A 106,725-nucleotide genomic window follows, 5' to 3' on the forward strand; every position below is an offset into this window, starting at 1 on the left:
CTCGAACCGACACAAGGTCGCCCTTACCAGATTTTGAGTCTGGCGCGTCTACCAGTTTCACCACTCGGGCCAAAAAGAATTGTATTTTACCTAAAAGAGATAAAAGATATATTAAATTTTGAAAGAATATTTAAAATTTTGGATAAATAAGAAGCTCCGCAAGGAGCTTCTATGAAAAGAAATTATTTCTTTTTGCCTTTTTTGTTTGTAGTAGCAACAACTGCTTCTTTCAGCTTTTTGCCAACTTTAAATTTGACCGCTTTACTAGCAGGTACATCAATAACTTTCTTAGTTCCTGGAACTCTAGCTTTTCTTGCAGCTCTATCAGCTGTGCTAAAAGTACCAAAACCTATGAAGCTAACGCTACCGCCAGCAGTAAGAGCTTCTTTGATTGTCTCTAGAGCGGCATCAACAGCTTTTAGAGAATCTTTTTTTGAAAGACCAGCCTTTTCGGCGACAGCTTGAATAAATTCAGCTTTTTTCATAGAACCATCCTTTTAAGAAGTGATATATAGGCATTTTACAACGTTTTTTGAAAAAAAACAATAGTTTTGAAACCTAAATTTCATTAAAAAATGTAGTTTTTTATAAAAAAAGTGAATTTTTTATAAAATTTGCATATAAAACTCATTTTTGAATCCATTTTTTTTGATATCAATTAGCATTAAATTCTCTAAATTCAATTTGCTTAGTTCGTCAATTGTTTCAATCCTTGCTTTTGCTATTTCTCTTAAAATAATTCCTCGGTAAGCTTTGGCATAATGGCTTACGACTTTGCCATTTTTTATAAATTTAAAAGTCGTAAAAGGCTTTTTTATTTCATAAAATTTTTCATAAAATTCAGCTCTTAAGTCTAGTATGTCATCATCTTTGAGCCAGTTATCTATTGCTAAGGAAAAATGTTCTTTATAAAATTTTTCAATATTTAATTTGTCTATTTTTTCTCCCTGCTTTAGTTTATATTCACAAATTTCATCTCCAGCCAAAATGCCTCCGAATAAATTTGAGAATATCATTACGTTTTTATCGATAAAATTTTGAGCTTTAGTGTCTAAATTTTTATAGTTTAAGTGCTTGTAGGCTACGCCTTCGTATCTTAAAACAGCTTTTATAACACTTTTTTTAAAAATGTCCTCTCTTAAATTTTCGCACTCTTCTAAATTTTTAAGTCCGAATAGCTTTGATAGTTCGCTTGTTGTAGCTCTTTTTAAAAATTCATTGTATTGATTTAAAATTTCAATTCTTAGATCATATAGCTCTGGAAATATAAAGCTATTTTTGTCTATAAATTTATTTGATTTTACAGCACTTTTTGCCTCGCTTGGAGAGAATAAAATTTTCACAACCACCTCGATAAAAGTAAAATTTTAAAGTCTAATAATACTCTAAACTAAATAAATTTTTAAATTTGACGATAATTCATGAATTGGAACTTAAATTGCTTCTAAAAGTTTATAGAAATATTAGGATATAGATATGCGTATTACCAATCAACTAATGAAATTTAACGATACATACAACTATCAAGTAAATATGAAGGAACTTTATAGGCTAAATACTCAAATTTCAAGCGGATTAAAGATACAAAATTCATTTGAGAATAGCAGTATTTATAATGATGGCATGAGGCTTGATTATGAGGTTGCAACGCTAAATCAAGTTCAAGATGCGACTTCTAAGGCTGGCAGTTTTTCTCTTAATACGGATAAAGCCTTAAAAGAATTTAAAGAAAAACTTGAATTGTTTAAAACAAAGCTTGTTCAAGCCGGAAATGAGCATCATTCAAAAACTTCAAGAGAGGCTTTGGCGAATGATCTGCAAGGCATAAAAAACCATCTTGTAAATATCGCAAACACATCTATAAATGGACAGTTTTTATTCTCTGGAAGCGCTATTAATACAAAGCCAATAAATGGCACTACAAATCAGTATTTTGGAAATTCTCAAGAGATGAGAGTGGTCGGAGGCTCACAGGTTAAGCTAGCTTATAATATGCCAGGAGAAGAGTTATTTCTAGGTAGAGATGGTGATTATAACAAGCATATAAGCACAAATGTAATGCTAACCGATCAAAGCGTTTTAAATAGACATGATAATATAAAATATCTTAACGAAGAGAGCAAAATCAGAAATATGATCGGATTTAACTATGTTAAGGATGAAAAAACTCTATCCGATTTGGATTTTGGCGGACCTAATGCAAAATCATTTCAAAATACGACATTTTATCTACAGGGTAAAAAGCCTGACGGAACAACTTTTACAAGTAAATTTCAAATGACAGCTGACGCTTCCATAAAAGATCTCATGGAAAAAATCGGAACCGAATACGGAAATACTCCAAATAATAGAGTTGTAGATGTCACGATAAATAACGAAGGGCAATTTAATATCAAAGATCTATCAAAAGGAAATCAGGTAATAGATTTTCATATGATAGGTGTTACAAGAAAATTAGATAACGAGCAAGCTCTTACCGCTGCCAATATCAATGCGGCTTCTAATCATTTTAATCCTACTAATAGTCTTGAGGGCTTAGAAGCTATGGTAAATGCAAATCCAAACGACTTTGTGGTAACGGAATTTGTTAAAAGCAATTACAGGGATATAAATGGTAATCAAACCAATGCCTTTGATTACGATAGGGTGAAATTTAAAAATGACGGCAGGCATGTTGTAGGTACTGTTTCTCAGATCGCAAGAAAAAGCGGAGAATTTGCGACAGATAATACTACATTAAGTGAGGTTGCCGGAACTAAAAATTTATACAATGACGAGAGTGGAAAATATGATATTGATGGACAATCTTTGCAGATGAGTATCAAGTCAAAGCATGGCGGAAACTATACAATTAATTTGGATTTTGAAGCTGGCGGAAATGCGAAAATAAGAATTACAGGAAACGATCCTGCTGGAAATGCTGTTGATTATAATTCTAGAGTCTGGGATAGCTTTTATAATGCTACTACAAATCAAGCTAATGGTATCCAAACAGCATCTAAAAATATGACATTTAAACAATTAAATGATATTATCTCATTTACAGTTAATGATAATATTCCTGCGGTTGATGATAGCTTTAATGCGTATAAACAGGCCATTAAAGATGCTCAAGGTAGTGTAGAGGTAAATATGGATCATAGAGGAAGAATTAAGATAACTGATAAGCAAAATACAAATACTCCTATTGAGGTTGCTATTTTTGATAGAAGAAATTCGGATATTTTTGCCGGTGATAGCACTGGTAATACTCCGGCTACTTCTCAAGGAGTTGGCTCTGTTTTTACCTTTTCTGCGAACAACGCACTTGATATAGATGTGCCAAGCGTGGATATATTTAGCGATCTTGATAATATGATAGAGGCTGTAAGACTAGGACAGTATCGTGCCGATTCAAATGGACCAGATCCTAGAAATTCTGGAATCCAAGGCGCAATAGAGAGGATAGATCATATATTTGATCACGTAAATAAGCTACATACCAAGGTAGGTGCTCTTTCTAACTCATTAAAAGACACAAATACAAGAGCAAGCATACTATCGGTAAATGTTAAAACAGTAAAATCAGAGATAGTAGATGCCGACTATGGAGAGACTTATATGCATCTTATGCAAAAAATGATGTCATATCAAGCTATGTTGCAATCTGTTGCAAAGGTTAATCAGCTAACTCTATTAAACTATATGTAAAAATACGCTATAATCAGGCTTTTATAAAGGATTTAAAATTTTAAGAGAGTCGATTTTAGTTGTTGTTATATGTTTTTTAATGTTTTTTGGAGTTGCTACCATAGCTCCTGATGCAAATTTTGTAGGGAGCTTTGGTAAAATTTTAGGTGAAACAAACTTTAAACTGTTTGGATTTATCGGCTATATTTACCCTTTTGTTTTTATCTTCTTTGCTTACTATATTTGTAAATTCGTAAAAAATCTTGATTGGGATTTGGCGCAGATAGTTTCTGGGGTTATACTTTTATTTTTTGCGTTTTTGATGTTTCAGGCTAATTCAAACTCTGATTATGGCGGTCTTATAGGTAATTTTGCGATTTTAGCTTTAAAGGATATCATCGGAGTTATAGGCACATGGGTTTTTATAGCTATGATTTTCGTTTTGGCTTTTGGGCTTATTGCTCAAGAGAATATAGTGATAATACTAAAAAGAGCCTTTGTGGAACCTACAAAAAAAGAGCCTAAAAATTTAACACAAGCTCAATATAAAGAACCAAAAACGATTGCAAAAAAGAAAAAGCGTGAAAATATAGAAAATTTAAACCAAGATGAAACAAAGCAGAATTTATCTGGATATGATGAGATTTTGGATTGTGAAGAAAAAACGCAAATTTCTACTATAAATGGAGTCGAGATTTTAAATGAAGTAGTGGAGAATAAGAAGCTGCTAGATGAGCTTGATAAGGGTAAGGTAGAAAAACCAAAGGATTTTGAGCTTCCACCGCTTAAATTTCTAAACGATCCCCCAAGGCGTTCACATAATATAAATGAGGTTGAGATTGATCAGAAAATTTCAGATCTTTTGGATAAACTTCGCAAATTTAAGATAGATGGTGATGTGGTTCGCACCTACACCGGCCCTATTGTAACTACATTCGAGTTTCGTTTGGCTCCACATATAAAAGTAAGTAAGATTTTGACCTTGCAAGATGATATTGCCATGGCTCTTCGCGCCCAAACAATACGTATTCAAGCGCCAATTCCAGGCAAAGACGTAATAGGTATTGAGGTACCAAACCAAAATATAGAAACAATATATTTAAAAGAAATTTTAGATAGTGAAATTTATAAAAACGCTTCAAGCCCTCTAACTATCGCGCTTGGAAAGGATATAGTGGGGGCACCTTTCGTAACAGATCTTAAAAAGCTTCCTCATCTTCTTATAGCAGGAACCACAGGAAGCGGTAAGAGTGTGGGCATAAACGCCATGCTTTTAAGTTTGCTTTACAGAAATAGTCCGCAGACCTTACGCCTTATGATGATAGATCCTAAGATGCTTGAATTTAGCATCTATAATGATATTCCACACCTCTTAACACCGGTTATTACTCAGTCTAAACAAGCTATAACAGCACTTGCAAATATGGTCTCTGAAATGGAGCGTAGATATACGATAATGAGCCATACTCGTACTAAAAATATCGAAAGCTACAATGAGAAGATGAAAGCAGAAGGCGGAGAGCAGCTGCCATATATAGTTGTTATAATAGATGAGTTAGCAGATCTTATGATGACAAGCGGTAAGGATGTGGAAATATATATCGGTCGCCTGGCTCAAATGGCAAGAGCTAGCGGAATACACCTTATAGTGGCTACTCAGCGTCCAAGTGTGGATGTGGTAACGGGACTTATAAAGGCAAATTTGCCAAGTCGCATTAGTTATAGGGTAGGGCAAAGAGTAGACAGTAAGGTCATTCTTGATCAAATGGGTGCCGAAAGCTTGCTTGGACGAGGCGACATGTTGTTTACTCCTCCTGGAAGCCCGGGTATCATACGTCTGCACGCACCTTTTGCAAGTGAAAAAGAGATAGAAAAGATAGTGGAATTTCTAAAAGCTCAACAAGATGTCGTATATGATGATAGATTTTTAGCTGAAAATGGCACGGAAGGAGTCGGTTCTACTTCTAGCGGAGCTATTGGCAGTGGCGAACTAGACGAGCTATATGATGAAGCCAAAGAGATTGTATTGAGCGAGCAAAAGACATCCATAAGCTACTTGCAGCGTCGCCTCAAAATAGGCTATAACAGGGCTGCTACTATAATAGAACAGATGGAGTATATGGGTGTGCTAAGTCCTGTTAACGCCAAAGGGCAAAGGGATATTTTATAATTTTAGTAAAAAACTCTATTTAGATAAAGTCCGTTTGGTGGAGCTGGAATACGCGTAAGAGGTTGTTGGTTTTTTATTGCTAAATTTATTAAATCAGCCCCATTTTTAAGCTTTAAAGCCTTTAGTATTGTAGCCACCATTAAACGAATTTGAGCTCTCAAAAATCCATTAGCCTTAAAAACTATGATAGTTTTTTCTTTGTGAGAGTAGCAAAATGCCTGACTTACTTCTCTTATCGGACTTTTTGTATCGCTTCCTACCTTCATAAATGCACTAAAATCATGCTTGCCTATAAAAAGCTCCAAAAGCTCATTTGCTCTATCTATGTCAAATTTTGGCAAAAATGTTTGGTATTGACTTAAAAAAGGGTTAAAATCTCCATGATTTATAATATATCTATATTGCCTAAATTTAGCATTATATCGGGGATGAAAGTTATCATCAACTCTTAAAATTTTTTTTATATGAATATGCGGGTGAGCGTGGCGATTTATTAGATCGGCCAGTCTTTTAAAGTCTTTAAAATGATCTCCGCATCTAACGCTTGCAACTTGATTATTGGCATGCACGTCTTTATCGGTTCTAGAGCTTGATACTATCTTGTCAAAGATTCCAATATGGGCTAAGGCTATACCGAGTTCATTTTCTACTCCGTTTTCGTGCGGTTGTGTTTGAGAGCCTTGAAATTTGGAGCCATCGTAGCTAAATATTAGTTTTATTTTCAATCTAATATCTTTTTAAAATCGTTTTTTTGTAAAATAGCATCGAGCTTATTAAAAATAGAGAAAATATTGATAAAATTGCTATAAAAAGCTTTGAAGATAACATCATAATCATTGCAAAATAGGCAAACAAAACTCCAAAAGTACCAAAATATACAAATCCTTTTTCATACCTATAGGTTACCACTCCGAAACTTAATGCAAATAGGGTAGTGGCGATAGGAAAAAGTGCTATTAGAACATAGGTAGTAAAATCTCTAGCCTTTTTTTTATTCGTATTAATATCGTTCCAATACTCTAAAAAAGAGCGGGTTTTTGAAATTTTATCATTAGCGAAGGTGTTTATTTTCATATATTTAAAGTCCGCTTGATGCCAGACATCATCCTTGATATCATAAATTTTGCCGTTATTTAGCCTAAGTTCTAAGTTTGATCTATTGTTTATAATCTTTGCATTTTCAGCGATGATTAGCCTTTGGGTATCAATTTGTGGTGAATACAGTGTAACACCCTCATATGTAGTGCCGTTGATATCGTTTTTTTGACTTTGGATGTATATCATCCAGTTTGAAAATTTCTGCCCAAACTGAGTTGTCTTTAAATTTAGCTTTGCGATAGTTTTTTTATACTCTATGAAATTTCCATTTAATTCAGCTGCCGTAGGTATTAGGACTATGGCAGTTATTAGTAAAAAAACTGAAACAATAGAGCTAACTAGCATAAAAAATCTAGCAACCAAATTTGGAGAGTATCCCAAAGTAAAGATCACAATACTCTCGTTCTCTTTGGATAACCTAAAAAGTGTCATCGCCAATGAAACAAAAAACGATATAGGTATTGTAAAAAGTAGTATGCGAGGCAGCATAAATAAATATAGTTTAAAGAGCTCAAAGAATGTTATCTCTATATATGAGGTAATGCGCGCTATCTGTATAAAAAAGACTATCGACATTATAAGAAATAGTGTCGAAAACAGCGAAGCAAAAGTGCTTATAAAGTTGGTAAAAAGATAGCTATTCACTCTACCCATAAAGTTTTTCCAAAAGTTCTAAAAATTGAGGTTTTAGCAGATAAACAATAAGTAGTCCGAGGCTTAAAAACGGCACAAATGGTAGCTCGTATCCTCTTTTTCTAACTATCATGTATGCGGGTAGCGTCAAAAGAGCCGCCATGTATATCGACATAAGCCCAAGTTTAATACCTAAAATCGCCCCCATAACTCCTGCTATAAAGATATCCGCACTTCCCATAGCCTCACGCTTCATAATAATACTTACAACAAATCTGAGCAGCCAAAATGCAAACATGAAAATTACGGCGCTAATTAGCCTATCAAAGTCACTATTTTTGCCAAATATGGGTAAAACCCCGTAAATAAGAGCCAAAATAAGACTTGTGAATAAAAGAGGATCCGGAACCGCCTTGTAGCGAAAGTCGATCACGCTAAGGCAGAGCAGGATAATAAAGCAGGTTCCAATTATCACCGCCGCGTGAAGCTCTGTTTCACAAAAATAAGCAGACAGCATTAAAATTCCGCTTAAAAATTCGACCAATGGATATTGAAAGCTAATCTTATCCTTGCAAAATCCACATTTGCCGCCCAAAAAGATCCACGAAAGCATCGGCACATTGTGATAGAATTTAAGCGGAGTTTTACAGCTTTGACAGTGAGATGCTGGAAAATTTATACTTTCGCCCTTTGGCATTCTATATATCAAAACATTTCCGAAAGAGCCGATAACCGCACCTAAAATAAAAAATATCGCACCTATCATAATCCGCCAAATCTCCTACTGATTTGATAAAAATTTTGAACTATTTTTTCTAATTCCAAACTTGTAAAATCCGGCCAAAGAGTATCGGTAAATGCAAGCTCGGCATAACTTGCCTGAATAAGCATAAAATTTGAAAGTCTCTTTTCTCCACCAGTTCTAATTAGTAGGTCAATAGGTTCACTTTCATCTAAATTCGCTTCTAAATTCGCTTCATTAATATCTAAATTTTGCTCTTGCATTCTTTTAAGAGCTCTTAAAATTTCATCTTTAGTACCATAATTTATAGCCAAATTTAGCTTTAGCTTTTTATTGTCTTTAGTAAGTGATTTTAAATTTGAAATTTCATCTCTTAATTTATCGTTAAAAGGCATTATATCGCCGATCACATTAAAATTTATCTCATTTTTTATAAAGCTCTCTTTTTTTGAAACTAAGAATTTTAAAAGTAGATCCATTAAAAAATCAACCTCACTTTTTGGTCTACTCCAATTTTCAGTGCTAAAGGCGTATAGGCTTAAAATTTTTATATCATTTCTTATACAAAACTCGCACATGGCTTCGACTACGTTTGCGCCGGCCTCATGTCCTTTTGTGCGTATGAGTCCTTGCTTTTTCGCCCATCTGCCATTGCCATCCATTATAATCGCCAAATGTTTTAAACTATTCAAATTATCCCTTAAAATCGATTATAGAGCTGCTTTGAGTATAAAGTTCGTTAAATACCCCAATATTTACATCGCACTCAAATTTCTCTTTTAAAAACCTTGCAACCTTTTCAAAAGGCGTTGTTATATTTAAGATTTGAGAGTTTTTTATATTAAAAAGTAGCGGAGCGAAATTTGAAAATATAAGATAAATTTGAGCTTTTTCATTATCTTTTTTCATCTGAAAAATTCCTAAATGCTCATTATAAAAAAACGGAATATGTATGATGTTTTTCTGCAAGGCAAATAGCATATTTACGTAAATTTCATATCCTTCTTTTGTCCTGCAGGATGCTAAATTTGAAAATATATATTCATAAAACCAGTTTAAATCATCATTGATTATCAATTTTTCTATAATACTTAATCCATCTATGAGTGTGTCATGGGCTTTTAAATTAGGCTTTTCATATAGATTTTTTATCACTATATTTTCACTTCCCGAGCCTATCTCACCCCAATATTCTCCGCCTATTTTTAGATTTTTCATGCTTTTTGTGCTTAGGGTTTTGTTTGCAAATTTTAAATTATATCTATTAAAGCCAGTTTTTTCCAATACTTTTATGCTTACCGGAAGTGAGGCGTTAAGCATGATAGCGCTTTTATTTCCGCTTGCTATTTTTTGTATTTTTGATATCGAACTTATCATAAATTATAGGCCAAATTTAAGATCTCTCTTGCAATATTTTGTTTTGAATTTAGAGTTATCTCTTTAGTTTCTGAGGCTGTTATGAAGCATATTTTACTTACATCTGAGCCAAATTTTACCTCATCATCTAACACATTTAAACATACCGCATCTAAATTTTTATTTTTTAACATATTTTTAGCGTTTGTCAAGGCGTTTTTTGCATCCATTTCCATCTTAAAGCCTATTTTTTTAACATTTTTAAACTCTTTTAAAGAGCCTAAAATATCTATGTTTTGCCTTAAATTTAAACCCCAGTTGCTACCAAGACTCTCTTTTTTCAGCTTGCCAGTGAATTTTTCTTTTGGGATATAGTCGCTTACCGCAGCACTCATTACAAGCATATAGGCGTTTTGTAAATTTTCATCTATAGCACTTTTTAGCTCTTGAGATGTTTGAAATTTTATAGTTTGATATGGAGTTTTGTTTGTTTCAAAACTTGCTATTAGTGTTACATCAGCACTAGCGAAATAAAACTCGTCAGCAAGAGCCTTTGCCATCTTGCCGCTTGAAAAATTTGTAATAGCCCTTGCATCATCGATTTTTTCTATAGTAGCTCCGCCGGTTATTATAACTTTTTTGCCTTCAAATTTTGGCTCGTTTAAAGATTTTTTTACTTCGTAAATTATTGTTTCTGCATCAGCTAACGCGCCTTTTCCAAAATCCTTACAAGCCAAGGTTTTTTCTATGGGGTCTATAAATTTAACCCCATTTGATTTTAAAAACTCAAAGCTATTTTTGGTAGAAAAGTGCTCTATCATCTTTGTATTTGCTGCAGGAGCTATTAAAATGGGCGCATTTGATGCTATTAGAGTTTGCATAAAGACGTTATCACAAATCCCGTTTGCAAGTTTGTTTATCGTATTTACAGAGGCTGGAGCGATTAAAATTAGATCCATTTTGGCATAATTTATATGGTTAAGCCCAGCCTGCCAATTTTCACTTTGGCTCGTTAAAATAGGGTGATCACTAAGGGCCTCAAATCCAAGCGAAGAGCAAAATTTAAGCGCCCCATCACTAAGCATCACATAAACATCCGCTCCCTCTTTTTTAAGCATGGATAGAATCTCAAAAGCCTTGTAAAACGCGATAGAGCCGCAAACGGCCAGTAAAATTTTTTTATTTTTCATCTTTTGTGCCAAAGAATTTATAAAAAAATCCGCTTTTGTTAACCTGCTTTGTCCGGCTTATAGCAAGAGAGCCACTTTGAATATCAGAAGTTATTGTACTTCCTGCGGCTATTAAAACATTGTCTTCTATGGTCACTGGAGCGATTAGTTGAGTATCGCTGCCTATGAAGACATTTTTTCCTATTTTAGTCTTGTGTTTAGCCTTGCCGTCGTAGTTGCATGTGATAGTCCCGCACCCTACATTTGTGCCTTCTTCTATTTCACAATCTCCAAGATAACTTAAATGTCCAGCCTTGGCACCGTTTAGCTTGCCAGCCTTTACCTCTACAAAATTTCCGATATGGGTATCTTTTATATGAGAATTTGGGCGAATATGCGCCAAAGGTCCGATGTCTGAGTCTTCTATAACACTATTTTCTATCACACTTGAACTTTTTATTATAGAGTTTTTGATAATGCACTCTCCGATTATACTGACATTTTCTTCTATCTCGCACTCATCTTCAAATTTTGCCCTGCTGTCAATATAAATAGTGTCACTTAGGCGCATTAATACACCAGTCTGCATCCATTTTTTTTTGATCTCTTTTTGCATTAAATTTTGAGCCATATCTAGCTGAAATTTATCGTTTATGCCCATAAAATTTTGTTCATCCACCAAGACGGCACTGCACTTTAAATTTAGCTTATTTGCGATTTTAATAGCATCTGTTAAATAATATTCATTCTGTGCGTTTTGGTTTTGTATGAGAGGTAAAATTTTCTTTAAAGCCTCGCTTTTAAAGCAGTAACAACCTGCGTTAACGCTTTTTATTAGCCTTTGGGTTTCGCTTGCGTCTTTTTGCTCGACTATATCTTCTATAGTGCTGCCGTTCATGATGACTCTACCGTATCCTTGAGGATTTGCTGATTCAAAGATACTCACGGATATATCGGCATTTGCTGAGCTTAGTCTTATCAGATCGTTTGTTTTTACAAGAGGCATATCTCCACACATTATGATTGTTTTTTCACTTGTTAGGCAAACATCTTTAAGAGCTCCTGCCGTGCCAGGGAACTCTTTTAAATTTTGCTCATAAATTTTTGTTTTTGGGAAAAATTCTTTTATTTTAGCCTCTACAATCTCTTTTTGATAGCTTAAAACCACGCTTACATCATCGCTTATTTCGTAGGCTTTTCTTAAAATATGCACTATCATAGCCTCTCCGCAAAGCTCGAAAAGCACTTTCGGTTTTGTTGATTTCATCCTTGTTCCAAGACCTGCAGCAAGCACTACCACGCCTATATTGCTCATTTTAATTCCTCGAGGTGTTTAAAAATTTGAAATAAATTTTATCTTGTAGTTGCTAAATAGTTGATTAACTAATATCTTAATTATTAGTATACAACTTTAATAATTATTACTAATTTTATTCAAAGACAAGATAGCGTTTCTATTTCATTATCAATATATTTTATCTATATCTATAAAAATTTAAAAAAGAGCTAATATTAATCAAATTTTAACTGCTTTTCAACTAAAAGAAATTAAAATAGTAAAAAATTTTAACTGCAAAGAGGGTTTAGAATGGATTTAGGAACCGTTGTTGGTTGGATTTTGATTATGGTTTTGCTATTTGGCTCGATGGCCATAGGCGTTGGTATCGGTCCTTATATAGATATTCCATCTGTTATGATTGTTTTTGGAGGAACTGCTGGTTGTCTATTAGTTGGCTTTAAAATGGAGCAGATGAAAAAGCTGTTTACGTTTTATGGTGTTGCAGTTAAGCCAAAACTTTTTAATCTTCCTGAAATAGTTAAAAAAATGGTTGAATATTCTACGAAAGCAAGAAGAGATGGAATCTTAGCTCTTGAAAATGACGCTAACAACGAAACTGACGAATTTTTAAAAAAGGGCCTTTCTATGGCTGTAGATGGTAATGAGCCAGACGCCATTAGAGCTTTGCTTGAAATAGATATGGAGCAAACCAGCTCAAGACATACTGATAATATTAAAATTTTTGATCAGGTTGCAGGTTTTGCAGGCTCTATGGGTATGATAGGAACGCTAATCGGACTTGTTGCGATGCTTTTAAATATGTCAGATCCTTCGGCGATTGGTCCATCTATGGCTGTTGCTTTGATAACCACTCTTTATGGAGCGATGATAGGAAACATACTAGGAGCTCCGGTGGCAAATATCCTTAGCATTCGCGATAAGGATGAAAGCCTTGCTAAAACAATAATAATCGAAGGTATTATGGCTATTCAAGCAGGTGACAACCCAAGAACTCTTGAAACAAAACTTTTATCCTTTTTGCCGCCAAAAGATAGAGTAAGTCAGTTTGATAGGTAATAAAAATGGCTAAAAAACTAATTGATCCGGCTGATTGTCCTAAATGTTTGCCGGCGTGGCTTGCATCTTTTGGTGACTTGATGTCTCTTTTACTATGTTTTTTCGTCCTTCTTCTTTCTATGAGTACTATGGATGCCAAAAAGCTTGAAGCGGCTATAGGCTCACTTAGCGGAGCTTTGGGTGTGCTTGAAGGCGGAAGAAGACCTGACGTAGCGGCTGAACAAAATGAGGAATTTCACTCCGCTGCAAAGCTACCAACCACTGATATACAATCAAAATTTCAGCAGACTGTAAAATCCATAAATGAGCTTTTGCATGCAAGCGGATCTCCGGAAGTATCATTTGAAGAGAGCGAGGATGGATTTATCATAAGATTGCCTGCTAGTTTGTTATTTGAAAAGGGTAAGGCAAATTTACAAAACGATGATGCGATTTTGTTTTTAAGACGAATTTCTATGGTGATAGATAAGCTTCCCGAAGATATCGTAGCAAACGTTATAGGGCATACCGATAATCAAACGCCAGATAGTCTAAGTATATATAAAAACAATTGGGAACTCTCATCCGCAAGAGCCATGAGTGTAGTTGATGAGCTTATCAAAAATGGAGTCAATCCTAAAAAACTGATGGCTTCAGCTAAAGCTGAATTTGAGCCTTTTGCTCCAAACACAACAGAGCAAGGCAGGGAGAAAAATCGTAGAGTAGAAATTCACTTCATATCTATGAATTCTAAAAATAAAGAAAAAACGCAAAAAAGCATACTTGACATGCAAGGAGCTCAGTGAAAAAGGTACTGATATTATTATCGGTCGCTTTTGTGCTATTTGCCGATGATACTGTAACTATCCCGACCGTAAATTTAACCCTAACGGCACCCGATACGCCACAACAACTCGTAACCTCGCTAAACGTATTAATCGTCTTAACGATACTAACCCTTGCGCCTTCGCTTGTTTTTATGATGACAAGCTTTTTGCGTCTTATTATCGTGTTTTCATTTTTGCGTCAAGCGATGGGAACTCAGCAAATGCCCCCATCTACCGTGCTTATCTCACTTGCCATGGTACTTACGTTTTTTATCATGGAGCCTGTGGTTAAGCAGTCTTATGACGTAGCCGTTAAGCCCTATCTGGATGAGAAGATAAGCTATCAAGTCGCATTTGAAGAGGGAGTTAAGCCGTTTAAAGAATTTATGATAAAAAATACCAGAGAAAAGGATTTGGCTCTGTTTTTCCGCATAAGAAATTTGCCAAATCCGCAAAATATCGAAGAAATTCCGCTAACTATAACTATGAGCGCATTTATGATAAGCGAGCTAAAGACCGCTTTTGAGATAGCGTTTTTGATCTACTTGCCGTTTTTGGTTATAGATATGGTTGTAAGCTCGGTGCTTATGAGTATGGGTATGATGATGCTTCCGCCTACGATGATCTCGCTGCCTTTTAAGCTGCTTATCTTCGTGCTTGTGGACGGCTGGAATTTACTTGTGATGAATTTAGTGCGGAGTTTTCATTAGATATTTAGTGCTAAAATTGAAAAAAGGATGGCAAAGATGGCATTTAAGTACAAATTTTATCTTCCGATTAAACATCTAAGCCATAGCGGAGCTTAGTATGAAAAAGGCTTATCTGGCGCTCGCTCTTGGCTTAAGTTTAAGCGCAAGCAGTCTAAGCGAGATCATAAATTTAGCTCACAGCTCAAATTTAGCTCAAATTTCAAGCATGCAGCCTCAAAAATCACAGCTTAAGCACGAAAGCGTTCGCAGCTCTTATATGCCAAATTTAAACTTAAAAGGCGGATACAATTATCATTTGCTAGATCCTAGCATACTAACTCCAAAGCAAAGCCTTCAAATTTTAGCCAGTATCGAGTTTTTGTTATATGACGGAGGCAAAAGAGAGGCGAGCTTGACCGCGCTTAAGCACCTGCACGGAAGTGAAATTTTAAAAAATGAGGATTTTAAAAACTCTCTTGCTCTTGATATTTGCAGGCTTTACTTTAACTTTATTGCGCTAAATGAGATCATAAAAGCAAAAGAGGCTCAGATAAACTATCTTAAAAACGCCCTTGATAGGCTTGAGAAATTTTACTCCGCCGGACTTGCGGCGATTGATGAGTTTGAAGCGATCAAGGCTAAATTTCACGCTGCAAAGGTTGAAGCGCTAAGCTATAAGCAAAAGCAAGATGAGATAAACAGCAAGATAAATCTGCTCACAAATGAAATTTTAACCCCTTCAAGCGGCTCCAGGATAGATGAGCCAAATTTGGCGCAGGGTTCAAACAAAACGGCTCTTAAAGTCCTTGAAGAAGAATTTAAGGCAAGCCGTGAGGATATAAAGATCGCAGGCTCAGCCACGCTTCCGCAAATTTTCATTAAAGACACTTACTCCGTTTACCGAAACGACTTTGACAACGACTTCTCTTCGCTTGATCCTAGGTTTCAGGCCATAACGCCGTATCTTGATACGATTTTTAAGAAAAGACACAGGACAAACGAGATAACCCTTGGTTTCTCTTGGAAAATTTTTGATTTTGAAGCAACTAGCAAAGAGAAGCAGATTAAACAAATAGCGTCAAATCAAGCCGCTTTGAATTTGGAGCAAAAGAGGCTTGAAAATAGGATAAATTTGCAAAATTTAAAAAACGAATTAAATATCTTAAAAGAAAAAATTAACGCCCATGAGCTGGCATTGAAAGCCGCCGATAGCTCTTATGAAGGGGTTTTTAAAAAATATGAAGCGGGACTTAGCGGATATGTGGAGTTTTTGCAGGCGTTAACGGCTAAATTTGAAGCCCAAAGCGGGCTTGAGCTGAGCAAGGATGAATACGAGATAAAAAAGGCCGAGTTTTTGTATGAAAACGGCGAGGAAATTTTAAAGCGAGTAGTAGAGCGATGAATAGAATTTTAGGAATTTTAACCACTCTTTGCCTGATACTATCTGCGCAAGAGCAAATTTATGCAAATTTTGACGTAGTGGCTAAACACAGCGCAGAGCTTGCCATAAAGAGCTTTGGTATAGTTAAAAAGGTAAATGTAGATGTTTCTGATATGGTAAAAAGGGGCGATGTCTTAGTTGAGCTTGAAAACGAGAGTGAAAAAATCGCGCTTGAAGCGGCTAAAAATGATTTAGAGCTTGCAAATTTGGCTCTTAAGCACGCTAAAGATATATTGGAACGCTTTAAAAAAGTAAAAAGCGTAACTTCTACTCAGGCTTACGAGGATGCGGAATTTGAGTTTAAGCGAGCTAGTTTAGCGGTGCAAAAGGCAAAAATCGCTATCAAAAACGCAAACGAAATGCTTGAAAACAAACTTCTTAAAGCTCCTTTTGACGGCACAATATCCAAAAAGAGCATCGAAGTAGGCGAAGGTGTAGGCGGAGTGGCTCAAAGGCTCATTGGTATATTTTCATATCCTGAAGTTAAGCTTATGATCAGCTATGATGAGAAATTTAAAGATGTAGTAAAAGTAGGAAGCCAGTTTAGGTATAAGCTTGACGGCTCAAACGAAGAAATGGTAGGCGCTATAGCTTTAATTTATCCTAAAATAGATATGAAAACACGTAAAATTTACGCTGAAGTTTATGCGCAAGGTCTTATGCCGGGGCTTTTTGGCGAGGGATATATAACGGTGAAATAGATGTATAGATTTGCCATAAATAGACCCATAACGACTTTGATGATATTTATGTCGCTTGTCGTTTTTGGCGTCATGTCGCTACAAAGAATGCCCGTAAATCTCTTTCCCGAAATTGAAATTCCGCTCATTAAGATCACTACTTACTCGGGTGGAGATATGAATTTAATCGAGTCAAAAGTCACTAAAAAGATAGAAGATGAGATCTCTACTATTGACGGCATAGATAAAATTCACTCATACAGTTACAATAATCTAAGCGTGGTGCTTATACAGTTTGACCTTGAAAAAGATATCAACGTAGCTGCCGATGACGTGCGAGATAAGGTAAGTAAGGCGGGCGTTGACGGTAGAAGCGAGATAGAAAAGATCAAAGGAACGGGCGATAGAATTTTAAACATATTTATAAGCTCAAATAGTGGCGATGAAGTCGCTCTTATGAAGCTTGTGGAAGAGAAGGTAAAGCCATTTTTGCAGCGCATTGACGGGATAGGCAAGGTTGATGATACGGGATTTTTGCAGCCTCAGGTGAAAATTTACCTTGATCCTTTTAAGCTTGATAAATTCGGTTTGAATGCAAACGATGTCGTAAATTTGATCAAGACTCAAAACTTAAAAGCCCCTTTAGGCAAGCTTGAAAACGAAAATTCCGAACTCTTTTTAAAGAGCAATTTTGACGCAAGCAGCATAGATGAGCTTAAAGAGCTTAGGCTTGCAAGCGGGATATTTTTAAAAGATGTCGCGCGCATAGAGCTTGATAAAAAAGATACCGACAGTATCGCCGTGATGAACGGCAAGCAAGGCGTCATGCTTGAGCTTTTAAAGATAAGCGGAGTAAATGCGCTAGCTACGATAGAAAACGTAAAAGCTAAGATAGATGAGCTAAGGCAGATCGTGGGCAGCGAGTATGAGCTAAAGATCGCCTTTGATAACAGTGAAAACATCACAAAGCACATCAGGCAGGTTGGATTTGATATGGTGCTTGGGGTTGTTTTAACCATCTTTATAGTATTTTTCTTTCTTAGGAATTTTAGCTCTACCGTTATCTCTGCACTTTCCATACCTACGAGCATTATCGGGACGTTTTTTATTATCGATATGCTTGGATTTGATCTAAATCGCCTTACTTTGATAGCACTTACGCTTGGGATCGGAATTTTTATCGATGATGCGATAGTCGTTATAGAAAATATCTCAAAAAAGATGCAAGAGGGCGAGACAAACCCGCTAAAAGCAAGTTTTGCGGGAGTGGGCGAGATAACATTTAGCGTACTTTCTATAAGTGCCGTTTTGCTTTGCGTATTTGTGCCTATTGCGTTCATGGAAGGCATTGTGGGTAGATACTTTAACTCCTTTGCCATGAGCGTAGCGGGCGGTATCGTGGTGTCGTTTTTTGTATCTATTATGCTTATACCAAGCCTTGGGGCTAGATTTTTAAACGCGCAAGAGGGCAAATTTTTTCATCTTACAGAGCCTTTTTTCGTCGCTCTTGAAAACGGCTACGCGTGGCTTTTAGCGATTATTTTAAAATTTAAAACTATATTTGTTATTTTAAGCCTTGCCTTGCTTGCGCTTTGTATTAGCCTTGCCATGAAAGTCGGCATGGATTTTATGCCTATTGAAGATAATGGTGAATTTGAAATTTTCATTAAAGCGCAGCCCGGAATTTCACTTGTTGCTATGAGTGAAAAGTCCTCGGTTGTGCTTGATGAGCTAAATAAAGACCCGCGTGTGGATTATGCCTATATGCTCGTAGGATATACCGACGCCAAGGATGCTTTTAAGGCTAAAATTTACGCTAAATTAAAAGACATAAAAGAGCGAAGAGATAGGCAGCCTCAAATCATGGAAGAGTATAGAAAGAAGCTTAAGATCGATGGTTTAAATATCAAAATTTCAGCCCTTCCTATGGTTGATGCAGGCGGAGCAAACGAGCCTGTGCAGCTAGTTATCACGGGTGATAGCTTGGAAAAACTTGATGAAATTTTATTTCAGGCTAGGAAAATTTTAGAAAGCGTTAGCGGAGTTGTCGATATAAGCAGCGACAACGAAGATAGGATAAATCAGCTTGAAATTTCGGTAAATAAAGAAAAAGCCAAGCGTCTAGGCATAAGCGAATATGATATCACAAGGGTGGTTTACGGCTCTTTTGGGCAAAATTTCCTCGGCTCTTTTGATGACGGCAATGACCAATACGACATAATGCTTAGGTTTGATGACGAGCATAGAAAAGATGTATCTTCACTTGAAAAGCTGCGTATAAGAAGCGCAAGCGGCGAGAGTGTCGCGCTAAATTCGGTCGCAAATTTTAAGCTTACTAAGACCTTTTCATCGATTATGCGATTTAACAAACAGCGCCAAATCCTAATCGTGGCAAACGTCGATAACATCCCGCTTGATAACGTTCAAAAAGTTGTCGATGAGCAAATCCCAAGCATACTGCCTAAAGGATATGATTACCGCATGACGGGCTTTATCGAGCTTATGAATGATACGAACGAGGCGTTTATATTTACGATTAGCCTTAGTGTAATTCTCATATACATGATACTAGCCGCACTTTATGAGAGCCTTATCATGCCTTTTATCATCATGATATCTATGCCGCTTGCATTTGGCGGAGTTGCCGTGGGGCTTTATCTAAGCGGAAATTCGTTCAGCCTTTTCGTGATGGTCGGAGCGATTTTGCTATTTGGAATGGTTGGCAAAAACGCCATTTTGGTTGTAGATTTTGCAAACAGATACGCAAATGAGGGCATGAATGTAAATGAAGCTATTATAAAGGCGGGCTCAAAGCGGTTAAGAGCGATACTTATGACAACTTTTGCGATGATATTTGCCATGCTTCCGCTTGCTCTTTCAAGAGGAGCGGGCTATGAGGGTAACTCGCCTATGGCGATATCTATCATCTCAGGACTCATCAGCTCTACGATCCTTACGCTATTTTTGGTGCCTGCGCTATTTGGCATAACATATAAGGTAGATAAGTTTATCGGTAAAATTTACAAAAGAGATGAAATTTAAGGACGCAAAATGAGCTTTAATAGTTTTTATCAGCTTGTTTTTATCACGGTTTTATTTAGCGGATGCGCCTCTTTAAGCCCTGCTAAAAATCAAAATTTGCATAGTAAATCAAACAATGCTGAAGCTAAACAAGAGCATATATGTAAGGATAAAACCTCAAACGAGTGCAACGACATGGGTGTTGAATTTGAGCTTGCTGATGATTTTAAGAGTGCTGAAATTTGCTATGAGGAGGCTTGTAAGAGTGATCTTGCGGTAGCTTGCTCAAATCTTGGCTCGCTTTATCAGAAATTTAATGATGATAAAAACGATGCGGAAGTGCTAAATCTATTTTTAAAATCTTGCCGATTAAACAGCAAATACGGCTGTTATAACGCGGGCAATTCATATAGACTAGGCACCGAGACGGGGCATAATTTCGTGCGAGCCATAAAACTGTATGAAAAAGCCTGCATAGATCTTAAGCACTCAAAGAGCTGTACAAATTTAGGCGGCATGCACCAATTTTCTTTAGGGGTTGAGGGCGGTAGCAGGGATGTGGCTAGGAAGTATTATAAGATGGGTTGCGAGCTTGGCGATGAGGTAGGGTGTAAAAATTTCTCCTTGCTTGAGGATAAATTTTAGCTCCAGCTTACTTTAAAAGTCGTGTTTTGACCGATCTCGCTTTCGCAAATTATACTTAAATCGTTGCTTTCGCAAACTCTCTTTACTAAATTTAGTCCTATACCAAATCCGCCTTGGTCGTTATTGAACCGTGTATAGCGATCATAAATTTTCTTTTGTTGCTCTTTGCTGATACCTTCGCCGCTATTTGTGATGGCAAATTCCTTATCATTTAAATTTATACTCACAAATCCGCCTACGTTTGAATATTTTATAGCGTTACTGATGAGGTTATCTATCATTCTTCTTACCTCATAGAGGTTTGCGTTTATACTCGCTTCGCTTAAATTTATTTGCGGGATGATTGAGCGTTTGGCAAAAAACGGAGCGAAATATTCAAGCCGTTCGTTGAATAGATTTTTTAAATTTATCTGCTCTTTTTTGCTTGCGTCGCTTTTGCTAAAGGATAGGTATGTAAGATCTTCGTAGATATTGCTTAGGCTTCTGGCTGCTAGTTCGATGTTATTAAGGCGTTTTAAATTTTTGCTGCTAAGCGTGTTTTTATCGGTTGTTTCTATACTCATCATTATTATGCTAAGGGGCGTGTTTATCTCGTGCGTTGAGTCTTTTATGAAGCGATTTAGCGCATTTATCTTGGTGTGAAGCGGCTCCAAAGAAAGCTTTGCCAAGTAGTAGGCTATAACCATGATAATTGTAAGTATCAGAAGTAAATTTCCTAAAATTTTAAGCTTTAAGATATTTAAATCGCTTCTTATATCTCTTCCTTCAAGCAATATATTTGCCGTTGAGAGCTCTCCGGTGGCATTGCTTTCCATGCTTTGAAGCGCTTCGTATATGACTACCTTGCCATCTTTTAAAAACGCTACGTTTTTTTTGGCATCTTGCAGACACTCAGTGTCTTGATAGATTATCTTGCCTTCTTTTGACACGATACACGCGCTTACTTGTTTTTCTTGCATGAGTGCAGCGGCGGAATTTATGCCGTTCATGCTGGCTTTCATGTAAATTCCCATTTTTATCTCTTTGAGATTTTTTACTTCGTTTGAGATAAGCGCCTCTTTTGCCATTTTGTAATCGTTTATCGAAAAATAGCTTAAAAATAGCGCGCTGGTGATTAGATAGAGGGATAAAATTTTAGATATTATCTTGGTTTTTTCAGACATAGATATAGCCGTCACCTCTTTTATTTATGATGCTGTCCTTGCCTAAAATTTGGCGTAAAGTCCTTATATATACGCGCAAACTTTGCTCGCTTGGCTCTTCGTCATAGCCCCAAATTTTATCATATATAACTTCTTTTGTAAGAAGTTTGTTTTTGTTTTGTAAAAATAGCGCTAAAAGCTCACTCTCTTTATTTGAGATATTTACATTTTCGCCGTCTTTTTGAACTGTTTTGCTGTCTATGTGAAATCTAAACCCGTCGGCAATTTCGATAAAGTCATCGTTTGTATGAGAGAAATTTCGCCTAAGTAAATTTTTGATACGCAAAAGCAGCTCTTTAAGCTCATATGGTTTTTTAAGGTAGTCATCGCAACCGCTTTTATAGCCTACCTCAAGATCTTCTATAGTATTTAGGGAGGTCGTAAATATAGCAGGAGTATCTACGTCAGCCTTCCTTAAGGACGATAGAAGCGAAAATCCATCGCCTTTAGGAATTTTAACGTCAAGTATCAAGATATCGAATTTTTGCTCATAGGCTAGATCAAGAGCGGTTTTAGCATCTACGCAAGCGGTTATCTTATAATCTCTCTCGCTTAGATATTCCGTTATCATTTCGCTTAAAATTTCATCATCTTCTACGAGCAAAATTCTTGTCATTACATTATGCCTTCAGGTTTTTTCATCTCTTTTTTCATTTCATCTTTTTTCATCATCATATCATCTTTTTTCATCATCATATCATCTTTTTTATCAGACATATCTTTTTTCATGTCGCCTTTCATCTCGTCTTTATGCATTTTCATATCATCTTTCATCTCTTTTGCCATCGGCATATCTTTAGACATCATATCATCTTTCATCTCTTTTGCCATCGGCATATCTTTAGACATCATATCATCTTTTTTCATATCTGCCGCCATAGCACCACCAACCATAAACATAGCGCCAAGCGCAACTAAAACTAACTTTTTCATTTTGTCTCCTTGTGATAAATTATGCTGAAAGCTTAACCAAGAAGTGTGAAGCGAGTGTGAAATATAAAAAATTACAAAAATCCGCAGATAAAATATACCAAAGGAAGACTGATAAAGCTAAATGCAACGCCTGTAGCTACGGCTGAAACTGCAAGCTGACTGTCTAAATTCGCCTTCATTATCATAGCGCTTGCTAAAACCATCGGCGGCATAGCGCACTGAAGAATTCCTATGAGCCATTTAGGGCTAAATTCAACGCTAAATATTAAAGCTATAAGGATAAACATAAGAGGAGCTATTAGCATTTTGCCTGCGATTACGATTAAAGTGGCTTTATATGAACTTCTTATGCTTCTAAATCCAAGACCGATACCTATAGCAAAAAGGGCAACCGGAACTACGCTTTGGCTAAAAAGATTAAGCGCGGTAAAGATAACTGAAGGAAGCTCGATACCTCTTAGTATAAGACCTGCGATAAGTGCGATAAATGGCGGAAATTTAAGCACTTTTATAGTGTTTTGCACTAGCGAAACTTTAGCGGGCGCTCCAAAAGAGAGCACAAAAGGTCCGATGATAGATATAGGTATGGATGTTGCAAACTGATCGTAAAATATAACTTCATTTAGAGCTTCTTCTCCAAAAAAGCCCGTGATGATAGGCATACCGATAAAGATGGTGTTGCCAAACATCGCCAGCAATAAAGCGCTAATGGCGGTGGCTTGGCTAAATTTAAAGGCTTTACAGACGAAAAACACTACAAAAGCGGCTGCAAAGGAGGATAAAAAGCCGGTTAAGATGATATTTATGAGAGTTTTATCTATGCTTACGTGATAAATTTTATCAAAGATCAAAGCAGGCAAGGCAAAGCATAGCGCGTAGTCTATAAATACACTTGCATGCTTTTGCTCAAAAATCTTTATTTTCTTTGCGAAATATCCAGAAGCTATAAGAATAAATATTGAGAGTAGAGGGGTAAACATAATTTTCTTTATCTTTTAAATTTAAGCCAAAATTATATGGCAAGGGTTATTAAATCAAGATAAAATTAATATTATTAACTTTATTAGATAGTAAAATTTAGGATAATTTTAATATAATGCTTGATTTAAATTTAAAAATTCAAAGTAATAATATGAAAAAAATAATCAAATTTATAATATTTTTAGCCATTCTTGCCGCCTGTTCTTTTTTTGTGTATGAAAAATATTTTAAAAAAGAAAAGCCGGATGAAGTATTAACCTCTGTGGCTTTTAGAGGCGAACTTATAAAGAGTATTGATAGCAACGGCGAAATTTATGCAAACGAGCTTATAGATGTGGGTGCGCAAGTTTCCGGTCAGATAAAAAAGCTATATGTAAAGCTGGGCGATAAGGTAAAAGCTGGCGATATGATAGCGGAGATCGACTCTGCAACTCAGCAAAATAACGTAGATACTAAAAGGGCTCAGCTTGGAATCTATGAAGCGAAGTTAAATAGCGCAAAGGTAGCTCTTGAGATCTCAGAGAGTAAATTTAACCGAGAAAAAGAGCTTTTTAGCAAAAACGCAACCTCAAAAGAAGAGTTTGAAAGCGCTAAAAACTCTCTTGCCGTTACAAAGGCAAACGTAAAAGAGATAGAAGCGCAGATAGCTCAGACTAAAATTTCTCTAAACACCGCTCAGATCGATCTGGGATACACTAAAATAGTTGCACCAAAAGAGGGCACTATCGTATCGGTTCAGGTTGAAGAGGGTCAAACCGTAAATTCAAACCAGACGACGCCGACCATCGTAAATATAGCGGATCTAACGAAGCTAAAACTAAAAATGGAGATAGCAGAGGGCGACATCACAAAGGTAAAGGTTGGCTCAAAAGTTGAGTACTCTATCCTTTCAGAGCCAAATAAGAAATTTTATACCGAAATTAGCTCCATTGACCCTGGGCTTACTACTCTAAGCAACGGCAAATACAGTCAAAAAACATCATCAGGAAGCTCTAATTCAAGCTCTTCGGCAATTTATTATTACGCCAACGCTCTTATAGATAATCAAGATGAAATTTTACGTATAGGAATGACAACCTTAAATGTCATCATACTTAAAAGCGTAAAAGATGCGATCATAGTGCCAAATACGGCTATCAAAAAGCAAGATTCAAGGGTGGTGATAGAGGTGCTAAAAGATGACGGCTTAATAGAGACAAGAGAGGTTAAGGTGGGGCTTAGCGATAGTATAAAATCTCAAATAATAAGCGGTATAGAAGATGGCGAAAGAGTTATTACCTCAAGGAGTTCGGCCGATCAAATAAACAAGATGATAGAGCGCGAAAATAAAAGAATAAGAGGCAGGTAAAATTTGAGTTCATTAATAGAGCTTAAAAATTTAAGCAAGAAATTTAAGCTTGGTGAAAATAGTTTCGATGCTCTTAAAAATATAAATTTAAATATAAGAAAGGGCGAATTTATCGCTATTATCGGGCAGTCCGGTTCAGGCAAATCAACGCTTATGAATATCCTCGGCTGCCTTGACAGTCCGACAAGCGGAGAGTATCTTTTAAACGGGGACGATGTGGCTAAATTTGACTCGGATTCACTTGCTAATCTAAGACGTAATAAATTTGGCTTTATATTTCAAAGATATAATCTATTAGTAACTTTAAATGCGCTATCAAACGTATCACTGCCTAGCGCTTATGCGGGGCTTGAAAAAAAGGATAGAGAGGAAAGAGCGACTAAAATTTTAAGCGGATTAGGATTAGATGACAAGCTTGATTCGCTTCCAAATAAGCTAAGCGGTGGACAGCAACAGCGCGTAAGTATCGCAAGAGCGCTTATGAACGGAGGCGAGATAATCTTAGCCGATGAGCCCACAGGCGCGCTTGATAGTGCAAGCGGGCTAATGGTGATGGAAATTTTAACAAATTTACATAAGGAGGGACACACCATAATCATCGTAACTCACGATGCAAACATCGCGGCCTACGCAAATCGTATCATAGAGATAAAAGACGGTGAAATTTTAAAAGACATAGCAAAAAAAGATGAAATTTTCCCCTCTAAAACCACTAAGCTCAAACAAAAAAATGCCATAAGCTTTTACAAAGATCAGTTTATAGAGAGTTTTAAGATGTCGTTAAATTCGATATTTAGCCATAAGCTAAGATCTGTCTTAACCATGCTTGGCATCATCATCGGCATAGCTTCGGTTATCTGCGTAGTAGCTCTGGGTAAGGGCTCTCAGCAGCAAATTTTATCAGACATCAGAGGTATCGGCACAAATACCATAGATATATATCCCGGCAAGGGTTTTAGCGATCTTAGAGGCATAGTAAAGACTCTAACCATATCAGATACGGTAATGTTATCTCGCCAAGACTATCTTGATAGTGTTACTCCAAATACAACTGCAAGCGGTATGTTGACATATAGAAATAAATCCGCGTCAGCTAGCATGAGAGGAGGAGGTGCTCAAAGTCTTGATGTCTTGGGGCATAAATTTGAAAAAGGCAGATCGTTTAATGAAGATGAGGTAAAAAACTCCGCTTCAGTGTTAGTTATAGATCAAAATACAAAATATGAATTTTTTCAAGGAATCGATCCGATAGGAGAAACTATACTTTTTAATAAACGTCCGTTTCGTATAATAGGAGTTTTGAAATATAGTAGTAATATAGGCGACTCAAGCACGCTTAGAATTTACACTCCATACACGACTGTTATAAACAAGATAACCGGCGATAGGTTTATAAACTCCATAACAGTCAAAGTAAAAGATGAGGTGAATGCTCAGGTCGCCGAGCGAAGTCTGACTGAGGTTTTGGCTGCAAAAAGAGGAAAGAAGGACTTTTTTACAAGAAATTCGGACACCGTAAAAAAGACTATAGAGAGTACGACTAGAACAATGACGCTTCTGATATCTTGCATAGCTTTTATATCGCTTCTGGTAGGCGGAATAGGGGTTATGAATATAATGCTTGTTTCAGTAACCGAGAGAACAAGGGAGATAGGAATAAGAATGGCTATAGGCGCAAGGCAAGGAGATATCTTACAGCAGTTTTTAATAGAGGCGGTGATGCTGTGCGTGATCGGAGGAATAGTCGGTATAGCGGCGTCTTTTGGGATAGGGTATGTATTTAATAAATTTTCACCACAAGTTCATATGATATTTTCTAATCTCTCTATCGCAGTCGCTCTATGTACCTCTACTTTTATCGGTATAGTATTTGGCTATATGCCGGCAAGAAGCGCGTCAAAACTAAATCCTATCGAAGCTCTTTCAAGGGAATAAGATGAAGAAAATTTTGGTATTTGTGTTTGTGGTTTTGTTTAGCGGATGCGCGGTAAAAAGCATAAATGAAGACTATAGTAAGCTTATTTTGGATGAAAATTTAAGCCGAAATTTTGAATTTGAGCAAGAGTGGTGGAGGGGGTATGATAGAGCTTATCTGAACGAACTTATTGAGCTTGCGTTAAAAAACAACACAAATTTGCTAAAAGCAGCGATAAATATAAATAAAGCTTTGGCTCAAGCAGGCGTTGTAAGTGCAAATTTGATCCCAAATTTTAGTGCAAATTTTACGGCTGATGTAAGTAAAAATTTAGAAGGCGGTAAGCCGAGCAAAAGCTATAAAAGCGGCGTTTCTCTAAACTATGAAATCGATCTTTGGCAAAAGCTTGCAAACTCACGTGACGCTGCTCTTTGGGAGGCAAATGCGACGAAATTTGACGCCGAGGCTGCAAGGCTTGCTTTGATAAATAGCGTTGTTGATAGCTATTTTGAGATCATATATTTAAACGAAAGCCTTGAGCTTTATGATGCCACGCTTAAAAACTACCGCGAACTTGAAGCGATAGCTAGGGCTAAATTTGAGCTTGGTAAAGGCGAAGAACTATCTTTAAAGCAGATTCAAAGCTCACTTTTAAACGCTCAAAACAAAGTCTTAAACGCTCAAAAAAATCTAAATTTAGCCAAGCAGACTTTAAGGATATTGCTTGCCGAAAGCCCTGAATTTGAGTTTAAATTTGCCAAAATTTCGCTTAAAAATATAAAATTTCTAGGTGTAAATTTAGATGTGCCACTTTACGCTATCGCAAATCGCCCCGATATAAAAGCGGCCATAGCTCGCATAGAGGAGAGCTTGCTAAATGTAAAAGTTAGCCAAAAAAACTTTTATCCAAGCGTTAGCATTGCAGCTAGCCTTAGCGGAAGCGGCGATCGGACAAGTGAAGCATTTTCGCTTAAATTTTTAGGCGGAAATTTAAACCTAAATTTGCCGTTTTTAAACTACTCTCGCCTTAAAAATAGCCTAAAAATTTCAGAGGCGAATTTTGAACTAGCTAAGATAAACTACTTTGAAACTTTGATAAAGTCCTTAAACGAGCTTGATACGGCGTATAAAAATTTAAAAAACGATGAGCTGCTTTTGAAAAATTACGAAAAGCAAGCCATAAATTTTAAAGAGATAAGCGAAATTTATAGGCTTAAATTTGATGCGGGCAAGGGCGAGCTAAAGGACTACTTGCAAGCTAGAAATAGCGAACTGGACGCTCGCTCTAACCTCATCTTACAGCGATATAAACTGCTGCAAGATGAGATAAATATATATAAGGCTATGGCGGGCAGGGTTAAATAAAACTGTAGAAATTTATAAGTCATTTTATATTTATTATGTTATGATTTAAACTATATATTTTTATTTAAAAAGGAATAGGTATGGCTTTAACTAAAACTCAGGTCTCATCTCTTTACGTTAGTCTTTTTGGTAGAACAAGTGAAGGTGGCGGTAATCAATATTGGGTTAATATGTCAAATATTGAAAATTTAAGTGTGTCAGCTATAGCCGATAGAATGCTTGATACTCCGGTAGTAAAACAATATTTTCGAGATAATTTAAACGATAATTTCAAATTTATAAATTTTATATATGAAAATACTCTTAATAAATCAGCTTATGAGGGAAGAGGCAAAGAGGTTGATAAGGCAGGAGTAGAGTATTGAACTAGGCTTCTTGAAACTAAGACAAAAGGTGAGGTTGTTAATGCAATGATACAATCCGTTTATGATCCCAAATACGAAACTCTTGATGCTGCTAGATTGTTTAAAAACAAAGTTATACTATCCGATCTTACTTCAGATGCTATAAAAGATGCTAACATTAATAATCTTCAGCCATTTATAGACGCTATAAATAGTGTTAACCCCAATTCTACTTTAAGCGATATCCAGAAAATAGTTAATGATACTCAAGATAAGATTGGCAACTTTACTGCACCAATTGTAAATACAAACAGCTGGTATTGGGAGGGGGACAAGCTTGTTGTAGGTAAAGATGCAGTGGGAATGATTACAATAGACAAAATACCAAGAAGCATTAAGGTTGAGGAATTGGATTTGATATCAACCACTATGGATGCTTCTTTTTTTACGGAGAGTATGTTGTTAAATAATATTATTGACAACTATAGAGATTGGACTGGGTCTCTATTTTGGTTTGAAAAAGGGGTAGTAACTCAATATAGAATTAATGACACAAGGTATTTGGCTATAGAAAAAGATGGATTAACTAAGTTTGCTGATAATAATAAATATCACTCTCCGACACACGATCTTATGATAAAAATTATTGATATGCCAAAAGATATGGACGGTTATTTTTCGTATCATTCCGAAGAAAAAGGAGAAATAGCTCTATCTCCAAATACTTTAATTCCGCTTAGACCAGACATATCAAGAAACCCAAATACCGTTGATAAGAGCGTAGAAACAAAAGGATATCATTGGGATGTTGATGTTTTAGTTGTAGACAAAAATACTACTGGTTTAATTAGTATAGACAAGATACCAAATGCTATCAAATTAGAAGGAGTTATGTTGAGTGCCATAGTTGTTCCTTACGATGTATATGATAGTAAATTAGAATTTTTTAATAATGCTTTTGAAAATAATGGGTATAAAGTTAAATCAGTCTGGGGGAAAGGTCAAATTTATGAAGCACAAGTAGAAAATAGTAGGTATGTTTATATTGATAAAGACGGTTTTTCTACTAGAGGAATTGGTTTTAATTCATATTCTCCGCAAAATGATTTGATGATAGAAATTGTAGGTATGCCTATGTCAAAAATGCATTATAAAGAAGGCTATGGAGATGATTTAAGTGAAGTTGTTTTAGTGTAGATAGGATTAAGCATTAAGACAAGTAAATATATAAATAAAATATATTTACTTGTATCTTGTTTTTTATCTTTTTTGATAAAAATTCATCTTAAATTCGCTAAATTTGCCCTGCATGATCGCCTCTCTCACCTGTTTCATCAAATTTAGATAGTAGTGCAGGTTGTGAAGGCTAGCTAGGCGGAAAAATGTAAGTTCGCGCGCTTTATATAGGTGATTTAAGTAGCCACGCGAGTAGTTGCGACATGTGTAGCACGAGCACTCGTGGTCTATGGGCGCGTTGTCTTTTATAAATTTGGCCGATTTTATATTTATCTTGCCAAAGCTTGTAAACAAAGTGCCGTTTCGCGCATTTCTAGTAGGCATCACGCAGTCAAACATATCAACTCCGCGCTCCACGTTTTCTACCAGATCCTCAGGCGTTCCAACTCCCATGAGATAGCGCGGGCGGTTTGCGTCGATATATGGTATCACGCCTTCAACCGTATCATACATCTCCTCGTTGCTCTCTCCTACGCTTAAGCCACCTATGGCAAGTCCGTCAAAGTCCATGTCACACAGCGCTTCGGCGCAAAATTTACGCGCTTCGTAGTCGGTTCCACCTTGAATGATGCCAAATATATTTTGCGTTAAGCCTATGCCTTTTTGCTGGTTTGCTCTGTGGTAATCAATAGCTTCCTTAGCCCAATTTATCGTGCGTCTTATGCTAAGCTGGGCCCGCTTAGGCTCGGCAGGCAGGGCGATAAGATCATCAAGTATCATCATGATATCCGAATTTAGATCATACTGTGTATCAAGCACGCTTTTTGGCGTAAAATAGTGCAGGCTTCCATCTATATGGCTTTTAAATTTTATCCCGCCATCGTCGTTTTTGGTGTTTGACCTTAGAGAAAAGGCTTGAAATCCGCCGCTATCTGTCAAAAATGAGTGGTTAAATTTGCTAAATCCGTGCAAGCCTCCAAGCTCCTTTACTATCTTTGAGCCAGGTCTTAAATATAGATGGTAGGTGTTCCCTAAAATGATCTTAGCATCTAAAATTTCCGTCATATCGATAGCATCAAGGCTCTTAACTGCACCAACGGTGCCAACAGGCATGAAAACCGGAGTAGTGATAGTGCTATGGGCTGTCGTAATGGTGCAGGCTCTGGCATTGCCGTCTGTTTTATCTATGCTAAAAGTCATTTCGCTATAATATCCCTTTAAATTTGGAGTCGTTATGAAAAATATTTTGGTAATTGCAGATGGAATTGTAGCGAAACATTTCTTAGAAAGATTGTTTGTGGCTAAAAATAGTTCGCATCACTACACCGTTATAACCTATAAAGACGATATTGTACCTACAAATTTAAGCTTGGAAAATTTCTCTTTTTATCGGTTTGATCCTACTAGTTTTGAGAGATTAAAGGGTGTCGTAAATAGCTATTTTAGCCAGTTTATGGTGGTCGTAAATGATAGCTTTGATGCTGTAAATGTATATAAAAATTTAAGGCAAATCAGCAAGAAAACAGATATTTTACTTATGGATATCTGGGGGCTTGAAGATAAAATCATAGCTGAAGATAAGCATTTAACGATTCTTGATGAGAGAGACGTGATGACGGTTAGACTTATAGAGTCGCTTCCTGATATGCCTGTGGTAGCTGATAATATAGGACTTGGAAGAGGCGAGATAATGGAGGTCAAAGTACCAGTAGGAAGCTCCTATATGTATCGTCACGTGGCTTCCATACCTCAAAAAAAGTGGCGTATAGCGATGATTTACCGAGGATCAAATTTTATGATCGCCACTCCATCGTCTATGATATTGCCAAATGATACATTATTAATTGTAGGCGAGCCAAGCGTTCTTTTAAGCGTTTTTAGAAGTATCAAAAAAGAGACGGGGCAGTTTCCAAGCCCATTTGGATCAAATTTATACGCTCTAATAGATATGAAAAACATGAGCGAAGATGAATGCAGAAAACTTGTCGCAAGAAGTATTAAATTTAATAAACGACTCAACAATAAGCGACTTTATATCAAGGTCATAAACTCTATGATAAATGAGGTTTATGAAACCCTAAGAACCATGAATAGCGAGTCTATAGTGGTTGATTTTAACTACTTTACAAGCAGCTGTGAGATTATAAGAGAAGATGTGGTAAAACACGATATAGGCATGGTGATAACCACAAATAGTTTTTTTGAGGCTCACAAAAAGCTATTTTTTGATATCAAAAGACCTATTATGACCATAGGCAAAAATAAGATAGAGGATATCTCAAAAGGTGTTGTTTTAAGTGGCGGAGAGGATATAGAGAGTCAGTCGGCGGCCATACTTGATTGTTGCTCTCAGCTTGATATACCAATCTCTTTATATCATTTTACTATGGGCAAGGCTAAAGATTCAAGCCTTTCAGAGCATTTTGACAACCTTTCTAAAATTTTTGGCAGAAAGGTGGAGATTATAGAGGATAGCGAAAAAAATCCGATATTAAAGCTAAAGAGTGAGGAAAATTTGTTGCAATTTATGTTATTTACTAAGAAAATGAGCAGAAAAGATCCTTTGGCGTCTATTTCAAATGACATGAATAGGCTTTATATGAGACTTAACAGTAATTATCAGATTTTTATACCAACAACTTAGTAAATTTGGATAGAATAAAATATATAAATATAGGGGATACTTTGCAAATCGATATAAATTTAAAAGATATATCAAGAAACTATAAGGTCTATATAGATGAGCTTAAAAAGCTCAAATTTGATACGAAAGTAGCTATCGTTACTAATTCTAAAGTGAGTGGGTTACATCTTGATAGTCTGCTTGCTGTTTTAAAATGTAAAGAGAAATTTATCATTACTCTGCCTGACGGTGAAGAGTATAAAAATTTAAAGAGCATAGAAGAGATATTAGAACAGCTTTTTGTAAGCAGGCTTGATAGAGGCAGTGTGATAATAGCTCTTGGCGGTGGAGTCATAAGCGATATGGCCGGATTTGCAGCGAGTATCTATCAAAGAGGCATTAAATTTATAAATATCCCTACCACGCTTCTAGCTCAGGTCGATGCGAGTGTGGGCGGAAAAACCGGTGTAAATAATAAATTTGGCAAAAATTTAATAGGCTCTTTTTATCAGCCAGTTGCTGTATATTGCGAGACAAAATTTCTAAAAACTCTTGCTAAAAGAGAATTCGCAGCAGGTGTTGCAGAGGCTATAAAAATGGCTGTTATGTTTGATAAAGATATGTTTGATTGGCTTGAAAAAACTGATTTGAGCGATAATGAAAATTTACAAAATTTGATCTTTAAAAGCGTATCTTTAAAAGCAAAAGCCATTGAAAAAGATGAGACCGAAAAAGGCATTAGGGCTGTGCTAAATTATGGTCATACCTTTGCTCACGTTATAGAAAATGAAACCGGATATAAGAGATTTTTACACGGAGAGGCTGTGGCTATAGGTATGAATATGGCTAATTCATTGGCGGTTAAATTAGGGTTTTTAACTTATTTAGATAGAGATAGGATTAAAAATTTGCTAGTTAAATTTAATCTACCTGTAGAATATAAAATTGCAGATTTAGATGTCTTTTATGATGCGTTTTTCTTAGATAAAAAGAGCGAAAATTCAAAGATTAAATTTATTTTACCAAATGGTATAGGTGAATATGAGATAAGGCAAGATATCTCAAAAGATATTGTAATGCAAGTTTTAAGCGAGTTTAAATGAAAAAAATATTCGTTTTTTTATTGTTTTTTGTCTTTTCTTTCGGTAATAGTGAAGTAATAATAGCCGAATCAAACGCTACTACCGCTATTAAAGATACAGCCTTGCTTGATCTTAGGAGTAAACTTATACCTATCAACGAAAAGCTTGCAGGAAATATTTGGATTACAAGGTATTCAAACTATAAAACATTTCAAAATTTAACATATGAGCTTAAAACTATAGAGGGTATGCTTAAAAAGCAGAGCAAATCTAGTAGCAAAAGCACGATTGAGCTACAAAAAAAGCAAAACACTATCAAAGAACAGCTTGAACTTTTAAAAGAATTTGAAAAAGCACCTTTTTCTAGCATGATAACAGCTCCTGAAATAGATAGTATGCAAAAGATCACAAACCCAATAGCTGTAATTTCTGGCTTTTCATATATTAAGCAGCTTAGAAGCACTAAAGATGAATATAAGATACGTCTTGAGGGACTTGATAGAATCATAGACGAGCTTAATAAAAAAGAGGAAATTTTATCTGAAATTGTAAGGCTTAGCGAAGATGAGACATATAAAAATGAATTGATTGATATTAGACAAGAAATTATTGAGTTTAAAGCGGCTGAAGATATTGCTCAGACTACATACAGTGTCTATGAAAAAAGGGTTATAGAGGCTATAAGTAGAGTAACCGAGGATATCAAGGCTCAGATGAAAAAGGCTATGAATATAGGGATTTTCATCCTTGTTGTTATAGCTTTGTCATTTTTGTTTAAATTTATTATCAAAAAGACAATTACAGACAACGAGAGACTATATACGGCAAATAAATTTATAAATTTAGTAAATATAACTCTTATAATTTTGATTTTACTATTTGCCTATATTGAAAACGTTACATATATAGTCACTGTGCTTGGTTTTGCCTCAGCTGGTATTGCTATCGCGATGAAAGATATGTTTATGAGTATGCTTGGCTGGACGGTTATCGTATTTGGCGGAAGTTTTCATGTGGGAGATAGGATAAAGGTTAGAAAGGACGGAGAAAATTTCGTGGGCGACATTATAGACATATCTCTGCTTAGAATGACTATCTATGAGGATGTTACCTTTAATACCTATCAGTTTAACCGCAGAGCTGGACGTATTATCTTTATACCAAATAACTATATTTTTACTGATCTTATAGCAAATTTTTCTCATCAAGGTATGAAAACCGTATGGGATGGTATAGATATCACTCTTAGTTTTGAATCAAATCATAAAAAAGCTGTCTATATAATCAAAAATATAGTTAGAAAGTACTCTAAAGGCTATACAGACATAGCCAAAAAGCAGATGAGTAAGCTAAGAAATCAATACAGTATCAAAAATCCAAACGTAGAGCCTAGAATTTTCTCATTTATAGAGCCCCATGGAGTTAAAATTTCGGCTTGGTATATGACAAATTCTTTTGCTCCCATGGCGTTAAGAAGCACTATTAGCTCAGAGATTATAGAGAGCTTGATAAAAGAGGATGATATAGTGATCGCATATCCTACCCAGACTCTTTATATGGATAAAAGAAGAAAGGCGAGCGACCCAAAACCTATAGAAAACAATGAAGAAATAATGTAATGCAGGTAAGAGAGAAGATATACTTTAAAACCTTTGGATGTCGCACAAATATATACGATACCGAGCTTATGAAGAGCTATGTAAAGGACTATGAGATCACAAATGATGAAAATGAAGCCGATATCGTAGTGATAAACTCTTGCACTGTCACAAATAGCGCAGATAGCGGCACTAGAAGCTATATAAATAGTGTTAAAAAACGCGGCGCAAAGGTGATACTCACAGGATGTGGAGCGGTTAGTAAGGGTAGAGAGCTCTTTGATAAAAGCTCTGTTTTTGGCGTTATAGGCGCAAGTAAAAAAGAAGATATAAATTCGCTTTTAAAGGCTCAAAATCCATTTTTTGAGCTTGGAAATTTAGAAAGTATAGATAAAAATATAGTTACAAACTACGAAAATCACACGAAGGCTTTTATAAAGATTCAAGAAGGATGTGATTTTGTTTGTAGTTACTGTATCATCCCTTCGGTGCGTGGCAAAGCAAGGAGTATGAATGAGGAAAGTATCTTAAATGAGGCCAAAATTTTAGCCTCTAACGGCTATAACGAGCTTGTATTAACTGGCACAAATATCGGCAGCTACGGCAAAGATACAAACTCATCTCTTGGAAAGCTGCTTGCAAGGCTTGGGCAAATAAACGGTATAAAAAGGATTAGGCTTGGAAGTATTGAGCCAAGTCAGATAGATGATAGCTTTAGAGAAATTTTAAAAGAGAGTTGGCTAGAAAGACACCTTCATATAGCGCTTCAGCATACTAGCGAGGCTATGCTTAAGATAATGAGACGCAGAAATAGGGCACTTAAAGATATCGAGCTATTTTTAGAGCTAGCAGAACTCGGCTTTGCTCTTGGAACCGATTTTATTGTGGGTCATCCTGGAGAGAGTGAGCAAATTTGGGCTGAGACACTGGAAAACTTCAAGAAATTCCCACTTACTCACCTACACTGTTTTGCCTATTCACCCAGAGATAATACCCATTCAGCGACTATGAAAGTCGATGTAAGCGGAGATATTGCAAAAAATAGAATGAAAATATTAAAAGATATAGTTTTGCAAAACAATATAAAATTTAGACAAGAGAATAGTGTTGCTCTTAGTGTATTGGTAGAACAAAAAAATGGCGAATTTTACGAGGGATTTGATCAGTTTTACAATAAAGTAAAGATAAAAACGAATAGGGATATTATCAAGGAGTGGGTGATAGTGGACAGATATGATATAAATGATGAGGCAAATTATGCAAAAATTTAAATTTAATAAGAAAAATATTATCGCTATTTCGGTACTACTTTTAGTATGCTTGATGTCTATAGTGGCATTTAAAAATCAGCCAAAAAATATTATGTATGATAGTTACGAAAAGCTACTTGATGGTAATCTGATATCTGAAGCTACTATAGTGCAAAATGAAATTTTGATCACGACAAAAGGCGGGCATAAATACACTATCGTAAAAGATGGGATAGATATGAGCAAGCTGGTTCAAAAAGTACCCGTAAATGTGAAAAAAGAGCATCCTATAATAGAAGAAATTTTAGCTGTAATATTTCTTATAGCGATTGGATACGGTGTTTTATTTGTTTACGGAAGATACAAGCTAAAGAAAAAATCGGAAAACACAAGCGATGAGAAAATGGGAGTGTATGAGATTGAAAATATATTTACAAGCTCGGTTGTGCCGGCTATATCAAATGTAAGCTTTAGCGATGTGGCAGGCATAAAAGATGTGAAATTCGAACTTAGCGAGATAGTGGACTTCTTAAAAAATCCTGCCAAATACAGAAAATTTGGTATCAAAATGCCAAAAGGCGTTCTTATGATAGGACCTCCTGGAGTTGGTAAAACTCTGGTGGCAAAGGCTGTAGCAGGAGAGGCGAACGTACCATTTTTTTACCAAAGCGGAGCTGCATTTGTGCAAATTTACGTAGGAATGGGCGCAAAGAGAGTTAGGGAGCTGTTTTTAAAAGCTAAGGCTTACGCACCGTCGATAATCTTCATCGACGAGATAGACGCGGTCGGCAAAGTGCGCGGCGGAAGTAGAAACGATGAGCGTGAAGCCACGCTAAATCAGCTTTTAACCGAGATGGACGGCTTTGAAGATAACTCTGGCGTCATAGTGATAGCCGCTACAAACAGGATCGAGATGATAGATGAGGCATTGCTTCGCTCAGGTAGGTTTGATAGGAGAATTTATCTATCGATGCCTGATTTTTCAGACAGGGTCGAAATTTTAAAATCATATCTTAAAGATAAAAGCTCTAGCGTATCGCCTGAAGATATAGCTAAGATAAGTGTAGGTTTTTCCGGGGCCGCGCTTGCTACTTTAGTAAATGAAGCTGCTATAAACGCACTTAGAAATAACAAAGGCACGATAGATATGAGCGACTTTGAAAACGTGCTAAATAAAGTCTTGCTTGGCAAAAAGCGCGTGCTTAGCTATAACGACGAAGAGAAAAAAATTCAAGCCCTTTATCAAAGTGCAAAGGCACTAAGTGCGTATTGGTTCGGGGTTGAGTTTGAAAAAATTTCGCTTGTTGAAGATCACTTTAGAGCCACTGAACGCGAGATAGAGTCCAAGACTCAAATGCTTTCTCGCATAAAGGTATGTCTAGCCGGTATGAGCGCTCTAAAAGAGAGTAGGGATGACATCTTTTCAAACGCACACAGCGATATAGCAAAGGCAAAAGAGATCGCTCAAAATATGGTTTTTGAGTATGGTATGGGCAAAACTTTAGTACCAAATCCTGCCGATGTGGAGGCTATACTTCAAGAAGCGTATAGCGAGATATCGGAGTTCTTGCGAGGGATGAAGGCGCAAACGGAAAAAATTTGCGAATACATCATAGCAAACGAGAGTATAGATAAGACAGCGATAAAGATAATAATACAAAGCTCTTATGAATAATTTGCAATAATATGCTAAAATCGCACATATTTTAACAATGGAGTAAAATTTATGAAGATAAAAATAGGAATTTTAACGCTTTCAGATAGAGCAAGCGAAGGTACTTACGAGGATCAATCAGGACCTGCGATAAAAGCGGTGCTTGATGAGTGGATAACAAGTGAGCGCGAGTATATATACGAAGTAATCCCTGATGAGTTTGAACTTATAAAAAAGCGACTTATAAATATGGTTGATAATCTAGGATGTAATCTGGTTTTAACCACCGGAGGAACGGGGCCTGCGGTTAGAGATGTGACTCCTGAAGCAACTGAAGCGGTATGCGAAAAGATGATGCCCGGCTTTGGTGAGCTAATGCGAGCGGCAAGCTTGAAATTTGTTCCTACGGCTATACTGTCACGCCAAACAGCAGGCATTAGAGGACGCGCCTTAATAGTAAATTTACCTGGGCAACCAAAGGCCATAAGAGAGTGCTTGGAGCCGATATTTCCTTCGATACCTTACTGCATCGATCTTATCGAAGGTGCTTATATAGAGACTGATGAAAATGTGATGAAGGTCTTTAGACCAAAGCAAAAGAAGATTTCTTAACTAATCAAAAGGAGAGTTTCAACTCTCTCCTTGATCTATTTTTTTGATTTTTTTATGTAAATATAAATTGCCGTTATGGCAGCTACTGCAACAAGCATTGCTAAGACTATATTTTTAAATAGCTCTTTATCGTAATCAGTTCCTAGATAATACCCCACAGCAAGCAAGATCTCCACCCAAATTCCTGCACCAAGTGTAGTATAAAGGCTAAATTTAAAAAGATTCATTTTAGCTAGACCTGCCGGAAGGCTTATATATTGACGAATTCCAGGGATTAGACGGCAGTTAAATGTAGAAATTTCGCCGTGTTTATTAAAGAAATTTTCAAATTTTTGCATTTTTTCTTCTGTCATTCGCACGTATTTACCGTATTTTAGAATGAGATCTCTTCCGAAAAAGTAGCATAAATAGTAGTTAAACACCGCACCTGCCAAAGAGCCGCCTGTGCCTGCTAAAAAAGCTAGGATTAGATTCATCTCGCCTTTGCTTGCAAGATATCCTGCTGGTATCATAACTATTTCGCTTGGAAATGGGAAAAAAGAGCTTTCTAAAAACATCATGCAAAATATGCCGACATATCCCCATTGCCCGACAGTTTCAACGATGAAATTTGTAACTTCACTGAGCAAATTTAGCCTTTGTAGTAAAATTTGGATAAAAGCCTAAACAATGCGTTTAGGCTTTGGATTGCATTATTAAAATGCAGGAAGAATAGCGCCTTCGTATTTGCTCTCTATAAATTTTTTAACTTCAGCTGAATTTATAGCTTTGTCTAAGGCTTTTATTTTAGGACTGTTTTCATTGCCTACTTTTACAACCACGTAGTTCGTATAAGGGCTATCTTTGCTCTCAAGCGCAAGCGCATCTTTTGACGGATTTAGCTTCGCGTTTAAAGCGTAGTTTGTATTGATAACCGCGATAGTTACGTCACTTAGTGTTCTTGGAATTTGCGCTGCTTCGATCTCGCTAAATTTTAAATTTTTAGGATTTTCTACGATATCAAGCGGAGTTTTTAGAGGATTATCGTTTAGTTTGATAAGTCCTGCGCTTGCAAGCACGTCTAGTGCGCGGCTTTCGTTTGTAGGATCATTTGGTATCGCTACAGTGTCGCCGTTTTTTAGTTCGCTTAGATCTTTTATCTTAGCCGAATAAACTCCCATTGGCTCAAGGTGAACGCCTACAGTTTTAACCAGATGAGTACCTTTGTTTTTGTTAAATTCGTTTAGATATGGCAAGTGTTGAAAGAAATTTGCGTCAAGATCGCCGTCTTCAGTTGCTAAATTTGGTATCGTATAGTCGTTAAACTCTTTTATTTCAAGCTTAAAGCCTTCTTTTTCAAGTAGAGGTTTAGCAACTTCAAGAATTTCTGCGTGAGGAACGGGCGTAGCTCCAACTATGATTGTTTTGGCTTTATCGGCTGAGCTTAAAGTTACTGCAAGTAGTGCACCAAGTAGAATTTTAGAAAATTTCATTTTTTATCCTTTAAATTTTAAATACAGCTAATTCATTTAAAAGGATAGTATAGGCGAGAAGCTTATTAAATTTCTTTTTAAATGTTTAGCTTGAACTAAGCACTTAAAAAGAAATTTGTGCTTAGCGTTAGTCTTTCGACGACTTAAATTTTACACAACGACACATTTCGCACATATCTGATTTCATTTCAATCCTTTCTTTTAAAATAATTTTGAGATTGTAGATAAAAAATATTTAAAAAAAAATAAAAGTAGCACAAAATGCTACTTTTTTGTTATTTTGTATAGTAAATTTCCGATTGACTGGAAAATTTGAACCATTATGATCAAGATAACTACCGTATAAATCATGATATCAGGTCTAAAGCGCTGATATCCGTAGTTGATCGCAACCGCTCCAAGACCGCCTCCACCGACCGCTCCTGCCATCGCTGAGAAGCCAACAATAACTATCAAAGTAAGAGTTATGGCTGATATTATGCCGGGAAGTGCCTCAACGAACATTATCTTAAATATAATCTGCGAATTTGACGCGCCAAAGCTTTTTGCGGCTTCGATTATGCCTTTATCAACCTCTTTTAACGCGCTTTCGATGAGCCTAGCGATAAAAGGTGCCGCGCCTATCGTAAGAGGCACGATGGCTGCCGTTGTGCCGATACTTGTGCCCACTATCATCTTAGTAAACGGGAAAAGTACGATGATGAGTATGATAAACGGAAAGCTTCTTAATGTGTTTACGATTATATCAAGCACTAGATACAGCTTTTTGTTTGGTTTAAGTCCGTCTTTATCGCTAAGCACTAAAAGTACCGCGGGGATAAGCCCAAGTGCGAATGCAAGCAGCGTGGAAACCAAGCTCATATAAAGCGTCTCGTTGATCGCAGGAAGTAAAATTCGCTCAAAAACATCGGGAAATTTAGAAAAATCTATCCCAAACATCACGCTACCTCCCATAAAACGCCGCTTTGTTTGACGTACTCTATCACTTTTGCTTCATCTTCTTTTTCTACGTTTATCACGAGTGAGCCAAGGACGTTTTCGTTTAGCTTTTCAAGCTTGCCCCAGACGATGTTAAAATCGATATTTAGAGTTCTTGCCATGTGTGTGATAATGCTTTTTTGCGCTACCTCTTTTGGAAAAAACAGACGGATATTAACTCCGCTTTGAGGCAGAATTTCAACTTCGCCTAAAAACTCTTTCATCTTTTCATCTGGTTTTAAAAATAGCTCTTCGATACTGCCTGAGCCTATGATTTTGCCGTGTTCTAGCAGGATCGCTCTATGTGCGGTTGATTTTACGACTTCCATCTCGTGAGTGACGATAACTATGCTTATTTTTAGCTCGCGATTGATCTTTTTTAAGAGCTCTAAGATAGAATTTGTAGTGTTTGGATCAAGAGCCGATGTAGCCTCATCGCTTAGTAAAATTTTAGGATTTAAAGCAAGCGCTCTTGCTATGGCTACGCGCTGCTTTTGACCGCCACTTAGTTCGCTTGGATAGCTTTTTGCTTTGTTGCTTAGCCCTACAAGTTCAAGCAGCTCGCTTACTCTTTTTTGAATTTTGCTTTTTGGATATTTCCAAAATTCAAGCGGAGTTGCGACATTATCAAATACGTTTTTTCTAGCCATCAGAGCAAAATGCTGAAATATCATACCGACATCTTTTCTAAAGTGTCTAAGTTCGTTTGCGCTGATATCTTTTATCTCTTTGCCATATACTTTAACAGAGCCGCTTTGATAACTCTCAAGTCCGTTTATGCAACGAAGCAGGGTGGATTTACCCGCTCCGCTATGTCCGACAAGTGCGAAAATTTCGCTCTCATTTACCGTAAAACTAACATCATCTATAACTCTTGTGTCGCCATAGTATTTGATTAAATTTGAAATTTCTATCATTAGGTTTACGTGCCTTATTATTTAAATAGAAAATAATAAATTACATAAAACCAACTAAGAAATCCATGTATAATCGCCCATAAAATGCTTTTGTTCGCACCCCATGACAAGGCGACCGCAACGACAGTTCCTAATGTAAATCCACCAAATCCTAAACCCTTCATTCTTATCCTTTAAGTTATTTACTAAATTTTTTAAGCTCAGCTTCTACTTTTTCAAACTGCTCTTTTGCGCTTGTAAGGCCGGCTTTGTTTGTCTCTATGACATCAGCAGGAGCATTTGCCACAAATTTTTCGTTATTAAGCATGTTTGAAAGCTTCATTATCTCTTTTTCAAGCTTGTTTTTCTGCGCGGTTAATCTACTTATCATCGCCGACATATCAACTCCTTCAAGCGAGATAAATACCTCTAAATTTTCGCTTACATCGCATACGGCATCATCTATCTTGCTGCTTACAAATTCGATTTGTTCGCATTTGGCAAGTAGGGCGATATACTCTTTTGCCTCGCTTAAATTTTCGCTTCTATTTAGCTTTACATAAGCCTTTGAAATTTTAGAATTTCCTAGGTCAATCGTAGCTTTTGCGCGTCTTATAGCTACTATCGCTTCGATTACGAGTGAAAAAATGCCTTCGATCTCTAAATTTTGCTCTTTTATCTCAGGATAGCGCGAAATCATTATAGAGCCTGAGTTTTCTAAATTTGTACCGCTTAGCTCGTGATATAGATATTCGCTTATAAACGGCATAAACGGACTTAGTAGCCTCATAGCCTCTTTAAATATGCTTCCAAGTTCTTTTACGCTACTTTTGTCAGCCTTGCTAAGCTCGATTCCCCAGTCGCAAAATTCATCCCAAAGGAATTTATAAAGCGCATTTGCAGCGTCATTAAAGCGGTAAGCATCAATATTTTCGCGCACCTGTTTAACGCACTCGCTAAAGCGGCTAGCCATATAAATTCCAAGCTTTGTTTTAAGCTCTATCTTATGAAGATCTTCAAATTTGCTCTCGTTTAACAGCAAGTATTTGCTGGCGTTATAAAGCTTATTGGTGAAATTTCTTACCAATTTCATCTTGTCGTCGCTTAGCTTTATATCTCGCCCTTGAACCGCAAGCAAGGCAAGCGTAAAGCGCAAGATGTCCGCACTATACTCCTCAATACTATCAAGCGGATCTATCACGTTTCCAAGGCTTTTGCTCATCTTTCTGCCTTGCTCGTCCTTAACTAAAGCATGCAGGTATATATCGCTAAAAGGAAGCTTACCTAGTGCATTTTGCCCCTGAAACATCATCCTTGCTACCCAGAAAAACAAGATATCAAAGCCTGTTATAAGAAGGTTATTTGGATAAAATTCAGCTAAATCATCTTCAAACCATTTGTCATCTTTAAGCTCATCACCGTTACCCCAACCAAGCGTGCTAAAAGGCCAAAGACCGCTAGAGAACCAAGTATCAAGCACGTCTGGATCTTGATGGAAATTTTTGCTTTTACACTTTCTACACTCTGTCGGTTCGCCCTCATCAGCCCACTCATGACCGCAATCATCGCAATAAAAAACGGGAATTTGATGTCCCCACCAAAGCTGGCGAGATATACACCAGTCGCGAAGTTCTCTCATCCAAGCGTTAAAGCTATTTATCCAGTGCGGAGGATAAAATTTAGCAAGACCGCTTGCCACATCCGCAATCGCCTGATCGGCTATCTCGCGTTTTACAAACCACTGCTTTGAGATATAAGGCTCTACGACATTTTTGCAGCGATAGCAGTAGCCTACTTGATTTTCGTAGTCTTCAATCTTTTCGATATTACCGATCCTTTCAAGCTCCGCTACGATGACATCTCTTGCTTCAAGGCGCTCAAGACCCTTAAAGTGTGCGCACTCTTCGTTTAGGATTCCAGCCTCGTCAAAGCATGTGATGAACTCCAAATTATGGCGCTTGCCGACTTCGTAGTCATTCATATCGTGAGCCGGAGTAACTTTAACAAGTCCTGTTCCAAACTCCATATCCACGTGCTCATCGGCAATTATCTCTATCTTGCGGTTTATGATAGGCAAGATTACTTTTTTACCTATCAAATGCTTATATCTTTCGTCGTTTGGATTGACCATTACGGCTGTATCGCCAAAGTAGGTTTCCGGACGAGTCGTAGCCACTACTACAAATTTGCTAGGCTCATCGGCAAAATAATACTTGATATGATAAAGCTTGCCTTTGTTGTCTTTGTGCTCGACTTCGATATCGCTAAGCGCTCCGTCGTGCGTGCACCAGTTTATCATGTAGTTTCCGCGAACTATCGTGCCGTTTTCATAAAGCTTTACAAAGGCTTTTTTGACGGCTTTTTTAAGCCCCTCATCCATGGTAAATCTTTGGCGACTCCAAGCAGGAGTTATCCCAAGACGGCGCATCTGATGAACTATCATGCCACCGCTTTTTTCCTTCCATTGCCATACGCGATTTACAAACTCTTCGCGTCCTATGCTCTCTTTTGTTATACCTTGAGCTAAAAGCTGCTTTTCAACGACGTTTTGAGTGGCGATTCCCGCATGATCAAGTCCCGGCTGCCAAAGCGTCTTGTAGCCGTCCATTCTTTTATATCTTGTCATTATGTCTTGAAGCGTAAAGGTAAGAGAGTGTCCTATGTGAAGCGAACCGGTTACATTTGGAGGAGGCATCATAATGCAAAATTTGCGACCTTCTTTTTGGATATCTTTGTTTGCGTCAATCTCGAAATATCCGCGCTCTTCCCAAATTTTATAAAATTTTTCTTCAACCTCTTTTGCGTTGTAAAAACTCACTTCAAATCCTTTTAGGTTTTATCAAAAATGCTCGATTTTATCAGAATTTTACTAATAGGGCGATTAAATTTATAAAAGTAGGCTGAAATTTAAGGATAATAAAAGCGGCTTTAATTAACAAAGCCGCTTTTTGTGAAGTTATTTTACAATGAACTCTTTTTGAGCTAAATCGTAATCGCTCATACTCTCATCGTACATATTTTCAGTTATGACCGCAGGAAGCATGCACTTGCCGCTCATCACAACTCTAAGCGGAGTGTAAAGGGTAAATGGCGTCTTATCCTTTTCGTTCACGTATCCTGAGCTAAGAGAATAGAATGTAAGCACTCTATCATCAGCTATCACGTTATGCTCCACATTTAGCGTATTTGTGGTTGCTTTGGTTCTTAAATTTGGAGCTATGTTTTCGTTTATGATCTCAAAGCAAGGGCTGATTTGCTCGTTTATAACTCCGTTTCTTATGTAATCATCGGTTTTGATCATAAGCTTAGAATATATCACGTCATTTAGCTTAAGGTTGTTGATATCTATCTCTTTGCCGTCTTTTCCGACAAATTTTCTCATGATATCAAGCCCTTTTTTATCAAATTTGTGATTTATTTCAAGCGGTTTATATGCCATACTTCTTACGCTTAGATATACAGATGATCCAGATTCGGGGATGACTGTAATTTCAGGTTTTTTAGGAGATATATCGATACTATTTAACCCGTTAAAAAGAATATCTTTGCCATCGTAGCTTATTTTAAATTTATTTCTAGATGAAGTATCTTTTATGTAGGTTCTTAAAGCCATGAGAGTAAATGCACGCTCCTGAGTAGAATACATTTTATCTATATTTTTTATTAGATAGTTTGCCATCTCTTCGCTAAATGGATTTTTCTTAAAATGTCTAGCGTGAAGTAATAGCGCAAATGCAGTATTTCTCTTTCTTGAGCCAAAATTATCGGCTAGGGATTTTTCTTTATTGTAAATTACATCACCAATTTGCTTAAGCGCATTTTCACTCTCTTTTTTAAGGCCAATATTTTGAAGGATAGATGCCATTAGATAGGTTTCAAGAGAGGTTGAAAATTTCCTATTGTCATAAAGAGTATTGGCTGCGGATTTTTCAAGCTTGTTTTGAGCGCTTAATACATAAGCTGCATATAGGGCTTGAAGATTGTCTTTTGAGCCAAAATTTATGAGCCAGTTAAGCGCTTTGGATTTCACATTTTTATCAAGAGCAAATCCTGATTTTTCAAGCTCTAGAAGCGTATCTATAGCGTATATAGAGGCAAAGTTATTGGTATAGCTTAACTCACCCCAATATCCGAAGCTTCCATCTGCTTTTTGCATTTTTATCAGATCTTTCATACCGGCCACTATAAATCTCTTGATATCTGCCGCATCTATTCTTGATTTTGTGCTATTTTCATCGTTAAGCACTAATGCGTTAAGCTCTAAAAGCTTACTTGAGCGTTGCTCTGAGCATCCGTAAGGATAGTTTATAAGCTTATCGCTATTTGCTCCAAGAAGGCTTTTTATAGAGGTTGAAGCATCTATTTTAATATCTTTAAATTCGGGGTCTAGTGTTAATGTCTTTTTTTCGCTTGCTTGAAAAGATGTCATATATGTACTAAGCGGATATGGGTAAACTACGTCTAAATTTAATGAGTATGAGTAGCTTTCTTTGCCGTCATTTGCTTTAAATTTTAAGAATGATTTACCGGTAGAGTTTGCATCTATGACAACGATTGTTTTTAAATTCTCGTTTGGCTTTAGAGTTATCTTCTCTTTTTCAAGTTTTGCGTTTAAATTTGTATCTAAGCTAAGAGTAATCTCTTTTGTATCGTTTGTAGTATTTATAACTCTTAGGATGTAATTTATCTTATCGCCTTTTACTAAGTATGCAGTTTGTGTAGGTTTTAATATAATGTCATCTTTGACGTCAATTTCACTTATATCAAAACCAAGCTTACTTTCGCTCTTTGCTAAAACGGCTAGATTTATCTTGGAATTGAAGTCCTTAGGAACCTCTACTTCAAAAGTTGCATTTCCGCTAGCATCAGCTCTTGCAGTTTGCATTTTGATATAAGTTTTTACGTTTTTCTTGTCAACTGGAGTTGCAAATTTCGCCATTCTCATCTCCATTAGCGAACTAGCGCTATCACCTCCAAAGCTCAACACCTTGCCATCTTTTTTAAATCCTGTAATGCTGTCAAATATATCAAAATCAAGCACAGAATCCGCTATTGCTTTATTGAAGAAATCAAGAGGGCTTTTTAATTTTTGATTTGTTATCTGCAAAATTCCCTCATCTACAGCAAATAATGTAATTTCAGAATTAGGATCGGCTTTTACTTCCATCTTAAATTTAGAATTTGACCTTACTACATTTGGAGCCTTTGCTTTTACTTCCATATTTCTTTCTTTATGTTCTGCTTTGGCATAAACCTTATCGTATGCCCTAAACGGAAGTATATCGATATCGGCTACTCTTATGATGAGAGCGCTTACATATAATCCCTCAAAGTCAAAATCCAGATCAAATTTTACATTGGCTGAGTTATTTTGGATATTTAAAATTTTATGTTTTTTTACCCCGTTGCTTTCAAGTGTAACGAGTGCCATAGCGTTTTTGAGTACAGAGCTTACATCTACACTCATCACATCGCCTTTTTTATAGCTCTTTTGATTTAGTTTTATTTGAGCTTTTGCCAGTTCTTTTGTAGGAGCAAGTGAGCCGTAATCCCAGCCACTGACATATATATTTATGCTTGAACTATGTCCGCTTATAGTATCCGTTACCACTACTTTGTAATCTCCGCTTTGAGAGAAGCTGTAAGAAAAGGTATTTGTAGATTGCGATACTTGAGATATGCTTTCATAGTTTTTATTCCATCTCATTACACCTTCTTTATCTAGGTTGTAATTCCATACTCCTCTTTTTATATCTATTACTTTTTCTATTCCTTGTTTTTCTTCGCCACTAAGAGGGTCTATATTGATGAAGTTAAAATTTACATTGCTATTAACCTCTGTAAAGTCGGTATCGGCCTTAATCCCCACCATAGTTTCAAAAGGATAGATAGTTAGATTTTTACTTGCCGATATATTTTTACCATCATCATTGATATTAAAGACCAAGGTAGCACCAATTACGCTTGCAACCTTTTTTTGCCCTATAAGTGGTTTTACTATCTTTGTGCTCTTGCCGTCTTTGTCAAGCTTTACATCTTTAAATATCTGGTCAAAGTAGATTTTAGAGTATTCGCTATTGCTAAAATTATAATTTTTAAATTTATCGTTTGAATACTCTTTTTGATACATATTTAGCTCTATGTTGCCTTTTAAATCACCAGCAGGAGCACCAAACAGATAGTTGCTTTGAAGCTTAACTTCTATTAGTTCATCTTTGTTATATATATCTTTATTTAGTGTTATATTATTTTTTATGCGTTGAGGAGTGAAAGACTCAACTGAGAAATTTTGAGAAGTTAGTATTCTGTCTGCGAAAACAACTTCAAATTTAAACGATCCGCTAAGTTCCGAATTTATACTCTCGTCAAAATTTATCACTCCAAGCTTATCTGTCTTTACCGATTTATTAAGTATTGTTTTGTTTTGAGGATCTTTTATTTTAAGTTTTACAGGCATTTCAGATAGAGCGCTAAATAGAGCGTTTTTGATTATTATCTCTCCTTTTATTGTATCTGATGGACGAATTATATCGCTCGCAAAGTGTAAATAAGCGCTGTAAAGTTCATTTGGAGCTTTTTTTGGATAGTAGCCATTTTCGTTTAAATTTTTGCCCTGAGTCAAGATTATAAACCCTTGCTCTTTGCCTATGGTTACGACAGCAGATGAAGCCTCTTCGCCGATATTTTTCTTGTTAAATTTAAATATGCCCTCATCGTTTGTTATCCCGTTTGCTAAAATTTCGTTTTTATTAGAATAAATTTTTACATCCGCGTTTGCTACCACAGCATTTTGACTAAGTCTATTAGCAAATAAAAAGATCTCATCTTTAGCCAGTTTGACGCTTACGCCTATATCTGTTAAATATACTACTTTAGATGTGCTTTTTTCTTTGTCGTAATATATTGTTATAAGATACACTCCATCTCCGCTATCTGCGAAGTCAAGCTTGATCTTATGTTTTGAAATTTCATTTAAAGTCCCGCCAAGCTCATAGTTTTTACTTGCTACCTCTTTAACTAAAGGCGATAGGTCTTCGTTTGAAAAATTTAAGAAGTATCTATAGTTTTGATCTATTAGTTTTTCTACTACTACTTTTGCAGTGCTTGTATTGACGCTTTCTATGGCTATCTCGCCGATATTTGACATATATGGAGCATTTTGCGGATCGCTAAATTTTAAAAACGGTTTTAAATTTCCAAATTTGATTTTAAATTCAGCACTCTCTCTTAGTAATGAATACCTATCTCCAAATCCTTTTAAATATCTTATTTTATATTCTGTATTCGGTTTAAATTCATCGCTTGTGACATCAATGTAATAATAGTGATCTTGCGGTATATCTTCTTTCTCTGTATAATTCGTATACTCAATCTCGCTAACTTTAAAATTTTTAACTCCGTCTATACTTACAAATTTATGAAAATTTCCATAATCAAGCCAATTTTTTAAATATAGTCTTATGGCTAATTTTCCATTATCCAAACTAACTGCTTTAGGGGCGGTTAGAAGCATAGTTTTAGCCTCTGGATTATCTACAAACATCTCTTCTGTCGTAGGCTCTTGAGGTATTGCGTAGTTATTATCCAAATTTATTCCAGAGGCGCTTTTTAGATTATTTGATACGTCAAATATCAAATTTTCTCCGCTACTAAGTAGTTTTACATTAAAGTTATTCTTTGTTTTGCTTGTGATTTTGTATTTGATATCGTTTTTCGCTAGATTTTTTCTCTCGTAAATTTTAAAATTTTTAACAAATTCTTCTTCTTTAACCTCGTCATTAAAGCCTATCAGATAATCACTTTTAGAGTATTCTACAAATTTGTCTAATACAAAATCCCCGCTGTAAAACCCGGACGAAGTTTTATCTTTAACGCAGTTATAATCAATACCTTTTACAAGTGGTTTTGTAAGATAAAGCGTAATATCGTTGTTTCCGTATTCGTATACTCCTTCAAGTTCTGGTGTGCATGTTAGAAGTTTTTTATGCGTCATCGTTCCAATTAGTGACGATGTAGCCTTTTTTTCGTATTTTACTCCAAAGATTAATACTCTATCATCAGGCGCTCTAAAATCACCCGTAAGAGTGAAAGCATTTAGGCTCAAACATAGCATAAGAGTAGCTGCTGTAGATCTAAATAACATCAAAACCTCCTTATTTCTATTTTTATTTCGCTTAAATTTGAATTCTCATCCAAGCAACCTATTTTGTGGTTACCTTCTTCGAGAATTAGCATTTTTTCGGCTGCGTTTTGGGTCTTATTAAACTCTTCGTCATCTATTTTGTAATAAATTTCATCTCCAATATATGCGTAACATTTTAGCATAACTTTAGTTTCCTTTTCATTACTCATTATTATTTGTTCGTTAAAAGGTGAGGCTATTAGAGGCTTATGGTTTTTAAATTTATAAAAGCAGGGGCTGTCTTTTATATCCTGTTTTGAAATTTTATTGTTTTTTAGCAAGAAATCCACCTCTTCGCTTCTTATGCTATCGCAGTCATCTTTTAGTTTAATACCACTGATAAGCTCGTCAATTTGTATATTTTTACACTCTTTAAATTTAAAAGCGTCCAGACAGCTCTCTTTTTCTTCGATTCCGTTTGGAATATCCATAAAAGATAGACTCTCTTGCTGAGCTAAAATTTTAAAAATATCAAAAACGACTTTGGAAGCATCAGAAAATCCGCTTAAATTTTTAGTCTTTTTACCGTTAAAATTTCCAAACCACACTGCTATTGTGTAGTCTTGATTAACCCCTATGGCATATATATCTCTTGAGCCATAGCTAGTGCCGGTTTTAAAGGCGATTTGCGGAGTATCCTTTGCATATCGCCATGTGACTCCTAGGTAGCTTCTGGCTGCCTTTGATAGCATTTTTGCAGTTAGATACGCACTTTGTTCGCTTATTAGACGTTTGTTTTCTCCTACTGTTTTTCCTGCGACTTCAAGAGGTTTTAACTCCCCTTTATTGGCGTATATTGTATATAAGTGGGCTAAATTTAATAGGCTCATTTCAGCGCTTCCTAATGATATGCTGTCGCCGTAAAATTCTTTTGTATTTTTTACTAAATTTATCTCTTTTAGCATCTCGTATAGTGAGTTTTCTTTAAGTTTGTGATTTAAATTTACAGCAGGTATATTTAGGCTAAGCGCTAAGGCCTCTGTAGCCGAAACTATGCCCAAAAATTCGTTATCGTAATTTTTCGGAGTGTATTCTCTTATGAAAATTTCAGTATCTATCATCTCTTTTTTAGGGGTTATGAAGCCTTGATCAAGTCCTAATGAAAATATAAAAGGTTTTAGAGTGGAGCCTACGTTTCTACTCATAATCACTCCGTCATTTTCCCCGTCTAAAGCCTTTTCGTTATGTGAGCCAACATATGCAGCCACACTCATTGATCTATTGTCTATAATTATACCGGCTGCATTTTTGGCATTTTTATCCATCATTAAATCTGAGGCTATTTTTAGGTTGGTTTCTAAAATATTTTGTAAATTTAGATTTAGATTCGAGTTTATAACTCCGTTTTTAATAGCGATTAAAGAGTATTGTTTGGCATTTAAAGGCGCATTGAAGCGTTTATTTTTAAATGGCTCGCTTCTGGCTCTTTGATATTGGCTCTTGTCTATTATTTTAGCCTTGTACAGCAAAGTTACTACGCGGTTTTTTAAAGTATTTATGTTTGATTTTTTATCAAGGCGATTTGCGTTCGGATTTTTTGGGATCGTGCTAAGAAGAGCCATTTGAGCAATGCTTAGATCTTCTAAATTTTTATTAAAATAAAACCTCGCAGCCGCTCCAACGCCTTCTATATTGCCGCCATAAGGAGCGAGATTAAAGTAAAATTTTAAAATTTCATCTTTACTGTAGTGCCATTCAAGCTGAAAGGCGGTAAAAATTTCTTTTATTTTATTAGCGTATGTGCGCTCTTTTGGGCTCATCATGCGGGCTACTTGCATGGTTATCGTTGAAGCGCCTATGCGGTTTTTGTGCGTTAGGTTGTGAAAAGCAGCTCTAGTCATAGAAAAAGGATTAAAGCCAAAATGGTAGTAAAAGTATCTATCTTCAAAGAGTAAAACGCTATCTTTGAGCGTTTGTGGGATATTTTGCGCCTCAAAACGCCAAATTTCATCGCTACTTGGGCGCATAGAAATAATCTCGCCATTTTTATCAAACAATATCGAAGAATTTTCTCTAGTGAGCATTTTCGTATTTAAAGGGAAGGCAAAATCAAGTATTAAAAATGCCAAGAAAAGAGATGCGATAAAGATAAAACCAAATTTAGCAAATTTAATAATTTTATTCTTCATTTTAAAATTATAACAGATTTTATAGGCAAAGCTAACGTAGTTATCCTTTATTTATTAATTATGATATAAAATATCAAAAATAATTTAAAAGGATCATTTATGCAATATAGAATAGAAAAAGACACCATGGGCGAAATTCAGGTACCAAACGATAAGTATTGGGGTGCTCAAACCGAAAGAAGTTTTGAGAATTTTAAAATAGGCGAAGAAAAAATGCCAAAAGAAGTTATCAAAGGCTTTGCATATCTTAAAAAAGCTTGCGCCATAGTCAATCACAAGTTAAACAGGTTTGATGAGGCAAAAACCAAAGCCATATCACAAGCCTGCGATGAGATTATAGACGGCAAACTGTGCGGAAATTTCCCTCTTGTAGTCTGGCAGACAGGTTCAGGCACGCAGTCAAACATGAACCTAAATGAAGTTATCGCAAACAGAGCCACTGAAATTTTAGGCGAGGACTTTAGAGTAAAAAAACTCGTTCATCCAAACGATGACGTAAACAAGGGTCAAAGCTCAAACGACACGTATCCGACTGCGATGAGAATAGCCTTTGTGATAGAGCTTCAAAAGCAGCTTTTGCCAGCTATTGGTAAGCTTAAAAAGACTTTAGAGAGCAAGAGCGAGAAATTTAAAGATATAGTAAAAATAGGGCGCACGCACCTTCAAGACGCTACTCCGCTAACCCTTGGACAAGAGCTTAGCGGATATGTCGAGATGCTAAGAAAAGCGCAGCTTCAAGTAAATGACGCAATGAAGTATCTTTGTGAGCTTGCTATCGGTGGAACAGCCGTAGGAACGGGGCTAAATTCGCATCCAGAGTTTTCAAATTTAGTAAGCGAAGAGCTAAACACTCTAACTAAAAGCGAGTTTAAATTCGTCTCTCATCCAAATAAATTTCACGGACTTACAAGTCATGACGGCGAAGTATTTTTAAGCGGAGCTCTTGATGGTTTGGCTGCAAATTTAATGAAGATAGCAAACGATATAAGATGGCTTGCAAGTGGCCCAAGATGCGGAATAGGCGAGATATTTATCCCTGAAAACGAACCAGGCAGCTCCATAATGCCGGGCAAAGTAAATCCGACGCAGTGCGAAGCGATGACGATGGTATCGGTTCAGGTTATGGCAAATCATTTTGCGGTAACTCTTAGCGCCTCTCAAGGAAATTTCGAACTAAACGTGTTTAAGCCGGTTCTTACTTATAACTTGCTTCAATCAATCAGACTTTTAAGCGATGCGATGATAAGCTTTAACGACCACTGCGCTGTGGGAATTGAGCCGAATTTAAAGGTTATAGACGGCTATTTGCACGGCTCGCTTATGCTAGTAACTGCGCTAAATCCTTATATAGGATATGAAAATGCGGCTAAGATAGCTAAAACAGCTCATAAAAACGGCACTACGCTAAAAGAAGAGGCTGTAAATTTAGGGATTTTAACTGCTGAAGAGTTTGATAAATATGTCCGTCCTGAAGAGATGACCTATCCTAAAAAATAAATTTGATTTAAATTTTACCCTTTCGCTTGATTTTTTTAACTTTTTGCGAGTGGGTAAAATTTATTTTACTTTAAATTTAGCTACAAAAAACATACAAAAAATAAAAAAGCAAATTTGGCATATTTTCAAATAAATCAAATATTTTAAATAAAAATTTCATTTAAATAAAAATCAGAGTATTTTTATCTTAAATCTTATTTTTGATAATTTATATAATAATTTTAAGTATATATTTTTATTTTAAAATAATGAAAATAGCATATTTCTAAAAAATATATTAATCAATTATTATAAAAAAAAATTAATATATTTTATAAATAATAAACAATGAGAATTAATAGTAATATTTCATCCAAGACAAAATATTATTAAAAAATTTATATTTCATTTAGTATTTTGTAAAATATTAAAGTTCTTTTTATTTTTTCTATATATATAATTATGTAAAATTTACATATTTGTTGTGGTATAAATTCATTTTTTTAAGGAGTAGGTATGAAAAATGATGTTCTTGCCAGAGTTAATGAGCGACTCAATATTCTGGCCAAGCTACCAAGAGTAAAGAGTGAAGGCTCCATAAGCGAAGCTCTGAAGGCAAAAGGCTTTACTCGTCGTGATTTTATGAAGTGGGCGGGTGCGATGACTGCTTTTATGGCGCTTCCTGCATCCATGACGCCTATCGTCGCAAAGGCTGCGGAGTTAAGCGATCGCTTGCCTGTAATTTGGCTTCATATGGCTGAATGTACGGGCTGTTCTGAAAGCTTACTAAGAACGGATACTCCTACGATTGATAGTTTGATATTTGACTATATCTCACTTGAATATCACGAGACTATCATGGCTGCTTCAGGCTGGCAGGCTGAGGAGAATTTGGAGCATGCCATAGAAAAGTATAAAGGAAAGTATATTCTTTTAGTAGAAGGCGGTATCCCGATGGGTGCTACCGAAGGATATCTTACCGTAGGACCTCTTGGCTATACTGGATACTATCATGCAAAACACGCTAGCGAAAATGCCGCGGCTATCTTTGCTATCGGAACCTGTTCTAGCTTTGGCGGAGTTCAAGCTGCTAAGCCAAATCCTTCAAATTCCCAAGCTCTAAGCAAGGCTACAAGCAAACCCGTTATAAACGTCCCTGGCTGTCCTCCGAGCGAGAAAAATATCGTTGGAAACGTGCTTCATTATATTTTATTTGGGACTATTCCTTCGCTTGACGTATTTAACCGTCCAAAATGGGCTTACGGGCTTAGAATTCACGATCTTTGTGAAAGACGCGGACGCTTTGATGCTGGCGAATTTGTTCAAAGATTTGGCGATGAAGGCGCAAAAGACGGATACTGCTTATATAAGGTCGGTTGTAAGGGTCCATATACGTTTAACAACTGCTCACGCGAGAGATTTAATCAGCACACAAGCTGGCCGGTTCAAGCCGGTCACGGTTGTATAGGTTGTAGTGAGCCTGATTTCTGGGATACGATGGGACCGTTTGAAGAGCCTATGGGCGATAGACTTTACAATACCGTTTTGGGACTTGGCGCCGATAACGTAAGCGATAAGATCGGTATAGGAGTTTTGGCTCTTGCAGGTATAGGTATGGCAGCGCACGCAGCTATAGCTACTTTTGCAAAAGATAAAGATGAGAAAAAGGCGTAACAATGAGCGAACAAAGAATAGTAATAGATCCTGTAACGAGGATTGAAGGACACCTTCGCGTAGAGGTTGTCGTAGATGAAAATAACGTAGTTAAAGAGGCTTATTCTGGCTCTACCTTATGGAGAGGAATAGAGCAGGTAGTAAAGGGTCGCGATCCTAGAGATGCGGGATTTTTTACACAAAGAATTTGCGGAGTTTGCACATATTCTCACTATAGAGCGGGAATTGTCGCCGTTGAAAAGGCTCTTGGTATAGTTCCTCCGCTTAATGCAGAGCTTACTAGAACGCTTATGAACGCAGCTCTTTATCTTCACGACCACGTTGTGCATTTTTACCAACTCCACGGACTTGACTGGGTCGATATCGTCTCCGCGCTTGAAGCAGATCCGAGAAAGGCTAGCGAAGAGGCGTTTAAATATTGCGAAACTCCGTATGCTACGGGAGCGGATAAACTAAAAGAAGTTAAAGAAAAGGTTGCGGCATTTGCCAAAAAAGGAAATTTAGGACCGTTTGCCAACGCTTACTGGGGGCATAGTACATATCGCTTCACTCCTGAGCAAAATTTGATAGTGCTTTCACACTATTTAGAATGCTTAAGTATGCAAAGAACCATAGCTCAAATGATGGCTATATTTGGTTCTAAAAACCCGCATCCGCAAAGCTTAACAGTAGGTGGCGTAACCTGCGTTATGGATCTTTTAAGTCCGTCAAGACTTGGCGAATATCTAACCAAATTTAAAGAGACGGTTGATTTTGTAAATCGCGCTTACTATCCTGATATCTTAATGGCTGCTAAAGCTTACGGAAACGAGCCAAGCGTACTAAATGACGTGGGAGTGGCGAATTTCTTATCTTATGATGAATTTTTAGTCGGCAGAAACGATAATCTATTCCAAAGCGGTATAGTTCTAAACGGTGATTTAAGCAAGGTTTATGAAGTAGATGATATGAAGATAACCGAAGAAGCTACTCGCGCTTGGTATAAGGATGATAAACCGCTTCATCCGTATGACGGCAAAACAGATCCTAACTATACGGGACTAGTTGATATGAAGACCCTTGACGGGCATGGCAAGATGATTGATACTAAAGTATTTGACGCTAAGGGTAAATATAGCTGGATAAAGGCTCCAAGATATGAGGGCAAGCCTATGCAAGTAGGACCTATTGCAAGCATCGTAGTTAACTATGCAAGGGGAAACAAAAGAGTAGTGCCTATCGTGGATAAATTCTTGCAAGAGACAGGACTTCCAATAAACGCTATATTCTCAACACTAGGAAGAACGGCTACTCGTATGCTTGAGGCGAAAGTAGTTGCCGATCACGGTTTAACGGCGTTTAATAACTTGATTGAAAATTTAAAAACGGATCAAGAAACTTGCGCTAAATACGTAATAGACAATAAAAAAGAGTACAAAGGCTACTTTGCGGGCAATGCTCCAAGAGGCGCTTTATCTCATTGGTGCAGAATTAAAGACGGCGTTATAACAAACTGGCAAGCGGTAGTTCCTTCAACTTGGAATGCTTCTCCAAAGGATGCAAACGGCATTCGCGGATCATACGAGGAGTGTATAATCGGACTAAAGATAGCCGACTTAACTCAGCCGCTTGAAATTATTCGTAAAATTCACTCTTACGATCCATGTATCGCTTGTGCGGTTCACGTTATGGATACTAAGGGAAATAAGATTAGCGAATACAAAATAAATCCAAATTTGTAAGGAGGATTTATGTCACATCATAAACCCGATCGCATCAGCGAATACGAATTTTCGATAGGTCTTAGGCTTACGCACTGGATTAGATTTGTAGCGATTGCATTTCTAGTCGTAAGCGGGTTTTATATATCTTATGTGTTTATAGCTCCTGAGGTTACTAACGAGCCTACGATATTTTTAAATGCAAAATGGCGCGCGGCTCACCAAGTGGCGGGATTTATACTCATTGCGGTTACGATATTTAAGCTTTATCTTTTCTTTTTTGATAAGCTTAGCAGAAAAGAGCTTGCCAGTATTTATGATTTCTTTAGTCCAAAAGTCTGGATAGCGCAGATCAAATACTACATATTTTTAGGACCGCATCCGCATCTAAGAGGCGTGTATAATCCGCTTCAGTTTGCGTCATATTTGTTCTTTTATCTTGTGCTTTTTGTGATCTGCCTAACAGGCATGGTGCTTTATGTGCATGTTTATCACGAAGGGCTTGGCGGGCTATTTTATGAGCCGATGAGATATTTTGAAGAGCTTATGGGTGGACTGGCAAACGTTAGAACGATTCACCGCGTAGCGATGTGGATCATAATGATATTTGTTCCGGTTCATATTTATATGGCCGTATTTAACGCGGTCAAAGGTAAAAATGGTGCTATGGATGCCGTTGTAAGCGGATATAAATTCGTCAAAGAAGAGCACTGATATATGAAGGTGCTCGTCCTTGGCATCGGTAATGTAATGTTCTCCGACGAAGGTGTCGGAGTTCATTTTAACGAAATGATAAAAAGAAACTACAAATTTACTCACGAAATCAACTCTTTAGAATTTGTTGACGGTGGCACCTTGGCGATAGCCTTAACTCCGATCATAGCTGAATTTGACTATCTTATAGTGGTTGATTGCATAAGCGCTGATGAATCAAGTATCGGCGATGTATATTTTTTCGACTACGAAGCGATGCCAAATCAAATTTCATGGGACGGCTCGGCGCATGAGGTTGAGATGCTTCAGACTCTTCAGCTTATGGATCTAGCCGGAGATATGCCAAAGACTAAAATTTTAGGCGTAGTTCCAAAGCGAATAGAACCTATGAGTTTTGAGCTCTCAAGTGAAATTCAAGCTAGCGTCAAAGTTATGGAAAAAACACTGCTAAAACACCTTGAAGAGCTTGGATTTAGCTATGAAAAAATCTCAAATTTAAATATAATAGACCTCGCAAACGAATACAAAAACAAAGGCATCTGATGATACTAGTTTATGAATTTGAGTATGCAAACTCAAATGAAAATTTGGCGTTTTTTCTAAATTTTTATGCTAAAAAAAGTGGATTTTCTTACGGCATAGAGCAAGAAGGTTTATATACAAGGCTTTATTTAGAAGGTGAGCAAGAGGAACTTTTAAAATTTTCTGATGAAATTTCAACTCTCATACCGCACTTTATATTTTTATCAAATTCTCGTGTTTTTGTAAGCGATGAGTTAAAAGGCGAGCAAAAAGAGTTTAAAAACACTCTTTCAAACATCACTCCAAAGATGATACAAAATTTTCATGAAGGCAACATTTCAGCTTGTGAAAACGAAATTTTTAGTGATGTTAAGCTGTTTAAAGATGATATTTTTGAAGCGGTTACAAAAGAAAATTTTAAAGAGATTTTGGATTTTGCGATTTTAAATTTTAAAAAAGGAGAAGGTTTAAAATTTAAAGATTTGGAGGGAAATTTTGAAATTTTAAACTTTGCTGAGTTAAACGGTAATTTTGATATCCTAATGCCTACCAAGCTTAAAAATTTGCCAAAAATTTTTATTTCCGATCAAAATTCGCAAATCGCTCTTGCAAGCTACGAAAAGCCTGTGGTGGAGCTTAAGACAAGCACTCTTTACAGACAAAACCACCCAAATGCGCCGCATTTTTTTGATGTAAAAGCTCCTAGGGACATATTTATCTACGCGCTTTGCGAAAGACTTTTTGAAGAGGGCGTAAATTTCGTCGCGCTTAAATGCGATAAAGAGCTTTTTAAAGCTACAGTTTTAGAAAACGAATACATATTTTCAAATGCTCAAATTTATTATAAAAATGGCTTTAGCGACTTCATAGAGGCTTCAAAGGATAAAAATTTAGCCAATTTCTATCTAAGTGCGGATGAATTGGGCATGAAAGATGAAAATAAACTTAAGGTTTTTTTAAGCAAATTTGAAGATGACGAGTTTAAAATTTATACTAAAAATAACGATTTTGAAGTGCTAAATTTACAAATTCCAAGCAGCTTTGAAGAGATTTTTGAAATGATATCAAAAGAGGAGGGCGGAGATAGGCTTGTGGCAAATTTTAGCGCAAATTTCCCTCTTGCAAGTGGAAGCATAAACACTCCAAATAGCTTTTTCTCGCTATTTTGCATAGTCGGTAAAATTTTTGGTTTTAATAACGATTTTAAAAAAGCGGGTGTTAAACTGCTTCAAAACGCGATGGATTTTAACGGTCCCAAGGGTCCAAGGCTTGATTTTAAGATGGCTTCAAAAACCGGCTTTGACATCGTTAAATTTGTAAGAAGCGGCATGAGCTTTCGCCTAGCCGGAGTTGATGATAAAATTTTAAGCTTTGGCTATCTTGAGTCGTTTGCGCATTTTATAGCCGATTTTTGCGATGTTTTAAGAGAGGATTTTGAGTTTAAGCACATCTTGCTGCAAGGCTCTTTGTTTGAGTGTAAGGTTCTTTCGAATTTGACGACAAAGCACTTAAGAGTAGGCGTTAGCGCAAAATTTAGCAAAGGACTTTCGCTTGAAGAGATGCGTAAAGTATGAAATTTCAGGTCTTGTTCAAGGGGTCGGATTTCGTCCTTTTGTCTATAATTTAGCTCTTAAATTCGCTCTTTTTGGCGAAGTATACAATGATGATGAAGGAGTTAAATTAACTCTTTATGGCGAAGATGAGGCGTTAGCCAAATTTGATAAAGCATTGATAGATGAGCTTCCAAGCCTAGCTAGAATTGATGAGATTTTAAAATTTGAACTTAGCGATGTTAAATTCCATGAGTTTAAGATAATTGCTTCAAAGTCCGCCAAAAAGCACGCTCCGATTTTGCCTGATTTTGCACTTTGTGTTGATTGCGAGCGAGAATTTTATGATCCTAAAAACCCGCGCTATCACTATCCTTTTATAAACTGCACTAACTGCGGACCTAGATTTTCCATCATCAAATCACTTCCGTATGATCGGATAAATACGACTATGAATGAGTTTAAGATGTGCGAGTTTTGCGAGGGTGAATATAAAGATCCAACCAATAGAAGGTATCACGCTCAGCCGATATCTTGCCCAAACTGCGGCCCGAGCCTAAGCCTAAAAGACAAATTTGGAAAAATCGTAACAGCCGGAAATGAAAGTGTAAAAACTGCCGCAGAGCTTATAAACGAGGGCAAAATTTTAGCTATCAAAGGGCTTGGTGGATTTCATCTGGTTTGTGACGCTACAAACGAGCAAGCCGTTAGCGAGCTTAGAGCCAGAAAGCATAGACCAAAAAAGCCCTTTGCTATCATGTGTAAAAATTTACAAAACGCTAAAAAGCATGCTTATATCTGCCCTGCCGAAGAGCAAATTTTAACCTCAAATTTAAAGCCGATAGTAGTACTTCAAAGCAGGACTGAATCAAATTTATCAAAGCAAATCGCACCAAATCTTAATAAAATAGGCATATTTTTGCCGTATACCGGCGTGCATCTTTTGCTGTTTGAATACCTAAAAAACGATATAGTGGCAACCTCTGCTAATATCTCAGGCGAGCCTATCATCTATAATGAGACTAGCTTACTTGAAAAGATGGGCGATGTGATTGATTATTATCTTGATAACAACCGAGAGATAGAGTCGCCAAGTGATGATAGCATCGTATTTGTCGTTGATGATGAGCCTGTTTTTTTGCGAACGAGTAGAGGGGTAAATCCTAAATTTTTGCATACAAATTTTAAAGATAAACGCACGATTTTAGCTGTCGCAGCGGAGCTAAAAAATCAATTTGCTATATACAAAGATGGTGAAGTGATGATAAGCCCTTATATAGGCGATCTTAAAAATGTAGCGACTTATGAGAGGTTTTGCTCTTTAATAGAGCTTTTTGAGCAGGTTTACGAGCTTAAATTTGACGAGATAGTAGCTGATTTACATCCGCATTTTTTAAATTTAAAATGGGCGAAAGAGTATGTCGCTAAAAATGGGGCTAAAATCACTCAAATTCAGCACCACTATGCTCATCTACTCTCGGTAATGTTTGAAAATAGTTTAGATCCCAATAAGGAGTATTTGGGCTTTTGTTTTGATGGTACCGGATATGGCGAAAAAGGCGATATCTGGGGCGGAGAAGTTATGAGATTAAGCGCTAAAGAGTATGAGAGAGTTTATAATTTTGATGAATTTTATCTAATAGGCGCCGAGAGCAGTATAAAAAATATATGGCAGATTTCATACTCAATTATATTAAAATATGATTTAGAAGAATTTGCTGAAGTTTTTTTGAGTCATTTTGATACAACAAAACTACAAAATCTAAAAAAGTTACATGAACGAAACTTAGGTGTTTTCACAACAAGTTCTCTTGGTCGTATTTTTGATGCTTTTGGAAGCATTATTTTGGGGCTTAAAACTGTTAGTTACGAAGGTGAAATCGGAATGGAACTTGAGGCTTTATATGACGAAAGTATACAAAAAAGCTATAAATTTGAACTGGATAATCAAAAAATAGTCTTTAAAGAGGCTTTCAAGTCGGCTCTAAAGGATGATAAAAAAACAGCCGCAACAGCTTTTATAAACGGACTTTGTGATATTGTAACCCAAATTGCTAAAATTGATAGTAGGGATGTTTTGCTTTCGGGTGGAGTGTTTCAAAATAGAGTTTTCTTAAGAAAAATAATTAATAGTTTTAAAAATAATAGTATAAAATATTATTTTAACAAAACTCATCCAATAAATGATTCTTCGATAGCTACGGGGCAATTATACTATTCATTAAACAACTTATAAGATTTAAGGTTCTATAATAGTATAGGATTCACTTAAGGAGGGCGATATGGACGAGATAATCAGATTTAGTGTTTCCTTGCCGAAGCAGTTGTTAGATGAACTTGACAAGAAGGTAAGCTCACAAGGCTATGCATCAAGGAGCGAATTCACGCGTGACTTGATTCGAGAAAAGATTATCAGCGATAGTTGGAAAAATGCTGATGAGGATTTGATAGGAGTTTTGACGCTGATTTATACTCATCATCAAAACGATTTAGTAGTTAAAATGATGAATATAGAGCATGATGCCTGTGTGGAGATAACATGCACAACTCATATACATATAGATCATTATAATTGTCTGGAGACTCTTATTTTGCGCGGGAAAGCGGCGCAGATAGAGGAATTTTCAGCTAAAATAGCAGGGCTTAAAGGAGTGAAATTTGCAAAACTCACTAAAGCGGCTGTTCCAAGCTCGTAGATTTTAGATTGGTTGGCGGGCAAATTTAAGATTGCCCGCCTAAAAAAGTTATTATTTTTTATTCAGTATTTATCAACTTCTTGCTAAAATCGTTCATATCCTACTAAATTTTTATTCCATTTAAAAGGTTCTTATAATTTATGAAGCACTTCTCTTTTAAAAAATTTGTCGAACATGAGGCTAGCTCCGGAATCTTACTGATTTTTGCCGCTATTATCGCAATGATATTTCAAAATGGTGTTTTAAGTGAGTTTTATAACTCATTTTTACGTATAAATGCAGGTTTTATTTTTGATGAGCTTGATATCCAAAAGCCCCTTATTTTATGGGTAAATGACGGTCTTATGTCGATATTTTTCTTTCTTTTGGGGCTTGAGTTAAAGCGTGAACTTATAGAGGGAGAGCTTAGAAATTTCTCTCAAGTAATTTTGCCAGTAATCGGAGCTATAGGTGGCATTGTGATACCTGCTCTTATATTTTATCTTTTTAATCATTCGGATTCTTTTGCCATAAAGGGCTGGGCGATACCGACTGCCACTGATACGGCTTTTGCACTTGGTATTATTATGATACTTGGCAGGAGAGTGCCTGCTAGCCTTAAAATTTTCTTGGTTACTATGGCTATTATAGATGATGTTTGCGCAATTTTAATCATGGCAATTTTTTATAGTGGCAATTTATCTATGGTCTCTATCGGTATTGCAGGTGTTGTATTGTTGGGACTTCTTGCATTAAATTTACTCAATGTAAACAAAAAAGCACTATATCTGATTTTGGGCATTATTCTTTGGATAAGTGTTTTAAAATCCGGAGTGCATGCGACTTTAGCAGGTGTTGTATCGGCATTTTTTATACCGCTTAAATTTAAAAATAGCGATAGATCGATGCTTAAAGAGATTGAGCATGATCTGCATGGATATATAGCATTTTTTGTCTTGCCTGTGTTTGCCTTTGTAAATGCAGGAATTTCATTAAATGGAATTGGTGTAGAGCAGATATTTCATCCTGTATCGGTAGGTGTAATTGCAGGTCTTTTTATAGGCAAACAGCTTGGGGTTTTTGGATTTTGCTTTATCGCCATAAAACTTGGCATAGCAAAACTTCCGAAATATTCTAATACGCTTCAATTTTACGGACTTTGTATATTAACAGGTATCGGATTTACTATGAGTTTATTTATCAACTCTCTTTCTTATCACGACACTCAGCAGTTTGCATATGCCGATAAACTTGCGATATTAATAGCATCTTTGATATCAGGAATCGTGGGATATGCGGTTTTATATTTTGCTGGTCGCCATAGAATAATAAGATGTGTAGAGTAATTAATGATTTTATTAAATAAGAATTTTTTAGCAAATGAGCTTGCAAAGTGGCGTAATGAAGGGCTGATAGATAGAGTAACTTCAGAAAAAATAGCAGCTAGATATGATATAGATTTGCAAAATATTGGCGATAAAAAAAACTTTATTTTAAAGCTTGTGGCGTATTTATTTTTGGCTCTTTCGTTGATTACTCTTGTGGGAGCCAATTGGGAAGAGATGCCGAGATATGTAAGACTTTTAATCATTATAAGCATTTTGGCTTTTGTAAATTTAAGTGCGCTTTTTATGCTAAAAAAGGGTAGAGAATCTACGGCTATCAGCTTATTTTTCTTAGGAAATTTTTGCTACGGAATAGCTATAGTATTGATAGCTCAAATTTATCATTTAGGTGAACATATGCCAAATGGAGTATTATTGTGGGCTGTTGGCGCATTTGTACTCTCAATATCTACTAAAAAATCCATTTTAATTACTCAGAGTTTAGCAATAGCCCTTCTTTGGTTCATTATGGATATCGAACTTAGAGTCTCGCATGAGTTTTTGATCTTTATAGCAATATCTTTTTATATGCTTTTAAAAGATGAATCAAAGGCGCTTACTGTGATGCTTTTTATATCTATTTTTGTCTATATTATTTGTAATATGGCAAATTTAAGCTCTTTTGAATTTTCTCAATTTATGTGGTATATAACTATAAATCAAATCGTCTTAATAGGACTTTCATACTCGCTTTTTGGTATCTCTTTATCGCTTGTGGCTCAAAAATTTAATAAGATTAAGATAGCTGTTGCATTAAGATGGATATCTTTGATTACTGGCATAGCCATACTTCTTTTTGCTATGTCTTTTATTAGCCATAGAAATTATGACTATATAGATCTAAATAACTCACTTGCTTTTTATGGCAGGATTTATGGTGTTTTACATATCGTTTTTGCCACATTTTCCTTAATTATTTTAGCCCAATTTAAAAGGTATTACGTAGCTATTCTTGCTCTGTTTTTATTGATTCTGCCTTTTGGTGTCGGATATTTTTTTGAGTATTCAAACGCTATATATTCCATACTAAGTGTTATAACCGGAGCCGTGCTCATAAAGCAAGATTATTTTAAGCTAGGATTATCAACTATCTTTATAGTTGCCAATGTGAGATATTTTGATCTAATAGGCGATTATATAGGCGCAAGTTTACTGTTTTTGCTATTTGCGGTAATAGTACTTGTGGTTTCTAGAAATAAAAAGGCTATAAAAAATGAGAGTTAAAATTTTAATATCCGCCATTATTTTTCAAATTTTAAGCCTAATTGCAATGCTTGCTTACGCCTATGTTCCTATTTATTTTGGCAAAGAAATTAAAGTTGATGTAACTCTTTATGATCCAAGGGATTTACTAAGAGGAAATTATGTGAGTCTGAACTATGATTTTTCGGCTTTGCCGATTAAATACGCAGACCTTCAAAAGCCAGGAACTAAAATTTATCTAGCACTAAAAGATATAAATGGTACATATGTAAAAGATGAATACAGCTTTGTAAAGCCTAAAAATCAAATATTTTTAACCGGAAGAATTTACGGAAATAGGGCAAAATTTGGAATAGAGGCATTTTTTATGCCTGTTGATAAAGCCTTACAAATAGAGAGGGATATCCGCCAAAAAGGCGCTTGGGCAATCTTATCGGTAATGGATAATGGTAGCGCAAGGATAAAAGAGATAGTTTTAAAAGAGTAAAAGATAAAAATAAGCCAAATTTTAATTTAAATCAGTAGTATTGTTATTTTGAAAACACAAAAAAGGATATAACATGTGCAAAGATTGTGGATGTTCACTAGGCGGACATAATCATACTCATACCCATGCTGACGGAACGACTCACTCTCATACGCATGATCATGGTAGCGATCATGGACATAATGCCTATCATGAGCATACTCATGAAGCTCATGCTCACCCTGTGCTTGGCGAGACAAAGACAATTGAAGTAATTGCTAAAATTTTATCTGAAAACGACAAAGAGGCGCAGCACAATAGAGATCATTTGGATGAGCATGGAATTTTATGTATAAATTTAATGAGTAGTCCAGGTGCTGGCAAAACCACTCTTCTTGAAGCCACTATAAAGAGTGATAAATTTAAGATCGGTGTTGTTGAGGGTGACTTAGAGACAAACCAAGATGCCGATAGGATATTAAAAGCTGGAGCCAAAGCTCATCAGATCACAACCGGGCAAACCTGTCATTTGGATGCTTTTATGGTTCATGAAGGTCTTCATCATCTGCCTTTAAACGATCTTGATCTGGTTTTTATAGAAAATGTTGGAAATTTAGTCTGCCCTGCAAGCTATGATGTGGGTTCACACTTAAATGTTGTGCTTATCTCGGTTCCTGAAGGAAGCGATAAAGTAAGCAAATATCCTGTTATGTTTCGCTCGGCAGATCTTGTAATTATTACTAAAATTTCATTGCTTCCTCATTTTGATTTTGATGTAAAAAAGGTTATTAGTGACGCTAGAAAACTCAATCCAAAAGTAGATATTATCGAGCTTGATAGCAAAACAGGTCAAGGCGTTGATAGATGGATAAACTATTTGCAATTTAAAAAGGAGTTTAGATAATGTGCCTTTCTATTCCATCAAAAGTCCTTGAGATAGATGAGAATAACGTCGCATTGGTTGAGACTTTGGGCGTAACTAGACGTGTGAGCTTAGATCTAATATCCGATACTGTTAAAGTGGGCGAATATGTGCTAATTCATGTTGGATATGCAATGGAAAAAATTGATACTAAGTTCGCACTTGAAAGCTTAGAAATTTATAAAAAAATCGCCGAAGATATGGCTAGTGGCGAGATAGATGAGGATGAGGGTGATATGGGTTTAAGTGCTATGAGTGAGAAAAGATGACTCTAATCAATGAATTTAGAGATAAAGATCTGATTTTAGCTCTTAGCGAACTTATTAAAAGAGAGAGTGTAAAGCCTCTAAATATCATGGAAATTTGCGGAGGACACACTCATAGTATTATGAAATTTGGTCTTACTGGGCTTGTGGGAGAGAAAATAAACTTCATACATGGTCCAGGCTGTCCTGTGTGCATAATGCCTAAGAGCAGGATAGATGAGGCTATCAAGCTTGCTTCTAGAGATGACGTGATACTATGCACGCTAGCAGATATGCTTAGGGTTCCTGGCTCAAATACAAGCCTTCAAAAGCTTAGAGCTGAGGGCGCTGATATCAGAGCGCTGTATAGCCCGCTTGATTGTATAAGGATAGCTCAGGAAAATTTGAGCAAAAATATTATATTTTTTGCAATCGGTTTTGAGACCACCACTCCAATGACTGCTAGTCTAATGCAAAAAAAAGTAGAGATGGGCATCAAAAATTTATTTTTCCATATAAATCATGTAACAGTTCCAGCTCCTGTAAGAGCGATAATGGACGATGAGAGCGTGAAGATAGATGCCTTTTTGGGTCCAAGCCACGTAAGCGTGATAACCGGATATGAAATTTATGAGGATATCGCAAAAGATTATAAAAGACCGATAGCTGTTAGCGGATTTGAACCGCTTGACATTATGGATTCAGTATTAAATTTAGTGCGTCAGCAAAATGCCGGTACACACGAGGTATATAACGAATATGCAAGAGTTGTAAGCAGAAGCGGAAATTTAAAGGCGAAAGAGCTGATAGGTAGATATTTTGAACCCTGTGATTTTAACTGGCGCGGACTTGGAGTGATAAAAGATAGCGGAATGAAGATACGCCAAGAATTTAGCTATCTTGACGCTAGAATCAAATTTGACTGTGAGGTTAATAGCAAAGCCGAGAGCAAGGCCTGTATATGTGGAGAAATTTTACGCGGGCGAGCAAAGCCATATGATTGTAAAATTTTTGGCAAGGCTTGTACGCCAAAAAATCCTATCGGTTCATGTATGGTCTCAAGCGAAGGAGCCTGCGCGGCATATTTTAAATACGCAAAGGAAGCGATTTGAGTAAAGATAGCAAGATAATGCTCAGTCACGGCGGTGGCGGAGAGGAGATGAATTCTCTTATAAATGATCTGATTTTTAAAATTTTTGATAATGAAATTTTAAGCCAATCAAATGACTCTGCGCTATTAAATTTAAGCGGAAAATTAGCATTTAGCACAGATAGCTTTGTAGTAACTCCAATATTTTTTAACGGCGGAGATATAGGCAAGATAGCGGCTTGTGGTACTATAAACGATCTTGCGATGGTAGGAGCTAGAGCTAAATATTTAAGCTGTGCGCTTATCATTGAAGAGGGTTTTGAGATAGATAAGCTTGAACGAGTTCTGACATCTATTGCTAATATTTGCAAAATCTGTGGTGTTAAAGTAGTTTGCGGAGATACCAAGGTAGTTCCTAAAGGAAAATGCGATGGAATTTTTATAAATACTTCCGGCATTGGAGAGCTTATAGATGAGCCTGTAGGGTTAAATGGATTAAAACATGGAGCAAAAATACTTCTTTCAGGCGACATTGGAAGGCATGGAGCAGTTGTTCTTGCCAATAGGGAGGAATTAAGCCTAGGAGGAGATCTTAAAAGCGATTGTAAGAGCTTAAAAGAGATAGTTGAAGAGCTATTTAATGCCGGCATAAAGCCATTATCTATGCGAGATGCCACCAGAGGCGGACTAAGTGCGGTTTTAAACGAGTGGGCCAAATTTTCTAAATTTGACATATTGATAAAAGATGAATTTATAAAAGTTAGCGACGAAGTAGCTGGAGTTTGCGAACTGTTTGGATTTGAACCTTATGAGCTTGCCAATGAGGGCACCTTTGTGCTGGCTGTAGATGCTAAAGACGAAGAGAAGGCTCTGAAGGTTTTAAGAAAATTTGATGCAAACGCAAATTCTGTAGGAGAAATTTTAAAAGATCAAAACTCAAGAGTAATACTTCAAAACATATACGGCTCAAAAAGACTGCTAGAGGCTCCCAAAGGCGAGCTTTTGCCTAGAATTTGCTAGGAAATGCGATGCACGAATTAAGTATAGTTCAAGATCTAGTAAGGCTCTGCGAACAAAATGCAGCTAAACAAAATGCAAAAGAAATTATAAAAATAGAGATAAAAGTAGGGCGCCTAAGCGGAGTTGAACCACACTATCTGCAAAGCGCCTTTGATGTATATAAAAATGAGACCATCTGCTCAAACGCCAAGCTTGTAATAAATGTACAAAATATAGTCATAGAGTGCAATCAGTGCGGACTAAATACGCAATTAGGAGAAAATGACTTCACCTGCCCAAAATGTGGCAGTCAAGATTTAAGAGTGATAGACGGAGAGGATATGTATCTGATGCGTCTTGAGATGAGATAGGTTTTTAAGGCGAGATGATTGAAAAACACCAAAGATATAAATGTAGAATTTGAAAAATTATTAAAAGATATAGAGATTGAAGAGACTGATGTAGTAGCTAAGCTAAAAAAATTAGTAGATTTTATTAGGCCTGAAAATTTAGAAAATATTGATTTAACAGAATCAAAAATAAATGTGCTTATAGAGTTTTTTAATCAAAAAAGCGAAATTTCAAACCAAATTTCTGATGAAGTAAATCTATTTTTCATAAAATTAAAGTTATCAAACAATATCAGTAAATTTGGCATCTTGTCAAAAAACGGCTTTGGATATGAGATAAAAGAGAGGTTTTATAATAAATTTCTTCCAAATCCTCCAAATAAAGGCGAGTTAAGATATCTTTTTGCTACTCTTTTTAAAAATAGTGATGATCACAAATGGATTTGCAATATAGATGATGAAAAATGGATAGAGCTATTTTCGTCTATTTTTTCAAATTCGACTCATATACACTCCACCAAGAAACATCTTTTTCATGAGCTATTATACGCTATGGAGATACTATCCATAAGGATAGCTTCAGAGGAGTTTGATCATAACTTCATCAGGCTTGATAATACAATATTAAACAGAGACTCCGCATTTATAGCGCTTCAAAGGGATGTGGCAAAATTTGTTAGCAAGATGCAAGATTATCATATAGAGATAAGCTCTACAAAGCTTGATTTAAAGCATTTGGAAGTTCTTATAGAGCAGTGTAAAAATCAGATTGACAAATTTAAGAAAAAATCTGTAAATTTAGGAATTTCTATCGCGGTCACATATGAGCTTGAACGTTTGGTTCAGATTATAAAACGAATAGAAAATATCATAGAGCTTATTAAAAAATTTGATACAAAAGAGTCAAATATAGTTTTTATTAAGTTTTTTAAAGAGTCTGTCAAAAGAAACTCCACTAGAAATTCTCTCAGCGAGGTATATAGACAAAGCAGTCGCATAGTAGCCAAAAGTATTACAAACAATATTAGCGAGCATGGCGAGCACTATACGGTTGATAATAAAAAAGAGTATTTTAAAATGTTTTTAAAATCAGCCGGAGCTGGAGTAATAATAGCATTTATGGCTCTACTAAAAATCAATATAGTTCAGTCTGACTTTTCATTTGTAACGCAAACTATCCTAATAGGATTAAATTATGGCCTTGGCTTTGTGATAATTAGCCTGATAGGCTTTACTGTAGCTACCAAGCAGCCTGCGATGACGGCTTCTACCTTTGCCAAAGAAGTTGAAAAAGAAGAAGATAATATGGCAAATCAAGATAAGCTTATAGGGCTTATATTTAAGGTTAGCAGATCTCAATTCGCCTCTGTTGTAGGCAATGTAAGCTTAGCACTGCTGACATCGTTTTTGGTTGCATATTTTGTCATAAAGGGTAGTGGGGCTATTTTAAATCCTAGTGAGGCTTCTTATTATCTAAAAAATTTAGAGCCTTTTGCCCCTCTTTTCTTTGCAGCGATAGCCGGAGTTTGGCTATTTTGTTCAGGGCTAATATCTGGATATTTTGATAATAGAGCGGATTGCCTGGAGCTTAAAGAGAGACTTTATCACCATCCTTGGCTAAAAAAGGCGCTTAGCGATGATAAAAGGCTTAAGCTGGCAGAGTATATCCATGATCATCACGGAACAGTGGCTGGAAATTTTTTCTTTGGTATTCTTTTGGGTATTACGCCTCTTATAGGTAATATCTTAAATTTGCCTCTAGATATTGCTCACGTGGCTTTTTCTAGTGCAAATTTAGGCTACGCATCTACTCATTTGCAAATATCTTATTATGATTTTTTGTATTACTTAGCTTGCGTATTTTTAATAGGTTCAATTAATCTTTTAGTAAGCTTCGCTCTGGCTCTCAAGGTCTCTTTAATCTCAAGAGATACAAACATAGGAAATCTCTTTTCTTTCTTAAAAAAGCTTTTAAAACAGATGTTAAAGCGTCCTCATGAGTTGATTTTTCCTTTTAAAAATAGATTGGATGAGTAGCTTATAAAACCCCAGCCATCATAGATAGTGCTATAAAAACCAAAAGCATAGATATTATTATCTTGATAAAACCTATAGTGACTTTTTTAATAAGTTTTGCACCAAAAAATGAACCTATAAATGCAAAAACCGTTGCCATAAGAGCCAAATATAAATTTTCATCTATACTGGAAAAATTTGTGCCATATACCATAAGCCTTGAGATATCAACCATAATGGCAATAAATATGCCTGTGGCTACAAACTGCTCCTTTGGCATTTTACATTTTATTAAAAACATACTTCTAAAAGCACCTTGATGCCCAGATAGTCCTCCAAAAAATCCGCTTATAATTCCTCCCAATGGCAGAAATTTAGGCTCAAATTTGATATTTTTAAACTGAGGCATAATATCTATAAATACAAATATCAATATCAAAAATCCTATGATAAATTTTATAGTATCAACTTGAAAATTCATATCAAAAATTTGGTAATTAAAAAGAATTTTTGCGCTACCTAAGGCTTTTAGCGTTAAAGCTCCGATAAACGAAAATATCATGGCTAAAATTCCAAATCTTAGCAATATATCTTTGTTTATAGAGCGAGCAAACAAAGCTCCTTTGAATATATTATTGCCAAAATGCACTATAGCCGTTATCGTTACCGCTACATCCACCGGAAAGAATATCGCCATAACCGGCATTAGCAGTGTGCCAAGTCCGAAACCTGAAAATAGAGTAAACAAAGACGCTATAAAGGCGGCTAGACTAATTATTATAATTTCCAACAAAACTCCTATACATAAAATTATATGTAAAATTTTACTCAAATATCAAAAATGGTGCTTCTAACACATTTCTTATTATCTTAAGCGGCGACATTAGGGTATCTGCCAAAACCTGAGTAGAGTATTTAGGTTTATCAAGTGTTCCGCGCACCTTAATTACGGTTGAAAGCCTGCGATCTTTGCCTAGAATTATCTGATTTACTATCGGGATTGAGCCGATTATCGAGCTTGCGTCCTTTAAAAGCCTTAGCTCCAAATCCACATCTATCTCTTTGGTCGCTAAATTTATAGTCCCGCGGCCACCTATATCTGCGCTTGAGCCATCCAGCTCTATAGCTATAATATTTAGCAAGTCTCCTTTTTTTTCAAATAAAATTTTACCAAATTTTACAGGAAAGCCTTTTTCGGTAAAGTCCGGAGTCTTAAAGATGATTAAAGACGGAACAGAGTTTAGAAATGTCAGTAATTGATTGTAGAATGTATAGCTCTTTAAATTTGCGCCATGCAGCCTTATTTCACCCTTTAAATCATCGGTACTATTTCCGACTATCCTTAGCTTAAAAAATCCACCTTCAAAGCTATCCATGCCAAAAAGGTTGTTTACAAAATCTCCCGTGATATCGTTTGCAAACATATTAAATTTTTTATCACTTTGTATTATGCTGACGTTTCCGCTTTGAGGTCTTGCATTAAATTGAATTTTGTCTTTGACAATACTTCCATTATAGCTTAAAAACTTTAGAGTGCGATTCAGATCTGATATAAATAGATCTGAATTTAATCCGTCAAACTCTAAATTTTTGTTTTTACCGCTACCTTTATCGCTTAAAATTACCTCATTATCTATAACCAAATCCATATTTTTTATATGAACTTCGGTTTTTTTATCTTTGATGTTAATATTTAGATTATTGCTGAGGCTATTTGCAGTTATTAAATTCTCGCCTATCTTTATGTCAAAGCCGTCACTATCGTATTTTGAGCCGTCTTTATTTAAAAATGGCATATTGAATTTCGCATTTCTTAGGCTAATTTCAAAATCATCGAAATTTTTTGTTTTTAATGTGAAGTTTCCACTATTTAATCCAATCTGCTTAATTAAAGGCGAATAATCATAAATTTTTGAAATATCATCTATTCTTATTGTGTTTTCATCTCCGAAACTTAACTGCATTCTTGGATCAAGGATATCAAAAAGCACATCTTTCTTTCTAAAGTCAAGAGAGGCGTTTAGTGGCAAGTTTTTTAATTTTACTATCTCCTCGCCATCAAAACTTAAATCAAATTTATTGATAGTGCCGTTAATATCGCCTTTTTCTTTGGTTGCATCTATGGCTACTTTAATATCCCCCTTAAAAAAATCCATTCCGCTATCTTTGGCATCTACGATTATTTTATCATCTCTTATCTCTACTATCGCCTCTTTTACATTAAACATTGCGCCAGCTATATCAATCTTGCTATCTTTTGCTTTAAATTTGCCATTTGGCGTTACTTTAAGCGGATCAAATTTAATATCAATGCTTATTTTTCCTACATTTCTACCGCTTTTTTGTTCTATCGGCACATTTATATCATAAGCTTTTAGTATAGAATTAACCGCTTTATCGTAGATTGAGTTTGTTTGTAAATTTAAAATTAGTCCGGCATTTTTCTCATCAAAAATTTTATAAATTTCTAAATTTGATCCGTTTAGATTCTTTCCATTCCATCTTGGTTTTTTAAGCTTAAAATAAAGCGTCTCGTTTTTTAGCTCTATATCGGCTTCTTCAACAATTGCAGCAGGCAAGCTATCTTCGAATTTGACCTTTAGATTTTTAGAAACTCCTTTGGCACTAAGTTCATTTAAGAAGAAATTTTGAGTTTTTAGATCAACTTTTCCGCTTAGATTATGCACAAAATAGTTATCCGCTACAATGTAGCCGTATATCCAATTTTTAACATCTTCGTTTAGATTTAGCTTGACATCAAGCTCGTGCATAAAGCTTTTTAGACTGCTTGCGTTTATGTCGCTTACATCGTAGTTTATAATCTCATTTTCAAGGTGAAATTTCATCTTTCCGTCGAGTTCATGGCTTACGAAGGTGCCGTTAAAATCATATATATTATGTCTTATATCGGCATTTGATGTCCCGCTTAGATTTATGTCAAAATCCTTAAAAGCAAGGTTGTAAACATCTATAAACAGCCCATTTTCTTGGCTTGTAAATGTGGTATCAAGAGTTAGATAAGCGGTATCGACATGAAAGGCGTTTTCATAAAACAGCACAGTTAATTCGTTATCTTCAAACTCAATATTTTCTAAAATAATCTCACTAAACAGCCTATCAACCCATACTATATTATTAGTAAGGCTTAAAAAATCTTCGTTTGAGCTATCCTTGTGGCTTGTTTTTGGAATTTTTAATTTTTGAGCCCTTAAAATAAGTTTTTTATCAAGTTTTATATATAATTTCTCTATTTTAAAATCGTTAAAACTTATATTTTCGATGCTGATACCATGCTTTAACGTAACTATAAGGATTGTAAAAAATATGATAAAAAATAGCAGAATATGCCAAATTTTTTTAATTGCCTGTGAGATAATAATCATTTTTTTCCTAAGCTTTTTGGTCTATCTTAGTAGGCCTATAGCTACCGATAGCGTAATTTACCTGCCAAAAGGGACAGTCGGAGAAATTATAACATATCTAAAACAAAGAAATTCTAACATAATCAACATAGATAAATACATTTTGGCCACACTTGGACATCCGCAATCAGGCTGGGTGGATATCAAAAAACAGAGCTTAAGCAAATTTGATTTTCTATACGCTCTTACTACAGCCAAGGCTGCAATGAGCGAGATAACCTTAATACCTGGAGAAACCACGGCTATATTTTTACAAGATATGGCTAAAAGCTTAAATTTAAATGAGCAAATTTTAAATGAAATTTATGATAAAGTCGCACCTTTTGGTGATGGATTTTTTATTCCGGAAACTTACAAGATACCGATTGGAATAAGAGAGAAGCAGCTCATAAATCATTTAGCGAATCTATCAAAAAAACGTCATCAAGAGCTTTCTATTGAGCTACTTGGAAAATTTGATCAAAAAGAGTGGCAAAAATATCTAATAATAGCATCCATCATACAAAAAGAGGCTGCGGATGAGAGTGAAATGCCAATAGTAAGTTCCGTGATATATAACCGCCTTAAAAAAGGAATGAAGCTGCAGATGGACGGAACTTTAAATTACGGACTTTACTCTCACGAGACAATTACGGCCAAAAGAATAAGAGAGGATATGAGTAAATTTAATACATATTTACATGACGGGCTGCCACCAAGTCCTATATGTAGCGTATCTTTGGCTGCGATAAAGGCTGCTGTAAATCCAGAAGAGAGCGAGTTTTTATACTTTGTTAGAGATAAAAAAACAATGAAGCATAAATTTAGCAAAACATACCAAGAACACAGCAGAATAATCGATATGCAAAGATAAAAATCAAAAGAATTTAACCTAAATTTTGATAACATAACACATTTTAATAAAGGGTCTATTATGAGTGATATTATCTGGACAAAAACCGATGAGGCTCCACTTCTTGCAAGCTACTCGCTTTTTCCTATTCTAAAAAGCTTTTTAAACAGAGCAGATATCAGTATAGATGTAGCCGATATCTCGCTTGCGGGTCGTATAATAGCAGCTTTTAGCGATGTTTTAAAAGATGATCAAAAAGAAAAAGATTGGCTGGAAATTTTAGGAAATATGACAGAGGATAAATTTGCCAATATTATAAAACTACCAAATATTTCAGCTTCTATCCCTCAGCTAAACGATGCTATAAATGAACTAAGAGCCAAAGGATATGATCTGCCTTTGTATCCAAATGAGCCAAAAAATGATAAAGAGAGAGAAATTTACAAAAGATACCAAAAAGTGCTTGGAAGTGCCGTAAATCCTGTACTTCGCCAAGGAAATTCGGATCGCAGATGCGTAAGTGCAGTAAAAGAGTATGCTAGAAATAATCCTCATAAGATGGGAGAATTTAAATCAGATAGCAAGTCGGAAGTAGCCTATATGAAGAGTGGAGACTTTTATTTTAATGAAAGATCTATGACTGCAAAGAGTGATGATACTTTAAGAGTTGAATTTACTAACAAAAATGGTGAAAAAACGATATTAAAAGAGATAAAAGTTTTAAAAGGCGAGGTAATAGACGCTACATTTATGAGTGCAAAGGCTTTAAAGCAGTTTATAATAGATCAGATAAAGGATACTAAAGCCAAAGATCTGCTATTTTCCGTTCACCTTAAGGCTACTATGATGAAGGTTAGTGATCCTGTGATATTTGGACATTTTGTTAAAAAGTATTTTATAGAGGCATTTGATGAATTTAAGGATGAGTTTAAGAGTGTTGGAATCAATGAAAATAACGGCTTAAAAGATCTTTTTGAGAGAATTTTAAAACTAGATAAAAACACACAAGATAAAATTAGAGCCAAATTTGATGAAATTTATATCATGCGCCCAGACTTAGCTATGGTAAATTCAGATGCAGGAATTACAAATTTGCATGTCCCAAGTGATATAATCATAGACGCTTCAATGCCTGTGATGATAAGAAATTCTGGTAAAATGTGGGATAAAAACGGAGCCCTTAAAGAGGCTAAAGCCGTAATCCCTGATAGCACATACGCTAAAATTTATGAGGCCGTGATTGAAGATTTTAAACAAAAAGGCACACTTGACCCAAGCAAAATAGGAAGCGTATCAAACGTAGGTCTTATGGCTAAAAAGGCGGAAGAATACGGAAGTCACGACAAAACTTTTATAATGTCTAATGACGGGATTTTAAGAGTAATTAATTTAAATGATGAGGAAATTTTTAAATTTGAGATTTGTAAAGACGACATTTTTAGAATGACTCAGGCGAAGGATGATGCGATAACCGACTGGGTAAATTTGGGGATAAAACGTGCAAAACTTACTAACACTAAAGCGATATTTTGGCTGGATGAAAATAGGGCGCACGATAAAGAGATTATCAAAAAGGTTAAAGAGATACTCTCAAAAAGCGATTTAAGCGGAGTGGATATAGAAATTTTAAGACCTGATCTAGCTTGCAAAAAATCTCTTGACATCATAAGATCTGGCAAAGACTGCATAAGTGTTACCGGAAATGTGCTAAGAGATTATCTAACCGATCTATTTCCTATACTTGAGCTTGGCACGAGCGCGAAGATGCTATCGGTTGTTCCTCTTTTAAATGGTGGAGGCGTGTTTGAGACAGGAGCAGGCGGGTCCGCTCCGAAGATAGCCGAGCAGTTTTTTAATGAAAATCATCTTAGGTGGGATAGTTTAGGAGAATTTTTAGCATTAATTGCGTCTTTAGAGCATTTGGCGAATTTAAAATCAAATCAAAATGCTAAAATTTTATCATCTACTTTAAACTCTGCAGTTTCAAGATGGCTTAAAGAAAACAGATCTCCGCAAAAAGAGGTAAAAACTCCGGATAATCGCAGTAGCCATTTTTATCTGGCGCTTTATTGGGCTGAAGAGTTGACTAAAAATGGTGAAATTTTGGCTGATAAATTTAAAGATATGGCAAAAGAGTTAAAGGAAAATGAGAAAAAGATAGTCCAGGAGCTTTTGGAAGTTCAAGGTCAAAAGATGGATATAAAAGGGTATTATAAATTTGATGAAAATTTAGCCTCTAAGGCGATGAGACCGAGTGAGACTTTTAATAAAATCATAAATTAAGGAAGAGAAATGAAGATTTCAGTAATTGGAGCGGGTAACGTAGGTGCTAGCGCTGCAAGCGCGATAATGCTAAGAAAGATAGCCGATGAGATAGCTTTAGTGGATATATTTGGTAATGTTGCGCTTGCAAAAGCTATGGATTTGGCTCAAAGTGCTGCCGTTTTTGACATTGATGTTAAAATTTCTGGTGGAGATGATTTCTCACTTATAAAAGATAGCGATATAGTCGTAGTAACGGCGGGAAGCCCTAGAAAAGAGGGTCAAAGCAGAGAGGATCTGCTTCTTAAAAATGCTCAGATAGTAAAGAGTACCGTAGAAAAGATCGCTGAATTTGCACCAAATTGCATAATTATAAACGTAACAAACCCTCTTGATATACTAACATTTGTCACATATAAGGTTAGTGGATTTGATAAAAGTAGAATTTTAGGTATGGCTGGAGAGCTTGATTCAGCAAGGCTAAAATTTGAAATTTCAAAAAGGCTAAATTTACAAAATTCTCAGATAAAAGCTCATGTAATGGGTGCTCATAATGACGATATGCTTGTGCTAAAAGATAATATAAACGTAACTTTAAGCGATGATGAATTTGAAGAGATATCAAATGATACAAAGACCGGTGGAGCTAAATTTGTAAAGCTTCTAGGAACTTCAGCCTATTATGCACCAGGAGCTGCGGCGGCTAAGATGTGTGAAGCCATAAAAGATGAGAGCGATGAGTGGTTAAGCTGCTGTGTAGTAGTGGATGATAGCTTAACTTGCGGTCGCAGAGTCAAGCTTAATAAAAACGGAATTGCAAAGATAAAAGATCCAAGTCAAGAGGAAAAAGAGGCGCTTGTAAAGAGCGAAAACGATATAAGAAAAAATATAAATTTCTTGATAGAAAGTAGTGTATTGAGCTAATTTAATGGATATTCACGAGTATCAAGCAAAAGAGATCTTAAAAGAATTCAGTATCAAAATCTCAAACGGCAAACTTGCATATACGAGTCAAGAAGCTTTGGATGCGGCTAAAAATTTAGGCGGAAATATCTTTGCGATTAAAGCTCAAGTTCATGCCGGAGGAAGAGGTCTTGGCGGAGGCGTAAAAATAGCTAAAAGTCTAAGTGAAGTAGAGAATATCGCAAAGAACATGCTTGGTATGTATCTAACTACACCTCAAACCACAAAAAAAGGAAAGCTTGTTCGTAAAATTTATATTGAGCAAGGGCTTAATATAAAAAGGGAATTTTATCTAAGTTTAGCCTTTGATAGAAAGCAAGAAAATATTGCGATTATCGCCTCAAAGGATGGAGGCGTTAGTATAGAGGAGGTTGCTCATAGATCTCCTGAACTGATAAAAAAGATAAACATAGATCCGCAAATCGGACTTTGTAATTTTCACATCTTAAATTTGATTGGATTTTTTAATTTTGACAAAGATTTAAGTAGAAAATTCATTGAAATTTTAAAGAAACTTTATCAAATTTATATACAAAAAGACGCTACTTTAATCGAGATAAATCCTCTTATCTTAAATGATAATGATGAATTTTACGCACTTGATGCAAAGATGAGTTTTGATGATAACGCTTTATTTCGTCACCCTGAAATTTTAGCCCTTAAAGATGAGGGCGAAGAGGAGCCAAGTGAAATTGAAGCCAAGAAAAATCGCTTAAATTATATAAAGCTAAATGGCGATATAGGCTGCATAGTAAATGGTGCAGGGCTTGCTATGGCTACAATGGATGTAATAGAAAACGTCGGAGGAAAGAGTGCAAATTTTTTAGACGTAGGCGGTTCTGCGAGTCCTGAAAGTGTGGCTAAGGCCTTTGAGCTTATACTAAAAGATCCAAACGTCAAAGTGGTTTTTGTAAATATCTTTGGTGGAATCGTTAGATGCGATAGAATTGCAAGCGGAATTTTAGAAGCCGCGAAAAGTATAAATTTAAATACCTCTATAGTCATAAGACTTGATGGGACGAATGCAAAAGAGGCCATGGGCATGCTAAAAGATGCGAATCTTAAAAATTTGCATATAGCTTTTAATCTGTTTGATGGCGCTAAATTGGCTGTAAGCTTAGCGAGAAGTTAGATGAGTATTTTAATAGATAAACAAACAAGAGCCATAGTTCAGGGCTTTACCGGTAAAGAGGGAAGCTTCCATGCTCAAAGCTGCTTAGAGTATGGCACTCAAATAGTTGGCGGAGTTACGCCTTTTAAGGGAGGAAGCACACATCTTGGACTACCTGTTTTTGATACTGTAGCAGAGGCTGTCGAAAAAACTGGCGCTAATACATCTTTAATATTTGTTCCGAGCGCATTTGCCAAAGACGCTATTATAGAGGCTGCGGACAGCGGAATAAAGCTTGCTGTTGTAATTACCGAGCATATAGCCGTGCTTGATATTCTTGCTGCGAAGGCCTATGCTATCAAAAAAGGAATGAAGATTATCGGTCCAAACTGTCCTGGCATCATAAGTTCTGATCTTTGTAAGCTTGGTATTATGCCAAGTTCTGTTTTTAAAAGATCTGATATAAATATTGGTATAATCTCAAAGTCAGGCACCCTTACATATGAAGGCGCAAACGAGATTATAAGAGCGGGATACGGAATATCTACGGCCATAGGAATAGGCGGAGATGCCGTTATAGGGATGGATTATGAGGAGCTTTTGCCTCTTTTTGAAAAAGACGATGATACTAAGGCGATACTTTTGATAGGAGAGATAGGCGGGGATTTAGAGATAAGAGCCTGTAAGATGATAGAGGAGAAAATTTCAAAGCCTATAGTAGCCTTTATCGCTGGAAATTCAGCCCCAAAAGGGCGCAAGATGGGTCATGCCGGAGCCATTATAAACGGCATAGAAGGAAGTGCTGAATATAAGATGAAAGCGCTTAGTAGAGCCGGGGTTCATGTAGTAGATTCCCCAAGCAAGATAGGTGAAAAATTTAAAGAGGTAATGAAATTTTAGTAGCAATGATTGATAGGAGCTCTCTTAAATAAAACTAAAATAATTTTTATCTATTTTTTACAATCTTAAATTTAAGCAAGATTATATAAAAATGCTGGATTTGGAAATTTGAGTCAAGGAAAATATATGCTGATAAGAGATGATGCCCCAGTATGGGTAGACACTACCCGATGTAAGGCGTGTGATATATGTGTGAGTTACTGCCCAGCAGGAGTTTTGGGTATGCGTATAGAGCTTGGTGCAGTACTTGGAAAAATGATAGAGGTTGTTCATCCTGAGGCCTGTATAGGATGTAGAGATTGCGAGCTTCACTGTCCTGATTTTGCCATTTATGTAGCAGATAAGGGCTTTAAATTTGCCAAACTTACTGCAGAAAGTAAAGAAAGAGCCGCAGCAGTCAAAGCAAACCATTATGAAAAGCTAGGAGCCTAAAATGAGAGAGGTAATAGCTAGCGGTAATGAGCTTGTTGCGATGGCGGCCGTGGATTGCGGTTGTAATTTTTTTGGCGGATATCCTATAACCCCTTCAAGCGAGATAGCTCACGAATTGAGTGTTCTTTTGCCAAAAAAGGGTGGTAAATTTATACAGATGGAAGATGAGATAGCAGGAATCTCTGTAGCGCTTGGCGCCGCTATGAGTGGAGCTAAGGCGATGACTGCAAGCTCAGGGCCTGGAATTTCATTAAAAAGTGAGCAAATAGGGCTTGGATTTATCGCCGAAATTCCGATTGTGATAGTAAATGTAATGCGCGGAGGCCCTAGTACAGGACTTCCTACAAGAGTAGCGCAAGGAGACCTGCTTCAAGCCAAAAACCCAAGCCATGGGGATATAAATAGTATCGTTTTAGCTCCTGCTAGCTTAGAAGAGTGTTACACAGAGACGATTAGGGCCTTTAATCTGGCTCAGCGATTTATGACCCCTGTGTTTTTGCTACTTGATGAGACTATAGGACATATGCACGCTAAGGCCATTTTGCCTGAACTTAGCGATATAAAAATAGTAAATAGAGAGCAATTTACAGGCGATCCAAAAGATTATAGACCTTACGAGGCTAAAGCCGATAGACCTGCTGTTCTTAATAAATTTTTTAAAGGCTACAAGTATCATATCACGGGACTTCATCACGGAGTTACTGGCTTTCCGACAGAGGATGGAGAGATAGTCTCATATAATATAAATAGGCTTTTTAATAAGATTAATCTACATCTTGACGAGGTCGAAAACAACGAGGAATTTGAGCTTGAAGATGCCGAAATTTGCATAATAGCTTTTGGAAGTGTTGCTAGAGCGGCAAAAGAGGCGATTTTGAATTTAAGAAAAAATGGAGTAAAAGTAGGTATGTTTAAACCTATAACCCTATTTCCGGCTCCAGAAGCAAAGCTAAAAGAGATAGGTAAGAGATTTAAAAAAATATTAATTTGTGAGCTAAATTTAGGACAATATGTAGGCGAGATTAAAAAAGCTATGCTAAGAGATGACTTTAAGACTCTGCTTAAAGCAAATGGACGCGCGATAAGCCCTCAAGAGATAGTTCAGAAAATAGAGGAGTTTTAAAATGGCATTTAATTACGACAAATATTTAAGAATAGATAAGATGCCGACTCTTTGGTGCTGGGGATGCGGGGATGGAGTGATACTTAAAGCTGTTATTAGAGCGATAGATAGCTTAGGCTGGGATATGAACGATGTATGTGTAGTGTCTGGTATAGGTTGCTCCGGACGATTTAGCTCTTATGTAAATTGCAATACAGTTCATACTACTCATGGACGCGCCATAGCTTATGCAACTGGTATAAAGCTTGCAAATCCGGATAAAAAAGTTATCGTGATAACAGGCGACGGAGATGGGCTTGCGATAGGCGGAAATCACACTATACATGGATGCAGAAGAAATATCGATATAAATCATATTTTGATAAATAACTTTATTTACGGACTTACAAATTCTCAAACCAGCCCTACGACTCCTCGCGGTATGTGGACCGTAACGGCTCAATACGGAAATATAGATCCAACTTTTGACGCATGCAAGCTAGCTACGGCTGCGGGGGCAACTTTTGTAGCCAGAGGAAGCGTGATAGAGCCTGTCAAGATGGAAAAGATGTTAGTAGAAGGTTTTAGTCATGATGGATACTCTTTCTTTGATATTTTTTCAAATTGCCATATAAATTTAGGTAGAAAAAACAAGATGGCAGAGGCAACTAAGACACTTGAATGGATAGACGGTATAACTTTAAGCAAGACAAAATTTGATCTGATGAGTGAAGATGATAGGATTGGCAAATTTCCTCTTGGAGTTTTACACAAAGATAACAGCAAAACCGAATATACAAAGGCTTACGATCAAATCATAAAAGCCGCCCAAAGTGGCGAGAAAATCGACTTTAAGGATATAAATTGAAAAGAGAGCTTAGATTTGTCGGGGTTGGCGGACAGGGTGTAATTTTAGCCGGAGAAATTTTAGCCGCCGCCAAGATAGAGGATGGAGGATATGGGGTCAAAGCATCTACTTATACTTCACAGGTTAGAGGCGGTCCTACTAAAGTTGATATAGTATTAGACGAAAGCGAAATTTTATACCCATATGCAAATGAGGGTGAGATAGAATTTATGCTTGCAACGGCACAAGTAAGCTACAATCTTTTTAAAAGCGGAGTCAAAGAGGGTGGTATAATAGTCATAGAGCCAAATTTGGTCAAAGCTAACGATGAAGATAGAAAAAAGTGGAAAATTTATGAAATTCCTATTATCTCGATAGCTAAGGACGAAGTCGGAAATGTCATCACGCAAAGCGTTGTAGCCTTGGGAGTAGCTGTAGAGATGAGTGGTTGCTTGGATGCCAATTTAGTAAGAGAAGTTATGCTATCAAAGGTACCAAAGAAAGTCTATGAGGCCAATGCTATGGCTTACGAGCTAGGATTAAAATACGCTAAAGAGGCAAAAGAGAGTTAATTAATACAAAATTTATAAAGGAAAAATATGAAAATAGGAATTTTTTACGCTACGGGAAAGGGCGATACCGCAAAGGCTTGCGAGTATCTGGCTTCAAAATTGGGTGCCAAAGTAAAGGCTGTTAAGGAAGTAGAGCAATCAAGCGAGTTTGAAGACTTTGATCTTTTGATTTTAGCAAGCTCAAGTTATGGATTTGGTGAACTTCATGATGATTGGAAAGCAAAATTATGCCTGTTAAAAGAGGCTAAGTTAAAAGGCAAAAAAGTAGCTATTGTAGGAGTTGGCAACCAAGAGCGCCACGGTGATAACTTCTGCGGCGGTGTAGTTGAGTTTTTGCCTTGCATAAAAGGAGCCTTATTGCTTGGTACCAGTGAAAAAGACGGTTATAAATTTGACTACTCTTCATCGTTTATAAATGATAAATTTATAGGTCTTGCGCTCGATACAAAAGGCGATAAGGAGTATGAAAAGCGCATTGATAAGTGGGTAAGCGAGATAAAAAATCAAATTTAGATTTTTATACCGCCAATAGTTAATTGCAATTAGTAAGATATTTCTTGTTAAATAAGTGTATTTTAGCAAGTCTGAACGCTATCTTGCACTTGTTTAGCAATGGATAAAATTATTTATTGCATTTCATTTAGATAAAACAGCTTTAATACTATAAGCATTCACACAAAATTATAAATAATACTTTATATCATGGATAATAAATTTAATTTTATTTATATTGATATTGACTTTTATTTTATATCTTATTATAATTTCAAGAGCATATTTTATTTTCTTATTATAGGAATAAATCATGAAAAACTTTCAAGAAGCACGAAACAGGCTACAGTTGTTTTGCTAGCGATAGCTATGTCGGGATTTGCTCAAGAGGCGGATAAAGTCGTATCCGATAATTCGCTTTTAAAAAAAAGATATAAAAACAAGCGAATATTCGGATATAAAACTAAATATCTTAAAATATGCTTATATCCCCACGGATAAGCTCTTAATGCTTTGGAGCGACAACTCTTATGCTGATAAAGCCATATCAAACCCTGCGATATTGTTTAACGACAAAAGCGATGGCGTAGAGATAAAGGCTTATTATCAAGTTTCAAACGGAATTAAAAATTTTTCCATACCCTACCTTGAAAATATAGAAGAGTTATCAAGCGGTCGGATTAAAGAGATTTTACAAAACGAGATTCGTCTTGTGATTTCAGAGCAACTTCCTGCGGAGATTATGCTTAAAGTTTTAACGGATATAGAGTTTAAGAGAGATTTTATAAGTGATCCAACTAAAACTTTATCCGATTTTGGCTATGATCTAAAGGGCGATTATAAAATAAATATATATGAAGATACCGCCACTACAAAACATCTAATCATACCTAATTCTCCTATTAATTTAGCTCAAAAAAGCAAAATTGATAGCGAGATAGAGTATTTTTTAAAAAATGAAAGTAGTTTATTGTCCAATAATCAGTATAAGAAAATTATTATATATAATTCTAAGTGTAATAATTGCCATAAACCATACGATACTAAAATTTATATCGAATGCACATCTTTACCTACTTGTCAATAAGGAGAAAAAATGGAAAATTTAGTAATTATAGAAAATTCGGCGAATTTTGATCCGAAAGATATCGATAAAATTCAGTTATCCATAGGTTGGACGGAGCAAAAGATATAGACGCGGCTCCTTTGTATTCACACTATGATATGTTTAGAAGCTATGATTATGTAGCTATCGCTAAGATAGGAGAAAAACTATCGGAGTTTTGCATGCTTTTTCGGATAGAGATAATTTCGCCACATCTTATCTTTACTCTATTATGGTTCATAAGGATTATCAACGTAAAGGCGTAGGACGAGCTTTGATGAACGCTTTTAATAAAAGATTTGCTCATACTACGACTTGGGTCGTAACGCCGATTAGCAAAAATAAGGATGCGGTAGCGTTTTTAGAAAAATTCGGTTTTATAGAAAATTCTAAAAATTTCACGATTTGCTCTAGAAAAAGAGTGTCTAGAATAAATATAAATGAGTGATTTTGCTAAGGCTATTTGCGATCAATTTCCAAATTGCATATTTAGCGAAAAGTTCGTTTTAAAAATAGAAGAGTTTTTAAAACAGACTAAATTTATAAGTAGCGCTCAGTGTATGGCATTTGATAAGAGATTAAACGGAAAGATAAATTTGGAAAATTTTAAAGCCGATATATCTAGTATTAATCTATACGCTGAGTATATGCTGCAGAAATATATTTGCAAGGCTATTTTAGATATCAAAAAATATTTAAAGTCGGATGTCGTTAAATTTAACGATATTGAATTTGCTAGCAAAGAGACGCACAATGAAAAGCGAAGCATACTTATATTTAGCGCAAACGACAAAAAGCTTGTGTATAAGCCCTATAACCTAAAACACTTAAAAGTTCTATTAGATATCTTTAATCATATTAAGCAAAATTTAAAATACGATATATCTATGTTTCCTGAAATCTTACACTATGAAAAAGATTATTGCATTATAGAATTTTTAGATAGCGATCAAAATTTAGATGAGACTAGATTATGCTACTGTATAGGGGCGGCTTTAGCTTTTAGTTATTGCTTTAGAATTACCGATCTACATAGCGAAAATATCTTATATGCAAATAACTCTTTTTATATCTTAGATACCGAAACTTGCTTTTATAGAGATGTTTATGCGGATCATTTTGCACTAAGCTATACGGGGCCTTTAACAGCTAAGAATAGTTGCGGACTTTTTGATAGGACTACAAAAGATATGATCGTGCAAATAAATAAAGATTTTGAAGTCTCATTTTTAAGCGATAGAAGAAATAGGCCGAAAATTATTAACATAAAAGATAACGCACATATCGTTTATAGGGGCTTTAAGGATTGTTATAGGGCGATTATGAAGCATAAAGATAAGATTTTAGAGATTATAAATTCAAACGATTTGATATTAAGATTTGTATTTAGACCGACTAGCGTTTATATAAAATGGATGATTTTACTATTTACGCCGTCTTTAAATTTTAAAGATAATATAATCAAACTTCGTAATGAGATGACAAAATATAAAAAAGGAAATATATCTGAAGAAAATTATCAAGATATAATAAAAAACGAGCTAGCCGATATGATACTAACCGATGTGCCGTATTTTTATTATGATACTACAAAAAACTGCATATATCATAAAGATAGATTGGTTGTGGATAATTTTTATAAGGAAAATTTTAGCTTTTTTGTAAAAAGATGGCTTGATAGTATAAATAATAAAAATTTTATAAGTTTGCAAAAAGAACTAAACTACTTAATGGCTTTAAAAAGATAAATATCTCATATATAAATTTGATTTTGATAGAAAATTAAAGGCTTTATATACTTAAACAATATAAATTAGATAATGCTATATGATACGAATCTGTAGCTATATCCATACCTTTAGCAAAGCAAAATATACATTGTCCGTATTTCAAAAAACATATAAGGAATATAGCTACATTACAAATAATATCTTTAAACTTAAGACTTGGTATCAAATACCGATTTTATTTATTTTATAATTAAAAATTACGATTGAGCCTTATTTATACAAAACAGACCCCAGTCTTACCATATTTGAGCCGCATTTTATGGCCAGCTCAAAGTCGCCACTCATCCCCATAGAGCAAATTTTAGCTCCGTGCGGTTCAAGCTCTTCATAAATTTTATGCGTGATTTCAAAGCTTTTTTCGATACTCTTTATATCATCCACGTGCGCGCCGATACTCATCACTCCAACAGGACGTAAGAATTTGCAACTCTCTTTGATAGACAAAAATGTCTCCACCGCCATTTTGGCTTCCACTCCTTGCTTGCTCTCTTCTTCGGCGGAGTTTATCTGAAGCAAGCATTCAAGCTCATAATCAAGCCTTTTATCCACTTCAAGCGCAGCCTTAAGACTCTCACAACTTTGCCAAAGAGTGGGGCGAAGAGATATGAGTTGGTTTATCTTGTTACTTTGAAGACGACCGATAAAGTGCCATTTTATAAGATTCTCAGGCAAAATTTCAGCTAAAATTTGCCGCTTGTTTTTAAGCTCTTGAACTCTATTTTCGCCAAAGTCGATCTGCCCCTCATTAAAAAGCTCTAAAACCTCTTTTGTGGTTACGTTTTTACTAACGGCTATGAGTTTAACCTCTACACCGATGTGCACCTTTTTGATACGCTCTAAAATTTCATCTAAATTTTTCAATTACCGACTCCGCCAAGCCTTAATATATCGTTGAATGTAGCAACTAGCATAAGTGTAATCAATAAAGCCCATCCGCAATATGTTAGGCCGATATAGACTTTTTCATTCATTTCTCGTCTAAAAATCAGCTCATATATATTAAATAGAATATGTCCTCCGTCAAGTGCTGGGATGGGAAGTAAATTTAATACGCCTAAATTTACAGAGATTAAAGCAGTGATTACAAGAAGGGTTGATATACTTATCTGTGCGGCTTTAGAAGTAATATCTGCTATCTGAATTATACCTCCCATATCTTTTATAGGCACCACGCCCTCTATTAGCTTGCCAATGCCTGTAAATATGAGTTTTGAGGCGTTTATCGTCTCATTAAATGCAAATTTTAAAGAGTCAAAACCTCTGCTTTTTAGATTTATAACCTCGCCTGAAGGAGAAATTCCTATAAGTGGTTTTTCTATTTTTTCTCTGAAAAGATTAACGCTTTCGCCTATTTTTGGCGTTAATTTTACAGTTTGTATCTTTTTGTTTCTCTCTATTTCAATTAGGGTTTGAGTTAGCTTTACATTTTTGCTTATATCGTCCCATTCGCGAATTTCTACTCCGTTTATGCTTAAAATTTTATCATTTTTTAGTAGACCGGCTTTTTGCGCGGCTGAATTTGGCATCACATTACCGACCACGGGAGCTAGCCTATCTACACCAATATACCCAAGCACAATAAATATCAAAAATGCTAAAGCGAAGTTAAAAAACGGCCCTGCAAAAAGTATGAAAATCCGTCCAAGGGGGCTAAGTTTGGTATAGCTGTCATCGTCCATATTTTTTAGATTTGGTTTGGTATCATCCTGTCCTTTTAGGCTCACATACCCTCCAAGAGGAATAGCTGAAATCGCATATTCGGTTTGGCCTACGCGTTTTGAGTATAGACTATCTCCAAAGCCTACGCTAAATTTTAAAACTCCTACATTTAAAATTCTAGCTGCCATAAAGTGCCCAAGTTCGTGAAAAAATATTAAAAAAGATATGGCAAAAACAGTTATAAAAAAATACCATGAATAAGCGTAAACACCTAAAATAAGCAACAAAACTACAAAAATTATACTTTTCAATATTTACCTTTTTTATAAAAACTGGCTAAATTTAGCATTTTATTTTAAATTTTACGCTTAATATTAATCTATCTTATCACTAAGCAAAACGGCTATAAATTTAGTGTTTGGATTGGCGTCAAGTGCTATTTTAAGGCTCATTGTAAGAGGTACCGCCAAAAACATTCCGCCGATTCCAAATAAAAATCCCCAAAAAAGTAGACTCATTAATACAACTAGCGTGCTTATACCAAGCTCTTTACCTAAAAATTTAGGCTCTATAAAATTTCCTATTGCAACATTTATTACAAGATATAAGGCTATCGTCCAAACGGTCGAACTTACATCGCTCATCAAGAGTGCAACTAAAATAGCAGGTATTGCAGCTATGACCGAGCCTATAGTTGGTATGAAATTTAAGACAAAGGCTACTATTCCCCAAAGCGGTGCGTAAGGCACACCGATGATATGAAGTCCGATAAAGATCAAAATTCCGGTAGCCAAAGAGGTTAATGACTTAATCTCCAAATATCTTTTCAAATTTGATATGAAGGTATCTACTATCTGGTTTGCTTGAGGATTTTTGCTAGCGAAATACTCGATTTTTTGATGAAATACATTGGTTTCAAACAACATAAAGGTAACTAATAAAAATATAAAAAAGCTCTTTGATACAAGTTCTGTACTCCCTTTTAATAGAGTGCCAAAGGCGGCAAAAATTTTATTAGGGTCAAATTCGCTTGGTACTACTATATCTTGTGTATTGATAATATCATATCTCTCAATGATTTGAATAGTCTGATCGCTAAAAGTTTTAAACTTTTCCTGAAGCTCTGGAAGATAGCCAAGAAGTCCATTTATAGTAGTTATAACAGTATTCGCAATAAAGCCAAGCGTTACAAATACAACTCCAACAACAACTATAAAAGCTAATATTCTAGGAAATTTAAGCCTTTGAAGATAATTTATCGCAGGAGACATTACTATGGCTATAAAAACTGCTATAAGGAAGGGAAATACAACCATACTTGCAGCCTTTAAACCTGCGGCTACAACAACAAAGCTTGCCAGATAGACTATTACTAGATTACTTCTCAAGCAAATATTCCTTTATCTCGCAGATCTTATATATGCAAATATATACTCAAATCCAGAATATAGTGTTAATGCTACGGCAAACCATAAAAGTGCATTGGCAAAAGGCCACTGCATGATCAAAAATCCAATGGCTATCATCTGAAATACCGTTTTTACCTTGCCTGCCATTGAGGCGGCGAAATTTAGCCCCTCTGCAGCCATCACTACTCTAAAACCTGTTATAAAAAATTCTCTTATAAGTATCAGATATATAGCCCAAGGATTGGCTCTATCCATCATCATAAGCCCTAAAAATGCGGCTAAGGTTAGCATCTTATCTGCCAAAGGATCTATTATGGCACCAAGCTTTGTTTTTTGATTCCAAGCTCTTGCGATATATCCGTCAAAAAAATCTGTCACGCTGGCTATTGCAAAAATTAGTCCCGCAAAATAGTTTATCCAGCTAATATGGATATTTTCAAAATGAGTATTTGCATTTACAAGAATATAAAACATAGCAGGCGCCAGTAAAATGCGTAAAAACGCAAGGATATTCGGTAAATTTAAACTCATTTAAATGTTGTTCCGCCATCTATTATAAATGTATGACCGGTTATCCAGCTAGCCTTGCTTGAGCATAAAAATAGACAAGCTCCAGCTAGATCGGTAGGCTGTCCTATGCGATTTAAAGGACTAAGCTTAGCCGTCATATCTCTTACTTCTTCATAGTTTGTAAAGGCTCTTAAAGCATCTGTTTCGATAGGCCCTCCGCTTACCACGTTTACTCTAATGTTTTTTTCTCCAAGCTCTGTTGCGGCGTATCTTGCCATAGCTTCAACAGCAGCCTTTGAGGCTCCGTGACCTGCGTAGTTTTCTATATATACTAAATTTCCGGTTGAACTAAGCGAGATAATACTACCACCGCCGATTTTTTCCATTCTCTTGGCGGCCTCTTGAGCTCCTACCACAAAGGCATTTACAGTAGCGGTAAAGATATTATTTATACCTCTTGGTCGAAGTTTCATAAATTTAGTATATCCACCAACTACGGCACGCCCTGAAATAATCGCATTTGATATAAAAAAGTCCACTCTATCAAAATCGGCATCTATAAGCTCGAAAAGATCCTTATATGTTTCTGGTTCAAGTATATTTAAAGAGTAGGCGCGCGCCTTTATTTTGAACTTATCCTCAAGCCCTTTGGCTTGCGTTTTGGCTAGTTCCTCATTTGAGTTATAGGTAAAAGCAATATTTGCTCCAACTTCTGCAAACTGCTCTACTATTGCCCTTCCTATACCCCTTGTCCCACCGCTTATTACTAAGGTTTTACCTTTAAATTCGTTTTTAAAATCCATTAAAATCCTTTTATCTCATACTGCTTCATAGTCTCTTCTATCTTTTTGAAATTCTCTTTACTAGGTTCGCAAAGCGGCAGCCTATACTCAAGACTTGGAAGTAGTCCCGCTATATACATAGCCGCCTTTATAGGTATAGGATTGCTCTCGCAAAACAACATCTTATTGATATTATAAAGCTTATCATTGATAGCCTTTGCCTTGATATACTCTTCATCAAGAGCCAGATGCGTAAGCTCTGAAATTTTATCAGGAAGCAGGTTTGAAGTTACAGATATAACTCCTTTGCCACCATTTGAAAGGATAGGGTAGTTTATAGCATCCTCTCCGCTTATAACGACCAAATTTGGCTCATGAGCAAGCAAATCTACGCATCTATCGATACTTCCGCTCGCCTCTTTTACGCCAAATATATTTTCACAGTCATTAAAAAGTCTAAAAATCGTGAAAGGTAGTATATCCACACCTACACGACCCGGGACGTTATATAAAAGAACCGGAATTTCAACACTTGAGGCTATTGTTTTATAGTGTTGATATAGTCCTTCTTGGGTAGGTTTATTGTAATACGGCGCAACCGAAAGGATGCCGTCAGCTCCATGAGCTTGGGCAAATTGAGCAAGTCCAACCGCCTCATGAGTAGCGTTACTGCCGGCGCCGGCAAGCACTTTTACATTCGTATTTTTGCATGTCTTTACGGCTATTTCTATACAAATTCTATGTTCATCATGGGTTAGAGTGGCACTCTCTCCGGTAGTTCCCACAGGCACTACTGCGTCTATTCCGTTTTGAATTTGCCTTATAATAAGTTTTTCATAACTTTCTTCATCTAATTTACCGTTTTTAAAAGGTGTTATAAGAGCGGTCATTGCGCCCTTTAGAATCTTTTTCATCATTTTTGATCCTTTCTTAAAATAACTGTAGTAGAAGCCCTATCGGTAAAGTATTTTTTAGAAATTTCATTAATATCTTTACCCTTTAGATTTTCTATCTTCTCTTGAAGCTCAAAAAGAGGTTTTATGTCGCCTTTGATAAGAAAATCCCCATATAAATTCGCAACTCTTGAAGCGCTACCAAAAGAGTGTATGAAGTCCGATTTTATGCTATTTTTTATCTTTGTTAGCTCATCTTGATCTATATTTTCTTTTTTAATACTTTCTAAAATCTGATGTATCTCTTTTTCCACCAATTCGGCTTTTACTCCGGGATTGCAAACCGCTATTATTATAAAAAGACCTTCGTCGATATTGTCCATATTGTAAGCATAAATTTGATTTACTAAACATTTTTCATCAACTAAAATCCTATGCATTACTGAGCTTTTACCACTACTTAAATACTCGCTTATAGCGCCTAACGCCACCTGATCTTGATGGTTAAACGGCGGGGCTTTAAAGGCAATCGCGATCATCTCCACTTCGCTCTCTTTATAAATTTCAACCCTCTTTGCTCCATTTTGAACAGGTTCTACGCAGTGAATATTTGGAATATCCTTTGAGTTTTTAATCTCTTCAAAATGCTTTTTACCAAGCTCGAATGCCGTTTTTTTATCTATATCTCCGCTGATTAATAGTATCGCATTTTTAGGCTGATAAAAGATAGAATGAAATTCTTTTATATCTTCAATTGTCCAGTTTTTAATATCCTCTATAAAACCTATCGGCGTCCAATGGTATGGATGATAGGTAAAGGCTGTATTAAAGAGAGTGAAGTACAAAAAACCTATAGGGTTATTATCTGTACGCCAAAGCCTCTCTTCTAAAACAACATTTCGCTCAGGCTGAAATTCCTTGTCTTTAAGGCTTAAATTCGCCATTATATCAGCGTATAATCCTAGCGATTTGTCTAAATTTTGCTTTGAGCACTTAACAAAATAGTGAGTATAATCAAAGCCTGTGCTTGCGTTATTTATACCGCCAAAACCCTTGACTATCTTGTCGAACTCTCCCGCTTTTAGATTTTTGGTAGATTTGAAATTTAGGTGCTCTAGCATATGAGCTATTCCACTTTTTCCCATTACTTCGTTTCTTGATCCTACCTTGTAAAAAAGATCGATACTGATTACATTTGAGCCTTTATTTACCGGAATGTGATAAATTTTAAACCCGTTTTTAAGTTTAATTTTTGAATATTTTAAAAGCATATTTTTTCCTTATTTTCCTATATCTATTCCCACGGCTTCGCTAATATTTGCGAATCCGTCTCTTTCAAGCAGCTCTAAGAGCTCTAAATTAATATACCTACAAACAGCAGGACCTCTAAATATAAAAGCGGTGTAAATTTGAACCAAATTTGCGCCCATTCTAATACGCCTATAAGCCTCTTCGCCGCTATCTATACCGCCACTTGCGATTAATACGGTTTTACCAAACAATTCATCAGCTACGATCTTAAAGAGGCGTCGAGATTTTTCAGTAATCACTTTACCGCTTAGTCCGCCAAAATTTTGTAAATTTTGTGATTTACTAAGGCTATAATCAACGCTTGTATTGTTTATGATAACCCCGCTTGCACCACCTTCGACTGCTGTTTTACAAATTTCAACTGCTTTTTCATCGTCCATATCTGGTGCAATCTTAAAAATAATAGGTTTTGTAGTTATAGAAGTTAGCCTGTTAAAAAGCTCCTTCACGAACTCTACATTTTGCAGATCACGCAGGTTTAGCGTATTTGGAGAAGAGATGTTTATAACAAAAGCATCACAAATATCGCTAAATTCTTTAGTTAAATTTTCATAATCTTCAAGTGCGTTTTCATTTGGAGTTACTTTATTTTTGCCTATATTTGCAAAAAGAGGTATGACAAAAGGGTATAGTTTTTGAACTCTTTTTGCTATTTTTTTTGCCCCCTCATTGTTAAAACCCATTGCATTTTGGATACTCTCTTCTTCTATAAGCCTAAAAAGACGGGGTTTTTTATTTCCGCTTTGGGGCTTGGGAGTCAAGGTTCCAAACTCAATATGACCAAAGCCAAGCGCTGTTAGCGGCTTTAGCATAGTAGCGTTTTTATCAAATCCTCCGGCGATTCCTATAGGATTATTAAAAACCAAATTAAATAAATTTTGCTGAAGTCTAGCATCATTTACGACACATTTATTGGCAACAAAACTCATTGAACCCGGAAATATCTTATCTGCATAGACCATCGCACACTCCGCTATCGCGTGTGCAGTTTCTGGTTGAAATTTAAAAAAAATAGTTTTTAAATTATTATAATTCAAGATCTTTCCTTTAAATTTTCGCTGATTTTATCAAAACAGAGCTTAAATTAGCGATTTTTATTGCCTTTACAACTATCCTATCTTAGGCAAAGAGCCTTTTAGCTTTTGATAAATTTCACAGCTTTCGCTTAGCTCTTCATCATTGCCAAATCCTACTACCTTACCGCCACTTATAACGGCTATTTTGTCGGCATTTTGAACTGTGCTTAGACGGTGAGCTATTACTATTATTATCTTCTCGTGTTGCAAATTTGATATCGCCTTTGTGATCTCTTTTTCGCTCTCGTTATCAAGAGCCGATGTAGCCTCGTCAAATATCAAAATTTGCGGATCTTTATATAAAGCCCTTGCGATAGCTATCCTTTGGCGCTGACCTCCGGAAAGATTGGTGCCAAACTCATTTAAAATCGTATTAACCCCATCTTCAAGCGCACAAACAAATTCATAAGCATTAGCCATCCTTAAGGCTTTTATCACAGCTTCCTCATCAAATTCTCTTCCGTAAGCTACGTTATTTGCAATCGTATCGTTAAATATATATACGCGCTGAGTAACAAGGCCGATATTATCCCTTAAAGACTTTATATTAATTTCCTTTATATCGGTTTCATTTATTAAAATTTCTCCACCATTTGCATCATAAAACCTCATCAGCAAATTTACGATCGAGCTTTTGCCTCCTCCGCTTGAGCCTACAAGCGCTATCATCTGAGATTTTAAAGCGGTCAAATTTATGCCTTTTAATATCTCTTTATCTGCATAATTTAATCTCACATCTTGAAATTTAACCGACTCTATGACCAAAGGAATCTCTTTGTCTCCGCTTTTTACAGATGGAGTTTTGTCAAGCAACTCAAATGTCCTCTCTGCCGCAGCTACCGCATCTTGAACCTTGTTGTAAAGCTTTGAAATTCTCTTAACCGGGGTATACAGCATAAAAAGTGCGGTCAAAAACGAAAAGAAGCTTCCCATAGTAATTTGTCCGTCAATCACTTCCTTGCCGCCTATTATCACGACTGCGGCAACACCTATACTACCGATAACCTCCATTATAGGGCTTACAGATTCATCTATTTTGACGCTTTTTAAATTTAGCCTAAAAAATTTATTGTTTTCGTCTATAAATCTATTATGTTCGTATTTTTGAGCATTATTTGCCTTGATTATCTCAATATTTGTAAAAATTTCACTAAGCCTAGAGCTAATATCAGAAGTCTTCTCTTGCGCCGCTTTTGATATTTTTTTCATTTTTTTTGCAAGTAAAGAGAGCGGATATATAGCCACGGGAAGCACTATAAGAGCAAAAAAAGCAAGCTGAGCGCTTTGATAGATGACCACGCAAAGAAGCCCCACTATCGTGATACTCTCCCTTATCATCTCCGGAATCATTGAAGAGACTATGCTTCTTATGCGCTCGATATCATTGATATTTCGGCTTATAAGCTCTCCCGTACGAAATTCGTTAAAGAATTTCATGTCTAAATTTAGCAAATTTCCAAGTAGCTTCTCTCTAAATCTACGCACTACGTCTTGTCCTATAAAAGCCGTAAAATAAGCTTGCAGAAAAGTTCCAAGACCCTTTAAAAAGTATATCGCGACTATGGCGTATGGCAATAGATATAATAACTCTTTATTTTTATCTATAAAAATTTTATTTAGCACCGGCTCTATAACCCAGGCTGATGCCGCAGTGCCACCGCTAGCTAAAAGCATTCCGGTTACGGCTAAGGCAAATTGCGGAATATAGTCCTTAAAGTATGGTGCAAATCGCTTAAATACGTCCTTTAAACCCATAGATTTCATATCTTTTCCCACATAGTGCCACTTGGAGTATCCATAATGGCTATTTGCATAGAGGCAAGCTTCTCTCTAATCTCATCGGCTTTAGCGTAATTTTTTAGCTTTTTGGCTTCATTTCGCTCTTCTATTAAGCTTTTTATTTTTGTTTTTTCCTCATCGCTTACACCAAACTGAAAATACTCATATACATCGATTTGTAAAATTCCAAGAACTCTGGCTATTAGCTCTAAATTGGCTAAAATTTCACCTTTTTGAGATTTATCCTTTGGATTTTGATCTAAATTTTCGTTTGCTGTTTTTACAAATTCATCTATTGTGGCAAGTGCTTTGGAGGTATTTAAATCATCTCTCATAGCATTTAGAAACTCTTCTTTAAACTCTATGTTTTCTTTTCCTAAATTTGAGTCTATAACCCGTTTTTTGAGCCTATAAATCTTATCAAGCCTCTTTTTGCTAGCCGACAAATCCTCATCAGAATAGTTAAAATGCGCTCTGTAGTGAGAGCTAAGAAGGTAAAATCTCAAAACCTCGCCTAGATTTTGCTTTAAAGCATCTTTAACAAAGAAGCTATTTCCAAGGCTTTTACTCATCTTTTCATCGTTTACTTTAATAAATCCGTTGTGCATCCAGTATTTTGCCAGGGTTTTTTGCTCGCCGCATCTGCACTGTGCCGCCTCGTTTTCATGATGAGGGAAGAGTAGGTCTATGCCTCCTGCGTGTATGTCTATCTCATAATCTTCTCCGCTTGAGAGATATTTTTTTATCATTGCCACACACTCGGTATGCCAGCCCGGACGACCTCTGCCAAATGGACTTTCGTACCATTTTTCATCAAATTTCCATAATACAAAGTCCTCTTCATTTCTCTTATCTATATTTGACTCAACTCTGGCGATATTTTGATCGCTCTTAGCTTTTCCGCTTAGGCTTAGATACTCGTTATCTTGAGCAGTGTCAAAGTAAATTCCGTCCTCTTCTATCTCATAGGCGATATTTTTGTTTTTTAGATTTAAAATATACTCTATTATAGCATCAAGACACTCGGTAGCCTTTGGCTCTATATCGGCCTCAAGTACGTTTAAAGCCCTCATGTCATCTTTATAGCTTTTTATATATCTAGTCGTGATGGTCTCTAGACTTTCGCCCGTTTCATCCATCTTTTTTAAAATTTTATCATCTATATCAGTGAAGTTTTTTACAAATTTAACATCAAATTTAAGCTCTATCAATACTCTTCTAAGCAGATCAAAGCTAATAGCGCTTTTAGCGTGTCCAAGATGAGAATCGTCATATACTGTTGGCCCACATACGTAAATTCTGACCTTGCCAGCCTTGATAGGCTCGAAATTTAGCTTTTGTTTTTTTACGCTATCAAAAATTTGCATCTATAAATTTCCTTAAAAATATTAAAATAACTATCTCTACGGCTAAAATAGCGACCATAATTGCCAATCTTTTAAAGCTGATTATAGCCAAAAATCGTTTAGTCCCAAAGGCTTTTATTGTAAGAGTAAGCAGCACAAAGCCTCCTATGGAGCTAGCAAGAGCCAGTCCAAAAGCCCCATAATATCTCATTAAAATCACTGCTAGTATTAAATTTATTACTAAGGTTATTACCGAGATTTTAGAGGTAGTTTTTTGCTGCATTTTTGCATGAAGCCATTTTGAAAAAATTTTAGCCAAGCCAAACGGCACAAGTCCTATCATATAAGCCTTTAGTACGAGAGCTGTATTGGTCGTATCTTGCGCATTGAACTGACCTCTTTCAAAGAGTAGCTTTATAATAGGATCTGCCAATATAAAGCCTCCTATTGCCGCACCAAAAAGCAGAAAAAATAAAGTTTCAAACCCTTTATTCATAAATTTTAGAGCCTCTTTTTCGTTGCCGGCTTTTAAATTTCTTGCTATTTTCGGGAAAAGCGCAGTAGAAAGAGCTATGGCAAAGACTGCAAGTGGAAGCTGAAAGATGCGATTAGCGTAAAATAGGTAGCTAATGCTTCCGGATACTAAAAAGCTAGCAAGCCAAGTATCCATAAAAGAGCTTATTTGTATTGCGGATGAACCAAATAAACCATGATAAAAATTAGTAAAAAAGCCCTTTGTATCAGCTCTTTTTCCTTTGACAAATTTAATCATTCCTCCAAAAAATATCTTTGACATAGAGGTAAGATAAAGCGCTATCAAATGAGATATTACTTGTAAAATTCCTCCCGCAACCACTCCGAAGCTCAGATAATAAGCGACAATTTTAGGCTCTTTGCCTTGAGCTAAAATAAGTGCAAATATCATGGCTATATTTAAAAGTGCGGTTGAAAATGCAGTTGTGATAAAGTGTTGTCTATACTGAAGCAAGGTAGCAATAAATGTGACTACGTAAATTAACCCAAGATAATAAAAATTTATCTTTACCAAAGGAACAGCTTGAGAGATTTGACTCTCGTTTAAACCCGTTGCGATAATTTTTGTAAATTGAGGAGCAAATAGATTGACTAATAATGTCAAAATCATTACAAAAGATAAAAATTTTAAAAAAATTTCAGCAGAAAATACGCTTTTGTTTTTAGAGTGAGTGAAATTTGGCAATAATGCATCTCCAAATGCTCCTTCTGCAAAAATTCTGCGAAATAGATTTGGAATTTTAAAAGCTATAAAAAATATATCACTATAAATTCCTGCACCAAGAGTAGAAGCCGTCATCACATCTCTGAAAAATCCTAAGATACGAGACACCATAATGCCGGCACTATTTGAAAAAAAGCCTTTTATAAACATAAATTTCCATTTTGATATTATTGCTGAAATAATATGTAAATTTAGATTTAAAAAACGTAAAATTAAGCCCTATAAACTAGTTTTAATAAAATTTTAGAGAAAATAGACTTGTTTAAAAATAACAAATTTGAGAGAATACTAGGTGGAAAATAATCAAAAAGAGCCAATTTATCTTGATCCTATCATAATGGATACTATAAATCCTTATAGTGAAATTCCTATTTTAGCTAGAAATTTTAATGTCGATATAAATTTTATAGATTTTAAAATTTTAGCAATCATCACAGAGTATAAATTAATAGGAGATAGTGAAAGTAAAATATTGGAAAATGTAGAACTTGATATTTTTGATGACGATAAATTTTATGTAAATCAAGTTGAAAGTATAAAGCAAAGCTACAAAGTAGAATTTTTTGATACAAGAAGAAAAAAACAATATCTACTACCTGATATCTCTATAAGTGCTAATAAAAATCTTACCAAGATAGTAGCTACGGTTTTTAAAAGCAGTGACGTAGTTTATTTTAAAGAATTTGAAAATAAAGTAACTGAATTTATCTATAAAAAATTAATTAAAGTTGGAATTTTAGTAGGAATTAGAAATAAAACTATGAAAAACGAGCTAAGTAAAATTTCATCATTTTTAAGAGTAAACGAGATAATAGATAAAGACTATACTTTTGTAGTAACCTTCGGAGTGGATAAAAAAGAGTCTATTGACGATGCGATTATATATCATTATAAAAATAAGATCCAGAAGACAGATGATAGCGGTAGGATAAACTATGCCAATCGTGGATATTTGCTTGGAGTTACTAAAGATGAGCTTATAATAGAGTACTTAAAGCCTGTCTTAGGAGAGCATGGACGTGATGTAAGAGGTGCCTTATTACCTATCGTAGAGCCTAAAACAACTGTTGTAAAAATGATAGAGCATACAGATGAGATAGAAGAGAGAGTGGATGATTTTGGGATAAAATATTATGCCAAAAAAGCAGGTTATGTCTACGATCAAAAAAATATATTTGACATAAAAGAGGAGCTTGATGTAAACGAGATCTCCTTTAGAGCAACCGGATCTATAGATACGAGACTTGATAATAATGTTGTCTTAAACGTAAAAGAAAAAGATGTTACAAAAGATGCCATAGGCGAGGGAATGAGTGTTGAAGCCAATGAGATAAACATAGAGGGTAATGTCGCTCAAAACGCCGTAATAAAAGCAAATAAGGTAAAAATTGGCGGACAAACTCATGCAAAAGCTCATATAGAGGCTAAAGAGGCTAAAATAGCTGTTCATATCGGTAGTTTTGATGGAGATTACGTTGAGATAGATCGTCTTGAGAATGGAAGAGTTAAGGCAAAAACAGCGAAAATAAAATCTGTTCTTGGCGGTGAAATAATAGCTGAAAAATTAGAGATAGGAGTGCTGGCTTCAAATTCAAATATAATCATAGCCGACACCCTCGAAATAAGGCAGCTTAAGGGCATAAACAATAAAATTCTAGTAGATTTTAGCATGGTAAAAAATACCGGCGAAACTATAAATAAAAATTTAGAAAAAATAAAAGAGATTAGAGAGCAGATAGTAAAAATGCCTAAGCAGCTAGAGGCCAAAAAGTGCATCATAGAAGAAAATAGAGGGCCCATTAATATCATAAAAGAGAAAATGGAGGAATTTAGAGCTTCTAAAAATTCCCCCCCTGTAACTTTTATAAAAAAACTTAGAGAATATCAGCAACTAGTGCATGAATACAACAGTCTTTTGACTGAATTTAACGAAAAAAAATCCAAAATAACAGATCTTAAAGATGAAATTCAAGCCATTCAGGATGGAATTTTTAATTCAAAGGTTATAAATCATAGTAACTGGCGTGAATTTAATGAGATAAAATTTAAGTTAGTAGATCCTCCAAGAGAGATATCTTATGTAACTAGAGAAAATGAAATAGCAAGAGTTTTAACGATTAAAAAAGTAGAAAATGAAAACGGAGAGATCGATTACGTAATCAGGAAAAATAATAATATAAGAAAGGCCTAAAATTGCTTTTTGGTCTTAAATTTAAAAGTGATTTTTACGATTGCTCAATTAAAGATGATGGATCTCTTGAGATAAATTTAAAAAATTCTTGGGATTTTAAATTAAAAAGAGATATCTTAAATCAAATTTCAGCCATTTTATTATCCAAAAAATTTAAAAGAATTATCTTAAATTTTGCAGAAATTACCGAGCTTGACTATGCTGCGGCTCTATTTATAAGCTCAGCTGTTAAAAAATCGGATAAAAAATATGAGCTTATAAATTTACGCAATAGTCATGAGAAAATTTTTACATCAATCAAAAAAGAGTTGTCAATGGCTGTTAAAAAAGACACTCTTGCTCCTGCAAAGAAAATTATCAATATAAAAAATACAAAAAATTTTCTTTATGAAATAGGGGAAAAAATAGGTGAATTTTACTTTGGAGCAGTTCTGTTTTTTACTTTTTTGGGTGAATTTTTAGTTAAATTTATAAAAACTATCTTTATACCAAAGACCCTTAGAATCAAAGAAATTTTAGCTCATTTTGAAAATGCCGCTATCAAGTCAGCGTTTATAGTCTGCCTCACTTCTTTTTTAGTGGGTATAGTTTTAGCTTATCAGGGAGCTAATTTATTAGAGCAGTTTGGCGCAAGTATAATAATAGTCGAGATGATGGGTATGTTAACTCTTAGAGAGATAGCACCTTTGATTGCTGCCATAGTTATCGCCGGACGCCTAGCATCAAGCTATACCGCGCAGATTGGCGTGATGAAGATAACAGAAGAGATAGATGCTATGAAAACTATGGGGTTTGATCCCTTTAAATTTTTAGTCTTGCCAAGAGTTATTGCTCTAATTTTTGCTATGCCTATAATTGTATTTTTAGCCGATTTGATAGGGCTTTTGGGCGAAATGGTAGTATGTCAGACATATCTTGATATTAGTTTTGGCGATTATTTGGCGAGGTTTAAGCAAGAGGTAGAGATAAGACACTTTTACGTGGGTGTTTTTAAGGCTCCATTTTTTGGTATGGTTATAGCATTTATAGGGTGTTGGCGAGGATTTGCAGTTGGCGGAAATACTCAAAGCGTAGGCAAATATACAACCATAAGCGTAGTAAATTCAATATTTGGAGTAATAATGACAGACGCGTTATTTTCTATAATATTTACTCAGCTTGAGGTCTAAGATGATAATAAAAGCTACCGATATAACTACTAAATTTAATGATCGAATTATACATGACAAGGTTAGCTTTCATGTAAAAGATGGTGAAATTTACGGACTTCTTGGCGGTAGCGGTAGCGGTAAATCAACACTTATGAAAACAATGATATACTTAAAAGAGCCAAGCGAAGGCAGAATAGAGATGCTTGGAGAAGATCTATGGTCTATAGGCGAGGCAAAAAGACAAGAGATAAGGCAAAAGTGCGGAGTAATGTTTCAGTTTGGAGCACTTTATACATCTATGAATGTGCTTGAAAATATATATATCTTGCTAAAAGAATATAGCAATATTAGTGAAACAGTCATGAAAGAGATAGCTATGTTTTGGTTGCTTAAAGTAGGATTAAAACCCAATACGGCTCTACTTTATCCAAGTGAGCTAAGCGGTGGTATGAAAAAACGTGTCGCTATGGCAAGAGCTCTTGTATTAAGCCCCAAAATTCTATTTTTAGACGAGCCAAATAGCGGACTTGATCCGATGAGTACAAGGGCTTTTGATGAGCTGGTTTTAGAGCTTAGAGATACTCTTAGCCTAACAGTTGTGATGGTAACGCATGATATAGACAGTATCCAAAGCATATTAGATAGATTTTTAATACTTGAAAATAAAAAGATAGCCTTTGAGGGAAATTTAAACGAGCTTAAAAGCTTTGAAAACAATCCTCTTGAAGAGCTCTTTAGGGCAAGGAAAATTTAGATGGAAAATAAGATAAACTATACTCTTATAGGGCTATTTTTTGTCATAGTCGTGTTTATCGCCGCCGGCTTTATATGGTGGATGATAAGCTATGGAAATAATAAGAACGAATACAGATCATACTACATACTTACAAATGACCTTCCAAACGGGATCAAAAAGGATTCTACTGTTAAATTTATAGGGGTTGATGCGGGAATAGTAAAAGATATTAAATTTGCAAGCCAAAAAGATGCACAAATAGAGATTGAGCTATGGGTAGCTAAAGGGCTTCCTGTTAAAAAAGATAGCACTGTAGTGGCAGAGATTCAAGGAATAACAGGCATAAGCTATCTAAATATACAAAGAGGATCACAAAATAGTTCCTTGTTTAGTGATAGCGAAAAGCCTTATATTACTCTTGAAGAGAGTTTGTTTCAAAAAATAGGCGGAAAGGCTAGTAGCTTAACAGAAAATATCGATAGAACGCTTGCAAATATAAATAAAGTTTTAAACGAAGAGAATACTAAAAAAATATCTTCCATTTTAAAATCCATTGATGAGCTTGCGGCTAACTTAAATAATATTAGTGCAAATACCGATATAAATGGTTCTTTGGAAAATCTAAACAATACTCTTTTGGAGTTTCAAATCTTGGCCAAAAACGGCTCTAAGACACTTGAAAATATCAACTCATTTTCTAATAATTTTTCCAATCTGGCAATTAAGCTAGAAAATTTACAAAGAATCATGGAAGAAAAGATAAAAAGCGGAGAGTATGATATAAAAGATATTTTAAGCTCATTTTCACAAGAGGCTATAACTACATTTTTAGAATTTCAAAAGACTCTGAAAGAATTTAGACAGACTCTTTTTAGGCTGGAGGATAGACCTTATGAATTTTTCTTTAAAGACCCTCAAGACAAGGATAAAAAATGAGAAATTTGGCTATTTTTGTTTTTTCTATATTTATGGCAGGTTGCTCAATAATAGCAAAACCAGCGCCATCTATTGAATATTTTATGCTTGGCAACAATAGCTTTAGTAAGTGTGAAGGTAAAGATAAAATTTTAGTTTTTGTAGAGCAAACTAAAGTTGTTAGCATGTTTGATTCAAGAAGTATAATTAAAATTAACAGCAAAGGGCAAGTAGAGACTATCAAGGGAGTCAAATGGATAACGACACCAAGCGATATGATATATAAGAATTTTCTTGCCGCAATAAATAGTAGTTGCGAGCTTGACGCTAACTTTGATAGAAGAAATTTAGTTCTAAAAACAAATATAATTACACTTCAAACTGATGAAAAGGAGGCTACTATTAGCCTAGGATTTACTATTTTAAAAGATGAAAAAAATTTAAACAGCTCTATTGTAACGTCAAAAAGAACCATTGATGGCAATAATCCGCAAGATGCAATAAGTGCACTAAATTTAGCTATGGATGATATAGTAAGTAAAATTTTAAACGAACTTAAGGAATACAGATGATAAAAGCAATCGAAGGCGTAATAACCAAAAAAGAGCCTGCATATCTGCTACTTAAAACCGCAAGCGGCGTGACATACGGCATATCCATATCGCTTTTTTGCTCGGCAAAGCTTGAAAAAGGCGAAAAAGTAGAGCTTAACATCACGCAAATCATCAGAGAAGACGCAAATTTACTCTACGGGTTTTTAGACGCAAGCGAGCAAAGGATGTTTGAGATGCTCATCAAACTAAACGGTATAGGCGCAAGCACGGCTATGGCAGTATGCTCCAGCCTAAATCCAAACGCCTTTACAAACGCGATCATAAATGGCGACGCGGACGCTCTTAAATCAGTTCCCGGCATCGGTGTAAAAACCGCAAGGCGTATCATAGCCGAGCTAAGCGACGCTAAGCTGGTAACTGATGATACGATGCCAAGCCACCAGCACGAAGCGATTTTGGCGCTTGAGAGTCTTGGATTTAAGCGAGATAAGATATCTAAAGTGCTTTCAACCTGCACGGCAACGAACGTAAGCGAGCTTATCAAAGAAGCTCTTAAAAAACTCGGATAAAGGATGGATATGAAATTTGGAATTTTATTTGGCGCTAGAAGCTACGAGCACGAGATCAGCATCGTAAGCGCGATAGCTCTAAAAAACGTGCTTAAAAGTGAGCCGATGTTCGTATTTTGCGATAAATTTAGGGAGTTTTATCTAATCGAAGCTAAAGACATGAAGGCAAATTTCTTTAGTTCTGGCAACTATAAAAAGAGCAAAAAGCTACTGCTTAAAAACGGTGGATTTTTTGCGGGCGGGATGTTTGGCGAAAAGAAGATAGAAGCTGATGTGTTTATAAATTTGATACACGGCATGGACGGCGAAGACGGTAAAATGGCTGCCTTGCTTGACTTTTACGAGATAAGATATATCGGCCCAAGACTTGAAGCAAGCGCGATGAGCTACAACAAAGAGCTAACCAAACTTTTAGCTGTAAAAGCAGGCGTTAAGGTGCTAAAATACGAAGTCTTACGCAGAGGAGATACGTCAAATTTTGCGCTTCCCGTCATACTAAAACCTGTTCGCCTAGGCAGCTCTATCGGCGTAAGCGTAGTCAAAGATGATAGCGAGCTTGAGTATGCGCAAGATGTGGCGTTTGAGTTTGACACTGAAGTTTTGGTTGAGCCGTTTATAGAGGGCGTTAAGGAATATAACCTAGCAGGCTGCAAGATAGACGGCAAGATAAAATTTTCTATCATCGAAGAGCCAAAAAAGAAAGAATTCCTTGACTACGAGCAAAAATACATGAGCTTTTCAAGTGAGAGCAGGGCAAAGGAAGCTGATATAAGCGAAGCGCTCAAGGCAAAATTAAAAGAGAGTTTTGAGAGAATTTATAGCTGCGGATTTGACGGAGCGCTTATCAGATGTGATTTTTTCGTGATAGATGATGAAGTCTATCTAAACGAGATAAACCCAAATCCTGGAAGCCTTGCGAACTATCTGTTTGACGACTTTGAAGCAACAATAAACGCACTTGCTAAAAACCTTCCTAGAGAGCGGGATATAAGGATAGATTATCAGTTTATCAACTCAATCACCTCCGCAAAAGGCAAACTATAAAACACAAATAAAATATCATCAGGCTGTTAAATTGCTAAATTTGGTAGCCTGATTTAGCCGAATTTAAAGGCTTATGTGTTATATTTTATGTAAAATTTTACATAAAAGAGCAAAAATGACTACATTTAGCAAAGATGAAATTTATACTGCAACCGAAGTCGTTAGAAATTTTAGCGCCGTACTTACTAAAGTAGGCTCAGCTCAGATAAAGCGAGCCGTGATCGTAAAAAATAATAAATTTGAAGCGGTCTTACTTAATATGGCGGAATATGAGCGATTATGCGAGGCCGTGGAGGTTTTACAAGCTATTTACTCATCAAGAAAAAAGGGTGAAAATGGCGAGTAAGGATATCAAATTCGGCGGTAAAATTTACACCATAAGCTATGAAATTTTAAATTTATCATCTAGTCCCGCTATAGTATTTTTACACGGCTGGGGAGCGAATAAGGAAATAATGAAAAAGGCTTTCGGTAAATTTTTAAACGACTTTAAACACGTTTATATCGATA

94 protein-coding genes are annotated in these 106,725 nt (G+C 35.9%); 59 read left to right on the top strand and 35 right to left on the bottom strand.

Going from position 1 to position 106,725, the window contains the following annotated elements:
- Nucleotides 1–182: 182 nt before the first annotated feature.
- Together CDOM16190_RS07835 and CDOM16190_RS07840 are read right to left on the bottom strand one after the other, a co-directional pair.
- Nucleotides 183–485 (bottom strand): HU family DNA-binding protein, encoded by a 303-nt coding sequence (locus CDOM16190_RS07835; RefSeq protein WP_169974808.1) that lies wholly within the window; start codon nt 483–485, stop codon nt 183–185.
- A gap of 120 nt (nt 486–605) precedes the next feature.
- Nucleotides 606–1,343: a YaaA family protein gene (locus CDOM16190_RS07840; protein ID WP_170019895.1), complete on the bottom strand. Its 738-nt coding sequence runs from the start codon at nt 1,341–1,343 to the stop codon at nt 606–608.
- 133 nt (nt 1,344–1,476) lie between these two features.
- Here CDOM16190_RS07840 and CDOM16190_RS07845 point away from each other — a divergent pair, with 133 nt between their 5' ends.
- On the top strand, nt 1,477–3,690 hold the full coding sequence (locus CDOM16190_RS07845) for a flagellin N-terminal helical domain-containing protein (protein WP_170019897.1): 2,214 nt from the start codon (nt 1,477–1,479) through the stop codon (nt 3,688–3,690).
- 79 nt (nt 3,691–3,769) lie between these two features.
- Entirely contained in the window at nt 3,770–5,839 is a 2,070-nt protein-coding gene (locus tag CDOM16190_RS07850) for an FtsK/SpoIIIE family DNA translocase (protein WP_170019899.1), read from the top strand.
- Between the two features lie 2 nt (nt 5,840–5,841).
- Here CDOM16190_RS07850 and truA read toward each other — a convergent pair whose 3' ends face one another.
- Genes truA through glmU form a run of 7 tightly spaced genes read right to left on the bottom strand, consistent with a single transcriptional unit; the run spans nt 5,842 to nt 12,152 of the window.
- A complete protein-coding gene (gene truA, locus CDOM16190_RS07855) occupies nt 5,842–6,564 on the bottom strand; it encodes a tRNA pseudouridine(38-40) synthase TruA (protein WP_170019901.1) in 723 nt (240 codons plus the stop codon).
- Nucleotide 6,565: 1 nt separating this feature from the next.
- Nucleotides 6,566–7,591 carry an LptF/LptG family permease gene (locus tag CDOM16190_RS07860; RefSeq protein WP_170019903.1) on the bottom strand — a complete coding sequence of 342 codons (1,026 nt, stop codon included), beginning with the start codon at nt 7,589–7,591 and terminating at the stop codon, nt 6,566–6,568.
- Nucleotides 7,584–8,336 (bottom strand): prepilin peptidase, encoded by a 753-nt coding sequence (locus CDOM16190_RS07865; protein ID WP_170019905.1) that lies wholly within the window; start codon nt 8,334–8,336, stop codon nt 7,584–7,586. The genes CDOM16190_RS07860 and CDOM16190_RS07865 overlap by 8 nt, the downstream gene beginning before the upstream one ends.
- A complete protein-coding gene (gene uppS, locus CDOM16190_RS07870; protein ID WP_170019907.1) occupies nt 8,333–9,004 on the bottom strand; it encodes a polyprenyl diphosphate synthase in 672 nt (223 codons plus the stop codon). Before uppS ends, CDOM16190_RS07865 begins: the two co-directional genes overlap by 4 nt.
- Before the next feature lies 1 nt (nt 9,005).
- Nucleotides 9,006–9,689: a hypothetical protein gene (locus CDOM16190_RS07875; protein ID WP_170019909.1), complete on the bottom strand. Its 684-nt coding sequence runs from the start codon at nt 9,687–9,689 to the stop codon at nt 9,006–9,008.
- Nucleotides 9,686–10,858 (bottom strand): bifunctional phosphopantothenoylcysteine decarboxylase/phosphopantothenate--cysteine ligase CoaBC, encoded by a 1,173-nt coding sequence (gene coaBC / locus CDOM16190_RS07880; RefSeq protein WP_170019911.1) that lies wholly within the window; start codon nt 10,856–10,858, stop codon nt 9,686–9,688. Before coaBC ends, CDOM16190_RS07875 begins: the two co-directional genes overlap by 4 nt.
- Entirely contained in the window at nt 10,848–12,152 is a 1,305-nt protein-coding gene (glmU, locus tag CDOM16190_RS07885; RefSeq protein WP_170019913.1) for a bifunctional UDP-N-acetylglucosamine diphosphorylase/glucosamine-1-phosphate N-acetyltransferase GlmU, read from the bottom strand. Before glmU ends, coaBC begins: the two co-directional genes overlap by 11 nt.
- A gap of 273 nt (nt 12,153–12,425) precedes the next feature.
- Here glmU and CDOM16190_RS07890 point away from each other — a divergent pair, with 273 nt between their 5' ends.
- The 7 genes from CDOM16190_RS07890 to CDOM16190_RS07920 all read left to right on the top strand — a co-directional run bounded on the left by CDOM16190_RS07890 (nt 12,426) and on the right by CDOM16190_RS07920 (nt 20,475).
- Complete coding sequence (locus CDOM16190_RS07890) at nt 12,426–13,193, top strand: motility protein A (protein ID WP_169974787.1); 768 nt, start codon at nt 12,426–12,428, stop codon at nt 13,191–13,193.
- A gap of 5 nt (nt 13,194–13,198) precedes the next feature.
- Complete coding sequence (locus tag CDOM16190_RS07895) at nt 13,199–13,978, top strand: flagellar motor protein MotB (protein ID WP_169974785.1); 780 nt, start codon at nt 13,199–13,201, stop codon at nt 13,976–13,978.
- A complete protein-coding gene (gene fliP / locus CDOM16190_RS07900; protein WP_169974783.1) occupies nt 13,975–14,709 on the top strand; it encodes a flagellar type III secretion system pore protein FliP in 735 nt (244 codons plus the stop codon). The genes CDOM16190_RS07895 and fliP overlap by 4 nt, the downstream gene beginning before the upstream one ends.
- Before the next feature lie 97 nt (nt 14,710–14,806).
- Nucleotides 14,807–16,090, top strand: a complete 1,284-nt coding sequence (locus tag CDOM16190_RS07905) for a TolC family protein (RefSeq protein ID WP_170019915.1) — start codon at nt 14,807–14,809, stop codon at nt 16,088–16,090.
- Complete coding sequence (locus CDOM16190_RS07910) at nt 16,087–16,830, top strand: efflux RND transporter periplasmic adaptor subunit (protein ID WP_169974779.1); 744 nt, start codon at nt 16,087–16,089, stop codon at nt 16,828–16,830. Before CDOM16190_RS07905 ends, CDOM16190_RS07910 begins: the two co-directional genes overlap by 4 nt.
- Nucleotides 16,831–19,851, top strand: coding sequence for an efflux RND transporter permease subunit (locus CDOM16190_RS07915; RefSeq protein WP_170019917.1), 3,021 nt, complete (start codon nt 16,831–16,833; stop codon nt 19,849–19,851).
- 9 nt (nt 19,852–19,860) lie between these two features.
- Entirely contained in the window at nt 19,861–20,475 is a 615-nt protein-coding gene (locus tag CDOM16190_RS07920) for a tetratricopeptide repeat protein (RefSeq protein WP_170019919.1), read from the top strand.
- Here CDOM16190_RS07920 and CDOM16190_RS07925 read toward each other — a convergent pair.
- The 4 genes from CDOM16190_RS07925 to CDOM16190_RS07940 form a co-directional block, all read right to left on the bottom strand.
- A complete protein-coding gene (locus CDOM16190_RS07925; protein WP_170019921.1) occupies nt 20,472–21,638 on the bottom strand; it encodes a sensor histidine kinase in 1,167 nt (388 codons plus the stop codon). The two genes, CDOM16190_RS07920 and CDOM16190_RS07925, sit on opposite strands and share 4 nt — an antisense overlap.
- The gene (locus CDOM16190_RS07930; RefSeq protein WP_170019923.1) at nt 21,631–22,293 is read right to left on the bottom strand and encodes a response regulator transcription factor; all 663 of its coding nucleotides are present in this window, start codon (nt 22,291–22,293) and stop codon (nt 21,631–21,633) included. Before CDOM16190_RS07930 ends, CDOM16190_RS07925 begins: the two co-directional genes overlap by 8 nt.
- Nucleotides 22,293–22,610 carry a hypothetical protein gene (locus tag CDOM16190_RS07935; RefSeq protein ID WP_211437434.1) on the bottom strand — a complete coding sequence of 106 codons (318 nt, stop codon included), beginning with the start codon at nt 22,608–22,610 and terminating at the stop codon, nt 22,293–22,295. The genes CDOM16190_RS07930 and CDOM16190_RS07935 overlap by 1 nt, the downstream gene beginning before the upstream one ends.
- 71 nt (nt 22,611–22,681) lie before the next feature.
- Nucleotides 22,682–23,590: an AEC family transporter gene (locus tag CDOM16190_RS07940; protein WP_170019925.1), complete on the bottom strand. Its 909-nt coding sequence runs from the start codon at nt 23,588–23,590 to the stop codon at nt 22,682–22,684.
- A gap of 152 nt (nt 23,591–23,742) precedes the next feature.
- Between CDOM16190_RS07940 and CDOM16190_RS07945 the strand changes: the two genes are divergently transcribed.
- The 5 genes from CDOM16190_RS07945 to CDOM16190_RS07965 all read left to right on the top strand — a co-directional run bounded on the left by CDOM16190_RS07945 (nt 23,743) and on the right by CDOM16190_RS07965 (nt 29,760).
- Entirely contained in the window at nt 23,743–24,939 is a 1,197-nt protein-coding gene (locus CDOM16190_RS07945) for an efflux RND transporter periplasmic adaptor subunit (RefSeq protein WP_170019927.1), read from the top strand.
- Between the two features lie 3 nt (nt 24,940–24,942).
- Nucleotides 24,943–26,874, top strand: coding sequence for a MacB family efflux pump subunit (locus tag CDOM16190_RS07950; protein ID WP_170019929.1), 1,932 nt, complete (start codon nt 24,943–24,945; stop codon nt 26,872–26,874).
- 1 nt (nt 26,875) lies between these two features.
- Nucleotides 26,876–28,219: a TolC family protein gene (locus CDOM16190_RS07955; RefSeq protein WP_170019931.1), complete on the top strand. Its 1,344-nt coding sequence runs from the start codon at nt 26,876–26,878 to the stop codon at nt 28,217–28,219.
- A gap of 80 nt (nt 28,220–28,299) precedes the next feature.
- The gene (locus CDOM16190_RS07960) at nt 28,300–28,584 is read left to right on the top strand and encodes a hypothetical protein (RefSeq protein WP_170019933.1); all 285 of its coding nucleotides are present in this window, start codon (nt 28,300–28,302) and stop codon (nt 28,582–28,584) included.
- Between the two features lie 45 nt (nt 28,585–28,629).
- Entirely contained in the window at nt 28,630–29,760 is a 1,131-nt protein-coding gene (locus CDOM16190_RS07965; RefSeq protein ID WP_170019934.1) for a hypothetical protein, read from the top strand.
- A gap of 63 nt (nt 29,761–29,823) precedes the next feature.
- On the opposite strand, the gene tgt is transcribed toward CDOM16190_RS07965, so the two are convergent.
- Nucleotides 29,824–30,939: a tRNA guanosine(34) transglycosylase Tgt gene (gene tgt, locus CDOM16190_RS07970; RefSeq protein WP_170019936.1), complete on the bottom strand. Its 1,116-nt coding sequence runs from the start codon at nt 30,937–30,939 to the stop codon at nt 29,824–29,826.
- 34 nt (nt 30,940–30,973) lie between these two features.
- Between tgt and CDOM16190_RS07975 the strand changes: the two genes are divergently transcribed.
- Genes CDOM16190_RS07975 through mog form a run of 6 tightly spaced genes read left to right on the top strand, consistent with a single transcriptional unit; the run spans nt 30,974 to nt 38,558 of the window.
- Nucleotides 30,974–32,383 (top strand): COG3400 family protein, encoded by a 1,410-nt coding sequence (locus tag CDOM16190_RS07975; protein ID WP_170019938.1) that lies wholly within the window; start codon nt 30,974–30,976, stop codon nt 32,381–32,383.
- A 41-nt stretch (nt 32,384–32,424) separates the two neighbouring features.
- Complete coding sequence (gene aroB / locus CDOM16190_RS07980; protein WP_170019940.1) at nt 32,425–33,465, top strand: 3-dehydroquinate synthase; 1,041 nt, start codon at nt 32,425–32,427, stop codon at nt 33,463–33,465.
- Nucleotides 33,462–35,063, top strand: coding sequence for a mechanosensitive ion channel family protein (locus CDOM16190_RS07985; RefSeq protein ID WP_170019942.1), 1,602 nt, complete (start codon nt 33,462–33,464; stop codon nt 35,061–35,063). The genes aroB and CDOM16190_RS07985 overlap by 4 nt, the downstream gene beginning before the upstream one ends.
- Nucleotides 35,063–36,313, top strand: coding sequence for a tRNA (N(6)-L-threonylcarbamoyladenosine(37)-C(2))-methylthiotransferase MtaB (mtaB, locus tag CDOM16190_RS07990; RefSeq protein WP_170019944.1), 1,251 nt, complete (start codon nt 35,063–35,065; stop codon nt 36,311–36,313). Before CDOM16190_RS07985 ends, mtaB begins: the two co-directional genes overlap by 1 nt.
- Nucleotides 36,300–37,967 carry an ATP-dependent metallopeptidase FtsH/Yme1/Tma family protein gene (locus tag CDOM16190_RS07995; protein ID WP_170019946.1) on the top strand — a complete coding sequence of 556 codons (1,668 nt, stop codon included), beginning with the start codon at nt 36,300–36,302 and terminating at the stop codon, nt 37,965–37,967. The genes mtaB and CDOM16190_RS07995 overlap by 14 nt, the downstream gene beginning before the upstream one ends.
- Nucleotides 37,968–38,018: 51 nt before the next feature.
- Nucleotides 38,019–38,558: a molybdopterin adenylyltransferase gene (gene mog, locus CDOM16190_RS08000; RefSeq protein WP_170019948.1), complete on the top strand. Its 540-nt coding sequence runs from the start codon at nt 38,019–38,021 to the stop codon at nt 38,556–38,558.
- Nucleotides 38,559–38,593: 35 nt separating this feature from the next.
- Here mog and CDOM16190_RS08005 read toward each other — a convergent pair whose 3' ends face one another.
- From CDOM16190_RS08005 to pbpC, 8 genes are all read right to left on the bottom strand, one after another.
- Nucleotides 38,594–39,187 (bottom strand): DedA family protein, encoded by a 594-nt coding sequence (locus CDOM16190_RS08005; protein WP_170019950.1) that lies wholly within the window; start codon nt 39,185–39,187, stop codon nt 38,594–38,596.
- Nucleotides 39,188–39,253: 66 nt separating this feature from the next.
- The gene (locus tag CDOM16190_RS08010; RefSeq protein ID WP_170019952.1) at nt 39,254–40,030 is read right to left on the bottom strand and encodes a MetQ/NlpA family ABC transporter substrate-binding protein; all 777 of its coding nucleotides are present in this window, start codon (nt 40,028–40,030) and stop codon (nt 39,254–39,256) included.
- A gap of 264 nt (nt 40,031–40,294) precedes the next feature.
- Nucleotides 40,295–40,969, bottom strand: coding sequence for a methionine ABC transporter permease (locus CDOM16190_RS08015; RefSeq protein ID WP_170020045.1), 675 nt, complete (start codon nt 40,967–40,969; stop codon nt 40,295–40,297).
- Nucleotides 40,969–41,925: a methionine ABC transporter ATP-binding protein gene (locus tag CDOM16190_RS08020; protein ID WP_170019953.1), complete on the bottom strand. Its 957-nt coding sequence runs from the start codon at nt 41,923–41,925 to the stop codon at nt 40,969–40,971. Before CDOM16190_RS08020 ends, CDOM16190_RS08015 begins: the two co-directional genes overlap by 1 nt.
- 17 nt (nt 41,926–41,942) lie before the next feature.
- Nucleotides 41,943–42,089: a hypothetical protein gene (locus tag CDOM16190_RS08025; protein WP_169974737.1), complete on the bottom strand. Its 147-nt coding sequence runs from the start codon at nt 42,087–42,089 to the stop codon at nt 41,943–41,945.
- Between the two features lie 14 nt (nt 42,090–42,103).
- Nucleotides 42,104–44,722 carry a valine--tRNA ligase gene (locus CDOM16190_RS08030; RefSeq protein WP_170019955.1) on the bottom strand — a complete coding sequence of 873 codons (2,619 nt, stop codon included), beginning with the start codon at nt 44,720–44,722 and terminating at the stop codon, nt 42,104–42,106.
- 138 nt (nt 44,723–44,860) lie between these two features.
- The gene (locus CDOM16190_RS08035; protein WP_170019957.1) at nt 44,861–50,047 is read right to left on the bottom strand and encodes an alpha-2-macroglobulin family protein; all 5,187 of its coding nucleotides are present in this window, start codon (nt 50,045–50,047) and stop codon (nt 44,861–44,863) included.
- A complete protein-coding gene (gene pbpC / locus CDOM16190_RS08040; RefSeq protein ID WP_170019959.1) occupies nt 50,047–52,215 on the bottom strand; it encodes a penicillin-binding protein 1C in 2,169 nt (722 codons plus the stop codon). The genes CDOM16190_RS08035 and pbpC overlap by 1 nt, the downstream gene beginning before the upstream one ends.
- Nucleotides 52,216–52,314: 99 nt before the next feature.
- On the opposite strand from pbpC, the gene fumC reads away from it, so the two are divergent.
- From fumC to CDOM16190_RS08125, 17 genes are all read left to right on the top strand, one after another.
- Nucleotides 52,315–53,712, top strand: coding sequence for a class II fumarate hydratase (fumC, locus tag CDOM16190_RS08045; RefSeq protein WP_170019961.1), 1,398 nt, complete (start codon nt 52,315–52,317; stop codon nt 53,710–53,712).
- A 495-nt stretch (nt 53,713–54,207) separates the two neighbouring features.
- Nucleotides 54,208–55,365 (top strand): hydrogenase small subunit, encoded by a 1,158-nt coding sequence (locus CDOM16190_RS08050; RefSeq protein WP_170019962.1) that lies wholly within the window; start codon nt 54,208–54,210, stop codon nt 55,363–55,365.
- A gap of 2 nt (nt 55,366–55,367) precedes the next feature.
- Nucleotides 55,368–57,086: a nickel-dependent hydrogenase large subunit gene (locus tag CDOM16190_RS08055; protein ID WP_170019964.1), complete on the top strand. Its 1,719-nt coding sequence runs from the start codon at nt 55,368–55,370 to the stop codon at nt 57,084–57,086.
- Between the two features lie 9 nt (nt 57,087–57,095).
- On the top strand, nt 57,096–57,779 hold the full coding sequence (cybH, locus tag CDOM16190_RS08060; RefSeq protein ID WP_169940953.1) for a Ni/Fe-hydrogenase, b-type cytochrome subunit: 684 nt from the start codon (nt 57,096–57,098) through the stop codon (nt 57,777–57,779).
- Nucleotides 57,780–57,782: 3 nt separating this feature from the next.
- Nucleotides 57,783–58,322, top strand: coding sequence for a HyaD/HybD family hydrogenase maturation endopeptidase (locus CDOM16190_RS08065; protein WP_170019966.1), 540 nt, complete (start codon nt 57,783–57,785; stop codon nt 58,320–58,322).
- On the top strand, nt 58,322–59,875 hold the full coding sequence (locus tag CDOM16190_RS08070; RefSeq protein WP_170019968.1) for a hypothetical protein: 1,554 nt from the start codon (nt 58,322–58,324) through the stop codon (nt 59,873–59,875). The genes CDOM16190_RS08065 and CDOM16190_RS08070 overlap by 1 nt, the downstream gene beginning before the upstream one ends.
- Entirely contained in the window at nt 59,853–62,087 is a 2,235-nt protein-coding gene (gene hypF / locus CDOM16190_RS08075; RefSeq protein ID WP_170019970.1) for a carbamoyltransferase HypF, read from the top strand. The genes CDOM16190_RS08070 and hypF overlap by 23 nt, the downstream gene beginning before the upstream one ends.
- Before the next feature lie 46 nt (nt 62,088–62,133).
- Entirely contained in the window at nt 62,134–62,547 is a 414-nt protein-coding gene (gene nikR / locus CDOM16190_RS08080) for a nickel-responsive transcriptional regulator NikR (RefSeq protein ID WP_169974715.1), read from the top strand.
- 140 nt (nt 62,548–62,687) lie between these two features.
- Complete coding sequence (gene nhaA / locus CDOM16190_RS08085) at nt 62,688–63,872, top strand: Na+/H+ antiporter NhaA (RefSeq protein ID WP_170019972.1); 1,185 nt, start codon at nt 62,688–62,690, stop codon at nt 63,870–63,872.
- Nucleotides 63,873–63,875: 3 nt separating this feature from the next.
- The gene (locus CDOM16190_RS08090) at nt 63,876–65,135 is read left to right on the top strand and encodes a DUF2157 domain-containing protein (RefSeq protein WP_170019974.1); all 1,260 of its coding nucleotides are present in this window, start codon (nt 63,876–63,878) and stop codon (nt 65,133–65,135) included.
- Entirely contained in the window at nt 65,125–65,601 is a 477-nt protein-coding gene (locus CDOM16190_RS08095) for a GDYXXLXY domain-containing protein (RefSeq protein ID WP_170019975.1), read from the top strand. The genes CDOM16190_RS08090 and CDOM16190_RS08095 overlap by 11 nt, the downstream gene beginning before the upstream one ends.
- Nucleotides 65,602–65,674: 73 nt before the next feature.
- The gene (hypB, locus tag CDOM16190_RS08100; protein ID WP_170019977.1) at nt 65,675–66,484 is read left to right on the top strand and encodes a hydrogenase nickel incorporation protein HypB; all 810 of its coding nucleotides are present in this window, start codon (nt 65,675–65,677) and stop codon (nt 66,482–66,484) included.
- Complete coding sequence (locus CDOM16190_RS08105) at nt 66,484–66,771, top strand: HypC/HybG/HupF family hydrogenase formation chaperone (protein WP_170019979.1); 288 nt, start codon at nt 66,484–66,486, stop codon at nt 66,769–66,771. The genes hypB and CDOM16190_RS08105 overlap by 1 nt, the downstream gene beginning before the upstream one ends.
- The gene (hypD, locus tag CDOM16190_RS08110) at nt 66,768–67,859 is read left to right on the top strand and encodes a hydrogenase formation protein HypD (RefSeq protein ID WP_170019981.1); all 1,092 of its coding nucleotides are present in this window, start codon (nt 66,768–66,770) and stop codon (nt 67,857–67,859) included. The genes CDOM16190_RS08105 and hypD overlap by 4 nt, the downstream gene beginning before the upstream one ends.
- A gap of 17 nt (nt 67,860–67,876) precedes the next feature.
- Entirely contained in the window at nt 67,877–68,857 is a 981-nt protein-coding gene (hypE, locus tag CDOM16190_RS08115) for a hydrogenase expression/formation protein HypE (protein ID WP_170020047.1), read from the top strand.
- A gap of 8 nt (nt 68,858–68,865) precedes the next feature.
- Nucleotides 68,866–69,207 carry a hydrogenase maturation nickel metallochaperone HypA gene (hypA, locus tag CDOM16190_RS08120; protein ID WP_170019983.1) on the top strand — a complete coding sequence of 114 codons (342 nt, stop codon included), beginning with the start codon at nt 68,866–68,868 and terminating at the stop codon, nt 69,205–69,207.
- Between the two features lie 18 nt (nt 69,208–69,225).
- On the top strand, nt 69,226–71,223 hold the full coding sequence (locus CDOM16190_RS08125) for a transporter-like protein (protein ID WP_170019985.1): 1,998 nt from the start codon (nt 69,226–69,228) through the stop codon (nt 71,221–71,223).
- Nucleotide 71,224: 1 nt separating this feature from the next.
- On the opposite strand, the gene CDOM16190_RS08130 is transcribed toward CDOM16190_RS08125, so the two are convergent.
- Nucleotides 71,225–71,992, bottom strand: coding sequence for a sulfite exporter TauE/SafE family protein (locus tag CDOM16190_RS08130; RefSeq protein WP_170019987.1), 768 nt, complete (start codon nt 71,990–71,992; stop codon nt 71,225–71,227).
- 34 nt (nt 71,993–72,026) lie between these two features.
- Nucleotides 72,027–74,585 (bottom strand): YhdP family protein, encoded by a 2,559-nt coding sequence (locus CDOM16190_RS08135; RefSeq protein WP_170019989.1) that lies wholly within the window; start codon nt 74,583–74,585, stop codon nt 72,027–72,029.
- Between CDOM16190_RS08135 and mltG the strand changes: the two genes are divergently transcribed.
- From mltG to CDOM16190_RS08205, 14 genes are all read left to right on the top strand, one after another.
- Entirely contained in the window at nt 74,482–75,477 is a 996-nt protein-coding gene (gene mltG / locus CDOM16190_RS08140) for an endolytic transglycosylase MltG (RefSeq protein WP_170019991.1), read from the top strand. The two genes, CDOM16190_RS08135 and mltG, sit on opposite strands and share 104 nt — an antisense overlap.
- Before the next feature lie 60 nt (nt 75,478–75,537).
- Nucleotides 75,538–77,739: an NADP-dependent isocitrate dehydrogenase gene (locus CDOM16190_RS08145; RefSeq protein ID WP_170019993.1), complete on the top strand. Its 2,202-nt coding sequence runs from the start codon at nt 75,538–75,540 to the stop codon at nt 77,737–77,739.
- 9 nt (nt 77,740–77,748) lie between these two features.
- A complete protein-coding gene (locus CDOM16190_RS08150) occupies nt 77,749–78,642 on the top strand; it encodes a lactate/malate family dehydrogenase (protein ID WP_170019995.1) in 894 nt (297 codons plus the stop codon).
- Nucleotides 78,643–78,646: 4 nt separating this feature from the next.
- Complete coding sequence (gene sucC, locus CDOM16190_RS08155; RefSeq protein ID WP_170019997.1) at nt 78,647–79,813, top strand: ADP-forming succinate--CoA ligase subunit beta; 1,167 nt, start codon at nt 78,647–78,649, stop codon at nt 79,811–79,813.
- Nucleotides 79,814–80,692 (top strand): succinate--CoA ligase subunit alpha, encoded by an 879-nt coding sequence (gene sucD / locus CDOM16190_RS08160; protein WP_170019999.1) that lies wholly within the window; start codon nt 79,814–79,816, stop codon nt 80,690–80,692.
- Between the two features lie 126 nt (nt 80,693–80,818).
- A complete protein-coding gene (locus tag CDOM16190_RS08165) occupies nt 80,819–81,124 on the top strand; it encodes a 4Fe-4S binding protein (protein WP_169974686.1) in 306 nt (101 codons plus the stop codon).
- A 1-nt stretch (nt 81,125) separates the two neighbouring features.
- Nucleotides 81,126–82,247, top strand: a complete 1,122-nt coding sequence (locus tag CDOM16190_RS08170) for a 2-oxoglutarate synthase subunit alpha (protein WP_170020001.1) — start codon at nt 81,126–81,128, stop codon at nt 82,245–82,247.
- A gap of 1 nt (nt 82,248) precedes the next feature.
- A complete protein-coding gene (locus CDOM16190_RS08175) occupies nt 82,249–83,094 on the top strand; it encodes a 2-oxoglutarate ferredoxin oxidoreductase subunit beta (protein ID WP_170020003.1) in 846 nt (281 codons plus the stop codon).
- Nucleotides 83,091–83,645: a 2-oxoglutarate:acceptor oxidoreductase subunit OorC gene (locus tag CDOM16190_RS08180; RefSeq protein WP_170020005.1), complete on the top strand. Its 555-nt coding sequence runs from the start codon at nt 83,091–83,093 to the stop codon at nt 83,643–83,645. Before CDOM16190_RS08175 ends, CDOM16190_RS08180 begins: the two co-directional genes overlap by 4 nt.
- A gap of 27 nt (nt 83,646–83,672) precedes the next feature.
- Entirely contained in the window at nt 83,673–84,158 is a 486-nt protein-coding gene (locus CDOM16190_RS08185; RefSeq protein WP_170020007.1) for a flavodoxin domain-containing protein, read from the top strand.
- Between the two features lie 487 nt (nt 84,159–84,645).
- Entirely contained in the window at nt 84,646–85,224 is a 579-nt protein-coding gene (locus tag CDOM16190_RS08190; RefSeq protein ID WP_170020009.1) for a hypothetical protein, read from the top strand.
- Nucleotides 85,225–85,310: 86 nt separating this feature from the next.
- The gene (locus CDOM16190_RS08195) at nt 85,311–85,508 is read left to right on the top strand and encodes a hypothetical protein (protein ID WP_170019893.1); all 198 of its coding nucleotides are present in this window, start codon (nt 85,311–85,313) and stop codon (nt 85,506–85,508) included.
- Complete coding sequence (locus CDOM16190_RS08200) at nt 85,421–85,690, top strand: GNAT family N-acetyltransferase (RefSeq protein WP_170020011.1); 270 nt, start codon at nt 85,421–85,423, stop codon at nt 85,688–85,690. The genes CDOM16190_RS08195 and CDOM16190_RS08200 overlap by 88 nt, the downstream gene beginning before the upstream one ends.
- Entirely contained in the window at nt 85,683–86,990 is a 1,308-nt protein-coding gene (locus tag CDOM16190_RS08205; RefSeq protein ID WP_170020013.1) for a DUF4135 domain-containing protein, read from the top strand. Before CDOM16190_RS08200 ends, CDOM16190_RS08205 begins: the two co-directional genes overlap by 8 nt.
- A gap of 252 nt (nt 86,991–87,242) precedes the next feature.
- Here CDOM16190_RS08205 and CDOM16190_RS08210 read toward each other — a convergent pair whose 3' ends face one another.
- The 11 genes from CDOM16190_RS08210 to murJ form a co-directional block, all read right to left on the bottom strand.
- Nucleotides 87,243–87,893: a YggS family pyridoxal phosphate-dependent enzyme gene (locus CDOM16190_RS08210; protein WP_170020015.1), complete on the bottom strand. Its 651-nt coding sequence runs from the start codon at nt 87,891–87,893 to the stop codon at nt 87,243–87,245.
- Nucleotides 87,890–89,002: an RIP metalloprotease RseP gene (rseP, locus tag CDOM16190_RS08215; protein ID WP_170020017.1), complete on the bottom strand. Its 1,113-nt coding sequence runs from the start codon at nt 89,000–89,002 to the stop codon at nt 87,890–87,892. The genes CDOM16190_RS08210 and rseP overlap by 4 nt, the downstream gene beginning before the upstream one ends.
- A 63-nt stretch (nt 89,003–89,065) precedes the next feature.
- Nucleotides 89,066–90,079 carry an AI-2E family transporter gene (locus CDOM16190_RS08220; RefSeq protein WP_170020019.1) on the bottom strand — a complete coding sequence of 338 codons (1,014 nt, stop codon included), beginning with the start codon at nt 90,077–90,079 and terminating at the stop codon, nt 89,066–89,068.
- Between the two features lie 12 nt (nt 90,080–90,091).
- Entirely contained in the window at nt 90,092–90,631 is a 540-nt protein-coding gene (pgsA, locus tag CDOM16190_RS08225; RefSeq protein WP_170020021.1) for a CDP-diacylglycerol--glycerol-3-phosphate 3-phosphatidyltransferase, read from the bottom strand.
- Nucleotides 90,628–91,413: an enoyl-ACP reductase gene (locus CDOM16190_RS08230; protein WP_170020023.1), complete on the bottom strand. Its 786-nt coding sequence runs from the start codon at nt 91,411–91,413 to the stop codon at nt 90,628–90,630. Before CDOM16190_RS08230 ends, pgsA begins: the two co-directional genes overlap by 4 nt.
- A complete protein-coding gene (gene dapA, locus CDOM16190_RS08235; protein WP_169974658.1) occupies nt 91,413–92,309 on the bottom strand; it encodes a 4-hydroxy-tetrahydrodipicolinate synthase in 897 nt (298 codons plus the stop codon). Before dapA ends, CDOM16190_RS08230 begins: the two co-directional genes overlap by 1 nt.
- On the bottom strand, nt 92,306–93,556 hold the full coding sequence (locus tag CDOM16190_RS08240) for a M16 family metallopeptidase (RefSeq protein ID WP_169974656.1): 1,251 nt from the start codon (nt 93,554–93,556) through the stop codon (nt 92,306–92,308). The genes dapA and CDOM16190_RS08240 overlap by 4 nt, the downstream gene beginning before the upstream one ends.
- A gap of 9 nt (nt 93,557–93,565) precedes the next feature.
- On the bottom strand, nt 93,566–94,633 hold the full coding sequence (locus tag CDOM16190_RS08245) for a quinone-dependent dihydroorotate dehydrogenase (protein WP_170020025.1): 1,068 nt from the start codon (nt 94,631–94,633) through the stop codon (nt 93,566–93,568).
- A 72-nt stretch (nt 94,634–94,705) separates the two neighbouring features.
- The gene (locus CDOM16190_RS08250) at nt 94,706–96,436 is read right to left on the bottom strand and encodes an ABC transporter ATP-binding protein (RefSeq protein ID WP_170020027.1); all 1,731 of its coding nucleotides are present in this window, start codon (nt 96,434–96,436) and stop codon (nt 94,706–94,708) included.
- Nucleotides 96,433–97,818, bottom strand: coding sequence for a cysteine--tRNA ligase (cysS, locus tag CDOM16190_RS08255; protein WP_170020029.1), 1,386 nt, complete (start codon nt 97,816–97,818; stop codon nt 96,433–96,435). Before cysS ends, CDOM16190_RS08250 begins: the two co-directional genes overlap by 4 nt.
- Nucleotides 97,805–99,205: a murein biosynthesis integral membrane protein MurJ gene (gene murJ, locus CDOM16190_RS08260; protein WP_170020031.1), complete on the bottom strand. Its 1,401-nt coding sequence runs from the start codon at nt 99,203–99,205 to the stop codon at nt 97,805–97,807. The genes cysS and murJ overlap by 14 nt, the downstream gene beginning before the upstream one ends.
- 142 nt (nt 99,206–99,347) lie before the next feature.
- Between murJ and CDOM16190_RS08265 the strand changes: the two genes are divergently transcribed.
- The 8 genes from CDOM16190_RS08265 to CDOM16190_RS08300 all read left to right on the top strand — a co-directional run bounded on the left by CDOM16190_RS08265 (nt 99,348) and on the right by CDOM16190_RS08300 (nt 106,561).
- Nucleotides 99,348–101,246 carry a flagellar assembly protein A gene (locus CDOM16190_RS08265; RefSeq protein WP_349644387.1) on the top strand — a complete coding sequence of 633 codons (1,899 nt, stop codon included), beginning with the start codon at nt 99,348–99,350 and terminating at the stop codon, nt 101,244–101,246.
- A gap of 2 nt (nt 101,247–101,248) precedes the next feature.
- Nucleotides 101,249–102,415, top strand: coding sequence for an MlaE family ABC transporter permease (locus CDOM16190_RS08270; protein WP_170020033.1), 1,167 nt, complete (start codon nt 101,249–101,251; stop codon nt 102,413–102,415).
- Between the two features lies 1 nt (nt 102,416).
- A complete protein-coding gene (locus CDOM16190_RS08275; protein WP_170020035.1) occupies nt 102,417–103,151 on the top strand; it encodes an ABC transporter ATP-binding protein in 735 nt (244 codons plus the stop codon).
- Entirely contained in the window at nt 103,152–104,069 is a 918-nt protein-coding gene (locus tag CDOM16190_RS08280; protein ID WP_170020037.1) for an MlaD family protein, read from the top strand.
- Entirely contained in the window at nt 104,066–104,620 is a 555-nt protein-coding gene (locus CDOM16190_RS08285) for a hypothetical protein (RefSeq protein ID WP_170020039.1), read from the top strand. The genes CDOM16190_RS08280 and CDOM16190_RS08285 overlap by 4 nt, the downstream gene beginning before the upstream one ends.
- Nucleotides 104,617–105,171 carry a Holliday junction branch migration protein RuvA gene (ruvA, locus tag CDOM16190_RS08290; protein ID WP_170020041.1) on the top strand — a complete coding sequence of 185 codons (555 nt, stop codon included), beginning with the start codon at nt 104,617–104,619 and terminating at the stop codon, nt 105,169–105,171. The genes CDOM16190_RS08285 and ruvA overlap by 4 nt, the downstream gene beginning before the upstream one ends.
- 9 nt (nt 105,172–105,180) lie before the next feature.
- Nucleotides 105,181–106,215: a D-alanine--D-alanine ligase gene (locus CDOM16190_RS08295; protein WP_170020043.1), complete on the top strand. Its 1,035-nt coding sequence runs from the start codon at nt 105,181–105,183 to the stop codon at nt 106,213–106,215.
- A 115-nt stretch (nt 106,216–106,330) separates the two neighbouring features.
- On the top strand, nt 106,331–106,561 hold the full coding sequence (locus CDOM16190_RS08300; protein WP_169940864.1) for a type II toxin-antitoxin system Phd/YefM family antitoxin: 231 nt from the start codon (nt 106,331–106,333) through the stop codon (nt 106,559–106,561).
- The last annotated feature ends 164 nt before the right edge of the window (nt 106,562–106,725 follow it).

Source organism: Campylobacter sp. RM16190, assembly GCF_012978835.1.
Taxonomy (GTDB): domain Bacteria; phylum Campylobacterota; class Campylobacteria; order Campylobacterales; family Campylobacteraceae; genus Campylobacter_A.

Bases quoted from the DNA above. Each gene is read 5' to 3' on its own strand.
- mtaB (WP_170019944.1), top strand. From the start codon at position 35,063: ATGCAGGTAAGAGAGAAGATATACTTTAAAACCTTTGGATGTCGCACA.
- pbpC (WP_170019959.1), bottom strand. From the start codon at position 52,215: ATGAAGAATAAAATTATTAAATTTGCTAAATTTGGTTTTATCTTTATC.
- dapA (WP_169974658.1), bottom strand. From the start codon at position 92,309: ATGATGAAAAAGATTCTAAAGGGCGCAATGACCGCTCTTATAACACCT.
- CDOM16190_RS07860 (WP_170019903.1), bottom strand. From the start codon at position 7,591: ATGGGTAGAGTGAATAGCTATCTTTTTACCAACTTTATAAGCACTTTT.
- CDOM16190_RS08170 (WP_170020001.1), top strand. From the start codon at position 81,126: ATGAGAGAGGTAATAGCTAGCGGTAATGAGCTTGTTGCGATGGCGGCC.
- fumC (WP_170019961.1), top strand. From the start codon at position 52,315: ATGCAATATAGAATAGAAAAAGACACCATGGGCGAAATTCAGGTACCA.
- CDOM16190_RS07895 (WP_169974785.1), top strand. From the start codon at position 13,199: ATGGCTAAAAAACTAATTGATCCGGCTGATTGTCCTAAATGTTTGCCG.
- CDOM16190_RS08055 (WP_170019964.1), top strand. From the start codon at position 55,368: ATGAGCGAACAAAGAATAGTAATAGATCCTGTAACGAGGATTGAAGGA.
- CDOM16190_RS07835 (WP_169974808.1), bottom strand. From the start codon at position 485: ATGAAAAAAGCTGAATTTATTCAAGCTGTCGCCGAAAAGGCTGGTCTT.
- CDOM16190_RS08295 (WP_170020043.1), top strand. From the start codon at position 105,181: ATGAAATTTGGAATTTTATTTGGCGCTAGAAGCTACGAGCACGAGATC.
- sucD (WP_170019999.1), top strand. From the start codon at position 79,814: ATGAGTATTTTAATAGATAAACAAACAAGAGCCATAGTTCAGGGCTTT.
- CDOM16190_RS08010 (WP_170019952.1), bottom strand. From the start codon at position 40,030: ATGAAATTTTCTAAAATTCTACTTGGTGCACTACTTGCAGTAACTTTA.
- CDOM16190_RS07915 (WP_170019917.1), top strand. From the start codon at position 16,831: ATGTATAGATTTGCCATAAATAGACCCATAACGACTTTGATGATATTT.
- glmU (WP_170019913.1), bottom strand. From the start codon at position 12,152: ATGAGCAATATAGGCGTGGTAGTGCTTGCTGCAGGTCTTGGAACAAGG.
- CDOM16190_RS07945 (WP_170019927.1), top strand. From the start codon at position 23,743: ATGAAAAAAATAATCAAATTTATAATATTTTTAGCCATTCTTGCCGCC.
- hypB (WP_170019977.1), top strand. From the start codon at position 65,675: ATGTGCAAAGATTGTGGATGTTCACTAGGCGGACATAATCATACTCAT.
- CDOM16190_RS08015 (WP_170020045.1), bottom strand. From the start codon at position 40,969: ATGTTTGGGATAGATTTTTCTAAATTTCCCGATGTTTTTGAGCGAATT.
- CDOM16190_RS08135 (WP_170019989.1), bottom strand. From the start codon at position 74,585: ATGATTATTATCTCACAGGCAATTAAAAAAATTTGGCATATTCTGCTA.
- CDOM16190_RS07975 (WP_170019938.1), top strand. From the start codon at position 30,974: ATGAAAAATATTTTGGTAATTGCAGATGGAATTGTAGCGAAACATTTC.
- CDOM16190_RS08300 (WP_169940864.1), top strand. From the start codon at position 106,331: ATGACTACATTTAGCAAAGATGAAATTTATACTGCAACCGAAGTCGTT.
- CDOM16190_RS07955 (WP_170019931.1), top strand. From the start codon at position 26,876: ATGAAGAAAATTTTGGTATTTGTGTTTGTGGTTTTGTTTAGCGGATGC.
- mltG (WP_170019991.1), top strand. From the start codon at position 74,482: ATGCTGATACCATGCTTTAACGTAACTATAAGGATTGTAAAAAATATG.
- CDOM16190_RS08025 (WP_169974737.1), bottom strand. From the start codon at position 42,089: ATGAAGGGTTTAGGATTTGGTGGATTTACATTAGGAACTGTCGTTGCG.
- CDOM16190_RS07905 (WP_170019915.1), top strand. From the start codon at position 14,807: ATGAAAAAGGCTTATCTGGCGCTCGCTCTTGGCTTAAGTTTAAGCGCA.
- sucC (WP_170019997.1), top strand. From the start codon at position 78,647: ATGGATATTCACGAGTATCAAGCAAAAGAGATCTTAAAAGAATTCAGT.
- CDOM16190_RS08240 (WP_169974656.1), bottom strand. From the start codon at position 93,556: ATGCTTTTAAAATATTCAAAAATTAAACTTAAAAACGGGTTTAAAATT.
- mog (WP_170019948.1), top strand. From the start codon at position 38,019: ATGAAGATAAAAATAGGAATTTTAACGCTTTCAGATAGAGCAAGCGAA.
- CDOM16190_RS07985 (WP_170019942.1), top strand. From the start codon at position 33,462: ATGAAAAAAATATTCGTTTTTTTATTGTTTTTTGTCTTTTCTTTCGGT.
- CDOM16190_RS08050 (WP_170019962.1), top strand. From the start codon at position 54,208: ATGAAAAATGATGTTCTTGCCAGAGTTAATGAGCGACTCAATATTCTG.
- CDOM16190_RS08090 (WP_170019974.1), top strand. From the start codon at position 63,876: ATGATTTTATTAAATAAGAATTTTTTAGCAAATGAGCTTGCAAAGTGG.
- CDOM16190_RS08145 (WP_170019993.1), top strand. From the start codon at position 75,538: ATGAGTGATATTATCTGGACAAAAACCGATGAGGCTCCACTTCTTGCA.
- CDOM16190_RS08105 (WP_170019979.1), top strand. From the start codon at position 66,484: ATGTGCCTTTCTATTCCATCAAAAGTCCTTGAGATAGATGAGAATAAC.
- CDOM16190_RS07850 (WP_170019899.1), top strand. From the start codon at position 3,770: ATGTTTTTTGGAGTTGCTACCATAGCTCCTGATGCAAATTTTGTAGGG.
- cysS (WP_170020029.1), bottom strand. From the start codon at position 97,818: ATGCAAATTTTTGATAGCGTAAAAAAACAAAAGCTAAATTTCGAGCCT.
- CDOM16190_RS07960 (WP_170019933.1), top strand. From the start codon at position 28,300: ATGGCTTTAACTAAAACTCAGGTCTCATCTCTTTACGTTAGTCTTTTT.
- CDOM16190_RS07995 (WP_170019946.1), top strand. From the start codon at position 36,300: ATGCAAAAATTTAAATTTAATAAGAAAAATATTATCGCTATTTCGGTA.
- CDOM16190_RS08150 (WP_170019995.1), top strand. From the start codon at position 77,749: ATGAAGATTTCAGTAATTGGAGCGGGTAACGTAGGTGCTAGCGCTGCA.
- CDOM16190_RS08190 (WP_170020009.1), top strand. From the start codon at position 84,646: ATGCTTTGGAGCGACAACTCTTATGCTGATAAAGCCATATCAAACCCT.
- nhaA (WP_170019972.1), top strand. From the start codon at position 62,688: ATGAAGCACTTCTCTTTTAAAAAATTTGTCGAACATGAGGCTAGCTCC.
- ruvA (WP_170020041.1), top strand. From the start codon at position 104,617: ATGATAAAAGCAATCGAAGGCGTAATAACCAAAAAAGAGCCTGCATAT.
- nikR (WP_169974715.1), top strand. From the start codon at position 62,134: ATGGACGAGATAATCAGATTTAGTGTTTCCTTGCCGAAGCAGTTGTTA.
- CDOM16190_RS08275 (WP_170020035.1), top strand. From the start codon at position 102,417: ATGATAATAAAAGCTACCGATATAACTACTAAATTTAATGATCGAATT.
- CDOM16190_RS08165 (WP_169974686.1), top strand. From the start codon at position 80,819: ATGCTGATAAGAGATGATGCCCCAGTATGGGTAGACACTACCCGATGT.
- CDOM16190_RS07845 (WP_170019897.1), top strand. From the start codon at position 1,477: ATGCGTATTACCAATCAACTAATGAAATTTAACGATACATACAACTAT.
- CDOM16190_RS08095 (WP_170019975.1), top strand. From the start codon at position 65,125: ATGAGAGTTAAAATTTTAATATCCGCCATTATTTTTCAAATTTTAAGC.
- murJ (WP_170020031.1), bottom strand. From the start codon at position 99,205: ATGTTTATAAAAGGCTTTTTTTCAAATAGTGCCGGCATTATGGTGTCT.
- CDOM16190_RS07940 (WP_170019925.1), bottom strand. From the start codon at position 23,590: ATGTTTACCCCTCTACTCTCAATATTTATTCTTATAGCTTCTGGATAT.
- CDOM16190_RS08285 (WP_170020039.1), top strand. From the start codon at position 104,066: ATGAGAAATTTGGCTATTTTTGTTTTTTCTATATTTATGGCAGGTTGC.
- tgt (WP_170019936.1), bottom strand. From the start codon at position 30,939: ATGACTTTTAGCATAGATAAAACAGACGGCAATGCCAGAGCCTGCACC.
- CDOM16190_RS07920 (WP_170019919.1), top strand. From the start codon at position 19,861: ATGAGCTTTAATAGTTTTTATCAGCTTGTTTTTATCACGGTTTTATTT.
- CDOM16190_RS08205 (WP_170020013.1), top strand. From the start codon at position 85,683: ATGAGTGATTTTGCTAAGGCTATTTGCGATCAATTTCCAAATTGCATA.
- pgsA (WP_170020021.1), bottom strand. From the start codon at position 90,631: ATGAGTTTAAATTTACCGAATATCCTTGCGTTTTTACGCATTTTACTG.
- CDOM16190_RS08035 (WP_170019957.1), bottom strand. From the start codon at position 50,047: ATGTTATTTAGATCTACAGCAGCTACTCTTATGCTATGTTTGAGCCTA.
- CDOM16190_RS08185 (WP_170020007.1), top strand. From the start codon at position 83,673: ATGAAAATAGGAATTTTTTACGCTACGGGAAAGGGCGATACCGCAAAG.
- CDOM16190_RS08250 (WP_170020027.1), bottom strand. From the start codon at position 96,436: ATGAAATCTATGGGTTTAAAGGACGTATTTAAGCGATTTGCACCATAC.
- coaBC (WP_170019911.1), bottom strand. From the start codon at position 10,858: ATGAAAAATAAAAAAATTTTACTGGCCGTTTGCGGCTCTATCGCGTTT.
- CDOM16190_RS08175 (WP_170020003.1), top strand. From the start codon at position 82,249: ATGGCATTTAATTACGACAAATATTTAAGAATAGATAAGATGCCGACT.
- hypE (WP_170020047.1), top strand. From the start codon at position 67,877: ATGCTCAGTCACGGCGGTGGCGGAGAGGAGATGAATTCTCTTATAAAT.
- CDOM16190_RS08070 (WP_170019968.1), top strand. From the start codon at position 58,322: ATGATACTAGTTTATGAATTTGAGTATGCAAACTCAAATGAAAATTTG.
- CDOM16190_RS08230 (WP_170020023.1), bottom strand. From the start codon at position 91,413: ATGGATTTTAAAAACGAATTTAAAGGTAAAACCTTAGTAATAAGCGGT.
- CDOM16190_RS08280 (WP_170020037.1), top strand. From the start codon at position 103,152: ATGGAAAATAAGATAAACTATACTCTTATAGGGCTATTTTTTGTCATA.
- CDOM16190_RS08065 (WP_170019966.1), top strand. From the start codon at position 57,783: ATGAAGGTGCTCGTCCTTGGCATCGGTAATGTAATGTTCTCCGACGAA.
- CDOM16190_RS07965 (WP_170019934.1), top strand. From the start codon at position 28,630: ATGATACAATCCGTTTATGATCCCAAATACGAAACTCTTGATGCTGCT.
- CDOM16190_RS07890 (WP_169974787.1), top strand. From the start codon at position 12,426: ATGGATTTAGGAACCGTTGTTGGTTGGATTTTGATTATGGTTTTGCTA.
- CDOM16190_RS07865 (WP_170019905.1), bottom strand. From the start codon at position 8,336: ATGATAGGTGCGATATTTTTTATTTTAGGTGCGGTTATCGGCTCTTTC.
- hypA (WP_170019983.1), top strand. From the start codon at position 68,866: ATGCACGAATTAAGTATAGTTCAAGATCTAGTAAGGCTCTGCGAACAA.
- CDOM16190_RS07910 (WP_169974779.1), top strand. From the start codon at position 16,087: ATGAATAGAATTTTAGGAATTTTAACCACTCTTTGCCTGATACTATCT.
- CDOM16190_RS07935 (WP_211437434.1), bottom strand. From the start codon at position 22,610: ATGAAAAAGTTAGTTTTAGTTGCGCTTGGCGCTATGTTTATGGTTGGT.
- CDOM16190_RS07925 (WP_170019921.1), bottom strand. From the start codon at position 21,638: ATGTCTGAAAAAACCAAGATAATATCTAAAATTTTATCCCTCTATCTA.
- CDOM16190_RS08020 (WP_170019953.1), bottom strand. From the start codon at position 41,925: ATGATAGAAATTTCAAATTTAATCAAATACTATGGCGACACAAGAGTT.
- CDOM16190_RS07930 (WP_170019923.1), bottom strand. From the start codon at position 22,293: ATGACAAGAATTTTGCTCGTAGAAGATGATGAAATTTTAAGCGAAATG.
- cybH (WP_169940953.1), top strand. From the start codon at position 57,096: ATGTCACATCATAAACCCGATCGCATCAGCGAATACGAATTTTCGATA.
- CDOM16190_RS07875 (WP_170019909.1), bottom strand. From the start codon at position 9,689: ATGATAAGTTCGATATCAAAAATACAAAAAATAGCAAGCGGAAATAAA.
- hypD (WP_170019981.1), top strand. From the start codon at position 66,768: ATGACTCTAATCAATGAATTTAGAGATAAAGATCTGATTTTAGCTCTT.